This is a genomic window from Actinokineospora sp. UTMC 2448 (genome assembly GCF_024760565.1).
GTDB lineage: Bacteria > Actinomycetota > Actinomycetes > Mycobacteriales > Pseudonocardiaceae > Actinokineospora > Actinokineospora fastidiosa.
Map to the genome: position 1 here is coordinate 1,808,972 of NZ_CP031087.1, position 113,151 is coordinate 1,922,122.

The following is a 113,151-nucleotide window of genomic DNA, read 5'->3' on the forward strand; positions in this document are numbered from 1 at the left end:
GGTCACCACCACCGGCGAAGCGGACTTCAGCAGGTAGGCCTGAGCGCCCGCCTGGAAGGCCGATCGGACGGCGTAGGGGTCGTCGGACGAGGCCAGCACGACGATCCGCGGCCAACCGTGGCTGCGGAGCTCCGTGACCAGCTCAATCCCACTGCCGTCCGGCAGACCCAGGTCGAGAATCGCCAGGTCGCAGGGACCAGTGGCCTGCGCTCGCGCTCTCGCCTCGGCCACCGTGGCGGCCTCGTGCACTGTGCCCGCACCCATCTGGGTGAGTCGGGCTGCTATCGCCTCCCTCAAGAGCGGGTGGTCATCGACCACCAGCACGGAAAACAGCTCTTCCCGCGGGTGCGGGACCATGTTCGCCGGCAAGGAGCCGGCTGGCGTGGTTCGAACGGCCTGACCTAAGCCGACGGCAGCCACGTCACTACCTCCCTGGAGTCGGTCGTTGCCCCCCGACCGGCACTGGGACTTTCGACCGAACAGCCGCGCCGCCGTTGGACCGAAAGTGGTGTCGACAGGGGCAGCCTAGCCGCCCAAGCGGGTTAGCGGGACGATCAATCGGGTATGTATCCGATCGGGTTGTGACAGTCGGCAGTTTTAGTAACACGTTCGGGTGAGTCACCACGTGGTGACGTAACGGAAGGGCCTAGCTACGCGATGAAACGGAGTCACGGGTAGTGGCGGACAGCCCGCTCGATCGCGCGCTCCGGCTACTGGCAAGCGTCCCCCTGGTCGACGGCCACAACGACCTGGCGTGGACGCTCCGTGACCGATTCGGATCCGACCTCGACGCCGTCGACCTCACCGCCGAACACCCCGACCTGCACACCGACCTGCCGCGCCTGCGGCGGGGCCGGGTGGGCGCCCAGTTCTGGTCGGTGTACGTCCCGAGTTCGCTCACCGGACACGAAGCCGTCACCGCCGTGCTCGAGCAGATCGACCTGGTGCACGAGATCGTCGGCAGGCATTCGGAGCACCTGGCGCTCGCCCGAACGGCTGATTCCGTGGAACAGGCCTTCGACCAGGGCAGAATCGCCTCCCTGCTGGGCGCCGAGGGCGGCCACTGCATCGCCGGGTCGCTCGGCGTCCTGCGCGCGCTGCACCGGCTCGGCGTCCGCTATCTGACCCTCACTCACAACGACAACACGCCCTGGGCGGACTCGGCCACCGACGAACCCGTGGTCGGCGGGCTGTCCGGATTCGGCGTGCGGGTCGTCGCCGAACTGAACCGCCTGGGCATGCTGGTCGACCTCTCGCACGTCGCCGCCACCACGATGCACGCGGCGCTCGACGCTGCCGCCGCGCCGGTCGTCTTCAGCCACTCATCCTGCAGGGCGATCACCGACCACGTCCGCAACGTGCCCGATGACGTGCTGGAACGCCTTCCCGGCAACGGCGGGGTTATCATGATCACCTTCGTCCCGGCCTTCGTCTCGCAGGCCGTGGCCGACTGGGACCCGAGGGCGGGCGGGACGCCGCCGCGGGCCACGCTGGCCGACGTCGTCGCCCACATCGAGCACGCCCGCGAGGTCGCCGGCATCGATCACGTCGGCATCGGCGGCGACTACGACGGGTGCGTGGGCATGCCCGACGGGCTGCCCGACGTGTCGGCCTACCCGAGGCTGTTCGCCGCTCTGCTGGAGCGCGGATGGAGTGCGTCCGACTGCGCGAAGGTTGCTGGCCGTAACGTCCTACGTGTGCTCCGCGCGGCCGAAGACGCTGCCGCCGCACGGTCGTAAGCGGCAACGGGCAACGCCGAAATCTGGCAACAGGTAAAAAGTGCCGGTGCGCCTCCCCGACCCGGCAACTGGCAACCGGTAAGTCCTTCCCGGGTGATCGGCACCGGCCGCGTCGGCCGCGCCGAAGGATCGTCGGAAGGACACACCGGGCGTGAACCGAACCGCTCGCGCGCTCCGCATGACCGCGGCGCTCGCTCTCTCCGGGGCCGTGCTCGCAGGCCTCGCATCCCCTCCCGCGACCGCGGACGACGGCGTCCTGCGGGCGGATCAGGCGATAGCCAGGGAGTGCGCCGCCGAGCCCCTGCCCGATGGCGCCCGGGGCACGGCCCACCGCGCGGTGACCGCGGGCGCGGGTGGGCTCGTCCAGGTCAGGCTGGCCCCGGACGGTCCCGGCGTCGGCGACTGGGACGTGGCGGTCTTCGACAGGGCCACCGGCGAACTGGTGGCCGCGTCGGCGGCGCTGCGGTCGGTCGAGCTGGCCGAGGGCTTCGTCGCCGACGGCCAGGAGCTGGTCGTGCAGGCCTGCCGGTACGCGGGGACGGCCGGGTCCGTCCGCCTCGGCGTCGACTTCCTCGCCGTGCCCGTCGACGGCGAGGGGCAGCGGGCCGAGATCGTGCGGGTCCACACGCCGACCCGCGCGCACAAGGACCGGCTGCTGGCCCTGGACCTCGACCTGACCGAGAAGGCCGACGCCACCGGGTCGAGGTCGTGCTCGCCACCGACGAGGATCGCAGGGCGCTCGCGGCCGCCGGGCTCGACACCACCGTCGTGCGCCCCGACGTCTCCGCGCGCTCGGTCGCCAACGCCCGGGCCGACCGGGACTACGCCGCCCGCGTCGACCGCTCGCCGCTGCCGTCGGGCCGCACCGCCTACCGCCACCTCTACGACTACGAGTACGAGATCAAGGACCTCGCCCGCCGCAACCCCGGCCTCGTGCGCGCGTTCACGCTGCCCGAGCGGACCTGGGAGGGGCGCGACGTCATCGGGGCCGAGATCGCCGCCGACGTCGACGCCATCGCCGACGGCAAGCCCGTGAGCCTCGTGATGGGCGTGCACCACGCCCGGGAATGGCCCGCGGGCGAGCACGCGATGGAGTGGGCCCACGAACTGGTCGCCGGGTACCGAGGGGACGCCGCGATCCGGTCGCTGGTGGCGCGGACCCGCACGATCGTCGTCCCGATCGTCAACCCGGACGGCTTCAGCGTCTCCCGGGAGGCCGAGCCGCGCGGGGACCTCACCCGCTTCGACTACGAGATGAAGCGCAAGAACTGCGCCGTCGCCGACTCGCCGGAGAACCTGCGGACCGGCGCCTGCGCGGCCAACCCGGCCGGGCGGCTGCGCGGCACCGACCCCAACCGCAACTACCCGGGCTTCTGGGGCGGCGCCGGGGCGTCGCCGACCTGGTCCAGCGACGTCTTCCGCGGCTCGGCGCCGTTCTCCGAGCCGGAGACCCGCAACATCCGGTCGCTGGTGTCGACCCGGCAGGTGACCAACCTGCTCACCCTGCACACCTACTCGAACCTCGTGCTGCGCGTGCCCGGCGTCGCGGCGGTCCGGCCGCCGCTCGACGAACCGGAGTACAAGGCGCTGGGCGACCGGCTGGCCGCGCGCAACGGCTATGTCAGCCAGCCGTCCTGGCGGCTCTACGACGCCACCGGGACCACAGAGGACTGGTCCTACTTCGCCACCGGCGGCTGGGGCTTCACCATCGAGATCGGGCCGGACGAGTTCCACCCGCCGTTCGAGACCGGGGTCGTGGCCGAGTACGCGGGCCTGGCGCCCGCCGCGGGTGCCGGACGCGGCGGCAACCGGGCGGCGTTCCTCGACATGCTGGCCAACACCGCCGACCCGGCCGCGCACTCCACCCTCGTGGGCTCCGCGCCGCGCGGGCACAGCCTGCAGCTGCGCAAGACGTTCCAGACCCCGACCTCGCCCGTGGTGCTGCCGGACGGGTCCGGCGGGTCGCCCCTCTCCGTGACCGACACGCTGACCTCGACCCTCGCCGCGCCCGGCGGGCGGTTCACCTGGGCGGTCAACCCCTCGACCCGGCCGTTCGTCGCCGGGCGGCACGGCCGCGAGCCGCGCGGGCCCGCGCAGCAGCCCATCGAGCTGGCGAACCCGCCGGGCGTCCCGGCGGTGAACACCGACTACCCGGCGGATCAGACGGCCGAGGTGATCCCGTTCCGAGTGGACGGTCCGCCCGTGGACAACGGCAAGATGACCGTGTCGGTCCGGTGGGGGCCGCCCGCGAGCGACTGGGACCTCTACGTCCTCGACGCCTCGGGCGCGATCGTGGCCGCGTCGGAGACCGCGGGCACCGACTCCGAGGCCGCTGTCATGTTCGACCCGCCCGCGGGGGAGTACCGGGCCGTGGTGGTCCACTACGAGCAGGCCCGCCCGTCCGGGCCGGACGACTGGTCCGGGCTCCGGGTCGACTTCGCCTCGCCCCTGCCGCCGCTCTACGGTCCGAAGGAGGCGTACACGCTGACCTGCTCCGATCCCAGGGGCAGGCTGGTCAGCGTCACCGAGGTGTTCGTCGACCGCGGGCAGACCGCCGATGTCGGCGACGTGTGCGCCCGGCGGGCCAAGCGCTAGCCGGAGCGGTCCGCGGCGGCCATCCCCGAGCCGCCGCGGACCCCGTTCTCACGCCGGCTGCGGCACCGCGGCCATCAGCGCGTGGAAGTGGTGCGGCTCGTGCGTGGAGAACAGCCCGTACCAGGCGTCCAGGGCGGGCTGGCTCAACACGCCGAGGCGCGAGAGCACGGCGCGGGCGAACTCCAGCGGGGCCACGCCGCTCGCGGTGATCAGGTCGCCGTCGACGACGGCGGGCTCGTTGCGGTAGAGGTGCGCGCCGAGGTAGTTCGGGGCCAGCGCGGCCAGCGCGTTCGGGTCGTTGCTGGTGTGGATGCGGGTGTCGAGCAGGCCAGCGGCCGCCAGGGCGACGGTGGCGCCGCAGATCGCGGCCACCGGCACGCCCGCGGCCAGGAACTCCGCCGCCTTGGCCGCGGCGGGGGCGTGCTCTTGGGCGTCCCAGATCTCCGAGCCGGGCAGGATGAGCAGCGCGCTCTCCTGCGGGGCGAGCTCATCGATGGCCAGGTCGGGGACGATGGTCAGACCGCCCATCGTGCGGATGGGGGCGCGGGTGGCGCCGACGGTGCGCACGGGGAGCGCGGTGCCGGGCTCGGCGAAGAAGCGGCCGGTGTTCAGCTCCGCGATCAGGTGGCCGACCTCCCAGTCGGCCATGGTGTCCAGGACGTACAGGTGCGCGTTCGTCATGCCCCCACGCTAGCCGTGCCCACCGACATCCTCAGTCGCCCTGCCGCTGGCTGAACAGCGCCACCCCGACCGGCGGCAGGCCGACCACGCTCGCCATCAGGTCGCAGAACGCCTCGCCGTGGGCCACCAGGTCCTCCGACACCGGCGTCCACGACGCGCGCAGCTCCAGGTCGTCGGTGCGGGCGGGCCCGGCGATGTCGCCGAAGCGGGCCGAGGACGTGTCGGTGACGGTGCCGCCCAGCGCGGTGTGCTCCGCGCCCGCGGCGGTCAGCGCGTCGGTGAGCCACGACCAGCCGACGCTGGGCAGCAGCGGGTCGTCGGCCAGCTCCGCGTCCAGCTCGGCGCGCACGTAGGCGACCAGGCGCAGCACGCCGTCCCAGGCCTGCTGGCCCTCCGGGTCGTGCAGCAGGATCAGCCTGCCGGTGGCGTGCACGTCGCCGGGGCCGTCGGCCTCGGCGGTGAGCGCGTACGCGAACGGGGCCAGCCGCTGCGGAGCGCGGACCTCGGCGAGCTGCAGCTCCCGACGCGGGCGCAGCGACCGCAGCGCCGCGACGGCCCGGACGAAGATCTCAGGCGCTGGCGTCTCGGTCACGACTGGTAACTGTAAGACCACCCGAGACGGTGAGCGGGGATGGCGCGCCGACCAATACCGCAACCCACGGTGCGAGTAGCCACCGTCCGGGGGGCGCGTGGCACGATTGGACGTGCCATGACTGACACAGCGGACATCCAGGCGGGCCTGCCGACGGCCGCCCGCAGGCACCTTCCCGACGCCCCGTTCCTGGTGGCCGCCCGAGGCGGGACCCCGGAACGCGTGCCGGTGTGGTTCATGCGGCAGGCGGGCCGCTCGCTGCCGGAGTACCGGGCCGTGCGCGAGGGCGTGCCCATGCTCGCCGCCTGCTTCGACCCCGAGCTGGTCCGCGAGGTGACGCTGCAGCCGGTGCGCCGCCACGGCGTCGACGCGGCCATCCTGTTCAGCGACATCGTCGTGCCGCTGGTGGCCGCGGGCGTCGACCTGGACATCGTCGCGGGCACCGGGCCGGTCGTGGCCGAGCCGGTCCGCACCCCGGACGCCGTCGCCGCGCTGCCGACCCTGGACCCGGCCGCCGTCGCGCCGGTCGCCGAGGCCGTCCGGCTGCTCACCGCCGCGCTCGGCGACACCCCGCTGATCGGGTTCGCTGGCGCGCCGTTCACCCTCGCGTCCTACCTGGTCGAGGGCGGGCCCAGCCGCAACCACGAGCACACCAAGGCGCTGATGTACTCCGACCCGGAGACCTGGCACGCGCTGCTGGACCGGCTCGCCGACATCACCCTGACGTTCCTGCGCGCGCAGCTCGCCGCGGGCGTGGACGCCGTGCAGCTGTTCGACTCGTGGGCGGGCGCGCTGTCCGAACGCGACTACCGCCAGTACGTTCTGCCGCACTCCGCGCGCGTGCTGTCCGGGCTGGCCGACGCGGGCGTCCCGCGCATCCACTTCGGCGTCGGCACCGGCGCGCTGCTCGGCGCGATGCGCGAGGCCGGCGCGGACGTGGTCGGCGTCGACTGGCGCACTCCGCTGGACGAGGCCGTGCGCCGCGTCGCCGCCGCGCCGGGGGAGTTCGCCGCTGGACCGGTCGTGCAGGGCAACCTCGACCCCGCCGTGCTGTTCGCAGGCGACGAGGCAGTGCGCGCGCACGCCGAGCGGATCGTCGCCGAGGGCCGCTCGGCCGACGGCCACGTCTTCAACCTCGGGCACGGCGTGCTGCCGCAGACCGACCCCGACGTCCTGACCCGCCTGGTCGAGCTGGTGCACAGGCTGCCGGTGCGATGACCGCGGACGTCGCGGTCGTCGGCGGCGGGATCGCCGGGCTCGCGGCGGCGCACCGGCTGCGCGCGCTGCTCGGGCCGGGCGCGCGGATCGTCGTCCTGGAACAGTCCGACCGCGTCGGCGGCAAGCTGCGCACCGTCGACATCGCGGGCACGCGCTTCGACGTCGGCGCCGAGGCCTGGCTGAACCGCAGGCCCGAGGTCGCCGACCTGGTCGCCGAGCTGGGGCTCGGCGGTGTCGTGCACCCGACCGGCGCCCGCTCGACGGTCCGCGCGGGCGCGACCACCCGGCCCATCCCCAGCGGCACCATGCTCGGCCTGCCCGCCGACCCGGCCGCCGTCGCCGACGTGCTCTCCGCCGACGGGCTGCGCCGCGTCGAGGCCGAGGCGGGCCTGCGGCCGCTCCGGCTGGACGGCGACGCGCCACTCGGCCCGCTGCTGCGCGAGCGCTACGGCGACGAGCTGACCGACCGCCTGGTCGACCCGCTGCTCGGCGGCGTCTACGCGGGCAGCGTCGACGGGCTCGGCCTGCGCGCCACCATGGCCCCCATCGCCGCCGCGCTCGACGCGGGCGCGACCTCGCTGACCGAGGCCGCGGCCAGGGTCGTGCGCCCGGCGACCGGCGAGCCCGTGTTCGCCACCCTGGAGACCGGTCTCAGCGGTCTGGTCCGGGGGCTGGCGGCCGCCGCCGACGTCCGCACCGGGACGGTCGTCCGAGAGCTGGAGCGCTCCGGCGCGGGCTGGCGGCTCGCGCTCGGCGCGGCAGCGCCCGGACACGCCCTCCCGGACCTGCACGCTGACGCCGTCGTGCTCGCGGTCCCGGCGCCGTCGGCACGCAAGCTGCTGGCGGGCGTCGTTCCGGAGGCGTCGGCCGCGTACGCGCGCGTGCAACTGGCCTCCATGGCGGTCGTGGCGCTCGCCTTCCCCGAGGGCACCGAGCTGCCCGGCACCTCCGGCGTCCTCGTCGGCGCGGGCGAGCGGCGCGCCGACGGCACCCCGTTCGCGGTGAAGGCGTTCACCTACTCGGCGACGAAGTGGGGGCGCGGCGGTCCGGTGCTGGTGCGCGGGTCCGTCGGCCGCTTCGGCGACCCGGGCGCGCTGCGCCTCACCGACGACGAGCTGGTCCGCGTCGTCCGCGCGGACCTCGCCGAGCTGGCGGGCGTGACCGCAGGCCCGCTCGACGCCGTCGTCCAGCGGTGGGGCGGCGGGCTGCCGCAGTACGCCGTGGGGCACACCGACCTGGTCGCCGGGATCGAGCGCGCCGTCGTCGCGACGCCGGGGCTGGCGGTGGCGGGCGCCACACTGCACGGCGTCGGCCTCCCGGCCTGCGCGGCCACCGGGGACGCGGCCGCCCGACGTGTCGCCGCCCACCTGCTCGCCGCGCGCTGAGGGTGGGACGATGGCGGTATGGCCCGCCTGAACTACACCGAGCTCAACGACACGATCCGGTACACCATGTGGTCGGTCTTCCGCGTCACGCCCGGCGCGCTGCCCGCCGACCGGGGACCGGCAGCCACCGAGGCGCAGTCCTACCTGGACGCGCTCGCGGACAAGGGCGTCGAGGTGCGCGGCGTCTACGACGTCGCGGGCCTGCGGGCCGACGCGGACTACATGATCTGGTGGCACGCCGAGGCCATCGAGGAGGTCCAGGCGGCCTACACCGGATTCCGCCGCACCGCCGTCGGCCGGGCGTCCACGCCGGTGTGGAGCCAGGTCGCGCTGCACCGGCCCGCGGAGTTCAACCGCAGCCACATCCCGGCGTTCCTCGCCGGTGAGGAGGCGCGCAAGTACGTGTGCGTCTACCCGTTCGTGCGGTCGTACGAGTGGTACCTGCTGCCCGAGGCCGACCGCCGCAAGATGCTTGCCGACCACGGCAAGGAGGCCCGCGACTTCCCGGACGTGCGCGCGAACACCGTGGCGTCGTTCGCCCTCGGCGACTATGAGTGGATCCTCGCCTTCGAGGCCGACGAACTGCACCGCATCGTCGACCTGATGCGCCACCTGCGCGGCACCGAGGCGCGGCTGCACGTGCGCGAGGAGATCCCGTTCTACACCGGGACCCGGCTGCCCGCCGCCGAGTTGGTGGCCAACCTCCCCTAGTCGGGAAGCGATTGTCGGTGACCGGGTCTAGCTTGGGCCCGGTTCCGCCAATCCCTCTCCCGAAAGGCACGATCATGGTCGTTCGCAAGACCGCGTGGCCCGCTGGCACGCCCTGCTGGGTCGACCTGGGCACCGATGTCGACCGCGCCGTCGCGTTCTACGGCGGGCTGTTCGGCTGGACCTTCGAGTCCGGCGGCGAGGAGTTCGCCGGGTACGGCATCGCGAGCAAGGACGGCCACCCCGTGGCGGGCATCGGGCCCAGGCAGTCGCCCGATCAGCCAGCGGTGTGGACCACTTACCTGGCCACCGAGGACGTCGCCGCGAGCGCCGAGGCCGTCGTGGCCGCGGGCGGCAAGCTCCTCTTCGAGCCGATGGCCGTCCACGACAAGGGCAGCATGGTCATCGCCGCCGACCCGGTCGGCGCCGTGTTCGGCCTGTGGCAGGCGGGCACCAACACCGGAGCCGACCTGGCGAACGAACCGGGCGCGCTGGTGTGGAACGAGCACATGAGCGCCGATTCCGCGCGCGCCAAGGAGTTCTACGCCAAGGTCTTCGACTACACCTACGGCGCGGTCGACGGCATGGACACCTACTTCACCATCAACGTGCCCAACGCCGAGCAGCCCGTGGGAGGCATCGGCGACGGCGATGGCCCGGGCTGGGTGGTCTACTTCCAGGCCGAGGACGCCGACACCACCGCAGCCACGGTCCAGAAGCTGGGCGGCTCGGTGCTCGCCCCGATCGAGGACACCCCGTTCGGCCGAATGCTCACCCTCGCCGACGACCAAGGCACCCGCTTCCACGTGATGGCCAACGTCCCGGAGCAGTGACCCGCCCAGAGCCCGGAATGCGGGGGCGTTCCGGGCTCTACCGCCCGTTGCGGGCGTTCGGGGGCGCCTGCTGGGGGAGCACGGCAGGAGTGCGGCTTTCGGCGCCCCCACCGACGGTGTTGGTGTCTGCTCGGGGAGCGCGATAACTGGGGCGTTCCGGCTTATCGGCGCTGCCACCATCGACGGCGTTTTGCCGGTAGTGCCCATTCCCGGAAGGCGGCGGCGTCTGCTTGGGGAGCGCGATAGCTGGGGCGTTCCGGCTTATCGGCGCTGCCACCATCGCCGGCGTTTTGCCGGTAGTGCCCATTCGCGGAAGGCGGCGGCGTCGGCCCGGGCGCGGGTGCCCGCGGGGCGGGGGTGGGCCTTGGCCCAGGTGTCGAAGAGTTCGCGGTAGCGGTCGCCGAGTTCGGCCGCGGTGTCCGGGTCGACGATGGCGTTCACCCGGCGGCGTTTGGCCAGGAGGGCGGTGGCCTCGATGGCCAGCATGCGTTCGTCGAAGCCTGGTGGGGGTGGGCCGTCGGCGAGCACGGCGCGCAGGAGGTCCGCCTGCCTGCGGGCGAGGTCCGCGCGCGGGTCGGGGGTCATGGGGCGAGCACCGCGCGGATCACGGCGAGTTCTGCGGCGAAGTCCTCGTCGGCCGGGTAGTGGTCGTCGCGTTCGAGCAGGACGCCCGGGGGTTTGCGGCGGGCGCAGAGGTCGGCGAGCAGGTCGAAGACCTCCTGCGGGACCGGGTGGGCGTGCGAGTCGTGGTAGACGCCGTCGTGCTCGTAGCCGCCCGCGACGTGGACGTAGGCGACGCGCTCCAGGGGGAGGCCGTCGAGCAGGGCGTCGATGTCGTGCCCGAGGTTGCGGGCGTTGGCCCACATGTTGGCCACGTCGAGCAGCAGCAGGCACTCGGTGCGCTCGGCCAGCTCGGTGAGGAACTGGGCCTCGGTCAGTTCCGCGTCCGGCCACTCCAGCAGCGCGGCGATGTTCTCCAGCGCCAGCGGGACGCCCAGGATCGATTGCGCCGCAACGACATTCTCGGTGAGCACGGCCAGCGCGGCGCGGGTGCGGGGGACCGGCATCAGGTGTCCGGAGTCCAGCCCGCCCGCACGCACGAAGCACACGTGGTCGCTCACCAGCGGCGCGTCGACCATGGCGGCGACCTCGGCGAGGTGCTCGACCCGGGCGGTGTCCACCGGGTCGGCCCCGCCCAGCGACAGCGAGACGGCGTGCGGGAGCACGGGGACGCCACGGGACCGGAGCACCCGCAGGGAGTCGGGGAGCTCGCCGCGGTGGATGTTCTCCGCGACGACCTCCACGAAATCGACTCCCGGCAGCCGTTCGACCGTCAGATCGATCTCCGACCGCCAGCCGATGCCCACCCCCACAGGTCCCATGGCGTCCATCATGCCCCCGCTTCGCGCGTCAGCCGCCGCCTCCGCCGCCGCAGCCGCCTCCCCCGCAGCTGCTGCTGCCCCCGCCCGAGCACGATGAGGCGCCCGAGCACGCGTATCCCGACGACCCGCTGGACCCCAAGCCCGCGCCGCTCGCGCGGGTGGCGGCCAGCGCCGTGCTGATCTCCGGGTCCGGGTAGGCGGTCAGGCCCGCGAACAGCACGGCCGTCGTGGCCCCGCCGAGCAGCGCGGCCTCGGTGCCCGCGCCGGGCCGTGACTTCCCCCTCGCCTGGCCCAGCACCCGCTCACCGGCGTAGGTGCGCTCGGACAGCGGCGCCCGGTAGAGCGCGACGGTGACCACCGCGGTCACGATCAGCCCCACGGTGAGCCAGCCGACCGGGTAGCCCTTCGAGATGCCGTTGACCCACCGAGCCACGCCCACCACGAGGAGCACCAGCGCGGGAACCGCGGCGAGCCGCGCCCGCATGGCGCCCCCGTCGACCAGCAGCCCCTTGACGGCCAGCGACGTCCGCACGGCGCGCACCGTGTCGTCGCGGCCGACCCGGTCGACCAGCAGGCCCACGGTTCGGTTCGAGTACCTCTTCGCATCCGTCAGGACCGCCCGGTCGACCATGTCCGTCGCCGTGGCCCCCGCCACCACCCGGACCGTCCCGTTGCGGCTCGCCTTCAGCTTGCCGAGATCCAGCAGTCGGGCCACCGCGGTCTCCACCACCCGCCTCGGCCCCCCGGCCAGATACGCCAGTTCGTGCACGGAGAGCTGGTCGGCGCTGATCAACCCCGCCGTCGACCGGCCCACCGGCGTCCCCGCCCTGATCGCGATCCGCACCGCCGCGGCGAACAGCAGCACGAACACGAAACCGACCAGGTAGATCCGCAAGAAGTCGGGCCCGGAAATGCCCCACGGTTCCATTGCGTCCCCCTTGCCGGGCAGGCGGTCCCCTACGCGCCCGGGTGGCTCTCGCCGCCGCTGGTCACGACACGGACCACACCGCCCATCCATACTTTCCGGCTGTCCGATCAGGATCGACCGGGCAGGACCATGCTCTGGGGGTGTGATGGCGGGCACAAGACAGCTTGAGCAAGACTTAGGGAAGCCCTGGGCAGGATTTAGGCTTGCCGTTGCCGGGAAACGGACCGCGCGAAGATCGCGTGAGCGGCACGCGCCTCAGGTCGGGGCACCCGGCGAGGATACGGCCATTCCGGCCAACCGCGCCGCGTCGGCGAGCACCTTGTCGTAGGTGACCATGCAGTCGACGCTGTCGGCGACGTCCATCGCCGTGGCCAGGTGGATCGCGTCCAGGGTCCCGAGCCTGGGCGGCGGCAGGGTGGTCGCGTCGGCGAGCACGGGCGGCGTGATCTCGACCAGGTCCACCTTCTTGACCAGGAAGCGCTCAGCGACCGGGACCGCGCTGGGGTTCGTCCTGCCCAGGAGCCGGATCAGCTCCACGCCGAGCAGCGCCGACGACACCAGGCGCGGTTCCGGCCGACCCGTGAGCCAGTGACGCAGATCCGGCGACTCCTGTTCGGCGACGAACAGCTTGGCCAATGCCGAGGTGTCGAAGTAGATCAGCGTCGGCATTCAGCGGTCTCCGCGGAGTTCGTCCAACCACTCGTCGGTGGTCCGGTCGGTCAGGTTCGGCACCGGCTCGGGCAGATCGGCCACGCTGAACGGCTCCTGCGCCTGGCGGATCAGCCCGGCCGCGACCAGTTGGGCGTAGCGGTCGTCGGCGGCCGGGACGATGCGGGCGATCGTCTTGCCGCGTTCGGTGATCTCGACGGTTTCCCCCGCCTTGACCAGCCCGAGAACCCGGGCCGTGTGGTGGGACAACTCGCGCATCCCCACGGTGGGGCGGGCGGTTTCCTTGTCGGCGGAAGCAGACATGGCCCACATGTTACCACATGTGTGACCTACGCCTCGTCGGGGACCAGCCGCAGGGAGATGGAGTTGATGCAGTAGCGCTGGTCGGTGGGGGTCGGGTAGCCCTCGCCCTCGAAGACGTGGCCCAGGTGGCTGTGGCACGTCGCGCACAGGACCTCGGTGCGCACCATCCCGTGCGAGCGGTCCTCGCGCAGGATGACGCGGTCGCCCGCCAGTGGCGAGAAGAACGACGGCCAGCCGCAGTGGGAGTCGAACTTCGTCTCGCTGCGGAACAGCTCCGCCCCGCACGCCCGGCAGTGGTAGACCCCGGTGGTCTTGGTTTCGGTGTACTCGCCCGTCCAGGCGGGTTCGGTGCCCGCCTCGCGCAGGACGCGGTACTCGGCGGGGTTGAGCTCGGCGCGCCACTGTTCCTCGGACTTGACGACCGCGGGGGTGGCGCCGACGACCGGTTCCATGCCCTCCACGCTAGCCCAGCAGGGTCGTCACGATGAACACGACGGCGTCCCACGCGGCGATGGCCACACCCAGCAGGATCAGGATGGCCACGATGGCCGCCATCAGCCGGTAGTGGCCGCCGAGCCGGTTGGCCGAGTCGGCGAAGTCGGAGACGCCGCCGAGGTAGCCCTCGACGGTGTAGCCGGGGCGCACGCGCTCCAGTCGGTCCAGGTGCTCGGCGAAGGCCTGCGCCTCGGGGTCGTCGCGGTCGAGCCCGATGAGGTCGTCGTTGAACCGGTCGTGCGGTTCGTCCGGGGCCATGGGTTCACGGTAGCCCGCCGGGGCCGCGGATGTCGTCGCCCGAGCGACGGTTTCCCGGCGCGGACGAGCACGTCCGCGGACCGGCTCTGCGGCCCCGGCGACGGTAGTCTGCCGGGGTGGCAGCAGCCGAGGAGATCACCGTCGACGGCCGCGCGGTGCGCGTGTCCAACCCGGACAAACCGTACTTCGCGGAACTGAACCTCACCAAGCGCGACATCGTCACGTACTTCCTCTCGGTCGGCGACGGCATCCTGGGCGCGCTGCGCGAGCGGCCGACGACCCTGGAGCGCTGGCCGGGCGGGGTGTTCGAGGGCGCCAAGCTCTCCACCCGCGCCGACAACCGCGGCGACGCCTTCTACCAGAAGCGCGTCCCCAAAGGCGCCCCCGACTACGTCGAGACCGCGCGCATCGCCTTCCCCAGCGGCCGCCACGCCGACGAGGTCTGCCCCACCGAACTGGCCGTCGTCGCCTGGGCGGCCAACCTCGGCACGCTGACCTTCCACCCCTGGCCCGTCCGCAGGGCCGACGTCGACCACCCCGACCAGTTGCGCATCGACCTCGACCCGCAGCCGGGGACCGACTTCGCCGACGCCGTGGCGATGGCCCACGAGGCCCGCGCGCTGCTCGACGAACTCGGGATGCAGGGGTTCCCCAAGACCTCCGGCGGCCGCGGGGTGCATCTCTACGTGCCCATCGAGCCGCGCTGGACGTTCGTGGAGGCGCGGCGGGCGGTGATCGCGTTCGGCCGGGAGTTGGAGCGGCGCAGGCCCGACCGGATCACCACGAAGTGGTGGAAGGAGGAGCGCGGCGAGCGCATCTTCCTCGACTACAACCAGATGGCCCGCGACCGCACGATCGCATCGGCCTACTCCGTCCGCCCGACCAGGCGCGCGCTCGTGTCCGCGCCGCTGACCTGGGACGAACTCGCCGACGCGCGCCCCGAGGACTTCTCCGTGCTGACGATGCCCGCCCGGTTCGCCGAGGTCGGCGACCTGCACGCGCCGGTCAACGAGCACGCGTTCGGCCTGGAGCGGCTGCTAGAGATGTTCGAGCGTGACGAGCGCGACCGCGGCGAGGGCGACCTGCCGTACCCGCCGGAGTACCCGAAGATGGCGGGCGAGCCCAAGCGCGTGCAGCCCTCGCGGGCCCGGGACGACTGACCGGCTGCTCCATCCGGTCGAATACAGGACACTTCCGGCAAACGGAGGCAGGCAAAAAGTCGGTCGCCGTGCCTACACTCGATCTCGGAGGAGAGGAGGCTCGACGTGACCGACCCCTATCTGGTGCGCTACGTCGGCGGGCCCCTCGACGGGCGGGTCGACACGCTGACCGCGCCGACCGAGCCCCGGGAGACGGTCACCCACGTGCACCTGCACGAAGGACCCAAGATCGTCCACCACTACGACCTGTCCTACGCGGTCGAACTCGGCTGCGAGTACCGGTTGCGCGAGGACAGCGCCAGCGGCTGACCCGGTCCAGAGTGGAACGCCCGGGTCAGGGCGGGCAGACCGTGCCGTCGCGCGGGACCGTGCCGTCGCGCAGGAACGCCGTCGCCGCCTCCGTCGCGCACGGCGACACCGCCAGCGCGCCGTGTCCTGAGCCCTGCCAGGCCACCCCGACCCCGGTCGCCATGCGCTGCAACGCGCGCTCGGTGCCCTCCATGGGCGTGACGGGGTCGGCCGCGGTCGACAGCAGGACGATCGGCGGGGCCGTCTTGGCGGTCGCCTGCGGCACCGGCTTCGACGACACCGGCCACGGCCCGCACAGCGCCAACCACTGGGCAGAGAGTGCGCCGAAGACCGGATAGCGGTCGTGCAGTTCGCGCGTGGTCTGCTCGATCTGCTCGGTCGCCAGGCGGGACTTGGTGTCGTTGCACCGGACGACCAGCGTGCCGTCGAACGTGGCGGGCAGGTCCCCGGTGTCGGCGGCGACCTGGTCGACGAACCCGCCCAGGGCGACGTAGGAGCCGTCGCGGGCCTCGGCGATCGCGGTGGCCAGCTCGGGCCAGTCGGCGCGGTCGCGCAGGCCGTGCAGGACCGCGCGCAGCAGGATCCCGGCGCCCGGGCCGGTCAGGACCTCGGAGACGACCTCCCGCGCGCCCGGCTCCAGCGGGCACGAGCGGGCGGCGCAGTCCTCGGCGAAGGCGTCCAGCGTGGCCTCGGCCCCGGCCGCGACGCCGGTGACGACGACGCGGGCGTCCTCGTCGGGGTCGGGGTGTCCGTCCAGGACCATCCGCCCGACGCGGTCGGGGTAGCGCTCGGCGAACACCGACAGCACGCGCGAGCCCTCGCCGTGCCCGATGGCGTGCAGGTGCTCCATCCCCAACCCGACCCGCACCGCCTCGGCGTCGGCCGCCGTGCGCCAGGTGTCCAGCGCGGGCAGCCGCGACTCCAGCGCGATCGAGCAGTTCTGCCCGGCGCTGCGCGCCAGGTCGATCCAGTCGGTGACCTCCAGCGCGCGCGGGTCCGCGCCGAGAAGGTCCTGGCGCACGTCGGAGGGCACACAGCGCACGGCGTCGGAGTTGCCCGTACCCCGACGGTCGACGCCGACGAGGGAGAAGGCGGCGAGGAACTCCTTCGGCATCCGCGCGGCCAACTGGGCGGCGTAGAGGGTGCCGGGGAGGCCGTCGATGTCGTTGAACACGGCGATGGGGATCTCCCCGCTGCCCGCCCGCAACACCTGCATCCGCATGGTGCCGCGCCCGGGGGCGTAGGGGGAGTCGAGGACGCCGTTGACCCGCCCGCAGGCGATCTCCAGGTCCTGCGGCAACGCCAACTCGCCCAACCGCTCCCCGATCTCGGGCCCGCACTCGTTCCACCGCACGGACCCGGCACCCGGCTTCCCCAACGGCGGCACCCCGGCAGGCCCCGGCACCTCAGCGGAAGGCGGCGCGAACGTATCCCCACCCCGAACGACGATGGCGGGCCTGCTGGACGGCCCGGCGGTGCACGAAACCGTGAACGCCGCCACCATCACGCAGGCGACCAGACGCCTCAAGCACCCACCTCCCGACACTGCCGCCACCCTGCCATCCCCCCGGTGAGGACCGGGTGAACGGGGGCAATGGCAACCGCGCCCCCGCGGCGGCTGGTGGTGAGGGGGAGGGGACGGGAATTCGGGCTGGCGGGGGACAGGGCTCTCGGGCTGGCGGGGGAGGCCGGGCTGAGGCCACGGGCGTAGCCGAGCCGGTGATGAGGTCAGGTCAGGCGGTGGGGTGGGCGTGGTGGCGGGAGGTCGGGGTGGTGGGAGGTCGGGGTGGTGGTGGGGCTGGGGGTGATGACCGGGGTCGGGTGTGGTGACCAGGGGTTGGGTGTGGTGGCTGGGGGGTGGTGGGGCTGGTTGTGATGGCCGGGGTCGGATGTGGTGGCCGGGGGCGGTGGCGGGACGAGTGTGATGGCTGGTCCGGTGCGGTGGCAGGTGAGTGCTGGTGGGAGTCGAGTGCGGTGGGGGCGAGTGTGGTGGCGGGAGGTCGGGTGTGGTGGCGGGGCGAAGGTGGTGGCGGGAGATCGAGTCCGGCTGGCGGGCGTCGAGCCCGTTGCGGGGGTGTGCTGGGCGAGCGGGCCGCGTTGGCTGGTGAGTTGCCGGACTGAGGCGGCTGCTCGCTCCGGGGATCGGTGATGGCGCGGTGTGAGGGGGCATCGCCGATCCCTCTGCACTTCTCCTCGTGGGCAAGCGGGCCGCATGCATCCCTCCTGTCCACGCCGGGCCTGAGCGCGCGTGAACCAGCGCAGCCGAGGACAGGCCCAGTAGGACTTCTCCCACCCCATACGTAGGATGTTTCCGTGGTCATGGCGCGTGCGGAGTGGTTGGGGCGGTCGGGACGGTGGTGGGGGGTCGTCTCGGGGGTGCCGCGGCTTGTGGGGTCTGTGCCGCCCACCGTTCAGGTGTTGCTGGGGGTTATCAGCGTCCAGGTTGGTGGGGCGGTCGCCAAGACGTTGTTCGCCAGTGCTGGGCCGATGGGGGTCGTGACGCTGCGGTTGGTGTTCGCGGCGGGCATTCTGCTGTTGTTGTGGCGGCCGCGCGTCAAGCGGGAGGCGTTGGGGGTCGTCGTCGCCTACGGGCTTGTGTTGGCCTCCATGAACCTGTTGATCTACCTGGCGATCGCGCGCATCCCGCTCGGGGTCGCGGTGACCATCGAGTTCCTCGGGCCCCTGGCCGTCGCGCTCGTGGGGTCTCGGCGGGTGCTCGACGTCGTCTGGGCGCTGATGGCGGCCGCCGGGGTCGTGTTGCTCGCGCGGGCAGGCGGGGACGTCGACATCGTCGGGGTGCTGCTCGCCGCCGGGGCGGGTGTCTGCTGGGCCGGGTACATCCTGCTCAGCCACCGCATGGGGAGCCGGACCAGCGGCGGGGGCGGGCTGGCGCTCGGCATGGCCATCGGCGCGGTCGTCGCCGTGCCGTTCGGGGTGGCCGACGCGGGCTCGGCGCTGCTCTCGCCGACCGTGCTGCTGGCCGGGCTGGCCGTGGCGCTGCTGTCGTCGGTGATCCCGTACTCGCTGGAGCTGCAGGCGCTGCGCCGGATCCCGCCGAGGGTGTTCGGCGTGCTGATGAGCATCGAGCCCGCCGTGGCCGCGATCGCGGGCATGGTCGTGCTGAACGAGCTGCTGCACCCCGTCCAGTGGGTGGCGGTCTGCCTGGTCGTGGCCGCGTCCGTCGGCGTCACCCGGGCGGGCTAGGACCGCTCCTTGACCTCGCCCCGCAGCACCGCGTCCAGGTCGTAGCGGGCGGGCTCCTCCAACTGCTCGTACGTGCACGACGCGGGCTCGCGGTCGGGGCGCCAGCGGCGGAACTGCGCGGTGTGCCGGAACCGCCCGGGGTAGCCGCCCTCGGTGTGCTCGTAGGCGACCTCGACCACCTGCTCCAGCCGCAGCGGCACCCACGGCTGCTCGGTCGTGCGCCACCGGCTGACCGCGCCCGGCATCCGCAGCGCGTCGTGGTCGGCGTCGGCGGCGGCCCACGGGTGGTTCTCCCGGCCGCCGGGGATCAGCGGGGCCATCTCGGCGGCCAGCTCGCGGCGGCGCGCCGCCGGGAACGAGCCGACCACGCCGACGTGGTGCAGGTGACCCTCGTGGTCGTAGAGCCCCAGCATCAGCGACCCGACGGCCTCGCCCGGCTCGGTGTCCTTGTACCAGCGCAGGCCCGCGACCACGCAGTCCGCCGTGCGCGAGTGCTTGAACTTCAGCAGCGTGCGCTTGTTCGGGGTGTACTCGCCGTCCGCGGGCTTGCCCATCACGCCGTCGAGGCCCGCGCCCTCGAAGATCTCGAACCAGCGGCGGGCCAGGTCGGCCGAGCGGGTCACCGGGGTCAGGTGCACGCGCTCGCCGAGGGTCAGCGCGCCCTCCAGGATCTCCCTGCGCCGCACCGTCGCAATCTCCAGCAGCACGTCGTCGCCCAGGGCCAGGATGTCGAAGGCGATGTAGCGCGACGGCGTGGTCTCCGACAGCAGCGCGACCCGGCTCGCCGCCGGGTGGATGCGCTCGGCCAGCCGGTCGAAGTCCAGTCTGCCGTCGATGTCGACGATCAGCTCGCCGTCGACGACCGCCCGCTCCGGCAGCGCAGCCCGCAGCGCGGCCTCCGCCTCCGGGAAGTACCGGTTGAGCGGCTTGCCCGACCGCGACTGCAGGAACACCTCGTCCCCGTCGCGGAAGGCCAGACAGCGGAAGCCGTCGTACTTGGGCTCGAAGACCAGGTCGTCCCCGTCCGGGATGGACGGCACGGCCTTGGCCAGCATCGGTTGGACCGGCGGGGTCAGCGGAAGGGCCACGCGCCCCATCCTGCCTGATCAGCGCACGCGTGTCCGCCGCGCCGCGCCCAACTCCACGCGCACGGCCGTCGGCAGGGCGTCGACGCCGAGTGAGTCGCGGGCCCGGCGCAGCACCGAGTCGTCCAGCTCCTGCCACACCGCCTTGACGTCGGCGCCCTCGGTCAGCCACAGGCTCAGCCGCAGGGCGGGCGCGTCCCGCTCGCCGACCACGGCCGCCTTGGCCCGGTCGACCCCGGCCACCTGCTCGGCGTCGGCGGCGATGGCCGAGGAGAGCGCGCCGGAGGTGACGGTCAGGGCGTCGTCGAGGTGCAGGTCCGGGTGCGCCTCCGGCCGCAGCGCCCGCGCGGCGAGCCAGATGCCCAGGACGAGCAGCAGCAGACCCGCGGCGATGGCGGCGATCCTGGCCACCTCCGGCCACGCCGCGACGGTGTCCAGCGCGACCGGGTCCAGCACCGGCCGGGCCGCCCGGAACCGGCCGAGCCAGCCCGCGCCGACGACCAGGGCGAGGGCCCCGGCGAGCAGGGCGAGCAGGCCGACGACGCCGGTCAGGCCGCGTTCGGCGCGGTAGGAGCGGGCCACGGCACGCAGCGACGGCGTCATCGGTCCGCCTCCCCGGAATCAACCATGGTGGGCACGTTGGGCAGGCAGCCGCAGGCTGCGGGGGTTTCCGTGGCTGGCCCGCGTCCCGTTCCCCTCAGACGCGGTTGGCAGCCCCAGCACACGAGCGGGTTCATGAGCGGTCCCTCGGTGAGTCGACGACGACGCTGACGCGGGGCGTGCGGGCCAGCGGAAGATCCGCGAGCACCTCGCCGACGACGCCGGTCAGCCGCGGCCGCAGCGCCGACTCCGGCTCGATCGCGCTCGACGCCCGCACCCGCACCTTCCGCCGGGACGCGCTGACCGTCGCGCCGGAGACGTCGTCCTGGGCGCGCACCCGCGTCCCGACGATGCGGGCCAGCGACCGCGGCGAGGTCCGCACCGTCACCCCCGGCGCCGGGTCCAGCAGCGCCACGTCCCGCCTGCCCGTGGCCAGCGCGGCCACCAGCAGGAGCAGGCCCGCGACCGCGGTGATCAGGGCCGTCACCCGGACCGGCGTGCTCTCCCAGGTCAGCGTGCTCAGCTCAGCCCGCCACCGCGGCCACGGCACGACCAGCGGGCCCGCGTCCGGACGCAGCCACCGCCAGCCCACCTCCAGCGCCAGCAGGGCGCCCGCCGTGGCGATGGCCAGGGCCAGCAGCACCGCCACGATCCTCACGACCACGCGCACGGCTCACTCCACCCGCTTCCCTGTCGGCGCCACCAGGCCGGTGACCACGACCTCGACACGGCGCACCTGATAGCCGGTGACGCGCTCCACCTCGTCGGCGACCCTGGCCCGGACCGCGGCGGCCACGGACCGCAGCTCGGCGGGGTAGCGCAGGGCGAGTTCGACGCGCAGGCGCACCTGGGGGCCGTCGCCGTCGACGTCGGCCGCCGCCCCGTGCCGCCCCATGCCGAGCGTGCCCGCCGTGCGGGCGGCGCCGGGGGTGCTGTCCGCGGCCCGCTCGGCGACCCGCCGCACGACGGACGGGGCGATGGTGAGCGTGCCGCGGTCCTCCGGGCTCACTTGTCCTTGCCCCGGCCCGCGAACACGTCGGACAGGTCGAGCTCGCCGTCGATCACCCTGCCGATCACCAGGCCGACGAACCCGACGGCCAGGGTCACCAGGAAGGCGATGAAACCCTGGGTGGCCGCGAGGCCGAGGATGAGACCGGCGATGATGCCGGTCTGGGTGGCGTTCATGATTCCCCTTTGCGGATCAGCGAACCCTGGGCTTGCGGAAGCGCCGCGTGTACCAGCGGCGCACCCGGCGCGCGGCGCCGCGCACCCCGCGCGGCGGGTCGGCGCCCCCGACGACCGGGGCGTCGAAGCGGGCGTCGCGGCGCGCCCGCAGCTCGGCGAGCCCGGCGGCGAACGCCTCCGGGTCGCCCCCTCGGTCCGGGTGGTTGCGCCTGATGAACTCCCGGTACTCCGCGCGCCAGGTCACCGTGCCTCCACGTCGGACACGTGCACGTCGACCGGCACGCCGCCCGCGACACCGCGCACCAGCTCGCGCAGTTCGGCGGTGACGGCGGGGATGGGCCGGTCGGCGGTCAGCACGACCGCCACCTCGACCCCGCCCCGCGCATCCACCCCGACCCCGACGACGCGCCGCCCGGGCAGCGCGGTCGCGACGGTCCCGAACGGACCGCCGTCGAGCCGCACCACCGCCGGGTGCGCGAGCACCGCGGCGGCGAGCCGGTCGGCGATGTCGGACATCACTCGACCCGGGCCTGCGCCGCCTCGTCCCCGGTGCCGTTGTCGTCGGGCAGGTGGATGTCGTTGACGGAGATGTTGACCTCGATCACCTCGAGGCCCGTCATCCGCTCCACCGCGGTGATCACATTGCGGCGCACGGCGCGGGCCAGCTCGACGATCCCGGCGCCGTACTCGACGACCAGGTCGAGGTCGATCGCGGCCTGCTTCTCGCCCACCTCGACGGCGACGCCGGAGGTGGACACCGTCCCCGCGCCCGGGATGCGCTCGCGGATCGCGCCGAAGGCACGGGAGACGCCCCCGCCCATCGCGTGCACGCCGGACACCTCGCGGGCGGCCATGCCCGCGATCTTCTGCACGACGCCGGAGGCGATGGTGGTCTTGCCCTGGGACTGCTCGTCGCCCAGGCGTGCGGGCACGCCGCCCGCACGGGTGCTGGGGACGGACCCGGCGGACTCGGTCGCCGGGGTGTCGGATGTGGTGCTGGGCTGTGCCATGGTCGGCGGCTCCCTCTACGGCGTTGGAGAGATCTCTGCGGCCGGCCGGTTCCGCCGTCCGCACCCCTTGTGATGCCACCGCATGCGCGGATCTCCCGGCAAGTCACCCGATCGGGGGAGGAACCACGTCGACGACCCGGACGTCGACCCCGGTCGCCACCGGCCCGACCCGCTCGGCCAGTCCGGCGAGGACACTCGCGCGGACCCGCTCGGCCAGCGCGTCCGCCGCGACGCCGTAGCGCACGGCGAGTCCGATGTGGATCGTGTCGGCCTCGGTGCGCACCGCGCGCACGTGCCCGAGGCCCGCGACCGCGTCGGCGGCGACGCGGCGCACGACCATCACCACGACGTGGTCGGCGACCCGGACGCCCTCGGCGACGCCGTGATAGGTCCCGCCCGTCCCGCGCACGCCGCGCAGCACGTCGACCATGCGCTCGGCGAGCCCGGGCGGGGCGGGCGGCGGAGTGGCCGCCGCGGCGCGCACGTCGTCCCAGTGGCCGTCGAGACGGGCGAGTTCGGGGCCGCAGTGCGGGCAGGCGCGGGCGTGGCGGGCCAGGTCGGGGTCGGTGGCGGGGCCGTCGGCGGCCAGGCGCAGCAGGTCCTCGCTCCGGCGCCCGCAGGGCATGGCGGTCATCGCAGCTCCCTCAGCTTCGCCAACAGGGCCACCCTCGCCCGGTGCAGCCTGCGGTGCAAGACCGTGACCTCCACCCCCAGCACCTCGGCGACCTCGGCGTAGCTCAGCCCCTCGAACTCGCGCAGCACGAGCGGCACGCGCTGGCCGGGCTCCAGCCCGGCGATCGCCCGGTGCACGGCGGCGGCCCGCTCCCGCAGCAGCGCCTGGCCCTCCGGCGTCGGCCCCTGGTCGACGACCTCGACCCCGGTCAGCGACGCGGTCGGCCTGCGGCGGCGCAGATGGGCGACGGCGGTGTTGCTCACCACCCGGTAGAGCCAGGTGGACACCTTCGCCTCGCCGCGGAAGCCGGACAGGCCCCGCCACGCGGCGATCCAGGCGTCCTGCACGACGTCCTCGGCGTCGGCCGGGTCCCCGCACACGCGCAGGGCGACCCGGTACATCCGGTCGGTGTGGGCGCGCACGAGCGCGTCGAACGCGGCCGCGTCGCCCTGTGCGGCGCGCGCGGCCAGCGCCTCGTCCGACACTGTCACTGCCCCCGGCGATACCGCAGCATCAGGAAGCCGTCCTCGACCAGCAGGGACTCCAGGCGCAGCCGGGTGGGCAGGTGCGGCCGGGTGCCGACGGCGATGCGGCTGGGGCCGCCACCGGCGAGCATCGGCGAGACGGTCAGGTTGAGCTGGTCGACGAGGTCGGCGGCGACGAGCGCGCCGAAGAGCTCCGGCCCGCCCTCGCAGCACACGCGGTTCAGGCCGCGCTCGCCCAGCGCGGCGATGGCGGCCGCCGGGTCGACCTGGTCGTGCCCGGCGACGACGACCTCGGCGCCCGCGGCGGCCAGCGCCCGCCTGCGCTCGGCGTCGGCCGACTCTGCGGTGATGACGATCGGCGGGACGAGCGTGTCGGTGATCAGCGGGGAGTCCGGCGGGACGGAGCAGCGGCCGCTGACCACCGCGATCGGGGGGACCTCGCCGAGCCCGCGCGCCGACCGGCGCCGGTCGCGCAGCTCCCTGCGCTTGATGCCGCGGTAGCCCTCCGCGTGCGCGGTGCCCCAGCCGACGAGCACCACGTCGGCGAGGTCGCGGCCGAGGGCGAGGATCCTGCGGTCGCCCGGGCTGGACAGGCCGACGGACTTGCCCGACAGCTCCGCGCCGCCGTCGGCGCTGGCGACGAAGTTGACCTGCACGAACGGCGCGGTCAGGTCGGGCGGGTAGTCGTAGAGATCTTCCAGCGCGGTGTCGTCCACCACATCGGGAGGGGGCTGACCTGGGGAAACAGGGGGGAGCGGCCACAGCTTGTGCACCGGTCCATCCCAGCACGCCGCTACGCTGCCCGCATGCCGCCGTCCCGCCTCGCCGACCGCGAGCCCGTGCTCGCGCCCGAGGAGCTCGTCGCCGCGCTGACCCCGCCGCCTCGCTTCGGCGCGGTCTCGTTCGACACCTACCTGCCCAACCCGGACGAGCCCAGCCAGGCGGCCGCGGTCGCCGAGGGCCGGGCGTTCGCCGCACGGGTGGGCGCGCCCGCGCCCCGCTCGCTCATCCAGCGGCTGTTCGGCCGCGAGGAGCGCGGCAAGCCGGGCCTCTACCTCGACGGCGGGTTCGGCGTCGGCAAGACCCACCTGCTGGCCTCGCTGTGGCACGCGGCGCCCGGCCCGAAGGCGTACGGCACGTTCGTCGAGCTGACCCACCTGGTGGGCGCGCTCGGCTTCGCCGAGACGGTCCGGCGGCTCAGCGGGCACCGGCTGCTGGCCATCGACGAGTTCGAGCTGGACGACCCGGGCGACACCATGCTCGTGACCCGGCTGCTGGCCGAGCTGACCGACGCGGGCGTGGCCGTCGCGGCGACGTCCAACACCCTGCCGGACAAGCTGGGCGAGGGCCGCTTCGCCGCCGACGACTTCCTGCGCGAGATCCAGGCGCTCTCCGCGCGCTTCGACGTCGTCCGGGTCGACGGCCCCGACTACCGCCACCGCGGCCTGCCCGACGCGCCCGACCCGGTGTCCGACGCCGAGCTGGCGGCCAGGGCCGCCGCGCTGCCCGGGTCCACTCTGGACGACTTCGACGCGCTGTGCGCGCACCTGGCCCGGCTGCACCCGTCGAAGTACGGGCGGCTGGTCGACGGCGTGGCCGCCGTGCACCTGCGCGGCGTGCTGCCGCTCTCGGGCCAGGACGTGGCGCTGCGGGTGGTCGCCTTCGCCGACCGGCTCTACGACCGGGCCGTCCCGGTCGTGGTGTCCGGCGCGCCGGTCTCGGAGCTGTTCACCCCCGAGATGCTGCGCGGCGGCTACCGCAAGAAGTACCTGCGCGCGGTGAGCCGCCTGGTCGCGCTGTCCCGGGACGCCGTCGCCGCCTAGGGCCTGCGGCGGCGGCCCTCGCGGCTCTTGTGCTCGTCGATGAGCGCCCACACCGACACGCCCGACCCGTCCTCGCGGGCCCGCGCACCGGCCCGTTCGGGTTCGCCGCGTTCGGTGAGTTCGCGTCGGACCTGGTCGTAGATGGGTGTGTCGGTCACCGCCGTCCTTCCGCCGTTGATCGTCCTGAGCCCAGGTTACGCACGGTACGCCCTCGCTCGGGTAACGGCGCAGCGTGGTCCGGTAGCTACGTCGGGTGATCCGCCCGGGTGAAACGGCTACGCAGCGGCGTTTTCCGTGGCATCGCGCTCGCGGGGCCGTCGCGCGAGCGTCCCCCACAGGAAGGTGACGACCGCCGACGCCCAGAGCGCGCCGCCGAGGATGTCGGTCGCGTAGTGGTATCCCATGCCGACGATCGCCGTGCCCGCGACGGCGATCAGCGGGAGGGCGACCGCGATCCACCTCGGCCCCGCGGCGATGACCAGCACGGCGAGGATGGCCGCGAGGGCGGTGGTGTGGCCGCTCGGATAGGCGAGGTGGTCGCCGTGGACGCGGCCGAACGCGGGCTTGAGCGCCCAGGTGTTGAGCGCGACCGCGATCGCGGGGCCCGCCGCCGCCATCAGCGCGACCGAAAGGCGGCGGCGGGCCAGGACGACCGTCGCGGCGATGACGGACAGCGTGGCGACCGGGTGCGTGGTGAGGCTGAGCGTGTCCCACAGCGCCGACGGCCCGCCGAGGCGCGCGGCGATCCAGGTGTCGACGGCCGTGGGGCCCTCGCCCACGGCGATCCCCAGCACGACGGCCGCGACGGCGCAGGCCAGTGCCCAGATGAGCATGGGTGCAGTGTGGCCGACGGCCGGGGCCTCGGTGGAGCCGGTCGAACCCTGGACATCCAGTTAACTGGAGCTATTAGCCTTGATCGCACAGGCGAAAGGGGAAACAGTGCCAGTCGAGTTGAACCACACCATCGTCAACGCCACCGACAAGACGGTGTCGGCGCGCTTCCTGACCGAGATCCTCGGGCTGCCGGAGCCGGTCCCGTACGGGCCGTTCATGACCGTCCCGCTGGCCCACGACCTCACCCTCGATTACTACGAGACCCCCGCCCCGATCACCAGCCAGCACTACGCCTTCAAGGTGACCGAGGAGGACTTCGACGCGGTGCTGGCCCGCGTCGTCGACCGGGGCCTCAGCTACTGGGCCGACCCGTACCACCGCGAGGCGGGCCGGATCAACACCAACGACGGCGGCCGGGGGTTCTACTTCGAGGACCCCGACGGCCACAACCTCGAGGTGCTGACCCGCTCCTACGGGGCAGCGGTGTAGGCGGCGAACACCCGGTCGGCGGCCGCCTGGGCCTCGGCCGGGTCCGTGCCCGCGGCGACGCTGGCCTCGCGCCAGCGCTCGTTCGAGGCCCGCATGAAGGCGACCCCCTCCGCCGATGCCGTCCACTCGGCCGCCGAGGACGGCTCGACGGCGGGGGAGCCGGACAGGTGCTCGGCCAGGCCCATGATGCCGAGGTCCCAGCCGATGCCCACCGCGCCGGGGCCGTACTCGGCCCAGCGCTCGTCGTCGACGTGGGCGACGTGCTCCAGCTGGAACCGCACGCCCGCCTCCACCGGGGTCAGGGTGACCTCGATCCAGCTCACGTCACCGCCGAACTCCCAGGTGGCGGCGAAGGACGTGGGCGGGTCGCAGCGCTCGACGACGCCGCCCGCGTTGCCCTCCAGCTGGTAGCGCCCGCCCAGCCGCAGCTCGCCGGTGACGGGCAGGAACCAGCGCGGCAGGCGCTCGGGGTTGGTCAGGGCGTCCCAGACGTCCTCGACCTCGCCCTTGTAGGTCTGCGACACGGTGAGGACGCGGGCCTCGCCCGCCTCCAGCGTGCGCGAGCCGATGGTGCGCGACACGGCGTTGATCTGGTGGTCGACATCGATGGTCATGGCTTTCCTCTCTCACGGCGGCCGCGGGCCAGCTCGGTGGCCAGCGCGTCCAGGTGCGGCGTCCAGAAACGCCGGAAGCGGTCGAGCCACACGTCGACGTCGCGCAGCGGCGCGGAGTTCACCGAGTACAGCCGCCGCGTCCCGGCGGCGCGCACGGTGGTGAACCCGTTCTCCCGCAGCACGCGCAGGTGCTGGGAGACGGCTGGCTGGCTGATGCCGAACTCCGCCTGGATAGCCGCCGACACCGCACCCGAGGTCTGCTCGCCGTCGGCGAGCAGTTCCAGGATGCGGCGTCGGACGGGGTCGCCGAGGACGTCGAACGCGTGCACGGCGCCAAGCTATCAGCCGCTACTTATATAAGCAACCGCTACCGAAGACCGGCGTCGACGGCGTTCATCAGCACGCCGGTGTCGCCCGACATCTCCCAGGCCATCACCCCGAGCAGGCCGCGTTCGCGCACCCACGCGGTCTTCCTGGCGATCGCCCACGGATCGTCGAACGTCCACCACTGGTTGCCGTTGTAGCAATAGGTCGCCACCGCTGCCGTGTCGTGGTGGATCGTGCAGTTGGGGACCATGGCCAGCAGGTTCCCGTACCCCCGGGTGCCCGCCTCCTCGGCGAACTGCCCGGGCGCCGCGCCGGTCGCGGACTGCCACTCGCCGTTGCGGCCGCCGTTGGGCACGCCCTGCCAGCCGCGTCCGTAGAACGCCAGTCCGACGGTCAGCCGCCGTGGATCCACGCCCGCGTCGGTGTAGGCGTTGATCGCCGTCTCCACGCTGAACTTGTTGGTATACGGGTCATCGGCGTCCACGTAGAGGTTGCCCTGGTGGCCGGTGCGGTTGGGCTCCCACGAGTTGTCGCTGCCCGAGCCGTGGAAGTCATAACCCTGCACGTTGGCCACGTCCAGGTACTGGAAGATCTCCGGGACCTCCCAGCCCGCGGCCACCTTGCCCGGGTCGGCCGGGGTGAAGGCGTGCAGTTCGTAGCGCTTGCCGGTGGTGGCCGACAGCGCGTCGAGCTGGCGGCGGAACTCGGCCATCAGCAGCGTGTTGTTGCGCTTGTCGTTCGGGCTCCAGTGGTTGCCGGGGTGCCCGTCGGGGCTGCCCGGCCACTCCCAGTCGACGTCGATGCCGTCGAAGATGCCCGCGGCCGTGCCCGGCCCGCCCGCGCCGCCGTAGGGCTTGATGTTGCCCTTGATCCAGGTGTCGACGCAGGACGCGACGAACTTCTTGCGGGAGGCGTCGGTCGCGGCCACGTCGGAGAAGTACTTCGAGTACGTCCACCCGCCCAGCGAGACGAGGATCTTCAGGTTCGGGTACATCGTCTTGAGCTTGCGCAGCTGGTTCAGGTTGCCGCGCAACGGCTCCCAGCCGGTGTCCGCGACGCCGTCGACCGACTGCGACGCCGAGAACGGGCGGGAGTAGTCGGCCTCGGCGTCGCCTGCGCCGTCGCCCTGGTTCGGGTCCTGCGGGTTGGACGTCGTGCCCTTGGTGACCCCGGACAGGCAGGTCAGGTTCACCGGATCGATGTTCTGGAACGCGTACAGCAGGTGGGTCAGCTTGGCGGCGGCCCCGGAGGTGTGCAGGTTCTTGACGAAGTACTGCCTGCCGTAGATGCCCCACTGGACGAAGTAGGCGACCCGCGCGTACCCGTCCACGATGTCCCCTGTGGACACAGTGACGGCGGGGCTGGCCGCTGAGAGGTTGTCGTAGCCGTCCTTGGCGCGGACGGAGAAGCTGTAGGACGTGGACGGCGCGAGGCCGGTGATCTTCGCGCTCGTCCCGGCGACGGTCACCGGGTCGGCGCCCGCCCGCAGCACCTCGTAGCCCACCACGCCGGTGTTGTCGGTGGCGGCGTTCCAGCTCAGCGTGACGCTGCCGGAGTCGGCCGCCGTGGAGCGCAGCCCGGTCGGGACGGTCGGGGGCTGGGTGTCGTCGGCCGGGTTGTTCGTCGTCACCGCGAGCGGCGCGCTGTCCGGCGACGCGGTGCCCTTGGTGTCCTTCGCCCGCACGGTGAAGGTGTACGACGTGTTCGGCGTCAGGCCGGACACGGTCGCCGACGTCCCGGCCGTCGACGCCGCGACCGCGCCGCCCTGGAGGACGTCATAGCCCGCGACCGGCAGCGATCCCGCCGTGGACGCGGTCCAGCTGAGCGTCACCGACTTCGTCGTCTTGACGGTCGCGCGAACGCCGGTGGGCGCGGTCGGCGGGGTGTCCGGCGTGCCGTCGCAGTTGGCGTTGTCGATCCGGCACTGCGTCGGCTGCGCCGCCGCGCTGAGCCGGAACGTCGGGCTGTAGGGGTAGGTGGACCGGCCCGGGTGCACGGTGTTGATGTAGTACGCGGGCTTCAGCGTGACCTGGTTGCCCGTCTGCGTCACGGTGGCGTGCGATCCGGTGCTGGCGGTGACGCCTGCTGGCAGGGTGAAAGTGATGGCCCATCCGGTTACGGCGGCGGACCCGGTGTTGGTGACGGTGTACTCGCCGGTGGTCCCGGTGAGCGCGAGCGTGGCCCGCAGGCTCCCGTCGGCGGCGGCCGGGACGGCCGGGACGACCAGGGTGGCCAGGATCAGGCCGAGCAGGGCGATGAGCGGTCTGCGAACGCGGTTCATGGGCTGTGCTCCCCTCGCGGAAACAGCAACATGGTCTAGACCATGTGCCGAATGTAGCGAGGTCGAGCGCAGCGGGTCTAGACCAATCCGGCGTCAATCGGCGGGGCGAGCCCGGCCAGCGCGTGCCGCACCGAGCCGAGGTCGCCGTCGAACAGCCAGGTCACGGTGCCGTCCGCGGACTCGCGCCGGGCGTGCACGTGGTCGAGGTCGAACACCACGACGGTGTCCGCTGAGTCGTCCGACCACACCCGGCACGCCAGGAACCCGGCGAACTCGGTGGGCAGGCGGGACCACCCCTCGGCCATGAGGTGGCGGACGAAGTCGGTGAAGTCGGCGACGGTCGGCGTTGCGGCGGGCATGGCGGTCCTTCTCCGGTCGCGGGGTGGCCGGTCCGCTGGTCGCACCGCCGCGGGCGGCGGCGGTCGGGGGCGCGGCGTGCGGACCGGCCACGCGGACGCCGCCGAGCGAGGGAGGCGGCGTCGGGGTTCGGAGCGGGTTTCGGGCTCTGGAACGTCACCCGCGAGCCCCTTTCCGAACGCTGGTGGCCGGGGAGCGCCCGCCTGCGCGACTGGGCGTCCGGGAGCGGACGGGGCTCCCCGGGCGGGAGGCGTGCTCCCACGCGGGAAACGCTAGGTTGTAGTGCACTACATTGGCGAGTCCTTCGATTGGGTGAACTCCCATTACTTGCGGATGCGGCAAGCTGAGCGCAGCCATTCGACGAAGGGGGTCCACTGTGGTCGCCAGCAGTCCCACCGTCCTGAAGCGGTGGATCGCGTTCGAGCTGCGCAGGCTGCGCGAGCGCGCGGGCATCGGCCGCGAGCAGGCCGCGGCGGCGATCCACGGCAGCGTCACCAACATCGGCCACATGGAGGTCGGCCGGTCGCTGCCCGGGCCGCTGGAGCTGGAGCGCCTGCTGGAGCTCTACGGCGTGCCCGAGCGCATCGAGTTCTGGCGGGAGCTGCGGCTGCGCGCCAAGAAGGGCAAGGACTGGTGGATCGGCTTCGGCGACGTCGTGCCCGACTACTTCTTCCTGTTCCTCGGCCTGGAGTGCAGCGCGCGGCAGATCGAGAGCTGGGACGCCCACATCGTGCCGGGTCTGTTCCAGACCCCGGACTACGCCCGCGCGGTCTTCCGCGGGCTCCGGCCGGGACTGTCGGAGGCGGAGATCGACCAGCAGGTGGAGCTGCGGCTCGCCCGGCAGCACGAGGTGCTCGACGCTGAGTCACCGCCGGTGGTGTGGCGGGTGATCGCCGAACCCGCGATGCGGTGGGAGGTAGGCAGCCGGGACACGTTGCGTGCACAGCTACGCTCTCTGCTGGAACTGGCCGAGAAGCCGAACATCGAACTCCAGGTGCTGCCGTTCTCCGCGGGCGCGCACATCGGGGTCGACGGGACGTTCAGCCTGCTGACGTTCCCGGCTGAGTTGGAGAACGACCAAGGGGTGGTCTTCGCGGAGACGCGGGTGAAGGGCTACTACTACGAGGAGCCCGAGCAGATCACCCGGTACCGCGACGCTTTGTCGAGGTTGCGGGTGCAGGCGATCAGCCCGGCGGAGTCTCCGGCGTACATCCACCGGATAGCGAAGGAGTTGTGAGCATGAGGTTCCAGGAGGTCGCCGGTGGCCTCCCGGCCATGACGCGGTGGCGCAAGTCGACGTACAGCGCCGAGAACGGGTGTGTCGAGGTTGGACCGTCCGTTGCTGCCGTCGGCGTGCGGGACACGAAACTGGGCGCGGTGAGCCCGGTGCTCGTGTTCCCGCGTCCCGCGTGGTCGGAGTTCACCGTCAGCCTGCGCTGAGGCAGGTCATGGAGTGCCCCGGTCCACACGCTGCGTGGACCGGGGCACTCGGTGGCCGGACGCCCAAACCGATGATGCCTCACGATTCGGTGACCCGCCAGCCGGTAGGTTGACGCCATGGGGGAGCGTCGCGTGCCGTATGCCGATCCCGGTCGACCCGACATCCGCGGCCCCGGACGGTTCCTGTGGTGGCTCGCGATCGCGCAGTGGCGGCAGTCGGCCCAGGGCACGCTCTGGGGCACCCTCTGGATGTGCGGGCTGATCCTCCCGCCGTACCTGGTGCAGCGCGCGATCGATGACGGCCTGCGCGCGGGCGACCGGTCCGCGCTGCTGGGCTGGACGGCCGCGATCGCCGCGGCCGGGCTCTTCGACGCCACGGTCGCCTGGATGCGCCACCGCACCATGACGCTGGTGCGCGGCGACGCCATGTACCGAACGGTGCAGGTCGTGGTGCGGCACGTGGTCCGGCTCGGCGCGGAGTTCCCGCGCAGTCTCTCCGCAGGCGAGCTGGCCAGCGTGCAGGCCACCGACATGCAGCGCATCTCCTGGGTGATGACCTCGACCGGGCCGGGCGTCGGCGCGGTCGTGGCGTACGCGCTCACGGCGGTCGTGCTGTTCGACGTCTCCTGGCTGCTCGCTGTCGTCGTGCTGCTCGGGGTGCCGGTGATGGCGGTGACGCTCGGCCCGCTGCTGCGGGGGCTGCGCGGCCGGGAGAGCGGCTACCGCGAACGGCAGGGCGCGCTCACCGCGCGGACGGCGGACATCGTCGCCGGGCTGCGCGTGCTCTGCGGCATCGGCGGCAAGGACGTCTTCGCCCGGCGCTACCACGCCGACTCCGCCGCGCTGTGCGCCGACGGGTACCGGGTCGGGGCGATCACCAGCTGGGTACAGGCCGTCGGGGCCTGCCTGCCGGTCGTCTTCCTCGCCGCCGTCACCTGGATCGCCGCGCGGCTGACCGCGGCGGGCACGATCACGGTGGGCGAGATGGTCGCCGTCTACGGCTATGTCGCCGTGCTGGTCGTCCCGGTGAGCTTCCTCATCGAGGGCGCCGACGACATCTCCCGCGGTCTGGTCTCCGCCGAGCGGGTGGTCGCCGTGCTGTCCGTGCCGGTCCCGGAACGGGAGAACACCGCGCCCGCGCCGGTGTGCGCACCGCTGACCGATCCCTCCGGGGTCCGCGTGGAGCCCGGGGTGCTGACCGCCCTGGCCAGCACCGATCCGACGCCGGTGGTCGAGCGCCTGGGCGGCTATGCGCCCGGCGCGTGCTGGGGCGACGTCCCCGTGCCGGACGTCGCCGACCTCCGGGCGCGCGTGGTGGTGTCCGACGATTCCGCCTACCTGTTCCCCGGTCCGCTGCGCGCGGTGCTAGGCGGCGACGAGCCGACGGCGGCGATCCGGGCCGCGGCCGCCGAGGACATCGTGGAGACCCTGCCCGACGGGCTGGACACCGTGGTGGAGACGCAGGCCAGGAACCTCTCCGGGGGCCAGCGCCAGCGGCTGCGGCTGGCCAGGGCCCTGCTCGCCGACCCGGACGTGCTGATCCTGGTCGAACCGGCGTCGGCAGTGGACGCGCACACCGAGGCCGCGATCGCCGACGGCGTGGCCGACTACCGCAAGGGCCGCACGACGGTGCTGGTCACGACATCGCCCCTGCTGCTCCAAAAGGCCGACCGCGTGTGCTTCGCCCACGACGGCAGGGTTGTCGAGGGCACGCACGCCGAGTTGCTGGGGGACGCGGACTATCGCGCGCTGGTCGAGAGGGAGGCGTGATGACCGCGTTCCCGGTGGCGGACCGGCGCGCGTCCCGCCGGGCCCGGCGGGAACTCCTGCGGGGCGAGCGGTGGCCGATGGCCGGGGTGCTGGCGCTGACGGTCGCGGCGGCGGCCGCGGGGCTGGTCGCACCTTGGCTGCTCAGCCGGATCATCGGCCTGGTCGAGGACGGCGGGGCGACCCCGGACGCGGTCGACGCGCTCGCGGGCGCGATCGTCGGGTTCGCGCTGCTGCAACTCGTGCTGACCCGGCTGGCGCGGCGGGCAGCGCACCGCATGGGGGAGCGGGCGACGGCCCGGCTGCGCGACGGCCTGGTCGACCGCGTCCTCGCGCTGCCGACCGGGGTGGTGGAGCGCGCCGGGACCGGCGACCTGGTGACCCGCTCTACCGCCGACGTCGCCGCGGTCGGGGCGACGCTGCGCGACGCCGCGCCGGACCTGCTGGTCGCCGCGGCGCAGGTGCTGCTCGTGCTCGGCGCGGTGTTCCTCCTGGACCCGGTGCTCGGGCTCGCCGCCGTCTCCGGGCTCCCGATCGTGGCGCTCGGGGTGCGGTGGTACCGCCGCCGCACGCGTCCGGCGTACCTGGAGCACGGGCGGGCGAGCTCGGCGGTGGCCGAGTCGATGTCGGCCACCGCGGAGGGCGCGCACACCGCGGAGGCGTACGGCCTGGCCGATGAGCGCGTGCGGGACTGCGATCAAGCCGTCGACGCGGTCTACCACACGCGTTATCGCACGCTCGCCTTGCGGCTGCGGGTGTTCCTCACCATCAACCTGGGCCACGTGACGCCGCAGCTGGTGGTGCTGACGGCAGGCGGCTCGATGTACTTCGCTGGCCGGGTCGGGCTGGGCGAGCTCGTCGCCGCGGTCCTGTACGTCTGGCAACTCGCCGACCCGGTCAGCCGGGTGGGCCTGTGGCTGGAGCAGATCGAGGCGAGCATGGCCGCCATGGCCAGGATCGCCGGGGTGGCCGCGCCCGAGGAGCCCGCGGGCGGCGCGGTTCCCCACGACGACCGCGTCCGGCTCAGCGGCGTCCGCTTCGCCTACGTGCCGGGGCGGGACGTGCTGCACGGCATCGACCTCGCGGTGCGGCCGGGGGAGCGGCTGGCGATCGTCGGGCCGTCCGGGGCCGGGAAGTCCACCGTGGGCAGGCTCATCGCGGGCATCGACCGGCCGCGCGAGGGGCGGGTGCTGCTGGGCGGGGCGCCGGTGGCCGACATCGACCCCGCCGAGCGCAACCGGCTGGTCGTCCTGGTCACCCAGGAGCACCACGTGTTCATCGGGACGCTGCGGGAGAACCTGGCCATCGCCGACCCCGACGCCGACGACGCCGCGCTGCTGGCCGCGCTCAGGACGGTCGGCTGGCCGGACGCGGACCTCGACGCGCCGCTGAAGGGCCTGCCGCCTGACAAGGCCCAGCTGCTCGCCCTGGCCCGCGTCGTCCTGCGCGACCCGCACACCGTCGTCCTCGACGAGGCGACCTCCGTGCTGGACCCGCGCTCGGCGCGGGCGACCGAGCGGGCCGTCGCGGCGGTCCTGAGTGGACGGACCGTCATCGCGATCGCGCACCGCCTGCACACCGCGCACGACGCCGACCGGGTCGCCGTGGTCGACCACGGCCGGATCACCGAGTTGGGCTCACACGACGAGCTGATGGCCGCGAACGGCCCGTACGCGAGCCTGTGGCGGTCCTGGCACGGGTGAGCTACCAGGGCGGGCGCGCGGTGATCCCGCCGTCGACCGCGATGTCCTGCCCGGAGACGAACGACGCGAGGGGCGAGGCGAGGAACACGCACACGTCGCCGACGTCGGCCGCCGTGCCGAGCCTGCCCAGGGGCACGGTCTCCCGCCACCGCTCGACGCCCTCCGGCCACTCGTCGACCAGCCCCGGCCGGTCGATGAGGCCGGGGGAGACGGTGTTGACCCGGATGCCCGCGCGCCCGTACTCCAGGGCCGCCGCGCGGGCGTGCATGACCAGGGCCGCCTTGGACGCGCTGTAGTGGGCGTGGCCCTCCGCGGGCGCGTGCGCCTGGATCGAGGCGATGTGGGTGACCGACCCGCCGCCCGCGCGGGCCATGACCTTGGCCGCGGCCTGGGTGCAGGCGAACGCCGAGGTGACGTTGGTGTCCACAACGGACCGCCAGTCCGCCGCGGTCATGTCCGCCAGCGCGAGGTCCGGCTGGATGCCCGCGTTGTTGACCACGGCGTCGAGGCGACCCGCCCAGCCAGCCGCCTCCGCGACGAGCCGGGCGCACTCGGCCTCGACGGCGAGGTCCGCCCCGATCGCCACGGCCCGCACGCCCAGGTCGGCGGCCAGCGCCTCGGCGGCGGCGCGGTTGCGGTGGTAGTGGGCCACGACCGCGGCGCCCGCCTTGGCGAACCGGCGGGCGATCCCGGCTCCGACCCCGCCGCTGGCCCCGGTCACCAGGACGGTGGCGCCACGCAGGTCGATCACGAGTCCACCCCCGGCGGCATCGCGGTCGGGGCGCCGGTGCGGGACAGGGCGCGGATCAGGTCGGCGTGCCGCGGATAGGCCAGTGCCAGGACCTCGGGGTCGCCGCCGCTGTAGTCCGACGGCACGAAGCCCGGGGCCATCGTGGTGCCGCACAGCGCCCACTTGCCGCCGGGCCTGACCCGCGCGCCCATCCAGGTGCCCGCGGGGACGGTGAACTGCACGTGCTGGCCGTCGAGGACGTCGGGGCCGAGCACCTCGACGCGGCCGTCCGAGCCGAGCAGCAGCAGTTCGACGGGATCGCCGAGATAGCGGTGCCAGACCTCGTCGACCGGGAGCCGGTGCATGGCGGAGAACCCGTCGCCCTCGGTCAGCAGCACCAGGATCGCCGAACCGGCGGGACGGCCAGCGGAGACCGCGCCCGCCCAGGTCCGCCGGTACAGTCCGCCTTCTGCGGGGAGTGGCACGAGCCCGAACCGGGCGGCGATGTCGTCGGCGGTGACCTCCATGGGGATCACAGTACGTGAACTCCCGGAAGCGGCCCGGGGAACGCTCGCGGGCCAGGTGACAGCAGGTCGTCGCCGGGGGAGCGGTGTAAGGAGGAGGATGAGCACCGATCCCGACCGGGCCGCCGCGCTGCCGACGGCGGCCCGTGCCGCGACGATCGTGGCCGTCGGGCGAGAGGAGGAGCGAGACCAGTGACGGTGGCGCGTTTCCCCGCCCCCGGCGACCGGCGCGGCGGGGACGACCCCGAGCCGGGCGAGCAGGCGAGCCGGGCGCCCGACCGCTCGCCCACGGCGGGGGTATGCGCCGTCGAGCCGCCATGCTGAGCGGGGTCCCGGCGAGCCCGGGGACGGCGGTCGGCCCGCTGGCCCGGCTCGCCCCCGCGCCGGTGCTGCCCGCCGAGCGCCCCGAGCCCGGCCCGGACGAGCACGCGCGCGCCATGGCGGCTCTGGACACCGTTGTGTCCGAACTGGAGGGTCGCGCAGCCGGGTTGTCCGGGGACCTCCGGGACATCATGGACACCCAGGTGATGATGGCCCGCGATCCGGCCCTGGCGGCGGGCGTCCGCGCGGCCGTCGAGCGGGGACTGCCCGCGGCGTGGGCGGTGCACGAGGCATTCGACGTGCACCTGGAGGCGCTGTCGGCGGTGGGCGGCTACCTGGGCGAGCGGGTCGGCGACCTCGCGGACCTGCGCGACCGGGCGGTCGCCGTCCTGCTCGGCCTGCCCCGGCCCGGCCCGCCGTCGGACGACACCCCGCACGTGCTGGCGGCCGTCGACCTCGCGCCCGCCGACACGGTCGTGCTGGACCCGGCGCGCGTGCTGGCGATCGTGACCGAGAAGGGCGGGCCGACCAGCCACACCGCGATCGTCGCGCGGGCGCTGGGGATTCCCGCCGTCGTCGCCTGCCCCGCGGTGGCCGCGGTGGCGGAGGGCACGCGGGTGATCGTGGACGGCGGCGCGGGGACGGTCGCCGTGGACCCGTCCGATTCCGAGGTGGCGCGGGTCCGCGCCGCGGCGCGGGAGCGGGCGGACGACCTCGCCGCGCACACCGGGCCGGGCCGCACGGCGGACGGGCACCCGGTGGCGCTGCTGCTCAACGTCGGCGGCGGGGACGCTGGAGGAGCGGTGGACGCCGAGGGCGTCGGCCTGTTCCGCACGGAGTTCCTGTTCCTCGACCGCGCGACCGCGCCGTCGTTCGACGAACAGCGCGCCGCCTACAGCGCGGTGTTCTCCGCCTACCCGGGTCGTCCGGTGGTGGTCCGGACCCTCGACGCGGGCGCGGACAAGCCGCTGCCCTTCGCGACGGCGGGCGACGAGCCCAATCCCGCGCTCGGCGTCCGTGGCTACCGGATCGCCCGGCGCGACCCCGCGCTGCTGGACACCCAGCTGGCCGCGATCGCCGCGGCCGCCGCCGAGTGCCGGGCCGACGTGCGGGTCATGGCGCCGATGATCGCCACCCCGGCCGAGGCCGCCGCCTTCGCCGCCGCGGCCAGGGGAGCGGGCCTGGCCGCGGTCGGGGTGATGGTCGAGATCCCGGCCGCCGCCCTGCGCGCCGCCGCCATCCTCGCCGAGGTCGACTTCGTCAGCGTCGGCACCAACGACCTCGCCCAGTACACCTTCGCCGCCGACCGGACGCTCGGAGAGCTCGGCGACCTGCTGGACCCGCGCCAGCCCGCTCTGCTGTCCCTGGTCGCCGCCGTCGCCTCGGCGGGCCGCGCGGCGGGCAAGCCGGTCGGGGTCTGCGGCACGGCCGCGGGCGACCCCGGCCTCGCGCCGGTGTTCGCGGGCATGGGCGTCACGAGCCTGTCCATGCCCGCCGCGCTGGTCCCCGCCGTCCGCGCCGCCCTGCGCGCCCACACCCTCGCCGAGTGCGCGGACCTCGCCGCAGCGGCCGTCCGGTGAAGGAGCCCGTGCTCGCCATCAGCTTGCCGGTCGGCCTGCACGTCCGACCCGCCCGCCCGCTGGTCGAGACCGCGACCAGGCTCGCCGTCGGGCTCCCGGTCGGCCGCACCGAGGAGGTCGTTCTGCTTGCCGAGGGCGACGGCGCCGAGGCCGCCGCGGCGTTGATCGGGGCCGCCTAGCCCACGTCCCGGTGGCCGTTCTGGGCGATCAGGTCCTCGCGCGCCCGGGCCACCCGGGATCGGATCGTCCCGATCGGACAGCCGCAGATCTCGGCAGCCTCGGCGTAGGACAGGCCGAGCACCTGGGTCAGCAGCAGCGCCTCCCTGCGGTCCTGGTCGAGGCCCGCGAGCAGCTGGCCGACCTCCACCACCTGCTCGAAGCCCGTCCGCCCGACCGCGCGCGCGTCGGCGGCGGCCTGGTAGTCCACGGAGTGGGCGACGACCGGGCGGGCGCCCCTGGCCCGCAGGTGGTCCACCACCGTCCGGCGGGCGATCGACAGCAGCCACGTGCGCGCCGACGAGCGGCCCGCGAAGGCGGGGAGGCTGCGCAGCGCGCGGAGGTAGACGTCCTGGGTCAGGTCGTCGGCCATGCGCGGCTCGGTCAGGTGGGAGACCAGACGCCAGACGTCGCGCTGGGTGGCCTGGACGAAACGCTCCAGGGCGGCGCGGTCGCCGGAGCCCGCTGCCAGGGCCCACGCGGTCACGTCGTCACTTTCCGGGGTCGGCACGGGCCCGAGGGTAGCGAAGAAACCCAAGGGAACTCTGAGAGTCCCGCGTCCGACCAAACAGGGCGTGGACTGCGAAACATGCCGAGAAGCGGTATCCGCGCGCCTGGACGGCGAGACCGAGCCGCCGGGGGCCGACGCCCACCTGGCCGAGTGCGCCGTCTGCCGCGAGTGGGCCGCCGAGGCCGTCACCCTGACCCGCCTCCTGCGCGTCCGCGAAGTACTCCCGACCCCGGACCTGACCACCGCCGTCCTCGCCGCCCTCCCACCCGAGATTCAGCCGGCCCCGGACGAGAACTCCACCGAATCGGGTGATTTACCCGTCGCCAGCCGACGGCCCTCGCGAGTGACCTCGTTCCTGTCCCGGCTGCGACTGGCCCACCGCCGCGCCACTCCCCACCCGGCGATGAGGTCCACGGCGAGCCCGGACGGCGTGGAGCCCGCGAGTCGTTCCATGGCAGGCTCGGCGGGTGTCCTGTCCGGGCCGGTGAGCCCCGATGCCCCTGAGCCCGCGGGTCGGCGGAGGCTGGCGTTGGGCATGGTGGCCGTGGCGCAGCTGACCCTCGGCATGGCCCAGCTGCTCGGCGTCACCGGGCACCCGCATCCCGGCCACGTCGACCCCCATGCCACCGCACACCTGCTCAACGAGTCGTCGGCGTGGACCATCGCGCTCGGGATCGGGATGGCGTGGGCCGCCTTCCGGCCCGCCGTGGCGACGGGGGTGCTGATCACCACGACCGGGTTCCTCGCCGTGCTGAGCCCGTTCGCCGTCATCGACCTGGCCACGGGGGCCGCGACGGTCGGCAGGGTCGCCTCGCACGCCATCCTGGTGCTCGCCGTCGGCCTGCTGATCAGCATCCGCCGTGGCCCGCACCGCGCCGGGCTCGCGCCGGACGAGCGGGTGGGCGGTCCCGGCCGGACCGAGCGCCAGCACCGCGAGCACGTCCGCCGCGCCCACCTGCGGCCGGTCAGCCGAAAGTCGGCGGCCTAAAGAGGCAATACCTGGTGACTTTTCAACAAGACCTCCGCATACTGTGCGCGATCACCCGCTCACAGGAGGTCGATTCGTGTCCCCTGCCTTACGAATCCCCGTCTTGGCCGCTTCGGTCCTCGCCGCCGGAGCCCTGATCGCCCAGCCCACCGCCGCCCAGCCGACCGCCGTCGCCGCCGACCCCACCGCCGCCGTCACCGCGGCCATGGCCGCGCGGAAGCCCGCCGTCATGGCCGCACCGAAGATCGATATCACCCGTCGGGACGGCGACTGGGCCTTCGGCACCGCCGTCGCGCTCGGCGTGCCCGGCACCGACCGGATGCCCGAGGGGTGGCTGTTCCTCGCCGAACGCACCCCCGACGGCTGGCGCGTCGCCCTCGACGGCGAGCCCGGGTTCGCCGACCTCGCCGCCGAGGCGCCCGTGGTGACCGAGGCCGAGAAGCCGCTGTTCGCCCAGCAGAACGGCCTGCAGGCGGCGGGCGACTTCCGCACCGGCATGGCCATGCCGTGGACCACCGGCCAGACCTGGGGCATGCCCGGCGGACCGCACGGCTGGTCCGGCACGCCCACGCCGTGGAGTTCGCTCGACCTCGCGGGCGGCGACCAGCGCGTCCGCGCCGCACGCGGCGGCACGGCCTACACGATGTGCAAGGGCTGGATCCGCGTCGTGCACGACCGCGGTTACGCGACCGACTACTACCACCTCTGGAACAACATCAACGTCAACGGCGCGGCCGTCGCCCAGGGCGCCTACCTCGGCGACACCGGCACGGACGTCACCTGCGGCGGCTCCGCGTTTGGCAGGCACGTCCACTTCGCACTCCGCCAGAACAGCGCCTACGTCGGCATCGCGGGCCACAACGTCGGCAAGTGGGTGCCGCAGAACGGCGGCGCCGCCTACCAGGGCTCCGCGCTGCACGGGAGCACCCGGGTCGCGGCGGGCGGCTCGGTCTACAACTACGGCCCGCTCGGCTTCAACCAGGGCGTCGTGGACACCAACGGCGGCGGCACGCTCAACAAGCGCTCCGGCCCCGGCACCGGCTACGGCGTGGTCGGCTCCGTCGCCGACGGCGCCACGGTCACCGTCTCCTGCTCCGCCAACGGCACCTCGCACACCGGCCGCTACGGCGCCACGACCCTGTGGGACCGGCTCAGCGACGGCACCTGGATCAGCGACGCCTACCTCTGGACCGGCGTCAACGGCCCCATCTCCGGCTACTGCTGACCACCAGGGGATGGCGGGTCGGTCGCCCCGGCCCGCCAGCCCCGGTCAGTCCGACCTACCCAGCCCGATCCGCCAGTCCGGCAGCTCGGCCAGCCAGCCAGCCAGCCAGCTCGGCAGCTCGGTCCGCCGACCCGGCCCGGCAGCCGGTCGGCCAGCTCGGCCCGGCAGTTCGGCCCCTCGGCCCGCTGGCACGCCAGCCCGATCTGGCCAGTCCGATCCGCCAGTCCGGCAGCTCGGCCAGGCAGCCAGCTCGGCAGGCCGGGCAACCCGGCCCGCCAACCTGGCCCGGCAGCCGGTCGGCCAGCTCGGCCCGGCAGCCGGTCGGCCAGCTCGGCCCGGCAGTTCGGCCTGCCAGCCCCAGCCCCGGCCGATCAGCCCAGCGTGCCCGTGGCCAGCAGGCCGCCGTCGACGCGGACGGTCTCGCCGGTGATCCACCCTGCCCGGTCCGAGGCCAGGAACGCCACCAGCTCGGCCACGTCCTCCGTCGTGCCCAGCCGCTTCAGCGGGTAGGTCTGCGCCGTCTCCTCCTCGCCCCTGGCGTACAGCGACTCGGCGAACCGGGTCTTGATCAGCCCGGGCGCCACGGCGTTCACCCGCACCTTCGGTCCTAGCTGCCAGGCCAGCTCCTCGGTCAGCCGGATCAGCGCCGCCTTCGACGCGCCGTACGCGCCGATCACGCCGGTGGAGCGCAGCCCGGCCACCGAGGCGATGTTGACGATCGAGCCGCCGTGCTCGCCCATCCACGCCTTCACGACCAGCTGCACGTAGCCCAGCGCGGCCACCACGTTGGTGTCGAAGATCTTGCGCACGCCGTTGAGGTCCATGTCGACGAGCGAGCCGTAGACCGGGTTGATGCCGGTGTTGTTGACCAGCACGTCGAGGCTGCCGAACTCCGCCATCGTCTGCCGCACGACCTCGTCGCGGTCCTCGTCGCGCCCGGTGTTGGCCGCGACCGTCAGCACCCGCGCGCTGCGCACGGCGGAGCGGATCTGGGCCGCGGCGGCTTCCAGCGCGTCGGCCTTGCGCGCGGTGAGGGTGACGGCGGCGCCGCCGCGGGCCAGCTCGGTGGCGATCGCCAGGCCGATGCCCCGGCTCGCCCCGGTGACCAGCGCGGTCTTCCCGGTGTACTCGGCAGTAGTCATGGCTGGCACTGTAGCTAAGCAAGCGCTTAGCCGCGAGGGTGTGAAATCCGGTCGACCACCGGGGCTACACTCGGGTCGTGGTCTTCACCGACTGAACGGCGGGTCCGCCCGCGAGCGAGCGGCTCGTGGGCCGCTGACCCCTGCCCGGCGACCACCCAATCTCGGAGAGAATCCACGTGATCACCGCCACTGACCTGGAACTGCGCGCGGGCTCGCGCATCCTGCTCGCCGACGCCGCGCTGCGCGTCCAGCCGGGCGACCGCATCGGACTCGTCGGCCGCAACGGCGCGGGGAAGACCACCACGCTGCGCGTGCTCGCGGGCGAGGGCGAGCCGTACGCGGGCGAGGTCCGCCGCAGCGGCGAGCTGGGCTACCTGCCGCAGGACCCGCGTGAGGGCGACCTGTCCGTCACTGCCAAGGACCGCGTGCTCTCCGCCCGCGGCCTCGACGAGCTCGCCCGCGAGATGGAGAAGGCGCAGTCGGCGATGGCCGAGCTGGCCGACGACGCCGAGCGCGAGCGCGCCGTGCGCAAGTACGGGCGCATGGAGGAGCGCTTCGCCGCCCTCGGCGGCTACGCCGCGGAGAGCGAGGCCGCCCGCATCTGCGCCAACCTCGGCCTGGCCGACCGCATCCTGGTCCAGCCGCTGCGCACGCTCTCCGGCGGCCAGCGCCGCCGCGTGGAGCTGGCGCGCATCCTCTTCGCCGCCTCCGACGCGGGCGCGGGCGGGCGCTCGGGCACGATCCTGCTGCTCGACGAGCCCACCAACCACCTCGACGCCGACTCCATCGGCTGGCTGCGCGGCTTCCTCAAGCAGCACAACGGCGGGCTGGTCGTGATCAGCCACGACGTCGAGCTGCTCGGCGACGTGGTCAACAAGGTCTGGTTCCTCGACGCCACCCGCGGCGAGGTCGACCTCTACAACATGGGCTGGCAGCGCTACCTCGACGCGCGCGCAGCGGACGAGAAGCGCCGCCGCCGCGAGCGGGCCAACGCCGAGAAGAAGGCCGGGGCGCTGCTGGCCCAGGCCGACAAGATGCGCGCCAAGGCGACCAAGGCCGTCGCGGCGCAGAACATGATCAAGCGCGCCGAGAAGCTGGTCGCCGGGCTGGACGAGGTCCGCCAGGCCGACAAGGTCGCCAAGATCCGCTTCCCGGACCCCGCGCCCTGCGGCAAGACACCGCTGACGGCCGAGGGGCTGAGCAAGTCCTACGGCTCGCTGGAAATCTTCACCGGCGTCGACCTGGCCATCGACCGCGGCTCGCGGGTCGTCATCCTCGGCCTCAACGGCGCGGGCAAGACCACACTGCTGCGGCTGCTGGGCGGCATGGAGAAGCCCGACACCGGCTCGGTCGTCCCGGGCCACGGCCTGCGCATCGGCTACTACGCCCAGGAGCACGAGACGCTCGACCACTCAGCGAGCGTGTGGCAGAACGTGCGCCACGCCGCGCCGGACGTGCCCGAGCAGCAGCTGCGCTCGCTGCTGGGCACGTTCCTGTTCCAGGGCGAGCAGCTCGACCAGCCCGCCGGGACGCTCTCCGGCGGCGAGAAGACCCGCCTCGCGCTGGCCGGGCTGGTCTCCAGCGCGGCCAACGTGCTGCTGCTCGACGAGCCGACCAACAACCTCGACCCGGCCAGCCGCGAGCAGGTCCTCGACGCGCTGCGCCGCTTCACCGGCGCCGTCGTCCTGGTCACGCACGACCCCGGCGCGGTGGAGGCGCTCCAACCCGAGCGGGTGATCCTGCTGCCCGACGGGACCGAGGATCACTGGTCGCCGGAGTACCTCGAACTCGTGCAACTTGCGTGAAAATCGCCGTTTTCCTGGGCGGGTGTAAAAGCCGGATCACGCACCGTCCCCACTTCGGTATCCGCCGTGATCGCCAGGTTAGACACGTTTTAGTCATCTCGTCTGGCATTCCGCGCCACCGTGTTCGATCATTGCGGCGGTAGGGGTCATCCGTGGCCCCCACCACTCGCGACGGAAGGCGGACAACGTGGCTGACCTCAAGAAAGGCGCGCGGATCACCGGCGCCATGCGCGACAAGCTGGCCACCGACTTGAAGAAGAAGTACGAGAAGGGCGCGAGCATCCGCGCCCTCGCGGAAAGCACGGGCCGGTCCTATGGATTCGTGCACCGCGTGCTCTCCGAGTCGGGCGTGACCCTGCGGGGTCGGGGCGGGGCCACCCGGACGAAGAAGAAGTAGCCCGCGAGGGCCGCGCTGCGGGTTCCCGGTGTGGTGCCGGCATCGGAATCCGCTGCGGAAACCGGTTCGATCAGTCGAATCGGAGTCGGAATCCGCGAGCCGAAACCGCATGATCGTTCCCCGGTCCCCGCCGGCTCGGTGTGGACCGGCTCCCCCGCACCCCGGGCCGGGCCCGGGGGTCCTGGGATGATTCCAGGCGCTCCCGGCGTCGCAGTCGAGTCGGGGCGAGGGGAGTCGGCCGATGGACAACGCGCGCAGTTTCCTGCGCGGCTCGATGCGGGCCGCGGACACGCCGAAGGCTCTGCGGACCGGGACGCTGCGCCGGGTGCTGGTCTTCAGCAGGCAGCACCGGGGCCGGTTGGTGTGGTTCCTCGCGCTGACCGTGCTGTCGGCGGTGCTGACCGTGACCACCCCGCTGCTGGCGGGCCGGGTCGTCGACGCGATCGTGGCGGGGTCGTCGACGTCCACCGTGGTCTGGCTGGCCGTGGTGATCGCCGCGCTGGCCGTGGTGGCGGCGGGACTGGGCGTGGCCGAGCGCTGGCAGTCGGCGCGGATCGGCGAGGGCCTGATCTACGACCTGCGCCGGGCGGTGTTCGAGCACGTCCAGCGGATGCCGGTCGCGTTCTTCACCAGGACGCGCACCGGCGCGCTGGTCAGCAGGCTCAACAACGACGTGCTTGGGGCACAGCGGGCGTTCACGTCGACCCTGGCGGGGCTGGTCACGAACGTCATCCAGCTGGTGCTGTCCCTCGCCGTGATGATGACGCTGTCGTGGCAGGTCACGGCGCTCGCGCTGGTCCTGCTGCCGGTCTTCGTGCTGCCTGCGCGCCGGATGGGCCGCCGGATGGCCGACCTGCAGCGCGAGGCGGCGGGCCTGAGCGCGGCCATGAACACCCAGATGACCGAGCGCTTCTCCGCCCCGGGCGCGACGCTGGTCAAGCTGTTCGGCCGCCCGGACGCGGAGTCGGCCGACTTCGCCGAGCGGGCGGGCCGCGTCCGCGACATCGGCGTGCGCACGGCGATGGCGACCCGGTGGTTCATGACCGGCCTGCAGCTGGTGTCCGCGCTGGCCCAGGCGCTGGTGTACGGGCTCGGCGGCTACCTCGCGCTGCGCGGTGAGCTGGCGCCGGGGACGGTGGTGGCGCTCGCGCTGCTGCTGACCCGCCTCTACACCCCGCTGACGGCGCTGGCGAACGCGCGTGTGGACATGATGACGGCGCTGGTGTCGTTCGAGCGCGTCTTCGAGGTGCTGGACCTGCGGCCGATGATCGAGGAGCGGCCGGACCCGGTCGCGCTGCCGCCCGGGCCGGTGTCGGTCGAGTTCACCGACGTGCGCTTCGGCTACCCGGCGGCGGAGAAGGTGTCGCTGGCGTCGCTGGAGGAGGTCGCCGTGCTCGACCGGCGCGGCGGGGTCGAGGTGCTGCACGGGGTCTCGTTCACGGCCGAGCCGGGGGAGATGGTCGCGCTGGTCGGGTCCTCCGGGGCGGGCAAGTCGACGATCGCGACCCTGGTGCCCCGGCTGTACGACGTGGACTCCGGCGCGGTGCGGCTGTCCGGGGTGGACGTCCGCGAGCTGTCGTTCGCGTCCCTGCGGGAGGCCGTCGGCGTGGTCACCCAGGACGGGCACCTGTTCCACGACACCATCCGGGCGAACCTGGCGTACGCGTGCCCGTCCGCTGGCGACGACGAGCTGTGGGACGCCCTGCGCGGGGCCCGCCTCGACGCGCTCATCGCGTCCCTGCCGGACGGGCTGGACACGGTCGTCGGGGAGCGCGGCTACCGGTTGTCCGGCGGCGAGCGCCAGCGGCTGACCATCGCCCGCCTGCTGCTGGCCCAGCCGCGCGTGGTGATCCTGGACGAGGCGACGGCCCACCTGGACTCGTCGTCGGAGGCCGCCGTCCAGGCCGCCCTCGCCGACGCCCTGCGCGGGCGCACCGCCCTGGTGATCGCCCACCGCCTGTCGACCATCCGGGCCGCCGACAAGATCCTGGTGGTCGAGGACGGCCGGATCGTCGAGCAGGGCACGCACGACGACCTCCTGGCCGCCGACGCCCGCTACGCCGAGCTGTACCGCACCCAGTTCGCCGAGGACGCCGCCGCCTAGCCCTGCCGTCCCGCCGCGCGACGCGGGAGGGAGAGCAGGCCCCAGGTGCACCCGCGGTCACCTCGGCGCCCGTGACCGGGCATCCCGATTCGGGTGCGCGACCACCCGATGCGGGCGTGGCGGCGCTCGCCCGCCTACTCGGCGAGGCGGTGGACGACGATCACGCCGCCGTGGGCGGGCTGGTCGCGGCGCTCGTCGTCGGTGGTGACGTACTCGTCGAGGAGCGCGCGGATGCGGCGGTCCAGTTCGGCGGCGTCGGCGGGGGAGAGGTGCAGGGCGAACCGCGCGAAGGTGCTGACCGACTCCGGTCCGGCGGCGCGCAGTTCCTCCTGGAGCGCGTCGATGGGGGCGAAGGCGGCGTCGGCGCCCGTGTCCGCGGGGTCGTCCAGCCACCAGGAGCGCGCCTTGGCGCGGTAGGGCTTCTCCAGCGCCCCGCTCTCGCCGGTCCGGACGGGGGCCTGCTCCAGCAGGCCCGCGTTGATGAGCGTGCGGACGTGGAACAGGACGGTGCCGGGATCGCGGCCGAGCCGGTCGGCGAGCTGCTTGTTGGTCAGCTCCCCCTGCCAGCACAGCCGCAGGATGCGCAGGCGCAGCGGGTGGGCGAGGGCCTTGGCCTCGGCGGCGGTCGCCTCGCGGTGCGGCAGCATGGGGGAATCGTACATCGGTGGAGTTTTCTCAACCGATGTGCAATCCTCCATCAGTGACGGGTGACTATTGGCGGTTATGGACCTCCTCGGGTCTGTCGAACCTCGCCGACGGCGTGCTCAAGGTGGCGCTGCCGCTGGTGGCGATCGAGGCGACCCGGTCGCCGGTGCTCATCGCCGGGCTCGCGGTGGCGTTCTCCCTGCCGTGGCTGCTCGTGGCGCTGCCCGCGGGCGCGGTCGTCGACCGGGCCGACCGGCGGGTCCTGATGATGACGGCCAACCTCGTGCGGGCGGTCCTTGTCCTGGCGATCGCGTTCGGACCGACCGACATCCGGCTGTTCTCCGCGATCGCGTTCGGCATCGGCGTGGCCGAGGTGCTCCACGACGTCGCCGCGCAGTCGGTCGTGCCCGCCGTGGTCCCCGACGAGCACCTCTCCCGCGCGAACGGCCGCCTCTACGCCGTCGAGTTGACCGCGAACGAGTTCGTCGGGCCGCCGCTGGCCGGGTTCCTCGTGGCGGCGAGCGCGCTGGCGGCGCTGGCCGTCCCCGGCGGGCTGTGGATCGCGGCCGTGGTCGCGCTGTTCCTGGTGCGCGGCACGTTCCGGCCCGAGCGGGCCCAGCGGGCGTCGCTGCGCGGCGAGGTCGCGGAGGGCCTGGCCTTCCTGTGGCGCGATCGGGTGCTGCGCGCGTTCTCGGTGGTGGTCGGGCTGTTCAACTTCGCGACCAGCGCGACCTACGCCATCCTCGTGCTGTACGCGGTGGGCGCGATGGGGTTGGACGACCGGGGGTTCGGCTGGCTGCTGGCCGCCGTCGCCGGGGGCAGCGTCGTCGGCTCGGTGGTCGCCGAGCGCGTCGAGCGCGGTCTCGGCCGGGACCGGGCGCTCGTCGGCTCTCTCGCCGTCGCCGCGCCGCTGATCGCCCTGCCCGCCGCCACCGCGAACCCGATCGCGGTGGGGGCGGGCTTCTTCGTCAGCGGCGCCGCGATCATGGTGCTGAACATCGTCATGGTGTCGTTGCGGCAGCGCCGCACACCCGACCGGCTGCGCGGACGGGTCACCAGCGGGCACCGGATGGTGGCGTGGGGCAGCAAGCCGCTCGGCGCGCTGGCGGGCGGCCTCGTCGGCGAACTCCTCGGGCTCCCGGCGGTGTTCCTCGTGATGGGGCTGGTGGCCGCCGCCGGGATCCCGGTGCTGGTGCGGGCCCTGCGCTAGCCCAGGTGCGGCACGCGGTCGCCGTACCGCTCCAGCAGCGCGGCGTTCGCGGTGTCGCCGCCCTCGACATTGGAACTGCGCCAGCGCGGCAGCTCCACACCCTCGGCCTCGGCCCGGTCGTGCAGCCGGGCGAGCATCAGATTCCACAGGAAGGCGTTGCACAGCGTGGAAAGCGACGCGGTCACCGCGGAATCCGGCGGATAGGCCACGTCACCGGGGCCGGTGAGCGTGTCCAGCACGATGGTCGCGTGCTCGGCCAGCAGGCCACCGGCCCGCCGCGTCGCTCCCGCCGACGAGCGGGGCGACGTCACCGCGACGACCGGGCAGCCGCTGTCCACCGCGGTCTGGGCCAGTTCGACCGGGAACGGGTTCACCCCCGAGTTGGAGAAGATGAACAGCACCTCGTGGCCCGTGCGCGGCACCTCGGCGAACACCGACGCCGCCAGCCCGGCGCGCCGCTCGGCCGCGGTGGCCTTCCGGGCGCCGCCGAAGACCTGCAGGTCGTCGTGCACCAGCGGCCGCACGCACGCCAGGCCGCCCGCCCGGAAGAACGTCTCGGCGACGGCGGCCAGCGAGTGCCCCGCGCCCGAGGTGAGCACCAGGCCGTCGGCGCGGACGCAGGACAGCACCAGCTCGGCGGTCTCGTCCAGCGCGGACGCGTTGTGCTCGGCGACTTTCGCCAGGTGGGTGAGGGCCAGGTCGCCGTACACGGTGCCTCCAAAGCGGGTCAGGTCGTCGGGGTGGTCGGCGTCGGCGCCGTCGGCGACGTCCGCGCACGGGACCTCGGCGACGGCCCGGCCGCGCAGGTAGGGGCGGGCGCCGGTGTCGCCGACCGCGAGTTCGGCGACGCCCGCCCAGTGGTCGCGGCCGAGCAGCACCGGGTGGCCGGGCTCGCCGTCGTAGGTCGCCCTGGCCAGCGCGTCGGGGGCGGCCAACGCCGCCAGTCTGGACACCGCGGCCGCCGTGACGCCGGGAGTGTCCACAGTGAGCACGACGGCGGCGTCCACATCGGGCAGTGCGGACAGCCCGGCGCGCAGCGACGAGCCCATGCCCGACGCCCAGTCCGGGTTCTCCACGACGGTCGCTCGATCGCCGAGATGCGCGGCCACCTCGGCGGCGGACGCGCCCGTCACCACGACGACGGGATCGCAGCCGCCGTCGACCAGCGCGCGGAGGGCGTGGTCGACCAGCAGTTCGCCGCGCAAAGGCGCCAGCGCCTTGGGCATGCCGAAGCGCCTGCCCGCACCCGCGGCGAGAAGCAGACCGGCCGTCATGGCAGGCAGCCTAGTCGCCCGGACCGGGAACGATCTAGGTCACATGGGCGATGAGCAGGGAAGTCACCGCTTCCGGCGCGTCCCACACCACCCAGTGGGACGCCTCGTCGAGCATCTCGAAATGGTATGGACCATCGACCCACTTGCCGCAGCTCAGCGCCGCGGTCGAGCCCACCGCGACGTCCTCGGTGCCCCAGAGGTACAGCACCGGGACGGACACCCGGTCCGGCAGGACCGGCCGCCGCGCGGCGCGGAACCAGTTCAGTGCCGCGGTGAGCGCGTCGGGCTCGGACAGCCGGGCGACGTAGTCGGCCACCGCCGACCGGGGCACCCGGTGCTCGAAGATCGCGCGCAGGGCGGCGGCGTCGTCGGCGAGCAGCCTGCGTTCGGCGGAGCGCTCCTTGAACAGCGCCAGGTGCTGCGAGCGCAGCGCCTGGTCCTCGTCGGCGCGGGCGGCCTCGGCCAGCGCGCACGGGTGCGGCGCGGACAGCGCGGCCAGCGTGCGGACGCGGTCGGGGTGCGCGGCCGCGGCGTGCCAGCCCACGACCGCGCCGACGTCGTGGCCGACCAGGTCGAACCGCGCCCAGCCGGACGCGTCGGCGATGGCCAGCACGTCGCCCACGAGATCGTCGACGTGGTACTCGCCGGGCGACTCCGGCCGCACGCCGGGGGAGTAGCCGCGCTGGTCGACGGCGACCGCGCGGTACCCGGCCCGGCCCAGCGCCGCCACCTGGTGCTCCCACGCGGACGCGGCCTCCGGGAAGCCGTGCAGCAGCAGGACCGGCCGGTCGTCGGGCGCGCCCGCGGCGATGCCGTCGAAGGTCCCGGCCGGGGTCGCGATGCGCACGTGTTCGATCACGCACAGCAGACTAGCCGTGGGGACCGACACAGCGGCCAATCCCGGCGGCCGCCGGTTGCGAAGATGACGTCGTGGACGATCTCACCCCCCGCCTGCGCCGCTTCGCCGACGGCGACGCCGCCGCCGTGCTCGTGCTGCACGGCGGTCGGGAGTGGAGCATGGCCCGGGTCGCCTCGCACCAGCTCGCCTACCTGCGGATGGTCCCGTTCGCCCTGGACATCGCCCGCAGGAGCGACAACGTCGGCGTCCACCTGCTGCGCAACCGGTACCGAGGCTGGAACCCGCCCGCCGCGCACCCGGTGCAGGACGCGGAATGGGCGCTGGACCGCATCGGCGACGTCCCGGTCGTGCTGGTCGGGCACTCGATGGGCGGCCGCGTCGCGCTCCGGGTCGCCGGACACCCGAACGTGGTCGGGGTCTGCGCGCTCGCGCCGTGGATCGTCGACGAGCCCGTCGACCAGCTCGCCGGGCGCGCGGTGCTGATCGCGCACGGCGACCGCGACCGGACGACCGAACCCGCGCTGTCCTTCCGCTTCGCCGAGCGCGCGCGGCGGGTCACCGACCGGGTCGCCCGCTTCGACATGCGCGGCGAAGGGCACGCGATGCTGCGCAAAGCGGCCGTGTGGACGCGCCTGACCACGCGTTTCGCGCTCGGTGTCCTCGGCACCCAACCGCATGATCCGCTGATTACGAATGCGTGGCGTCAGCCCGCGCCGGACGGATTGCGGGTGCCTATGTAGAGGGAGGACGTCCGTGAGGAAGGACATCGTGCGGGGTGCGCGCGACCGCGTCGCCGTGATCGGGAGCGGGGTGTCCGGCCTGACGGCCGCCTACCTGCTCCAGCGCCGCCACGACGTGACCCTGTTCGAGGCCGACGACCGGCTCGGCGGCCACGCCCACACCCACGACCTGCCCGCGGGCGACGGCCGCGTGGCCGCGGTCGACAGCGGTTTCATCGTCCACAACGAGCGGACCTATCCCCACCTGCTGCGGCTGTTCGCCGAACTCGGCGTGACCACGCGCGACTCGGAGATGTCGATGAGCGTGCGCTGCGAGGGCTGCGGCCTGGAGTACGCGGGCGCGCGCGGGCCGATGGGCGTGTTCGCCCAGGCGTCCAGCCTGGCCAGACCCCGGTTCCTGCGCATGCTCACCGAGATCAAGCGGTTCCACCGGCACGCCCGACGCGTCCTGCGGGACGACCCGGGCGAGATCACGCTGCGCGCGTTCGTCGTCGTGGGCGGGTATTCGCGGTACTTCGTGGACCACTTCCTGATCCCGCTCGTCTCCGCGGTGTGGTCGGCTGGCCCGGAACCCACGATGCGCTACCCGGCGCGGTATCTGTTCGAGTTCCTGCACCACCACGGCGTGCTCGCCGTCACCGGGTCGCCGCGGTGGAAGACCGTCGTGGGCGGCTCGCGCGAGTACGTCGAGCGCGCGGTCAAGAACCTTTCGGCCGTCGCGCTGTCCACCCCGGTCCGCGCGCTGGTGCGCCACAGCGACCACATCGAACTGCGCGACGACGCCGACGAGGCGCACCGGTTCGACCGGGTCGTCGTGGCCACCCACCCGGACCAGGCCCTGCGCCTGCTCGCGGCGCCGACGCCCGCCGAGCGGGCGACGCTGGGCGCGTTCGAGTACTCGGTGAACCAGACACTCCTGCACACCGACACGTCCGTGCTGCCTCGGACGCGCAACGCGGCGGCGTCGTGGAACTACCTCAAGCCAGCCTGCTCGGTCGCCGACGGCCCGGTGCGGGTCAGTTACGCCATGAACCGGTTGATGGGGCTGACGGAGCCCGAGGAGTACATCGTCAGCCTCAACGCCGCCGACCGCGTGGACCAGGACAAGGTCCTGCGCCGGATGGTCTACGAGCACCCGATCTACACCCCCGGCTCGCTGGCCGCCCAGCGCGGCCTGCCCGCGCTCAACGACGACCGCGTCGCCTACGCGGGCGCGTATCACGGGTGGGGCTTCCACGAGGACGGTTGCGCGTCGGGCGTCCGTGCGGCGGAGCACTTCGGTGCAGGGTGGACTCCGTGACCGCGCTCTATGACAGCACCGTGACGCATGTCCGACGGGAACGGATGGATCGGACATTTCGCCACCGTGTGCACTACTGGCTGGTCGATCTCGACGCGCTGCCCCGGTACGGGCCGCTGGCGAGCTTCCGCGCGGCGGACCATCTGGGCGATCCCGCGCGCTCCATCAAGGCGAACCTGGCCGCCTGGTTGGCCGGGCAGGGCATTTCCGTGCGCGGCCGGGTGTTGATGCTGGCGAACGCGCGGGTGTTCGGGTACGTGTTCAACCCGCTCACCCTGTACTGGGTGCACGATGAACGCGGGGAGGTGGACTGTGTGGTGGCGGAAGTGCACAACACCTACGGGGAGCGGCACTGCTATCTGCTCCGTCCGGACGAGGATGGCCGCGCGCGGGTCGCGAAGGACTTTTATGTGTCGCCGTTCCTGGCCGGGGGCGGCGAATACCTGATGCGCGTGCCGCTTCCAGGTGAAAGGCTTTCCGTGGCGGTTGCCCTCCGCCAGGACGGGAATGCCCCGTTCACCGCGACACTTGTCGGCACGCGCAAGGCGCCGACCCTCGGGGAGGTGGTCCGGATGGTGCTGCGCGGGCGGCTGCTGCCCCACCGGGTCAGCGCCCTCATCCGCAAGCACGGCATCACGCTGTGGCTGCGCCGCGTTCCCGTCGTCCCCCGCCCGAAGCACGCGCCCCAGGAGGGTGTCCAGTGACCGAGATGCCGACCCGCGCCCCGGCGGACCGTCCCGATCCCTCCGGCCAGTGGGGCTCGCTGTTCACCCCGCCGCACAACGCTTTCCGCGCCCGCGTCGCCCGCGCCCTGTTCACCAACGCCGTCCGCCGCCTGCCCGTGCGCGTGGAATACCCGGACGGCACCCGGGTCGGCGCAGGCGGACCGCAGTCCCCGCTGATGCGCCTCGAGCGCCCGTCCGCGTTCTTCCACCGCCTCGGGGTCGACGCCAAGATCGGCTTCGGCGAGAGCTACATGGCGGGCGACTGGACCAGCACGGCGCTGGTGGAGCTGCTGACCGAGTTCGCCGCCCGGATGAGCACCCTCATCCCGCCCCGCCTGCAGGCCTTCCGCCGCTGGGTGGACCGTCGGCAGCCGGTGGCCGAGGAGAACACGGTCGAGAACTCCCGCCGCAACATCCACCGGCACTACGACCTGTCGAACGACCTCTTCGCCACTTTCCTCGACGAGACGATGACGTACTCGTCGGCGTGGTTCGCCCCCGGCTCGACGGACCTGCGGGAGGCGCAACTCCGGAAAATCGACGGCATCCTGGACTACGCCCGGGTCGGTAGCGATACCCACGTGTTGGAAATCGGCACCGGCTGGGGCGCACTCGCGATCCGGGCGGCTCAGCGCGGGGCCCGGGTGACCACGCTGACCTTGTCGTCGGAGCAGAAGGCGCTGGCCGAACAGCGCATCGCCGCTGCTGGGGTGGGGGATCGGGTGCAGGTGGTTCTTCGGGACTACCGGGAGGCCCAGGGGACTTATGACGCTGTGGTGAGCGTGGAGATGATCGAGGCCGTGGGGGAGCGGTATTGGCCTACTTACTTCTCCGCTGTCGATCGGCTGCTGCGGTCTGGGGGCCGGTTCGGGTTGCAGGCGATCACCATGCCGCATGATCGGATGATGGTTACTCGGGATTCTTACACGTGGATCCACAAGTATATCTTTCCTGGGGGGATCATTCCTTCTGTTGAGGCTATCGAGGAGTGTGTGGGGCGGTTCACGGGGATGAAGGTGCAGGCGTTTCGGGACTTCGGGTTGGATTACGCGGAGACGTTGCGGCAGTGGCGGGTTCGGTTTCTGTCGCAGTGGGGGCGGGTTGCGCAGTTGGGGTTTGACTCCACTTTTCGGCGGATGTGGGAGTTTTATCTCGCTTACTGCGAGGCTGGGTTTCGGGCGGGGTATCTGAATGTTCGGCAGTTGTCTATCGGGCGGTGAGGCTGGTGCTGGGAGGCGGTGAGGTTGCTGCTGGTGCTGGAGGTCGGCTCGCCGGTTCCCGGCGTTGCTCGTGGTCACAAGCGTCCTCGCCGGACGGGCAGGTCTCCAGGATGGTCGGGCTTGCCTGCCATCCCGTCGACCTCCCGGTGGGTTACCACAGCCAGGGTGGGGGCGCGGAGCTTGCGTTTTCGCGGGTTAGGGCCCTGGGGGCCCTAACCTGGCAAGTCCTGTTTCGTTGAGGGCCGCGCCCCCACCCTGGCTGTGGTAAGGCTTCGCCAGGTCGACGGGATGGCAGGCAAGCCCTGCTTTGGGGGGTGGGCGGGCGGAGTGCCAGTGGGCAAGAAAGAAATATGAACTGTGTTAAGCAGCGCAACTGCCCTCAAAAGGTAACTCGCCCCGGATAACTGGCCGATGGGGTGGACTCCCATTCGTGGGGAGCGAAGCGGTGCTACCCTTGCTTGGGCGTGGACGGCTTCGCCGCTCCGCCCTTCTCCACGCCCGCGCCGCTTCGCTTAGGGGCCCCGCGAATGGGAGTTCACCCCATCGGCCACTAAGAAGCAAATCGCGAACCACCCTGCCAGCGGCCAGTCGGGCGCCGAAGCCTGTCGAGAAACCAAGGCCCCGGTAGTCGACGAGCGGCAGCGGAGCAAGTCGGCGAGCCCGAGCAACCCACCCGCCCCATCCGGCGTCTTCCGAACAAGCGATGGGAGACTCCCATGCGGAAGGAAATCGGCGTTGACGACACGGTCGGGCGGACAGATGAGCTACGGACAGGGACATCCCCGGGGCCACCGGCCACCGCCGTACCACCCGGACGGCCCCCAGGGTCGCCGCGGGCCTGACCCGCGCCACCAGCAGCCGCACCGGGGCCACCAGCACCCTTACCGGGGGCAAGCCCAGCGCGGACTCGACCAGCGCCACCCGGCTCCGCCTCGGCGGGGGCGGCGGAGGCGGAAGCCGGGGCGGATCGCGCTCGTCGTCGTGCTGGTGCTGGTGGCGTTGGTCGCCGGGCTCTGGATCTACGGGGAGTCGTCGCTCAACCGGACCGCCGCGCTCACCGACTACGAGGGCAGGCCCGCGGCGGGGTCGGGGACCAACTGGCTCATCGTCGGGTCCGACAGCCGGGAGGACCTCAGCGAGGACCAGCAGAAGGAGCTGAACACCGGCGCCCCGGAGGGCAGGCGGACCGACACCATCATGGTCCTGCACATCCCCGACAACGACACACCGCCGACGCTCGTCAGTCTGCTGCGCGACTCCTACGTGCCGATCCCCGGCCACGGCCGCAACAAGCTCAACGCCGCCTACGCCTTCGGTGGCCCGCAGCTGCTCGCGCAGACCGTGGAGGTGTCCACCGGGCTGCGGATGGACCACTACATCGAGATCGGCCTCGGCGGGTTCGCCGACCTGGTCGACGCGGTCGGCGGCGTCGAGATGTGCCTGGACAAGCCCATCAAGGACCCGCTGGCGGGCATCGACCTCCCCGCGGGCTGCCAGGAGCTGTCCGGGCCGGACGCCCTCGGGTACGTCCGCACCCGCGTCGGGCCGAGGGCGGACCTGGACCGGGTGATCCGGCAGCGGGAGTTCATCGGCGCGCTGACCGACAAGGCGACCAGCCTCGGGACGATGGTCAACCCGTTCCGCGCGGTGCCGCTGCTGGCCGCGGCGCCGGACGCGGTGACCGTGGACGAGGGCGACCACCTGCACAACCTGCTGCCGCTGGCCATGGCGATGGGCTCCGGCGACCTGGTCACCACCACGGTGCCGATCGGCGGCGGCGAGCGGGTCCCGGGTGTCGGCGCGGTGGTCCGCTGGGACCGGGAGAAGGCGCTGGCCCTGTTCGACGCGCTGGGCACCGACGCGCCGGTCTCGGCGGACCTCATCACCAAGCCGCCCGCCTGATCAGCGGGTCCGCGCGCGCAGGATCTCCAACGCCTGGTCGGCGTGCACGTTGAAGCGCAGCTCGCTCTTGATCTCGCCGAGCACGGTGTGGTCGGTGTCGATGACGAACGTCTTGCGCTTGGTCAGCAGCGGCCCGAAGCGGCGGCGGACGCCGAACTGCTTGGCGACGGCGCCGTCCGGGTCGGACAGCAGCGGGTAGTCGAAGGCGTGCGTCGCGGAGAACTGGGCCTGCTTCGCCACCGGGTCCGGGCTGATGCCCACGCGGTGCGCGCCGACCTCGGCGAACTCGGCCGCGAGGTCGCGGAAGTGGCAGCTCTCCGCGGTGCAGCCGCCGGTCATCGCGGCCGGGTAGAAGAACAGCACGACGGGGCCGGTGGCCAGGAATTCCGACAGCGAGCGCTGCGCGCCGGTCTCGTCGGCCAGGGTGAAGTCGGCGACCTTGTCTCCGGTCCTCATCGGGTTCCTTTCGGTGGCAGCGGGACGAAACCGCTGGTGCGGGCAACGTACTCGGCGTATCCCGGGCGGCTCGCGCCGAGGTGGCGCTCGGTGAGCGGCTTGCCGGTGCCGCGGGCGAGTAGAGAGGTCATGGCCAGCGGCGACACGATGGTCGCAGCTCCCCACCACGAGTCGCACGCCATCAGGTAGATGCCCCACCACACGCAGGCGTCGCCGAAGTAGTTGGGGTGCCGGGTGTAGCGCCACAGGCCGGTGTCGAGCACCTTCCCGGAGTTAGCCGGATCGGCCTTGAACCGGCTCAGCTGCGCGTCGCCGACGGTCTCGAAGGCGAACCCGACCGCCCACAGCGCCGCGCCCGCCGCGTCCAGCCAGGTGAGCCCGCCGGACTGCGCGACCTGCACCGGCAGCGAGATGACCCACATCAGCACCGCCTGGGGCAGGAACACCACGCGCAGCATGTGCAGGCGCGGATCGCCCTCGGCGCGGCCCAGGATCTCCGCGTAACGCCGGTCCTCCGGCTTGCCGTGGTTGCGGACGTGCAGGTGCACCGCCAGCCGCACGCCCCACACCACGGTGAGCGCCGTGACGAGTATGTCCCCATCGGACTGTCCGAACGAGACGATAGCGATGAGCGCGAAGCCCAGACCCCATGCGGTGTCGATGGTGTCGTACTTGCCCCGCCGCACGCTGATCGCGAACACCGCCGCCATGAGCACCGCGACGGCGGCCGCGGTCGCCGCGAAGGTCACGCCCGCGCCCGCAGTCCTGCGCGCGTGCGCGGCATCCCGCTGCGCCCGGCCGCGGTGGGCCGCACGGCCAGGATCTGGTCGACGCCCATCCGGTTCTCCTCGAACGCCAGCGCCCCGCCCGCGAAGTACAGCCGCCACACCCTGGCCTGTTCCTCGCCGACCAACGCGACGACCTCCGGCCAGCGCCGCTCCAGCGTGGCCCACCACGCCCGCACGGTCCACACGTAGTGCTCGCGCAGCGCCTCCACGTCGCGGACCTCCAGGCCCGCCCGCTCCAGCAGGTCGATGGTCTGGCCGACCGGCCGCATGTTCATGTCCGGGGCGATGTAGGTCTCGATGAACGCGCCACCGCCCTGGGCGTTCGCGCCGCGCGACATCTGCTGGAGCAGCAGGCGGCCGCCGGGCTTGAGCATGCGGTGCAGGGTGGCCGCGTAAACCGGGTAGTTGGCCCGGCCGACGTGCTCGCCCATCTCCAGCGTGCCGATCGCGTCGAACGGCTCGTCCGCGAGGTCCCGGTAGTCCTGCAGCCGGATCTCCACCCGGTCGGCCAGGCCCAGCTCGTCGAGGCGGGCCAGGATGAACTCGCGCTGCTCGCGCGCGAGCGTGATCCCGGTGACGTGCACGCCGTAATCGCGGGCGGCGTGGATGGCCAGCGAGCCCCAGCCGCAGCCGACGTCGAGCATCCGCTTCCCATGCTCCAGCCCGAGCTTCGCGCAGACCAGGTCGAGCTTGTCGCGCTGGGCGTCCTCGACGGTGTAGTCCGGGGCGTCGGAGGTCCAGTAGCCGCAGGAGTAGGCCATCTGCGGGTCGAGGACCATCCGGTAGAAGGCGTTGGAGAAGTCGTAGTGGTGGGAGATCGCGGCCTCGTCGCGGGCCTTGCTGTGCGCGCGCCCGCGCAGCCGCGCCTCGGCCTCGGGGACCGCGGGGCGGGGGCCGAGCACCCCGAGCCGCACGGCGGTCCTGACCAGGCCGAGCTTGTCCCTCAGCCCCAGTCCGGGCGTGGCGCCGCCGCGGGTCAGCGCCCAGAACCGCGACAGCGCGGCGCCCACGTCGCCTTCCACGTCGAGGTCCCCGCTGACGTACGCGCGGGCCAGTCCCAGCTCGTTCGGGCTCCACAGCAGGTGCCGCAGCGCCCGGCGGGTGCGCACGACGCCCACCGGCCCGTCGTCGGGCCCGGCCTCGCTGCCGTCCCATGCGCGCAGCCGCACCGGCAGCGGCGCGCCGATCACCGCCTCGGCCAGCTCGGCCAGGGTGGTGGCGACAGGGGTGCGTTCGGCCACGGCGACTCCGATCTGCGTGGGGGCGTCCACCCCCGCATTCGGGGGTCCGCCACGCCCGGATGGGTCGTGCCAGTATCGGCCTTGTGGAGATCGCGATCGCGCGGGTGGCGACGGAGGTGTTCTCGCCCGCCGTGGTGGTGCTGGTGCTGCCCATGACCGTGGCGTGGCACGCGACCGGGCACGTCGGGCTCACGCTGCTGTGGGGCTTGGAGGTGGCCCTGTTCTCCAGCGTGCTGCCGATGCTGTTCATCATCCGCGGCGCCCGCGCGGGCCGCTGGGACGGCCACCACGTGCGCGAACGCGAGCACCGGACGGTCCCGCTGCTGGTCGGGCTCGCGTCCACGGCCGTCGGCGTCGCCATCCTGGTGCTGGCCGACGCGCCGCGCGACGTCCTGGCGCTGTCCGCGGCCATGATCGCCACGCTGGCCGTGTGCATCGCGGTGACCCGGTTCTGGAAGATCTCCCTGCACGCCGCGGTCTCCGGCGGCGCGGTCGCCATGGTCACGCTGCTCTACGGGCCGTGGTCGCTGCTGTTGCTGGCGCCGCTGGCCCTGGTGTGCTGGTCGCGGGTCGTGCTCGGGGACCACACCGCGGCCCAGGTGGTCGCCGGGGCGATCACCGGGCCGCTCGTCGGCGGGGTGGTGTTCCTGCTAGCGGGCTGAGGCGAGCACGTCCGCGATCGCCGCGACGCCCTGGTCGATCTCGGCCTCGGTGATCACCAGCGGGGGCGCGACGCGCAGCGTGGTGTCGTGGGTCTCCTTGCAGAGCACGCCGCGCTCCATCAGCGCCTCGGAGGCGAGGCGGCCCGCCATGGTGGTCAGCTCGACGCCCGCCCACAGCCCGCGGCCGCGGACCTCGGAGACGCCCCGGCCGACCAGCTCGCCGAGCCGGGCGTGCAGGTGGGCGCCCAGCACCCGCGAGCGCTCCTGGAACTCGCCGGTGGCCAGCAGCCGGACGACGGCGCGGCCGACGGCGCAGGCCAGCGGGTTGCCGCCGAAGGTGGAGCCGTGCTCGCCGGGGCGCAGCACGCCGAGGACGTCGCGGCGGCCGACCACCGCCGACACCGGCAGGATGCCGCCGCCGAGCGCCTTGCCCAGGGTGTAGACGTCGGCGCGGACCCCGGCGTGGTCGAGGGCGAACAGGGACCCGGTGCGGGCCAGGCCCGACTGGATCTCGTCGGCGATGAACAGGACGTCGTTCTCGTCGCAGAGGCGGCGGACCTCGCGCAGGTAGTCCGCGCCGGGCACGACGACGCCCGCCTCGCCCTGGATCGGCTCGACCAGCACGGCGGCCGTCCGGTCGGTGATCGCCGCGGCGAGCGCGGCGGCGTCGCCGTACTCGACGACGGTGAAGCCCGGGGTGAACGGCCCGAAGTCGGCGCGCGCCACCTCGTCGGTGGAGAAGGAGACGATCGTGGTGGTGCGGCCGTGGAAGTTGCCGCCTGCGACGATGATCTCCGCGGTGTCCTTGGCCAGGCCCTTGACCCGGTAGGCCCACTTGCGGGCGATCTTGACAGCGGACTCGACGGCCTCGGCGCCGGAGTTCATGGCCAGCACCATCTCGGTGCCGGTCAGCTCGGCCAGCTCGCGGCAGAACAGGCCGAACTGGTCGTGGTGGAACGCGCGGCTGGTCAGGGTCACCCGGCCGAGCTGCTCGACCGCGGCCGCGACCAGGGCCGGGTGCCGGTGCCCGAAGTTGAGGGCGGAGTACCCGGCGAGGAAGTCCAGGTAGCGGCGACCGTGCACGTCGGTCACCCACGCGCCCTCGGCCTCGGCGATGACCACCGGCAGGGGGTGGTAGTTGTGCGGGCTCCAGTGCTCGTCCATGCCGATGAAGTCGGTGGGCTGGGCAGTCGCGGTCATGTGAGCCAGGTTAAGGGGCGTTCGCGATGGTTTCATCCGGACAATGTTGCTTGTGGCGGGCAAACGTTGCGTGATCTGGCGTCTGCGCTTTGGAAACGTGCGTGAAGCGGGTCCCGGGGCGTCGGACTACCCTCCGCTACATGGTGCGTGACGTGCTGCGGGTACGGCCCGGTGACCTGCCCGATCCCCGGTCCACTCCCGTGGGCCCGACCAGCAAGCAGGCGGCCCGCGCCGCCCTGCCCGCGATCGGCGCCCGCCTCGCCGAGCTGCAGGAGGCGCTGTACGCCGAAGCGACCCGCGGGGTGCTGCTCGTGCTTCAGGGCATGGACACCTCCGGCAAGGGCGGCACCATCAAGCACGTCGCGGGCCTGCTGAACCCGCTCGGCCTGCGCATCGCCTCGTTCAAGTCGCCGACGCGGGAGGAGCGGCGGCACGACTTCCTGTGGCGCATCCGCAAGCAGGTGCCCGTCCCCGGCCAGATCGGCGTGTTCGACCGCTCGCACTACGAGGACGTCCTGATCGTCCGCGTCGAGAACCTGGCCCCGGACTGGGAGGCGCGGTATTCCACGATCAACGCCTTCGAGGCCGAACTGGCGGACTCGGGCATCACGGTGATCAAGTGCTTCCTGCACATCTCCCCGCGCGAGCAGAAGAAACGCCTGCTCGACCGCTTGAACGACCCGTCGAAGCATTGGAAGTACAACCCGGCCGACCTCGCCGCCCGCGCGAAGTGGAGCGCCTACCAGGAGGCGTACGCCGCAGTCCTGGCCCGCTGCTCGACCCCCGCGGCGCCCTGGTACGTCATCCCGGCGGACCGCAAGTGGTACCGCAACTGGGCCGTGGCGAGCCTGCTGCTGGAGACCCTGGAAGCCCTCGCCCCCCAACCTCCCCGCGCCGACTTCGACGTCCGGTCCGAACTGACCCGCCTGACCGAACACGACCCCCTGGCGTGACTCAGCGGGTGGGCAACCGCCCCACAATGGCGCTTGCCGCGTCAACCGCCTTCCCACAAACCACCTCGTGCTCAGCGGACCCGCCTTCGCCGGATTCGTGGGTGGTCCCCTTCAGTCGCGGGGAACCTCAATCGGGAGTCACCCCATCCGCTCGATCACCGCCTTCGCTGTGTTGATCGGGATGCTGAAGCCGATTCCCACGCTGCCCGCCGATCCGCCCGGGCCGGAGGTGGGGGAATAGATCGCGGAATTGACGCCGATCACCCGGCCGTCGGCGTCGAACAGCGGGCCGCCGGAATTGCCCTGGTTGATGGACGCGTCCGTCTGCAGGGCCGCGTACGACACCCCGCCCGAGGCGATGGTCACGTCGCGGTCGAGGGCGCTGATGATGCCGGTGGTCACCGTGCCCTGGAGGCCCGCGGGGGAGCCGATGGCGATCACCGAGTCGCCCACGCGGACGGTGTCGGAGTCGCCGAGTGCCGCGGGGGTCAGGTCGCTGACGCCGGTGGCCTGGAGGACGGCCAGGTCGGAGGCGCGGTCCGTGCCCACCACCGTCGCCGGGGCCGTGGTGCCGTCGGCGAAGGTGATCCGGATCTCGCGGGCGCCCGCGACCACGTGGTGGTTGGTCAGGATCCGGCCGTCGGCGGTGAGGATCACGCCGGAGCCGACGCCCTCGGCGGCGCCGGTGCGGACGTTGATCTCGACCACGCTCGGCATGACCTTGGCCACGACCGCGCTCACGTCCGCGGGCGCGGTGTCGGCCGCCGCCGTGGCGGTGACGGGGGCGGGGGACAGGGGCGAGTCCGTGCCCGCGATGACCGCGCCTGTCGTGCCGCCGATGAGGCCGCCGCCGAGGACCGCGGCGGTGACCAGGGCGACCACGCGCCCGGTGCGGCGCCTCGGCGGAACCTGCGGCCAGAACTGCTGTGGGGGGTAGCTGCCATCCATGGCACCGACCATCCGCCCGGATGCTGGGAACCGGCTGTGGAAAACCTCGGCGTGGGCCAAGAAACTCCGGCGGTGTGCCCGCGCGGAAAGGACACTAGGTTGTCGGACGTGACCAACGAGACCTCGTTCCTGCGCCTACAGGCGCGGACCCAGCGCTTCACCCTCGGCGCCCCGCGCGAGTTCCGCGTCGGCCGCGACCACGTGCTCTTCCTGCGCACGGCGACCGGCGAGGACCGCACCCACATCCTGTGGCGCAAGGACCTCGCCACCGGCGCCGAGACCCGGCTGGCCGACCCCGCCACGCTGCTGAGCGGGAACGAGGAGCTCTCGCCCGAGGAGCGCGCCCGCCGCGAGCGCAGCCGCGAGCAGGGCGGCGGCATCGTCGGCTACGCCACCGACGCGGACGTGACCACCGCGGCCTTCGCCCTCTCGGGCCGACTCTTCGTCACCGTCGACGGCGAGACCAGGGAGCTGGACACCCCCGGCTCGATCATCGACCCCCGCCCCGACCCGACCGGCCGCCACATCGCCTACGTCGCCGACAACGCGCTGCGGGTCGTCGCCGTCGACGGCACGGACGACCGCGCGCTCGCCGAGCCCGATGGCGAGGACCGCGCCTGGGGCCTGGCCGAGTTCATCGCCGCCGAGGAGATGAACCGCTCCCGCGGCTACTGGTGGTCCCCCGACGGCACCCGCCTGCTGGTCGCGCACACCGACCGCACGCAGGTGCAGCGCTGGCACATCGCCGACCCGGCCAACCCCGGCAGCGCGCCGCACACCGTCGCCTACCCGGCCGCGGGCACCACCAACGTCACCGTGCGCCTGGCGGTCATCGGCCTGGACGGCTCCCGGACCGACGTCGACTGGGCGGGCGAGTACCTCGTCACCGCGCACTGGTCGGACAACGGCCTGCCGCTGATCGCCACCCAGACCCGCGACCAGCGCACCTACGAGATCCGCGCGGTCGACCCGGACACCGGGGCCACCGAGCTGATCCACACCGACACCGACGACACCTGGGTCGAGATCGTCACCGGCGTCCCGGCGTGGACGCCCGGCGGCGAGCTGGTCCGCGTCGAGGCCGACGGCCCGGCCAACCGGCTGTTCATCGGCGACCGCGCGGTCACCGGCGACGACCTGCAGGTCCGCTCCGTCCTCGACGTCGGCGACGACGTGCTGTTCACCGCATCGGCCGGCGACCCCACCCAGGTGCACGTCTACACCGCCACCGCGGGCGGCGTCACCCGCGTGTCCACTGAGGACGGCGTGCACTCGGCGTCGCGCGGCCCCGGCGGCCTGGTCCTGACCTCGTGGTCGATGGACTGGGCGGGCTCGCGGCACACGATCGGCGGCCAGGAGATCGCCAACCACGCCGTCGAGCCGCCGCTGACGCCGAACGTCCGGCTGCTCACCGTCGGCGAGCGCGGCCTGCGCGCCGCCCTGCTGTACCCGACCGGTCACGTGCCCGGCAGCGCCAAGCTGCCCGTGCTCATGGACCCCTACGGCGGCCCGCACGCCCAGCGCGTGCTGTCGACCCGCAACGCCTACCTCGGCCCGCAGTGGCTGGCCGACCAGGGCTTCGCCGTCATCGTCGCCGACGGGCGCGGCACCCCGGGCAGGGGCCCGGAGTGGGAGCGCGCGATCGCCAACGACTTCGCGGGCGTCACCCTCGCCGACCAGGTCGACGCCCTGCACGCGGTCGCGGCCGAGCACCCGGACCTCGACCTGGGGAAGGTGGCCATCCGCGGCTGGTCCTACGGCGGGTACCTCTCCGCGCTGGCCGTGCTGCGCGCGCCCGAGGTGTTCCACGCGGCCATCGCGGGCGCGCCGGTCACCGACTGGCGGCTGTACGACACCCACTACACCGAGCGCTACCTGGGCCACCCCGACACCCAGCCCGAGGTCTACGACCGCAACTCCCTCATCGACGACGCGCCCAAGCTGACCAGGGAGCTGCTGATCATCCACGGGCTCGCCGACGACAACGTCGTGGTCGCGCACGCGATCCGGCTCTCCAGCGCGCTCGTGGCCGCGGGCCGCCCGCACGCGCTGCTGCCGCTCCCGGGCGTCACGCACATGACGCCGCAGGAGGACGACGTGGCCGAGAACTTCATGCTCATGCAGGTCCGTTGGCTCAAGTCCGCGTTGGGATTGGAGAAGTAGATGACCGTCACGCCGAGGTGGGGCATCACGCTGCCGCTGACCGGGGTCCCGCTCACCGCGCACCGGGAGCTGGTCAAGGAGTTGCCCGACCTCGGCTACACGGACGTGTGGTCGGCCGAGACCGCGGGCACCGACGCGTTCACCCCGCTGGCGCTGGCCGCGGAGTGGTCGCCCGGCCTGCGGCTCGGCACCGCGATCGTCCCGGTCTACACGCGCGGCCCCGGCCTGCTGGCGATGAGCGCGGCGACCCTGGCCGAGCTGGCGCCCGGCCGGTTCGTGCTGGGCATCGGCACGTCGTCGCCGACCATCGTGGAGGGCTGGAACAGCGCCGACTTCACCGACCCGTTCCGCAGGGTGCGCGACACGCTGCACTTCCTGCGCGCGGCGCTGGCCGGGGAGAAGGTCACCGAGAAGTACGGCACGTTCGAGGTCACGAAGTTCCGGCTGGAGCGCCCGCCGACGGTGCCGCCGCAGGTGATGCTGGCCGCGCTGCGCCCGGGCATGCTGCGGCTTGCCGCCGAGCAGTCCGACGGCGCCATCACCAACTGGCTGGCGGCGTCGGACGTGCCGACCGTGCGCGGGGAGATCGGCGCGGACACCGAACTGGTCGCCCGGATCTTCGTCTGCCCCACCGAGGACGCCGACGCGGCACGGGGCTTGGGCAGGCTGCTGATCAGCAGCTACCTGACCGTCCCCGTGTACGCGGCGTTCCACGACTGGCTCGGCCGCGGCGACCTCCTGCGGCCGATGCACGAGGCGTGGGCGGCGGGCGACCGGGCCGGGGCGAACGCGGCCATCCCCGATTCGGTCATCGACGAACTGATCGTGCACGGCAGCCCTGAGCAGTGCCGGGAGAAGATCGCCGCCTATCAGGAGGCGGGCCTGACCACGCCGGTCATCGCCGTGTTGCCCACCGGCGACGACCCGGCCGACCTGGTGCGGGCGCTGGCGCCGCGCTGAGCGCGCCCAAGATCGGCCGCCGCGTATCCTCTCCAAGGTAAGGCTCACCTAAGAAGGGTTGGCGGATGACCGCATCGCACGACGCGCCCCTGGCCACGCCCGATGCGGTGCGCGCCCTGGTCGGGCCGGTGCTCGACGCCTTGGCCGACGGCGTCCGCGAGCGCGGCGGCCCGCTGCCCTCCGGCGGCCCCTCGGCGGTGAAGGCCCTGGCCGACGTGCTGCCGGAGCACGGCGTCGGCCCGGCCGCGGCCGCCGAGGTGGCGCGCGTGCTGGCCGCGGGCTCGGCCGATCCGGCCGACCCGTGGTGCGCCGCCCACCTGCACTGCCCGCCGCTGGCCGTGGCGGTGGCGGCCGACGTGGCGGCGAGCGCGCTCAACCCGTCGATGGACTCCTGGGACCAGGCGCCCGCGGCGAGCGCGATCGAGCGGCAGGTCACCGACGCCGTGGCCCGGCTGTGCTACCCGGCGGAGCCCGCCGCGGACGCGCTCGTCACCACCGGCGGCAGCGAGTCCAATCTGTACGGTCTGCTGCTGGCCAGGGAGAAGTTCGGCGCGGTGACGCCGGTCTGCGGCCGTAACGCCCACCACAGCGTCGCCCGGGCGGCGTGGCTGCTCGGGCTGCCTCGGCCGGTAGTGGTGGAGTGCCGCGATGACCGGGTGCGCCCGGACGCGCTGGCCCGCGCGCTGGCGTCGGTCGAGGGGCCGACGGCGGTGGTGGCGACGGCGGGCACGACCAACAGCGGCGCGATCGATCCGCTGCCGGAGATCGCGGCCCTGCGGCCGGACTGGCTGCACGTCGACGCCGCGTACGGCGGGGGACTGCTGTTCACCGAGCGGCGGGAGCTGTTGCGGGGGATGGAGAGCGCGGATTCCGTCGCGCTGGACCTGCACAAGTTCGGCTGGCAGCCGATCGCCGCGGGCCTGTTCGCCTGCCGCGACGGCGCGGACCTGCGGATCATGGACACCAACGCCGACTACCTCAACGCCGACGACGACACCGAGGCGGGCCTGCCCGACCTGCTCGGCCGCTCCCTGCGCACGTCCCGACGCCCGGACGCGGTGAAGATCGCCGCGACGTTGCGCGCGCTGGGCAGGCGCGGGATGGGCGAGTTGGTCGAGGCCTGCTGCACGACCGCGCGCGGCGTGGCGGCGGCGATCACCGCCCATCCGGACCTGGAACTGTGGGCCGAGCCGACGCTGTCGACGGTCGTCTTCCGCCCCAAGGCCGCCTGCGACGTCGCCGCCCTCCGCCGGGCCCTGCTCGACGAGGGCAAGGCCGTACTGGGCCGGGCGCGCCTGGACGGCCTGTGGCTCAAGCTGACGTTGCTGCACCCGCACACGACTCCCGGTGACTACCAGCCCCTGCTGGACCTCGTGGCGAAGGCGGCCCGATGAGCTCGCACGGGAAGCGGGTGACCGCAAGGGCGCGGCCCGTACTCGCGCATCGACGGGTGTCCGGGCGTGCTTGTGGTGTGGGTGTCCTGGTTGGGGATGGCGGTGTGGGCATGGGCCGATGGGTGTCGGGGTGTGTTTGTGGTGGGGGTGTTCGGGTTGGGGGTGGTGGCGTGGGGGTGCTCGGGGGTCGCTCGGTGTCGGGGTGCGCTTGCGGTGGGGATGTCCTGGTTAGGGGTGAGGGCATGGGAGTGCTCGTGGGTGGGTCGGGGTGTGGTTGTGGTGTGGGTGTTGTCGGGGGTGGTGTGGGCGTGGCTGGGGGTCGGTCGGTGTCGGGGTGTGGTTGTGGTGTGGGCGTGTTCGGGAGTCGGTCGGTGTCCGGGTGTGCTTGCGGTGGGGGCGTTCTTGCCGGGGCGGCGGCATGAGCGTGCTCGACCTCGCGGGCGTGGGCATCGGGCCGTTCAATCTCTCCCTTGCCGCGCTCGCCAGTTCGGTTCCCGGGTTGCGGGCCGGGTTCTTCGAGCGGCGGGGCGAGTTCCGGTGGCATCCGGGGCTGCTCATCGACGGCACCACCCTGCAGGTGCCGTTCCTGGCCGACCTGGTCTCGCTGGTCGAGCCCGCCCACCCGCTCTCGTTCCTGTCCTACCTGCGCGACCGCGACCGGTTGTTCCCCTTCTACTTCGCCGAGCGCTTCCACATCCCGCGCGCGGAGTACGACGACTACTGCCGGTGGGCCAGCGAGCGGTTACCCGGCTGCCGGTTCGGCGTCGAGGTGCGGGCGGTGCGCTGGACCGGCGAGGTCTTCGAGCTGGACGTCCCCGATGGCCCTGTGCGGGCGCGCAACCTGGTGTTAGGTGTCGGAACAGAGCCAGTGGTCCCCGGTCCCCTGCGGGAGTTGGCCGTCCATTCCGCCGACTACCTCTCCAAGCGCGATGAGCTGGTGGCGGCCGAGGACGTCACCGTCGTCGGGTCCGGCCAGTCCGGTGCCGAGGTCGTCCTCGACCTGCTGCGCCGCCGCACCGGCAGGCTGCGGTGGATCGCGCGGACGCCCGCGTTCGCCCCCATGGAGTACTCGAAGCTCGGCCTCGAGCAGTTCACCCCCGACTACACCCGCTTCTTCCACGGCCTCGACCAGCCCACCCGCGACCGGCTCGTGCCCGCGCAGTGGCAGCTCTACAAGGGCATCAGCGCCGAGACCATCGACGCCATCCACGACGAGCTGTACCAGCGCAGCGTCGGCGGCGGATGGCCGGACGTGTTCTTCGCCCCCGGCGTCGAGGTCGTCGACGCCCGGCCCGGGATCGAGCTGGACCTGCGGCACGTCCAGCAGAACACCACCGCCACCATCCGGACCGACGCCGTGGTCTGCGCGACCGGCTACGCCGAGCGGGACCTGGGGCCGCTGCTCGGCGACCTGCCCGTCGAGCGGGACGCGGCGGGACGGATCGTCGTGGACGCCGAGTACCGGGTGGCCTCGGGCACATCGGGCTCGGTGTTCGTGCAGAACGCCGAGCGGCACACCCACGGGGTGGGCGCGCCGGATCTGGGGTTGGCCGCGTGGCGGGCGGCGACCATCCTGAACGCGGTGTGCGGGCGCACGGTCTACCGGCTGCCCGAGCGCACGGCGTTCACCACGTTCGGGTTGAGCGGAGGGGACATCGGGTGAGTGGACGGCGCGAGGCATGGGCGGCGGCGGGGGCGGCCGTGGTGCACAAGATGCTCGGCGAGCTGAGCTACGAGGGCCTGCTGCGCCCCGAGCCGGTCGGCGAGCCGGACGAGCGCGGCTTCCGCGACTGGCGGCTCGCGCTGTCCGGCGGCGCGGAGTACCGCTTCGCCGCGCGGCGGGGCGCGTTCGAGTCGTGGGCGGTGCGCCCGGGGACCGCGCTGCGGAACGGCGAGCCCGCCGACGATCCGCGCGCGCTCGTGGTCGACGCCCGCGCCGAGTTGGACCTGACCGGCCTGCGGCTGGCCGACGTGCTCTCCGAGCTGACCGCGACCGTCGCCAACGAGGCGACCAGGATCGCGTCGGCCCCGACCGCGGCCGAACTGTCCGCAATGGACTACGACACCGCCGACGGCAAGCTGACCGGGCATCCTCGCCTGGTGCTGAACAAGGGCCGCGTGGGCTTCTCCGGCCGCGACCGCGAGCGCTACGCGCCGGAGGCGGGGACGACGTTCCCGCTGCGCTGGGTGGCCGTGCGCCGCGAGCACGCAGCCTTTCGGTGCACCGACGACCTCACCGAGGACGGGCTGCTCACCGAGGAGCTGGGCGACCAGCTGGCCGAGTTCCGGGCCGGGCTGTCCGACCCGGACGACTTCGCCCTCGTCCCCCTGCACCCCTGGCAGTTCGACGAGATCATCGGCACCCTCTACGCCGCCGAGCTGGCGACCGGCGTCGTCGTGCCGCTGGGCGAGAGCCGGGACCACTACCGTCCACACCAGACCATCCGCACGCTGGCCAACGCGTCCCACCCGACGCGCAGGGACGTCAAGACGGCCGTGTCGGTGCGCAACACGCTCGTCTACCGGGGTCTGGCGTCGGCGGCGACGCTGGCCGCGCCCCAGGTGACGACGTGGCTGCGCGAGGTGCGCGCGTCCGACGAGCAGCTGCAGGGCTTCGACCTGCTCGGCGAGGTGGCGAGCGTGTCGGTGCGGCACCCGCTGTTCGGCGCGATCGACGAGCTGCCGTACCGCTTCCACGAGACGCTGGGCGCGCTGTGGCGCGAGCCCATCCGGACGCGGCTGGTGCCGGGGGAGCGGGCGATCTCCTTCGCCGCCCTGCCCTACCCCGGCGTGCTCGCCCACCTCGTCCGCCAGTCCGGGATGGAGCCGGACGCGTGGCTGTCGAAGGTGCTCGACCTGCTGCTCACGCCGCTGCTGCACTGGCTGCTGGAGCACGGCGTCGGGTTCTGCCCGCACGGCCAGAACCTCATCCTGATCACCGACGCGGCGGGTGTGCCGCTGCGGGCGGCCATCAAGGACTTCGCCCAGGGCGTCGACCTGCTCGACGAGCACCTGCCCGCCTACGACCGGCTCGGTGGCGACGCCGCGGCGGACATGCTGCGCTGGCCTGCGCACCTGCTGGTCCAGTCGTTGTTCAGCTCGGTGTTCGCAGGCCAGCTGCGGTTCATCGCCGAGATCGCCGACGCCGACCTGGACTACGCCCGGCCGCGGCTGTGGGCGCGCGTCCGGGAGATCGTGGGCGCCTATCGGGACAGCCACCCGTCGACCGCGGCGCGGTTCGACGCGTGCGGGCTGTTCGCCCCCGACGTCGAACGGGTCTGCCTCAACCGCGAGCACCTCGCGGGCCAGGGCTTCGACAAGATCGACCGGGACGACGAGTTCGACGTCCGCTTCGGCAGGGCGCTCAACCCGCTGGCGGGCCCGGACGCGGGCGGTGCCTGGTGATCGACCACCGGCGGCCGGTCGGCCCGCGCACGCTGGCCGCGCGCGCCAAGGCCGCGGTGACCCTCTCGGCGTCGCTGCGCGCGGCGGTGTCCGCGGGCGAGGTTCGGCGCGTGGTGTGCCTGGCGCCCGACCCGCACGCGCGCTTCGCCGCCGTCGAGCTGGGGGCGGACTTCTTCGTCGACACGGTGCTGGCCAACGGTTACGGGCTCTGCTCGTACGTCTTCGGGTGGAATCCGGCTCGGCAGACGGTCAACGCGCCCGCTGTCGACCAGTTCCTCGGCGGTTACGGCGATCTGGTGCTGCGGCCGGACCTGGCCACCCTCGCCCCGCTGGAGCCGGGCGTGTGGCAGGTGGTGTGCGACGTCGAGTGGCCCGACGGCCGCCCGGTGCCGGAGGCCCCGCGCACGGCGCTGCGGGAGCGGCTGGCGGACGCCGAGCAGTTGGGGCTGGTCCCGTCGGTGGGGATCGAGCACGAGGTCACGTTCACGGGCGCGGACGGCGCGCCGCTGGTGCCCGCGGGGCTGGACTACTCGGTGGCGGGGCTGACCCCGCTGCGCGCGCTGCTGGGCGACGTGCACGCGGCCGTCGACGGCCTGGGCCTCGGCGCGGAGTCCGCGCGCGGGGAGGTGCACCCGGGGCAGTACGAGATCGTCCTGCGCCACCGGGATGCCGTCGCCGCGTGTGATGACGCGATGCTGCTGCAGGCCGCTGTCCGTCGAGCGGCCGCAGCGCGGGGCGTGCGGGCGGGGTACCTGGCGGCGGAGGCGTCGGGGATGGGCAGCTCGTGTCACGTCCATCTGTCCCTTTCGGACCCGGAGGGCGGGCCGCTGACCGCGGGCGCGACCCCCGGCGAGCCGTCTGCGCTCTTCGGCCACTTCATCGCGGGCATCCTGCGCTCCGCTCCGGACCTGACCGGCATCTGGGCGCCGACGTGGAACTCCTACGTCCGCCTCCGCACCGCCCCGTTCTCCCCACGCTCGCTGCGCTGGGGCCGCGACGACCGCACCGCGGCCGTCCGCCTGGCGGGCAGCGGCCGCTCCCTGCGCCTGGAGGCCCGCTTCGCCGGTGCGGACGCCCACCCGCACCTGGTGGTGGCGGCGCTGGTGGGCGCCGGGGTAGCAGGCGTCCGAGAACGCCTCCCGCTGCCCGACGAGGCCCGAGTAGTGGGCGAACTGGCCCGGACGCCATGGGAGGCGCTGACCCTGCTGGACTCCAAACCAGCCCGAGCGGTACTGGGCGACCCGGTGATCGACCACCAACTGGCGATGCTGGGCGAGGAACTGACCGCTGGCCTCGACACAGTCACCGACTGGCAGCGCGCCCGAGGCGACCTGCGCGCCTAGCGCGGGGAATCGCCCAGTCCTGCGGCAGGGTCGACGCGACCTGCTGGGGACGCATCAGGACTGGGCGAGCGCGGGGCGGGTGGATGTAGTCGGCGTGGCCGCTGCCGGGTATCGGCTTCCAACCGCCTAAATCCAGTACCTCAGGCGTCGACCCCGGGGCGCGGCCTTCCAGCCGGGGTGGGATCGGCAGCGCGGGATCGGGAGTTCAGCTCGCGCGAGGACTGCGCGCGAGGCGACCTTCTGCGCGGGCCTGCTGCGGGCTTGTCCTGCTGCGGGGTCGATCTGCTGGTGGGCGATATGGCGGGGAGGGCCGCTCCTCCCCGCATGCGGCGTTTGCCGCACCTGGAAGGTCCCTGCCGCATCGCCTCCCGTTGCCCGGGCCGCCCTGTCGCCGACAGGGTGGTTCACATGATGACATCATATGCTCCCGCCATCCAGATGATATCATCATATGACATCATCATCTGAAAGTGGTGGACCGGTTCTGGCGTGGGGCTGTCACATCTGGGGTGGGTGTCGGGTCAGAGGGGTGACAGGCACGTTGGAGAAGGGTTTCCCCATGTCGCACACCGTTGTCACCTTGGTTGCCGCTGTGATGGTCGGGTTCTCGGCCGCGTCCGTGTTCCTTCGGGCGAAGTGGGTGGTCGAGCCGATCAGCGAGTACGGCGTCCCGGAGAAGTGGTGGAACTGGCTGGGCGCCGCCAAGGCCGCGGGAGCGGTCGGGCTCGTGGTCGGGCTGCTCGTGCCCGCCATCGGCTGGGCGGCGGGGATCGCGCTGGTCGTCTACTTCATCGGCGCGGTCATCACCGTGGCCAGGGCGAGGGTGTGGGCGCACATCCCGTTCCCGCTCCTCTACCTGGCCCCAGTGGTCGTCTCGCTCGTGCTGGCCGCCTGAAAACAATCAAGCACGAATGCTTGAAAACTCCCCGCGCGCGTGCCACGGTTGAGCTGTGATCGACCTGACCGTGCTGCTCGCGGACCTGCGGGACGAGGGTGAGCTGCTGGACTCCCGGGTCGCCGGTGCCGAGTGGCGGCTGCCGACCCCGGCGACCGGGTGGACCATCGCCCACCAGATCGCCCACCTCGCCTGGACGGACGAACAGGCGATACTCGCCGCCACCGACCCCGAGCGGTTCGCGGCCGCCGCGGTCAAGGCCTTCACCGAAGGCGACCCCAGCCGCGTCGTGGACGACGCCGCGGCGGAGGTGGCGCGGCGGCCCGACCTGCTCGAGCACTGGCGCGGCACCCGGGCCGCCCTGGCCGACGCGCTGGCCAACGCGCCCGCCGGGACGCGGATCCCCTGGTTTGGGCCCCCGATGAGCCCCGCGTCGATGGCCACCGCGCGGATCATGGAGACCTGGGCGCACGGGACCGACGTCGCCGACGCGCTCGGAATCGCGCGGGAGGCGACGCTGCGGCTGCGGCACGTGGCGCACATCGGGGTCCGCACCCGCGACTTCGCCTACGTCGTGCGCGACCTCCCGGTCCCGACCGATCCGTTCCGCGTCGAGTTGGCCGGGCCGTCCGACGAGGTGTGGACGTGGGGGCCGGAGGACGCCGAGCAGCGGGTGTCGGGCCCCGCGCTCGACTTCTGCCTGCTGGTGACCCAGCGCGTCCACCGCGACGACACGGCCCTGACCGCCGAGGGCGCGGAGGCCGACCGCTGGCTCGGCATCGCGCAGGCGTTCGCCGGGCCGCCGGGGGAAGGGCGGGCCCGCGCGTGATCCGCATCGCGAACGTCTCCGGCTTCTACGGCGACCGCATCTCCGCGATGCGCGAGATGCTCGACGGCGGCCCGGTCGACGTGATCACCGGCGACTACCTGGCCGAGCTGACCATGCTCATCCTGGGCCGCCAGAAGATGGCCGACCCGTCCGCCGGGTACGCCAGGACGTTCCTCAAGCAGGCCAAGGAGTGCCTGGCCGACGCCCTGGAGCGCGGCGTCAAGATCGTCGTCAACGCTGGCGGCCTCAACCCCGCCGGACTGGCCGACGCCGTGCGCGCGCTGGGCTTCCCCGCGCGCGTCGCCCACGTCGAGGGCGACGACCTGTTGCCCCGCGCCGCCGAACTGGGCCTGCACGGCGCCCTGACCGCCAACGCCTACCTCGGCGGCTGGGGCATCGCGTCGTGTCTGAACGCGGGCGCCGACGTCGTCGTCACCGGCCGCGTCACCGACGCGTCGCTGGTCGTCGGCGCCGCCGCCGCGCACCACGGCTGGACGCCCACCGATTACGACGCCCTCGCGGGCGCGACGGTGGCGGGTCACGTCATCGAGTGCGGCACCCAGGCGACCGGCGGGAACTACGCGTTCTTCACCGAGATCCCGGGCGCCGAGCACCTGGGCTTCCCCATCGCCGAGGTCGAGGCGGACGGCTCGTCGGTGATCACGAAGCACCCCGGCGCAGGCGGCGCGGTGACGGTCGAGACCGTGACGGCGCAGCTGCTCTACGAGATCCAGGGCGCCCGCTACCTCGGCCCCGACGTCACCACCCACTTCGACACTATCGCGCTGACCCCCGACGGCCCCGACCGCGTGCGGATCAGCGGCGTCCAGGGCTCCCCGCCCCCGCCGACGGTCAAGGTCTGCGTCAACACCCTCGACGGCTTTCGCAACAGCGCGACGTTCGTCCTCACCGGACTCGACATCGACGCCAAAGCCGCCTTGGTCCGCCGCCAGCTGCCCGGCGAGGACATCACCTGGACCCTGGCCCGCACGGACCGCGAGGACGCCGACACCGAGGAGACCGCCAGTGCCCTGCTGCACGCCACCGTCCGCACCCCGGACCCGGCCCGCGCGAAGGCGTTCTCCCGCGCCGCCGTCGAACTCGCCCTGGCCTCGTACCCCGGCTTCACCCTGACCGCCCCACCATCCGACGGCACCCCGGTGGGCGTCTACCGCCCCGAATACGTCCCCCACACCGACGTCCCGCACATCGCCGTCCACCCCGACGGCACCCGCACAACCATCCCCTGGCCCCCCACCCCACCCGTTTCCGCCCCCAGCGAACACCACCAAACGGCCCCCACCGCTCCCTGGGGGGACGGCCCTGCTCCAGTCTACTCCGCTCCCGCTGGCGGGGAAGGGGTTACTGGTCGGTTGTGGACAGAGGGCGGGGAGGGGCGCGCAGGTGTGGATGGCGGGGTGCGGGTGGCCGCCTCCGGTGGTACAAGGCGTCTGCCGATCGGTGTCGTCGTGGGGGCGCGGTCGGGGGACAAGGGTGGGGACGCGAACCTCGGTGTCTGGGTGCGCGACCCGAACGCCTATCCGTGGCTCGTGCGGGAGCTGACGGTCGGACGGCTCAAGGAGTTGCTGCCCGAGGCCGGGGACGTCGAGCGGGACGAGTTGCCCAACCTGCACGCGCTGAACTTCGTCCTCAAAGGACTGCTCGGCCAGGGGGTCGCCGCGAGCACGCGGTTCGACCCGCAGGCCAAGGGGTTGGGCGAGTGGTTCCGGAGCAGGCACGTCGACATCCCGGAGGAGCTGCTGTGAACCCGTTCGAGCGCCGCGAGCTCAGGGAGACCGTGCGCGCGTTCATGGCGCGGGAGGTCCTCCCGCACCTCGACCAGTGGGAGCGCGACGGCGAGCTGCCCCGTGAGCTGCACCGCAAGGCGGGGGAGAAGGGCCTGCTCGGCGTCGCCTTCCCCGAGGCCGTCGGCGGCGGGGGCGGGGACCTCATCGACGCGATGGCTGTCGTCGAGGAGATGCACTACGCGGGCGCGTCCGGCGGGCTCATCGCGGGCCTGCTCACCTGCGGCATCGCCGTTCCGCACATCGCGGGCGCGGGGGATCCCGAGCAGATCGCCAAGTGGGTCCACCCGACGCTCGACGGCCACAGGATCGGCGCGCTCGCCATCACCGAGCCCGACGGCGGGTCCGACGTCGCCAACATCCGCACCACGGCCAAGGCCGACGGCGACCACTACGTCGTCAACGGCGCCAAGACGTTCATCACCTCCGGGGTCCGCGCCGACTTCGTCACCACCGCCGTCCGCACGGGCGGGAAGGGCGCGCACGGCATCTCGCTGCTCGTCATCGAGAAGGGCACGCCCGGGTTCACGGTCAGCCGCAAGCTGGAGAAGATGGGCTGGCACTGCTCCGACACCGCAGAGCTGGCCTTCACCGACTGCCGCGTCCCCAGGGCCAACCTGATCGGCCAGGAGGACACCGGCTTCATCCAGATCGCGGTCAACTTCGTCGCCGAGCGGCTGACCCTGGCCGTCCAGGCGTACGCGCACGCCCAGCGCGCCCTCGACCTGACGCTCGAATGGTGCCGCAGCCGCGAGACGTTCAACCGGCCGCTGATCTCCCGGCAGGCGGTCCAGAACACGCTGACCGAGATGGCCCGCAGGATCGACGTCGCCCGCACCTACACCCGGCACGTCGCCCAGCGGCACCTCGACGGCGATGACGTCATCGCCGAGGTGTGCTTCGCCAAGAACACCGCGGTCGAGGCCGGGGAGTGGGTCGTCAACCAGGCCGTCCAGCTGCACGGCGGCCTCGGCTACATGCGCGAGTCCGAAGTGGAACGGCACTACCGGGATCTGCGCATCCTCGGCATCGGCGGCGGCACCAACGAGATCATGACCGGGCTCGCCGCGAAGCGATTGGGGTACACGGCATGACCGTCCTGCGCACCACCGTCGACACCGCCGCCGACGAGTTCAAGGCCAACGCCGACGCCATGCTGGCCAAGCTCGACGAGCTGCGCCGGGAACAGGCGAAGGCGGTCGCGGGCGGCGGCGAGAAGTACGTCACCCGCCACCGCAAGCGCGGCAAACTGCTCGCCCGCGAACGGATCGAGCTGCTGCTCGACCCGGACTCGCCGTTCCTGGAACTGTCCCCGCTGGCCGCGTGGGGCACCGACTACCAGGTCGGGGGCAGCCTGGTCACCGGCATCGGCGTCGTGGAGGGCGTCGAGTGCCTGATCAACGCCAGCGACCCGACCGTCAAGGGCGGCGCGATCAACCCGTGGGGCATGCGCAAGGGCTTCCGCGCCGCCGACATCGCCGCGCAGAACCGCCTGCCCTCGATCAACCTGGTCGAGTCCGGCGGCGCGGACCTGCCGACCCAGAAGGAGATCTTCATCCCGGGCGGGCGGACCTTCCGCGACCTGACCCGCGCCTCCGCCCGCAAGATCCCCACCGTGGCGCTCGTGTTCGGCAACTCGACGGCGGGCGGGGCGTACCTGCCGGGCATGTCGGACTACGTCGTCATGGTCAAGGAGCGCGCCAAGGTCTTCCTCGGCGGACCGCCGCTGGTCAAGATGGCCACCGGCGAGGAGTCCGACGACGAATCGCTGGGCGGGGCGGAGATGCACGCCCGCGTGTCCGGCCTCGCCGACTACCTCGCCGTGGACGAGCAGGACGCCATCCGCGTCGGCCGCCGGGTGATCGCCCGGCTCAACTGGCGCAAGCAGGGGCCGCAGCCGCGCACCGACTACAGCGAGCCGCTGCACGACGCCGAGGACCTGCTCGGCATCGTCCCGACCGACCTCAAGATCCCGTTCGACCCGCGCGAGGTCATCGCCCGGGTGGTCGACGGCTCGGACTTCGACGAGTTCAAGCCGCTCTACGGCACCAGCCTGGTGACCGGGTGGGCGAGCGTGCACGGCTACCCGGTCGGCATCCTCGCCAACGCGCGCGGGGTGCTGTTCGGCGAGGAGTCGCAGAAGGCCACCCAGTTCATCCAGCTGGCCAACCAGACCGATACACCGCTGATCTTCCTGCACAACACCACCGGCTACATGGTCGGCAAGGACTACGAGCAGAGCGGCATCATCAAGCACGGCGCGATGATGATCAACGCGGTGTCGAACTCGACGGTCCCGCACATCTCGATCCTGATGGGCGCGTCCTACGGCGCGGGCCACTACGGCATGTGCGGGCGGGCGTACGACCCTCGGTTCCTCTTCGCCTGGCCCAGCGCCAAGTCGGCGGTCATGGGGCCTGCGCAGCTCGCGGGCGTGCTGTCGATCGTCATGCGGCAGAACGCCGAGCGCGCCGGGCAGCCGTACAACGAGGAGCACGACGCGGCGATGCGGGCCATGGTCGAGGGCCAGATCGAGGCGGAGTCGCTGCCGATGTTCCTCTCCGGGATGCTCTACGACGACGGCATCATCGACCCGCGCGACACCCGCACGGTGCTCGGCATCAGCCTGTCCGCCATCCACAATGGACCGATCCAGGGCGCCGACGGCTTCGGCGTCTTCCGGATGTGAGGGCCGTGATGATCACTTCGGTTCTGGTGGCCAACCGGGGCGAGATCGCCCGCCGGGTCTTCCGCACCGCCCGCGAGCTGGGCCTGGGCACCGTCGCGGTGTTCTCCGACCCGGACGCCGACGCCCCGCACGTCGCCGAGGCCGACACCGCCGTGCGGCTGCCCGGCGCCGCGCCGTCGGACACCTACCTGCGCGCGGACCTGCTGGTCAGGGCCGCCGTCGACGCCGGGGCCGACGCCGTCCACCCCGGGTACGGGTTCCTGTCGGAGAACGCCGCCTTCGCCCGCGCGGTGACCGAGGCCGGGCTGACCTGGGTCGGCCCGCCCGCCGCGGCCATCGAGGCGATGGGCTCCAAGATCGAGGCCAAGCGGATCATGGCCGACGCCGGGGTCCCGGTGCTGGCCGAACTCGCCGAGGTCACCGAGGCCGACCTGCCGGTGCTGGTCAAGGCGTCGGCGGGCGGCGGCGGCCGGGGCATGCGGATAGTCCGGACGCTGGCGGAGCTGCCTGGCGCGCTGGAGGCGGCGCGCTCGGAGGCGGGCTCGGCCTTCGGCGACCCGACGGTGTTCTGCGAGCCCTACATCGAGCGCGGCAGGCACATCGAGGTGCAGGTCCTCGCCGACGCGCACGGCACGGTGTGGGCGGTGGGCGAGCGCGAGTGCTCGATCCAGCGCAGGCACCAGAAGGTCGTCGAGGAGGCGCCGTCGCCGCTGGTGTCGGACGAGATGCGCGCGGGTCTGTTCGACGCCGCGCGCAAGGCCGCCAAGGCGATCGATTACACCGGCGCGGGCACCGTGGAGTTCCTGGCCGACGAGACGGGCCGGTTCTTCTTCCTGGAGATGAACACCCGGCTGCAGGTCGAGCACCCGGTGACCGAGGCCGTCACCGGCCTTGACCTGGTGCGCTGGCAGTTGGCCATCGCCGAGGGCGCGGCGCTGCCCGCCGATCCGCCGCCGACCAACGGGCACGCCATCGAGGTCCGGCTGTACGCCGAGGACCCCGCGGCGGACTGGCGCCCGCAGAGCGGCACGCTGCACGACTTCGCCGTCCCGCCCGGCGTCCGGGTGGACTCCGGGGTGGAGCCGGGCTCGGTGGTGAGCGTCCACTACGACCCGATGCTCGCCAAGGTCATCGCGTGGGCCCCGGACCGCACCAGCGCGGCCCGGACGCTGGCCGGTGCGCTGGTCAAGACGCGGGTGCACGGCGTGACCACCAACCGGGACCTGCTGGTCACCGTGCTCCGGCACCCGGCGTTCCTGGCGGGGGAGACCGACACGGCGTTCTTCGACCGGCATGGCCTGTCCGCGCTGGCCGCGCCGCTGCTGGACAAGGAGGACGTCGAGCTGTGCGCGCTGGCCGCGGCGCTGGCCGACGCCGAGGCCAACCGGGCGAGCGCGCGCGTGCTGGGCCGCATCCCCGGCGGCTGGCGCAACGTGGTGTCGCAGCCGCAGGTCAAGCGGTTCACCTCGGCGCACGGCGAGCACGAGGCGCGCTACACCCTGGGCGTGCCCGACGGCCCGGCCACGCTCGTGTCGGCGTCGCCGGGGCTGGTGGTGCTGGAGGTCAACGGGGTGCGGCGCAGGTTCGCGGTGGCCCGGCACGGCGATGTGTCTTATGTGGACACCGATGGCGGGTCGGTGGCGCTGACGCACGTCAGCCCGTTCACCGATCCGGCCGACCAGGTGGCCGCGGGCTCGCTGCTCGCGCCCATGCCGGGGACCGTGGTGCGGGTGGCCGTCGCGGCGGGCGAGCGGGTCAGCGCGGGACAGCCGCTGCTGTGGCTGGAGGCGATGAAGATGGAGCACCGGATCGACGCGCCCGCCGACGGCGTGGTGACCGAACTGGGCGTGGGCGCCGGAGACCAGGTCGACGTCGGCCGGGTGCTGGCCGTGGTGAGCGAGGAGGAAGCGTGACCTTCACCGAGAGCGCGGAACGGCAGGCGCTGCGCAAGGCCGTCGCCGAGCTGGGACACAAGTACGGGCACACCTACACCGTCGAGAAGGCCCGCTCCGGCGGGCACACCACGGAGCTGTGGGAGGAGGCGGGCCGCCTGGGCTACCTCGGGGTGAACGTGCCCGAGGAGTACGGCGGCGGGGGCGGCGGCATCGGCGACCTCGCCGCAGTATGCGAGGAGCTGGGCGCGGCGGGCGCGGGCCTGCTGCAGATGGTGGTCTCGCCCGCGATCTGCGCGACCATCATCACCCGGTACGGGACGGACGAGCAGAAGCGGCGTTATCTGCCGCGCTTCGCCGACGGCTCGCTGCGGATGGCGTTCGCGATCACCGAGCCGGACGCGGGCTCGAACTCGCACAGGATCACCACGACGGCGAAGCGGACCGCCGACGGCTGGGTGCTGACCGGCCGCAAGGTCTACATCTCCTGCGTGGACGAGTCGGAGTCCGTGCTGGTCGTCGGGCGGACCGAGGACGCCAAGACGGGCAAGCTCAAGCCCGCGCTGTTCGTCGTGCCGACGGACGCGTTCACCTACCAGCCCATCCCGATGGACATCATCTCACCGGACCGGCAGTTCAGCCTGTTCTTCGACGAGGTGGCGCTGCCGCACGACGCGCTCATCGGGTCCGAGGACGCGGCGCTGATGCAGCTGTTCGCGGGCCTGAACCCCGAGCGCATCATGGCGGCGTCCTTCGCCATCGGCATGGGGCGGTTCGCGCTGGACAAGGCGGTCGACTACGCGAAGACGCGCACGGTGTGGAAGGAGCCGATCGGCGCCCACCAGGCCGTCGCGCACCCGCTCGCCCAGGCCAAGATCGAGCTGGAGCTGGCCAAACTGATGACCCAGAAGGCCGCGGCGCTCTACGACGCAGGCGACGACATGGCCGCGGGCGAGGCCGCCAACATGGCCAAGTACGCCGCGGGCGAGGCCGTCGTGCGGGCCGTGGACGCTGCCGTGCAGACCCACGGCGGCAACGGCCTGGCCAGCGAGTACGGTCTCGGTGCGCTCGTCGCGGCGTCCCGGCTGACCAGGATCGCCCCGGTGAGCCGGGAGATGGTGCTGAACTTCGTGGCGCAGTTCTCGCTGGGACTGCCCAAGTCGTACTGAGGGGGAGACAGGTGGGCGAGCCGCGCCAGGACCGCAGCCGGGCCACCCGGCGGCGGCTGCTGGACGCGGCCGTCGACTGCCTGGCAGAGGTCGGCTGGACGGGCAGCACGGTGTCCGTCGTCGCCGAACGCGCGGGCGTGTCCCGGGGCGCGGCCCAACACCACTTCCCGACCCGCGAGGACCTGTTCACCGCCGCGATCGAGCACGTCACCGACGAACGCCTCGCCGCGATGCGCGCGGAACTGCCGTCGCTGCCGCCGGGCCTGGCCCGCACCGAGCACGTGGTGCAGACCATCGGCGAGATGTACGCGGGAAAGCTGTTCCGCGCCGCGCTGCAACTGTGGGTCGCGGCGGCCTCCGACGAGCCCCTGCGCGCCAAGGTGGTCCCCCTGGAGGCCCACGTCGGCCGCGAGGCCCACCGCCTCACCGTCGAGGCCCTGGGCGCCGACGAGTCCCGCCCCGGCGTCCGCGAGGCCGTCCAGGCCACCCTGGACCTCGCCCGCGGCTTCGGCCTGGCCAACCTCCTCACCGACGACGCCAAACGCCGCCACCGCGTGCTGACGGAGTGGGCGTCGATGCTGCACGCGACACTGGACCGCTGAAGGTCGTGGTGCCGCCCCTGGCGCGGGTGATCGTCAACGGCAGTGACGGCCCCTTCGAGGCGGCGGCCTCGCCGCAGGCGGGGGACGCGCCTTTCGCCAGCCGTGTGTTCGCCGGGCAGGCGTTGGCCTGCGCTAGGGCTGCCTGCCGGTCGCGGCGATGAGGCGGTCCTGGGGGTCCGCGTCCACCGGGGTCGGGACCGGGTGGTCGAGGATGGCGCCGTACCAGACCGGGAAGTAGGGGCTGAGCTCGTCGGTCACCGTCATCACCAGGTCGGGGTTCAGGTGCTCGTCCAGGCCCGCGCCGCGGGCGAGGTCCCAGGCGTGGATGGTGAGGTCGAAGATCATCTGCCACGCGTACTCGTCGGCGTTGATCGGGCCGCCGCTGGTGTGGACCTGGCCGACGAGGGCGCCGCGCTGGTGGAAGGCGTCGATGGAGCCGGTCGCGGCCTTGACCCAGGTGTCGACCGGGTCGGGGCCCAGGACGTCGCCGTCGAAGCGGTCGCCGACCTCGGCGATCGTGGCGCCGCGCAGCAGGTAGGGGGCCCAGAGGTGTTCCCTGGTGACGTGGTTGACCAGGTCGCGCACAGTCCACTCGGTACAGGGGGTGGGCGCGTCCCAGTCCCGGACCAGGCGCACCCGCCGGTCGAACTCGGCGATACCGGCGTCGAACGCGGCGAGCTGCTGCATGGCCATTACTGAAACACCGGCTGGCCCGCTCGGCCACTCGGCATGACGGAATCACGTCCGCCTCGGAGATGAGCGCGGCCGAGCCGGTGCGCGATCCTCACTGCGGCACTGGAGGCGCACGAACCGAGGGGGATACGCGGATGACCACCGCCGTGCAGAGCATCGAGCAGTTCGCCGATGCCTACCTGTCCGCGCTGGAGAGCAGGGACCTCGACGGCGTCCTGGCGCTGTTCGCCGAGGACGGGCAGGTGCACTCCCCGCTGTACGGCCCGCGGCCCGCCGAGCAGTTCTACACCCAGCTGTTCGAGGACAGCTACTCGTCGTCGCTGACGCTGATCGGCACCATGAGCGGCAGCGCCGTCGACGGCGACCCGCTCGTCTCGCTGTGGTTCTACTACGACTGGACCCTCGCCGACGGCACCTCCGCCCCCTTCGACGTGGTCGACGTCTTCCAGTTCGACGAGGAGGGCAAGGCCAAGCGCCTCTACATCGTGTACGACACCGTCGAGGTCCGCGCCGCCTTCGAGGCCAGCACCGGCGGCGAGTCCTACCGCGCGGGCAGCTAGGCCGCAGGCAGGCCAGTCGGGCGGGCTAGGCCTGGGAGTCCAGCAGGCCCACGGCCAGCGCGGTCAGTTCGGCGGCCAGCCGGGGGCGGTCGTTGACCCCTCGGGTGCGGGGCAGGTCGTTGACCACCGTCAGCGCCGCCTGCACGACGACCCGGGCCTCCGCGTCGCTGAGCGACGGCGACACCTCGCGCACCAGCCGCACCCACTCCGCGACGTAGGCCCGCTGGAGCCGCCGCATCTCCTTGGCGTCGCGCTCGGGCAGGTTGCCGATCTCGTTGGCGTACACCGCGATCAGGTCGTCCGACCGCAGCACGGTGTCCACATAGGAGCGCGCCAGGCGATGCAGGGCGTCGCGCGGCGACGTCGCCTCGGACAGGGAGTCGTTCAGGCCGAGGGTGAGGCGGTCGGCCATCCGGCGGCTGGCCGCCAGCAGGATGTCGGACTTGCCCGCGAAGTGCCGGTAGATGCTGGGCCCGGCGATCCCGGCCGCCGCGCCGATGTCCTCCATGCTGGCCGCGTGGAAGCCGTGGTCGCGGAACAGCCGGGTCGCCGCGGTCAGCAGCTCCTCCCGGCGGCTGGCGGCCACCGCTGGCCGCGGCCGGACCGCGGTGGTCTCCGTCGACGGCACCACCGGGCTGCGCACGGCCGTCTCGGCAAGGTCGGCCAGCAGGTCGACGAAGCGCTCGCGCGCGGGCGCGGCGTGGTGATCCCCGACACTGCCGAACACGCTCAGCGCCGCGAAGCAGAGCAGCAGCGCGTCCCGGTCGCCCAGTTCGGGGCGCAGCCTGCGCAGGCCAGCCTGCCAGCCGCCGAGGAGCACGCCGGTGCGCCGGATGATCTCCTTCTGGTCGGCTTGGTGCAGGTGGCGCCCCTGCCAGCGCCAGAGCGCGGTGAGGTCGCGCTGGTCGATGGAGATCTCCGCGGCGGCGCGGAGCAACGGTCGCAGCCCCGACTCCGGGTCGCCGAACCCGTCCAGGACCCCGTTGAGCCGGGCGGCCAGGGCGTCGACGCCGGTCAGCAGGACGTGCCCCAGCACGGCCTGCTTGTTCTGGAAGTGCCGGTACATGCCGGGCCCGGTGATGCCCACGGCCGCGGCGATGTCGTTCACGCCGACGGCGTGGTAGCCGTGCCTGCGGAACAGGTCGGCGGCGGCGGTGGCCAGCTGGGCCTTGCGGTCGCGGGGTCTGCGGACCGGGCTGGTCGTCACCTGCACCTCCGACGCGTGAGAACCGTCTAACACCGTACGGCCGACCCTGACCCGTTGACAACCAGCGCATCCGCGAGAGAAAGTTAATCGTCATTAGCGAAGCCTCCGAGGAGAGGACCGGTCGGGCGTGAGCACCGAAGCCTTCATCTACGAGGCGATCCGCACGCCGCGCGGGCGCGGCAAGAAGAACGGGTCGCTGCACGGCGTCAAGCCGATCAGCCTGGTCACCGGGCTGATCGACGAACTCAGGTCCCGCCACCCCGAGCTGGACCCGGCCACCATCGACGACATCGTGCTGGGCGTCGTCTCCCCGGTCGGCGACCAGGGCGCGGTCATCTCCCGCACGGCCGCCATCGCCGCGGGCCTGCCGGACACGGTCGCGGGCGTGCAGCTCAACCGGTTCTGCGCCTCGGGCCTCGAAGCGGTCAACACCGCGGCCGAGAAGGTCCGCGCGGGCTGGAACCGGCTGGTCATCGCCGGTGGCGTGGAGTCCATGTCCCGGGTGCCGATGGGCTCCGACGGCGGCGCGTGGTTCCTCGACCCGGAGACCAACTACGACTCCTACTTCGTCCCGCAGGGCATCAGCGCCGACCTGATCGCCACCATCGAGGGCTTCTCCCGCGAGGACGTCGACGCCTACGCCGTCGAGTCGCAGAACCGCGCGGCCCGGGCCTGGGAGGGCGGCTACTTCGCCAAGTCCGTGGTCCCGGTGCGCGACCGCAACGGCGTGACCCTGCTCGACCACGACGAGCACATGCGCCCCGGCTCCACCGTGGAGAGCCTGGGCAAGCTGCAGCCGTCGTTCGCGGGCATCGGCGAGATGGGCGGCTTCGACGCCGTCGCGCTGCAGAAGTACCACTGGGTCGAGAAGATCGACCACGTCCACACGGCCGCGAACTCCTCCGGCATCGTCGACGGCGCCGCGCTGGTGCTCATCGGCACCGAGGAGGCGGGCAAGGCCGCTGGCCTGGCCCCGCGCGGGCGCATCGTCTCCGCGGCGGTGACCGGCGCCGAGCCCACCATCATGCTGACGGGCCCGACCCCGGCCGCGCAGAAGGCGCTGCGGCTGGCCGGGCTCACCGCGGACGACATCGACCTGTGGGAGCTCAACGAGGCGTTCGCCGCGGTGGTCCTGAAGTTCATGAAGGACCTCGACATCCCGCACGAGAAGATCAACGTCAACGGCGGGGCCATCGCCATGGGCCACCCGCTCGGCGCGACCGGCGCGATGATCCTGGGCACCGTGCTCGACGAGCTGGAGCGCCGCGGCGAGCGCCGCGCCCTGGTGACCCTGTGCATCGGCGGCGGCATGGGCGTCGCGACCATCATCGAGCGAGTCTGAGGCCAGGAGAGATGACCGAGAACATGTTCCGCTGGGACGTCGACGCCGACGGCATCGTCACGCTCACGATGGACGACCCCGGCCAGTCCGCGAACACCATGAACGACACCTTCCGCACCTCGCTCGCCGCCACGGTCGAGCGCCTGGATGCGGAGAAGGACTCGATCACCGGCGTGGTGGTCACCTCGGCCAAGAAGACGTTCTTCGCAGGCGGCGACCTCAAGCAGATGAGCAAGGCGGGCCGCGCCGACGCCGCCGAGATCACCGCGCGGGTCGACGCGATGAAGGCCGACTTCCGGCGGCTGGAGCAGCTGGGCAGGCCGGTCGTGGCCGCGATCAACGGCGCCGCGCTCGGCGGCGGCTACGAGATCGCCCTGGCCTGCCACCACCGGGTCGCCCTCGACGTGAAGGGCAGCGAGATCGGCCTGCCCGAGGTCACCCTGGGCCTGCTGCCCGGCGGCGGCGGCGTCTCCCGCACGGTGCGGCTGCTGGGCATCCAGTCCGCGCTGCTCAACGTCCTGCTTCAGGGCCAGCGGCACAAGCCCGCCAAGGCCAAGGAGCTGGGCCTGGTCGACGAGCTCGTCGACACTCCGGAGGCGATGATCGACGCGGCCAAGGCGTGGATCAAGGCCAACCCGGAGGCCGCGCAGCCCTGGGACGTCAAGGGCTTCAAGATTCCCGGCGGCACCCCGTCGAACCCGTCGTTCGCCGCGAACCTCCCGGCGTTCCCGGCGAACCTGCGCAAGCAGCTCAAGGGCGCGCCGATGCCCGCCCCGCGCAACATCCTCGCCGCGGCCATCGAGGGCGCGCAGGTCGACATCGACACCGCGACGAAGATCGAGACGCAGTACTTCGTGGACCTGGTCACCGGCCAGGTGTCGAAGAACATGACCAAGGCGTTCTTCTTCGACCTGCAGGCCATCAACAAGGGGCTGTCGCGCCCGGACGGCGTGCCGCAGTACCAGGCCAAGCGGGTCGCGGTGCTCGGCGCGGGCATGATGGGCGCGGGCATCGCCTACGTCAGCGCCCGCAACGGCATCGAGGTCGTCCTCAAGGACGTGTCGGTCGATGCCGCCGAGAAGGGCAAGGCGTACTCGGCGAAGATCCTGGACAAGGCCGTGTCCCGGGGCAAGCTCACCCGGGAGAAGGCCGACGAGGTGCTGGCCCGCATCTCCCCGACCGACAAGGCCGAGGACGTCGCGGGCGTCGACCTGGTCGTCGAGGCCGTGTTCGAGTCGCCCGAGCTGAAGAAGAAGGTCTTCGGCGAGATCGAGGCCCTGGTCGCCCCGGACGCGCTGCTCGGCTCCAACACCTCGACCCTGCCGATCACCGACCTCGCCGAGGGCGTGCGGCGCCGCGAGGACTTCATCGGCCTGCACTTCTTCTCCCCGGTCGACAAGATGCCGCTGCTGGAGATCGTCGTCGGCGCGCAGACCAGCGACGTCGCCCTGGCCAAGGCGTTCGACTACGCGCTGCAGATCAAGAAGACCCCGATCGTGGTCAACGACAGCCGCGGGTTCTTCACCAGCCGGGTCATCGGCACGTTCCTCAACGAGGCCGTCGCCCTGCTGGCCGAGGGCGTCCCGGCGGCGTCGGTGGAGCAGGCGGGCACCCAGGCCGGGTACCCGGCCCCGCCGCTGCAGCTGCTCGACGAGCTGACCCTGACCCTGCCGCGCAAGATCCGGCAGGAGACCCGGGCGGCCATCGAGGCGGCGGGCCTGGAGTGGCCGGAGCACCCGGCCGAGGCCGTCATCGACCGGATGATCGACGAGTTCGACCGTAAGGGCCGCTCCTCCGGCGCGGGCTTCTACGAGTACGACGACGAGGGCAAGCGCACCGGCCTGTGGCCCGGCCTGGCCGACGCGTTCCCCGCTGCCGAGGGCGTCCCGTTCGCGGACATGCAGGAGCGGATGCTGTTCGCCGAGGCGCTGGAGACCGTCAAGTGCTTCGACGAGGGCGTCCTGCGCACCGTGGCCGACGCCAACATCGGCTCCATCTTCGGCATCGGCTTCCCGCCGTGGACCGGCGGCGTCATCCAGTACATCGAGGGGTACGAGGGCGGCATCGCAGGCTTCGTCGCCCGGGCGAACGAGCTGGCCGACCGCTACGGCGACCGGTTCCGCCCGCCCGCCTCCCTGGTCGAGAAGGCCGAGAAGGGCGAGCACTTCAAGTAGGGCGTGCGACCAGGCGCGATCCCCTCGGGGCTCGCGCCTGGTCCGTTCCCGCGCGCACTACCCTCGCCGTTGTCCGACGTCGATGACGGGAATGGGTCGTGCGCTTCCTTGTCGGCCTGCTGGCCGTGGCCCTGCTCGGCGCGTGCTCCGCCGACCCGGCGGCCGTGCCGCCGAACGGCGCCCTGCTGCCCGTCGACCAGCGCCCGACGATCGAGGCGATCACCGGGGAGAGCCTGCTCGACCCCGACGAGGTCGTCTCCACCGCGGCGGCGGGTCCGGCCACGGTCGTCAACGTGTGGGGCGCATGGTGCGGGCCGTGCCGGTTCGAGACCCCCGAACTCGCGCGCGCGCACGCCGAGACGGCCGACGCGGGCGTGCGATTCGTCGGCATCAATGTCCGCGACCATGTGCGCGGTTATGCTGTCGATTTCGTCAAGGACAATGCGGTCGGCTATCCGTCGATCTACGACCCGCCCGGCCGCACTCTGCTCAATCTCGGGCGATATCGGAATGTCGGCGTGCCGACGACCCTGATATTGGACGGCAGGCATCGGGTTGCGGCGGTGTTCGCCGGCGCCGTGCTCGCCGACGACCTGCTCCCGAGGATCCGCGAGGTCGTGGCCGAGAGCGGCGGCTGACCGGGGCCGCCCGGAGGCGGCCCCGGCCTGCCGGTCAGGCCTGCCGCCAGTGGGTGCAGTGCGGGCCGCCCGCGTACCAGGCGCAGGCCCGGACCCACTGGCCGGTCGGCACGTGGACGTCCTCGGAGGTCATGCCCGTGGCGCCGCCCCAGGTGTTGACGACCTTCCCCAGCGGACCGTTCCAGGTGGCCCCGCCGTCGGTGGAGATGTCCGTCCAGTCGGAGTCGTTGAGATAGGACCGGAACAGGTAGGCGAAGGCGGTGTTGCCCTGCAGGATCAGCTCCACGGTCTGGTCCTGATCGGTTTCCGCCGAGGCGACGCCGGACAGCGGAAGGACCATTGCCAAGGCCAGCAGCAGGCGCGAGATAATCTTCATTGCTGTTTCCCCCAGTGCGATGTGGCGATGTGCCAATGCCAGTCTAACCGGCTCCGGTTCGGCGTGATTCATCATTTCGGGTAATGTCGGGCCGGGGAAAGCGGGCGGGGTTATGGCTATTCATATCGCTGGATACGGCCGCTCCGGTGGTGTTGACTGGCCCGATGATCGTGAAACGGGTCAACGCGGGGGACGCGGTCGAGGCGCGGGCGGAGTTATTGGCCTGCTGCGCCTCCCGCCGCTGGGCGGCACGGGTGGTGGCGGGCAGGCCGTACGCCGACCTCGACGCGTTGCGGGCGATGTCGGCGCGGGTCTTCGAGGAGTTGGCGTGGGCCGACCTGCTCGAGGCCGTGAGCGCGCACCCGAGGATCGGGGAGCGGCCTGCGGGACCCGAGGCGGGGTGGTCGCGGCAGGAGCAGGCGGCCGCGGCCGGCGCGGACGACGACGTCCTGGCGCGGCTGCGGGCGGGCAACGCCGAGTACGAGCGGCGGTTCGGGCACGTGTTCCTGATCTGCGCGACCGGGCTGTCGGCCGCGGAGGTGCTGGCCGCGCTGCGCGAGCGGATGGGCAACGACGCCGACGTCGAGCAGGAGGTAGTGCGGGCGGAGTTGCGCAAGATCGCCGACTTGCGGCTGGTGAAGGCGGCGGGAGGATGTCCCGGGTGAGCCTTTCCACGCATGTCCTCGACACCGCGCGGGGGGCGCCAGCGGCGGGGGTGCCGGTGCGGCACGAGTACCGCGACGACGACGGCGCCTGGGTGCTCGCCGAGGTCGGCGCCACCGACGCCGACGGCCGGATCACCGGCTGGTCCGCCGCGCCCGGGGTGCACCGGCTGACCTTCGACACCGCCGCCTACCTCGGCGCGGACGCGTTCTACCCGAGCGCGGCCGTGGAGTTCCGGGTCGCCGACGACCGGCACCACCACGTCCCGCTGCTGCTCAGCCCGTTCGGCTACACGACCTACCGGGGAAGCTGACCACTTGCGGTTGCCCCGGGGCGTAGGTTGACTTCCGGGACTGCCGCCCACCTGGGGAGGACGCGTGGAACTCGGGGACAACCGGTACGGCAAGGCCGGGATCCGCCTCGTGCGGGTGGACCGGGACGGCCCCGAGCACGCGCTCACCGACCTGACCGTCAGCACGACGCTCGCGGGCGACCTTGCCGCGACCCACCTGACCGGCGACAACGCGGGCGTGCTGCCCACGGACACCCAGAAGAACACGGTGTACGCCTTCGCCCGCGACGGCGTCGGCGAGATCGAGGACTTCGCGCTGCGGCTGGCCCGGCACTTCGTCGACAGCACGCCCACCATCAGCCGCGCCCGCGTCCACATCGAGCAGCACAACTGGGACCGGCTGGGCGCGCACTCCTTCGTCCGGGGCGCGGGCACGCGGACGGCCACGGTGTCGGCGACGGAGGACGGGCAGTGGGTCGTCTCGGGCGTGTCGGACCTGGTCGTGCTGAACACCACCGACTCGGAGTTCCACGGCTTCCACAAGGACGAGTACACGACGCTCGCCGAGACCGACGACCGCGTCCTGGCCACCGCCGTCACCGCCCAGTGGCGGCACACCGGGCCCACTGACTGGGCCCTGTCGTTCACCGCCGCGCGGGCCGCGCTCCTGGGCGCGTTCGCGGCCACGCACAGCCTGTCGCTGCAGCAGACGCTGTACGAGATGGGGCGGAAGGTGCTGGAGACGGGGGAGACGGTCGCCGAGGTGCGGCTGTCGCTGCCCAACAAGCACCACTTCCTCGTCGACCTGGCGCCGTTCGGGTTGGACAACCCGGGCGAGGTGTTCCACGCGGCCGACCGGCCGTACGGGCTCATCGAGGGCGCGGTGGTCAAGCCCGGCGCGCCCGACCCGGGCCTGGCGTGGTGGTAGGGAGTCCACTGTGGAATTCATGCGACCGACGACGCTCGCCGAGGCGCTGGCCATGAAGGCCGCGACGCCCGAGGCCGTGCCGATCGCGGGCGGCACCGACGTCATGGTGGAAATCAACTTCGACAAGCGGCGGCCTGGCGCGCTGCTGGACCTGTCCTCGGTCGCCGAGCTGTCGGCCTGGGACCTCCGCGACGACGGCACCCGGATCGGGGCGGCCCTGCCCTACGCCAGGGTGATCGCCGAGGTGGGGGAGCGGGCCCCGGGGCTCGCCGCGGCGGCGCGGACGGTCGGCTCGCCGCAGATCCGCAACCGCGGCTCCGTCGGCGGCAACCTCGGCTCGGCATCGCCCGCTGGCGACGCGCACCCGCCGCTGCTCGCCGACGGCTCGGCCGTGGAGATCGCCTCCGTGCGCGGCACGCGGACCGTCCCGGCGCGCGAGTTCTTCACCGGGCCCAAGAAGTCCGTGCTGGAGCCGGACGAGCTGGTCACCGCGGTGCTGGTGCCCGCGCCGCGGGGGCCGCAGCAGTTCGCCAAGGTCGGCACCCGCAACGCCATGGTCATCGCCGTGTGCTCGTTCGCCGTCGCGCTCGACACCGAGGCGCTGACCGTCGGCACCGGCATCGGCTCGGCGGGCCCGACGCCGCTGCGCGCGGTGGAGGCCGAGCGGTTCGCCGCCGGGCTGGACTGGGACGCCGACCTGCCGGAGAGCGCGGCCCGCCGCTTCGGCGACCTCGTCGCCCAGGCCGCCCGGCCCATCGACGACGTGCGCGGGACCGCCGCCTACCGGCGGCACGCGCTGGGTGTGTTGGCCCGCCGGACCCTGACCTGGGCCTGGGCGGAGTACCGGAGGTCGGGATGCGCGTGAGGGTCGAGGTCAACGGCGAGCAGCGGATCGCTGACGACGTGTGGGAGGGCGAGAGCCTGCTCTACGTCCTGCGCGAGCGGCTGGGGCTGCCCGGCAGCAAGAACGCCTGCGAGCAGGGGGAATGTGGCTCCTGCACGGTGTACCTGGACGACGTGGCGGTCTGCGCGTGCCTGGTCGCCGCAGGCCAGGCCGAGGGGCGGCGGGTCCGCACCATCGAGGGCGACGGGCTGGAGGAGGTCCAGCAGGCGTTCCTGGAGACCGGGGCCGTGCAGTGCGGCTTCTGCACGCCCGGCCTGATCGTCGCCGCGCACGACCTGCTGCGGCGCAACCCGGCGCCCGCCGACCCCGACATCCGCGAGGCGCTGGCGGGCAACCTGTGCCGCTGCACGGGCTACGAGAAGATCATGGACGCGGTGCGCCTCGCCGCGTCCCGCGCGAAGGGCCGGGCGGCGTGCGACTGATCATCGACGGCGCGGCCGTGGCCACGGTCGACGGCGCGGACACCGAGCACCGCGCGGGCCACGTGGTGGTCGAGGACGGCCGGATCGCGCTCGTCGGCGCTGGCCCGGCCCCCGACCTGCCCGCCGACCGGCGCATCGACGCGAGCGGCCGTCTGCTCACCCCGGGCCTGGTGAACACCCACCACCACCTGTACCAGTGGGCGACGCGCGGGCTGGCCCAGCAGGCGGACCTGTTCACCTGGCTGGTGACGCTGTACCCGGTGTGGGCGGGCCTGGACGAGGACATCACCCGCGCCGCCGCCCGCGCGGGCCTGGCCCGGCTGGCCCGCACCGGCTGCACGACGGCCGCCGACCACCACTACATCCACCCCGACGGCGGCGACCTGCTCGGCGCGGTCGTCGACGCGGCCGGCGAGATCGGCCTGCGCCTGCACGCCGTGCGCGGCTCGATGGACCGGGGGCTGTCCGACGGCGGCCTGCCCCCGGACTCCCTGGTCGAGACCCTGGACGGCGCGCTGGCGGGCACGCAGGCGGCCATCGAGCGCTACCACGACCCCGCGCCCGACGCGGCCGTGCGGGTGGCCGTCGGCCCGTGCTCGCCGTTCTCCGTCAGCGCCGAGCTGATGACCGGCTGCGCCGAGCTGGCCCGGTCGTCGGGCGTGCGGCTGCACACCCACCTCGCCGAGACGCTGGACGAGGAGCGGCAGTGCCTGGCCGAGTACGGCTGCACGCCCGTCGAGTACGCCGAGCGCACCGGCTGGACGGGCCCGGACGTCTGGCTCGCCCACGCCATCCACCTCGCCGACGACGCCGTCGCCACCCTGGGCCGCACCCGCACGGGCGTCGCCCACTGCCCGACGTCGAACGCCCGGCTGGGCGCGGGCATCGCCAGGGTCGCCGACCTGCTGGCCGCGGGCGCCCCGGTCGGCCTGGGCGCGGACGGCGCGGCCTCGAACGAGGACGGCGGCCTGGGCGTCGAGCTGCGCGCGGCGGCCTACCTGGCCCGGCTCCGCGACGGCGCGGCGGCCATGGACGCCCGCGCCGCCCTGCGCATGGCCACCATGGGCGGGGCGGCCTGCCTGGGCCGCGAGGCCGAGATCGGCTCGATCGAGCCGGGCAAGCTGGCCGACCTCGCGCTGTGGGACCTGACCGGGATCGAGCACGCGGGCATCGCCGACCCGGTCGCCGCGCTGGTGTTCGGCGCGCTGCCGCCGCTGTCGGCGCTGCTGGTGGGCGGTCACCCGGTGGTGGAGGACGATCGGCTGTGCAAGGCCGCGGAGGACGACATCGCCGCGGGGCTGGCGGGCGCGAGCGCCCGGCTGGCGGCCCGCGCGGGCCTCACGGGGTGATCGGGATGTCAGACGGCGGGCTGGAGTTCGGGCTGGGCCTCGCGGGCCTGGGCCAGCTTCGTCACGCCGTAGCCCGCCAGGACCGCGCAGACCACGGCCAGCACGGCCTCGACGCCGGTCGTGGCGACCGTCTCGCCGAGGAAGACCACGCCGATGGCGGTGGCGGCGGCCGGGTTGACCAGGTTGGTCACCGCCAGCGGGGCGGCCAGGCCGTCGCGGTAGGAGCGCTGGGTGAACACGGTGCCCGCGACCGCGAGGGTGCCGATGGCGGCGATCGAGACCAGGATCGCCGGGTGGAGCAGCACGCCGACGCCCTCGGTCTGGAAGCCGACCACAACCTTCTGGCACAGCGCCGAGCAGACGGCGTAGGCAAGGCCGCCCGCGACCGCCTCCCACAGCGACGACGCGCCCGGCAGGGCGCCCTTGTAGCCGAGCCCGGCCAGCAGGATCACCACGGCGACGAGCAGGCCGGTCAGCTCGCTGGAGGTCAGCGTGTCCGGCGTGCCGCCGGTGGTGATGATCATCGCAAGGCCCGCGAGCCCCGCGACCGTGGACACCAGGCCGACGGTCTCCAGCCGGGTCATCATCCGGCGGGCCCTGCCCGCCGCGACGACCACGGCGAGCACCAGGGTCAGCACGCCCAGCGGCTGGATCAGCGACAGCGGGCCGAAGCCCAGGGAGACCACGTGCAGGCCCGCGCCGAGGGCGTTGAGGGCCTGGGCGACCCACCACAGCGGGACGCGGGTGAGCTCCCGGACGCTCATGTGGGCGTAGGCGGCCTGGATCAGCGCGGCGGTCGCGTAGACGATCGCGACCGCGACGCACAGCGCGATCGCGATGATCAGGTCAGGCATGGGCCCCCAGTCCGATTCACTCGAACAGAGGCTAGCCGCCCGACCGCGACGACAGGAGCGGTTTGCCCGAACCGAGTGGGGCAGAACACGCCGGAGGACACATGACCAGCACCAGGACCGACGCCGCGGTCGAGGGCGTTGGGACCAGCCCGTTGCGGCCTGATGGCGTGCTCAAGGTGCGGGGCGAGTTCGCCTACTCGTCCGACCTGTGGGCCGACGGCATGCTCTGGGGCGCCACGGTCCGCAGTCCGCATCCGCACGCCCGGATCACCGGCGTCGACATCACCGCCGCGCTCAAGCTCGCCGGGGTGTCCGCCGTGCTCACCCACGAGGACGTCCCCGGCCGCAACCGCTACGGCCTCGAACACGCCGACCAGCCCGTCCTCGCCGAGGACGTCGTGCGCTACCAGGGCGAGCCCATCGCCGTCGTGGCCGCCGACCACCCGGAGACCGCGCGCCGCGCCGCCGCGCTGGTCGAGGTCGCCTACGCGGTGCTGACGCCCGTCACCGACGCCGAGGCCGCCTTCACCGCGCCCGCGCTGCACGAGGGCGGCAACGTCCTGCGGCACGTGCCGATCCGGCGCGGCGACGAGTCCGCGACCGCGCCCGTCGTGGTCGTCGGCGAGTACACCGTCGGCATGCAGGACCAGGCGTTCCTCGGACCGGAGTCCGGGCTGGCCGTGCCCGCCGACGACGGCGGCGTCGACCTCTACGTGGCCACCCAGTGGCTGCACGTCGACCGCGCCCAGGTCGCCCGCTCGCTCGGGCTGCCTGAGGAGAAGGTGCGCATCACCCTCGGCGGCGTCGGCGGCGCGTTCGGCGCGCGGGAGGACCTGAGCATGCAGGTCCACGCCAGCATGCTGGCCCTGCGCACCGGCAAGCCGGTGAAGATGGTCTACGGGCGCGAGGAGTCGTTCTTCGGGCACGTCCACCGCCACCCGGCCCGGCTGCGCTACGAGCACGGCGCCACCGAGGACGGCAGGCTCGTCTACGTCCGCGCCCGCATCGTCCTCGACGGCGGCGCCTACGCCTCCAGCACGACGGCAGTGGTGGCCAACGCCGCCACCCTCGGCGTGGGGCCGTACGAGGTCCCCAACGTGCACATCGACGCCTACGGCATGTACACCAACAACCCGCCGTGCGGGGCCATGCGCGGGTTCGGCGCTGTGCAGGCGTGCTTCGCCTACGAATCCCAGATGGACAGGCTCGCCGAGCGGATCGGCGTCGACCCGGTCGAGATCCGGCTGCGCAACGCCGTCCGCGAGGGCTCCACGATGCCGACCGGCCAGGTCATCGACTCCCCGGCGCCGGTGGCCCGGCTGCTGGCCATCGTGCGCGACCGGCCGATGCCGCCGCCCGCCGCCGACGACCCGCGCGAGCGGCCGGGCGGGGTCGCCAACACCACCCGGGGCGAGGGCGTCGTGCGCGGGGTCGGCTACGGCGTCGGCGTCAAGAACGTCGGGTTCTCCGAGGGGTTCGACGACTACTCCACCGCGCGCGTGCGGCTGGAGCTGATCCAGGGCGAGCCGGTCGCCACCGTGCACACCGCCGCCGCCGAGGTCGGGCAGGGGCTGGTGACCGTGCAGGCGCAGATCGCCCGCACCGAGCTGGGCGTGCGGCAGGTGACCGTCGTGCCCGCGGACACCTCGGTCGGCAGCGCGGGGTCCAGCAGCGCCTCCCGGCAGACCTATGTCACCGGGGGAGCGGTCCGGGCCGCGTGCGCCGCGGTGCGGGCCGACGTGCTCGCCTCGGTCCCCGGCGGCGCGGGCCTGCGCGACGGCAAGGTGACCACAGTGGACGGTGAGCCGCTCGCCGACCTGGCCGACGTGCTCACCGGCCCGGTCGAGCACACCGTGGAATGGCGGCACCGGCCGACCAAGCCGCTGGACCCGGTGACCGGCCAGGGCGACGCGCACGTGCAGTACGCCTTCGCCGCGCACCGCGCCGTCGTCGACGTCGACACCGAGCTGGGGCTGGTCCGGGTCGTCGAGCTGGCGTGCGCGCAGGACGTGGGCAAGGCGCTGAACCCGCAGGCCGTCGAGGGCCAGATCCACGGCGGCAGCGCGCAGGGGCTCGGGCTCGCGGTCATGGAGGAGATCCAGGTCGTCGACGGGCAGGTGCGCAACCCCTCCTTCACCGACTACCTGATCCCCACGATCCTCGACATGCCGCCGATGGCGGTCGACATCCTCGAACTCGCCGATCCCGCCGCGCCGTACGGACTGCGCGGCGTCGGCGAGCCGCCGACGATCTCGGCGACCCCGGCGATCATCGCCGCGATCCGCGCCGCCACCGGCGTCGCCCTCACCCACGCCCCCGTCCGCCCTGATCACATCGTGACCATGAGTGATGATCAGTGATGCCAGGATGACCCGAATGGACGACAGACCGGGTCAGTAGGCTCGCGGGAAACACGGCCGAGTCCCCCGATAGAGGTGTGTGGTGAGCGAGACCGCGAGCTGGGTCCCCGAGGGTGTCAACACCGAACTCCCCAGCGCCGCGCGGGTTTACGACTACCTGCTCGGCGGCGGCCACAACTTCCCGGGCGACCGCGAGCTGGCCGAGAAGCTGCTGAAGGTCGTGCCCGCGCGGGACATGGCCCGGCTCAACCGGTCGTTCCTGCGGCGGGCCGTGCTGCACCTGGTCGAGCAGGGCATCGACCAGTTCCTCGACCTCGGCTCGGGCATCCCGACCGTGGGCAACGTGCACGAGATCGCGCAGGGCGCCAACCCGGACGCGCGCGTGGTGTACGTCGACTACGAGCCCGTCGCCGTCGCGCACAGCGAGCTGATGCTGACCGGAAACCCCAACGCGGCGGTCATCCAGGCCGACATGCGCGACCCGGAGAAGATCCTCGCCGCGCCGCGCACCCGCGACCTCATCGACCCCGCCCGGCCGATCGGGCTGCTGATGGTCGGCGTCATCCAGTTCATCCCCGACGCCGACGACCCGTGGGCGCTGGTGGGCCGTTACCGCGATCTCGTCGCTCCTGGAACACATTTGGCGATCTCGGCGTTCACGTGGGACAACGCGCCGTCGGGCATGGCGGGCGCGGTCGAGTTGTTCCGCAACAGCCAGGACCCCATCTTCCCGCGAACCCGGGGGGAGATCCTGCGCATGCTGACGGGCTTCGACCTCGTGGAGCCGGGTCTGGTCTACACACCGCAGTGGCGGCCGGAGCGGCCGGAGGACGCGGCCGACGCCGACCGGTCCAATCTCTACGCAGGCGTCGCGGTCAAGCCCGCCTGAATCGACGACAAGGGGTAGCGTTCGGCACCCGTTCGGGTGCAGAGTGATATCCCCCGTGCGCTATCCCGGATCGCGCTCCCCCGACGAGATGGACGGCCGACGTGGACCGAGCTGAGCTGCCCGCCAGATGGGCCGCCGCGCTCTCCCGGATCGGGTATGCCCCGCTGTCCCGCTCCGCTGCCGAGCGGGAACTCGCGGCCCTGCTCGGCCGGCTTCCCGACCATGCCGGGGATGCGGGCGCCCGGCTGGTCCGGCTCGGCTACCGGCAGCCGGAGTGCCTGCGGGCCAGCGTCGAGCTGCTCGCCGGACTGCCCGAAGTGGACGGCCCGGTGATCGGCGCGCTGGCCGAGGCGTTCACCGCCGCCGCCCGCGACCGGCTCTTCGCCGAGCAGGAGGACCTGGTCGCCGCGGTGAGCCGGGCCAAGGACAACGTCGAGCGCAGCCTCAAGGCCAGCGAGGCCCGCTTCACCGAGCTGTTCGACACCTCCGCGCTCGGCATGGTGATCACCGACATCGGCGGCGGCGTGGTGCGCGCCAACGAGGCCATCGAGACGATGCTCGGCTACGCCCGCGGCACGCTGTTCCGCAAGCGCTTCGACTCGCTGCTGCACCCGGAGGACCGCGCGTACCTGCGCACCCGCTACGCCGAGCTGACCGCGGGCGGCTGCGAGCTGCGCGAGCGCACCCGGTTCCAGCGCGCCGACGGCGACACCGTCTGGACCAGGATGGCGGTGTCGGTCCTGCGCGACGCCGACGGCCTCGCCGACCACCACGTGACCATGGTCGAGGACATCTCCGACCTGCACCTGCTCGAACACCGCATCACCTACCAGGGCACCCACGACATGCTCACCGGACTGCCCAACCGCGCGGCGTTCACCGGCAGGCTGGAGGAGGCGCTGGGCGTCGGCGACGAGGTGGCCGTGCTGCACCTGTCGCTGGACGACTTCGCCGTGGTCAACGACGGCATCGGCAGGCACGCGGGCGACGTCCTGCTGACCACCGTCGCCGCCCGGCTGGCCGACCTCGTCGACGACGGCCTGATCGCCCGGATCGCCGACCACGAGTTCGCCGTGCTGCTGCGCTCGCCGGAGGCCGGGCCGTGCGTGGCCGCGCGGATCAACGACGCGCTGGTCGAGCCGACCTATGTGGACGGCACGGGCATCGCGGTGTCGGCGACGGTCGCCGTGGTCTCCCGCCCGCGCGCCGACACCCGCCCGGCCGACCTGCTGCGCGCCACCGACATCACCATCCGCGAGCTGCGCCAGCGCGGGCGGAGGCAGTGGGGCATGGTCGACATCGCCGAGGTGGACCGCCGCGTCGACCGCTGGAGCCTGACCGCGGCGATCCCGGGCGCGTGGGAGAACGGCGAGCTGGACGTGGACTTCGACCCGGTCGTCACGCTCGCCGACGGCGCGGTGGTGGCCGCGCGCGGCGCTCTGCGCTGGGACAACCCGACGCGCGGGCGGATCGCGGGCGCGGACTGCGCGAGCCTGCTCGCCGACACCGGCATGGGCGTCTGCGTCGGCCGCTGGCTGCTCTCGCGCTCCGCCGAGCGCGTGACGGCCATGCGCGACAAGGTGGGCGACGCGCCCCGGCTCTACGTCGAGCTGACGGCGGACTCGGCCGCCGACCCCGACCTGGTGGCCGAGGTGCGGTCCATCAGCTCCGAGACCGGGCTGCCGATCGACCGGCTGGACATCGGCCTGCCGGTCCCGTCCGCCGCCGTCCCGGACGGCCCGGCGGCGGAGAACGCCGAGGTCCTCGCCGAGTTGGGCGTGCGCGTGGTGCTGACCGACTTCGGCCGCGGCGGCGGTGATCTGGGCTGCGTCGCCGACCTGCCCGTGCACGCGGTCCGCATCAGCGACTACGCCATGCGGCGCGTGTCCGCCGAGCTGGCCGCCGGGTCTCCGTCGCTGGTCACGCACGCGGTGCGCGCGGCCGTGCCGCTGGTTCGCGCCGAGGGCGTGTCCGTGATCGTGCCGATGATCGCCGACGAGCGGGAAGCGCGCTGGTGGCGGGACGCGGGCGCGGACCTCGGGCAGGGCCCGCTGTTCGGCGAGCCGGGCGCGCTGGAGGACATCGGGGTGTGAGGCCGGGGATCACCCGAGCCAGGCCCGCAGCGCCCACCACCAGCGCACCGTCTCCGCCATCGCGGCGGCGTCCTCCGGGAACCCGGTGAGCGAGCGCAGCCGGGCCAGCCGGTAGCGCACGGTGTTCGCGTGGACGTGCAGGGCGGCCGCGGTGTGGTCCAGCCGCCGTCCGTGGTCCAGATAGGACAGTGCGGTCGCGGCGAGCCCGCGGTGGAAGTCGTCGTCCTGGTCGAGCGCGGCCAGCAGGGTCGACGCCAGCAGCGCGGCCAGCGCGGGCTGGGCGGCGAACGCGGTCTGCGGGGCGATGTCGGTCAGCAGGTGCACGCCCGGGGACGGCGCCGACGCGAGCGCGGCCACGCAGAGCAGGTAGCGCGGGCGGACCTCCGACAGCGGCGCGGCGGGCGCCGCCACCACCCGGGCGTCCACGGGTCCGCGGGGAAGGCACGCGGACAGACCGGTGAGCCGCCCGTCCACGATCCCGAGGACGCCGGGGAGGTCGAGCGCGCGCACCGGGTCGGTGATGTCGGTGACCAGGCAGAAGTAACGCGTCGAGTGGTCGAGGCCCACCTGGGCCAGGGAACCGGGCGGCACCGCGTCGCCGTGCAGGAGCAGGCTCCGCAGGACCTGCGTGCGCGCGTCCCGGGCGGTGCGGGCGAGTTCGCGCTGGTAGCCGTCGATCATGTGGCGTTCGACCGCGCTGGTGTAGCGGTCGAGCTCCAGCAGCGCCTCCAGCAGCACCGAGTCGGGCACCCCGGCCGCGCGGCCCCGGGCGATGGCGATCTCCACGATGCGCCCGCGTCCGGCCTGCACGCCGCTCAGCAGCGCGGTGATGGGGACGCCCTGCGCGGCGCGGTCGGCGCCCAGCGCGGTCGCCGCGGTGAAGTCGCCGTCGCCGGGACGGCCGAACGCGGCGAGCCCGGCGGTGAGCAGGTCGGCGACGTGCCTGCGGTTCTCGGCGGCGGGCAGCCGGGCCACCTCCGGCGAGGTGGCGCGGGCGGCGGCGACCAGCTCGTCGACGAGGCCGTCGTCGGCGGCCAGCGCGGCCAGGACCTGCGCCAGGGACACGGCGACCTCCTTGTCGCTGGGACACAACGGCCGCGGCGGCCGTTGGCGGCCGGGCTCTACCCCGGGTGCGGCGCGCTGTAGTTTCCTGCAGTCCTACTGCACGGTAACCAGTGGGAGTCCCCGTGAGAAGAGCGCTCATCGCCGCCTGCGCCGCCGTCATCGCCGCAGGCTCCCTGCCCGCGGCCGCCGCGCCGTCCCCGCGCGAGGTGTTGTTCGTGGGGAACAACTGGGAGGGCACCGTCGACGTCCTCGACCACCGCTACACCAAGATCGGCCGGGTCGACGTCGTCCCGGACAAGGCCGCCCGGCTGCGGGAGATCTACCTCAACCCGATCCGCCTCGCGTTTTTCCTCGGCGTCCGGCACGGCCCCGGAGAGGGCCACGACCAACTCGTCGACGACATGTACACGACCCCGGACGGCGCCGCCCTGGTCGCCTCCCGCCCCAGCCTCGCCGACGTCGTCTCGATCGACCTGACGACGGGCGCGGTCCGCTGGCGCTTCCCGGTGTCCGGCTTCCGCGCCGACCACATGGCCGTCTCCCCGGACGGCACCAAGGTCGCGGTCTCCGCCTCGACGTCGAACACGGTGCACGTCCTCGACATCACCACCGGCCGCGAACTGGGCTCCTTCCGCACCGGCGACAAGCCCCACGAGAACGTCTACACCGACAACGGCCGCCACCTCTGGAACATGTCCATCGGCGAGGTCATCACCCCCTTCGACGCGCCCGAGCTGGACTGGACCAAGGGCGACCGCAAGATCACCGTCGTCGACACCGAGACGTACGAGGTCGTCGAGGTCATCGACATGCGCGCCCGCCTAGACGCCTTCGGCCGCCCCGACCTCTCCGACGCCGTACGCCCGGTCGCCTTCAGCCCCGACGAGCGCACGCTGTACTTCCAGGTGTCGTTCTTCAACGGCTTCCTGGAGTACGACGTGGCCAGCGACCGCATCACCAGGGTCAAGGAACTCCCGAAGAACCCCAATACGAACCCCGACCGCACCACCTGGGTCAACGACTCCCGCCACCACGGCATGGCCATGAACCCCGACGGCACCAAGCTGTGCGTCGCAGGAACCATGGACGACTACGCGACAGTCGTGGACCGCACATCGCTCCAAGAAGGTCCCCTAGTCCCCGCAGCCAAGCCGTACTGGGCAACAGTCAACGGAGACGGAACCGCCTGCGTCATCTCCGAAAGCGCAGCAGACCAGATCACCGTGATCGACTTCAGGACAGGAAACCGAATCACGTCAGTACCAGTAGGCGACCACCCCCAACGAATCCGCCTGGGCACAGTCCCCGCCGGATGGGGCGCTTAACCAACAAACCAACGCAGCAAACCAACGCAACCACCCACAAAACGCAACACGCCCCAGATAACTGTCCGATGGGGTGAACCCGCATTCGTGGGGAGAAAAGCGGTGCTACCCTCGCTCGGCGCGGACGGCTTCGCCGCTCCGCCCCTACTCCGCGCCGCACCGCTTTTCTTAGGGGCCCCACGAATGCGGGTTCACCCCATCGGACGCCACCGAAGCAACTCGCGAAAGCGCGCTCTCAAGCCAACGGCGCAGCGTGATACACCAACCGCACCACCCCATCCCCACACAGCTCAGCGGCGGCGTTAACCCCAAAGACCTCACGCAAGGTCCCCGGGGTAAGAACATCCAAAACCGGCCCTGCGGCAGTGACAACCCCCTGATGCAGCACCACGAGACGATCACAGTACCGAGCAGCGATATCCAGATCATGCAGCACGGCCAACACCGTGATCCCCGTCCCCCGGACCAGATCCATCAACTCGAACCGAGCCCGGATATCCAGATGATTGGTCGGCTCATCCAACACCAACACCCGAGGCCGCTGAGCCAACGCGCAAGCCAACAGAACCCGCTGCCGCTCACCCCCCGACAGCGACCCGAACGCCCGGTCCGCCATGTCCGCCACCCCGGCCTGCTTCAACGCGTCCCGCACCGCCGACCGATCCTCACCGGATGAGAACAGCCCGTGGTGCGCGGTCCGCCCCAACGCCACCACCTCGGCCACCGTCACCCCGCCCGGCGTGTTCCGGCTCTGCAGGACAGCGGCCGTCCGACGGGCGGCGGCGCGCGGCGAGAGCGACCACACGTCCTCACCGCCCACCCGCACGACACCGGAGTCCGGCCGCAAGGCGCGGTAGACAGTGCGCAGCAATGTGGTCTTGCCGCTGCCGTTCGGGCCGACCAGGCCGACGAAGTCGCCGGGCTCGGCCGTCAGGGTGACGTCGCGCAGGATCGGCGTGCCGCCGAGGCTGACGCGGACAGCGCCGATGTCGAGGTTCACGACTCGGTCCGGTCGCGGCGCATCAGCCAGATGAGGAACGGGGCGCCGAAGGCGGCGGTGAAGATGCCGATGGGCAGCTCGTTCGGGGCGTCGACCGTGCGGGAGAGCAGGTCGACCAGGACGAGGTACGCCGCGCCGAGCAGCGCCGAGAGCGGCAGGACGCGGCGGTGGTCGACGCCGAAGGCCAGGCGCGTCACGTGCGGGACCATCAGGCCGACGAAGCTGATGCCGCCCGCCACCGCGCACACCGTGCCGGTCAGCAGCGCGGCGAGGACGAGCAGCAGCAGCCGCGTCCGGCGCACGTCGACGCCGAGGGCGGTGGCGGTCTCGTCGCCGGTCACCAGCGCGTTGACGCGGCGTCCGGCGAGCAGCACGGCGGCGGTGGCCGCGATGACCACGGCGGTGACGAGGCCGAGCTGGTCCCACCGCGCGCCCGCGACGCTGCCCATCAGCCAGAACATCACCTGGCGCAGGTCGCCGGGGTTGGCCTGGAGCTGCAGGTAGCTCGTCGCCGCGAGGAACACGTACCCGACCGCGACCCCGGAGAGCACCAGCCGCGCGGGCGCGGCCCGGCCGAGCGCGAACACCGCCGCGCCCGCGAGCATCGCCCCGGCGAACGCCGCCGATGACGCGCTCAGCCCGCCCACCACCCCCGCGCCGACGGTGATCACCAGCACCGCGCCCACGGACGCGCCGGGCACCAGCCCCAGCACGTACGGCTCGGCCAGCGGGTTGAGGATCAGGGCCTGCAGCAGGACGCCCGCCACCGCCAGTCCCGCCCCGCACAGCGCGGCGAGCAGCACCCTCGGCACCCGGAAGTCCCACACGATCTGCTCGGACACCGGGTCCGCGGTGGCCGTCCCGCCCAGCACGTGCGAGCCGATGACCCGCCACACCTCGCCCAGCGGCACCGACACCGAGCCGACCCCGATCGCGATCAGCATCACGGCGACCAGCCCCGCGCCCGTCACGGCAAGACATGCGGGCAACGGCACGAAGTGCAGCGGCGCGGTCTGCGCGCGGTGGCGGGTCACTGCCGGAACACGTCCGGGTGGACCAGCCCGGCGATCCGTTCGACCGCGAGGTGGTTGTCGGGGCCGAAGTAGAGCGAGTCCGACAGGACCAGGAAGCGGTTGTCCACGGCCGCCCGCCACTGCGGGAACCGCTGGAACAGCGCGCGGACCGTCGCCTCGGGGTCCGGGTTCAGGTAGTCGACGACGATGAGCGCGTCCACCTCGGCCGCGGCGGCCTGTTCGGCGCTGATGCTGGCGAAGGTGGCCCGCGTGGCGTCGGCGAAGGCGTTCACCGCGCCCGCCTTGGCCAGGATGTCGTTCCAGACCCCGTTGCCCGCCACCGAGTCGAGGTCGGCAGCGCCCATGCCGGGGAAGACGATCATGACCTGCCCGACCGGCCGGTCCCGCACCTTCGCCGCGGTGGCGGCGATCCTGGCCGTCGAGTCGGCGATGATCTCCTCGGCGCGCCCCGGCACGTCGAAGACCGCGCCGAGGTCGCGGATCATGGCGTGGCTGTCCTCGATGGTCGGCGCGCGGTCGTCGGCGCAGGCGGCGGGCGGGACGTAGGTGTTGGCCCCCGCGGCGCGCAGGTCCGCGCGGGTGGCGAAGCCGGACTCGGCGGCGAAACCGCCGGTGTGGGTGGAGATCACGAGGTCCGGCCGCAGGCCGAGCATCGCCTCGCGGGGGATGTCCTGCAGGTTGTTGAGCGCGACCCCGCCGGTGGGCAGTGCCGCGATGGCCTCGACGCGACCGGGCGTCTCCGACGCGCCGTAGGACTGCGCGTTGGCGATGACGCGGTCGCCGAGGCCGAGCGCGAGCAGCGTGGACACCTCGGCGACCGACCCGCCGTTCATCACCACGACGCGGCCGGGGGCCTTGGTGAAGGTGTAGGTGTCGCCGCAGTTGTCGAGCCGCAGGGGGTAGGCGGTCCGGCCCTCGCCGACGTGGTCCGGTGCGGTCTGCGGGCCGGGCGCGGCCGTTCCGCACGCCGTCGCGGCGGCCAGGGCGAGTGCGGCCAGGGCGACGCCCCGAGCGGACATGGCGGCTCCATCCGAGTAGGTGTGCTGCTGTCCTGGCAGTCGCGTCGGAGGGCCGCCCGGTTCCCGGTGGTGATGATCTTCTCAGGCGAGCCTGCGGCAGAGCACGCCGGTGAGGGCCGCGCCCGCGGTCAGCGCGAGCGCGACGGCGGCGAACGCGACGTGGTGGCGGGCCGGGTCGATCGCCGGGTCGCCGGGGATGCCGCCCAGCACCACGCGGTACGCGATGCCGACCAGGGAGAAGCCCGCGGCCAGACCGAACTGGACGACCGTGGCGGCGATCCCGGTGGCCGCGCCCGCGTGGTCGGGCTCGACGCGGTTGAGGACGACGGCGACGAGCGGCGAGACGACGAGCCCCTGCCCGACGCCGACCGCGCCGATGAGCACCGCGAGCAGCGTCTGCTCGGCAGCGGCCCCGGTGAAGGCCACGGCGGCCATCGCGAGCAGGCAGCAGGCGATGAGGGCGGCGCCGATGACGGGGACGCGGGCCCCGTTGAGCCTGCCGGTGATCGCCGAACCGGCGGCGAACCCGACGCCGAGCGGGGTGAACATCAGCCCGGCGGTGAGCGAGTCCAGGCCGAGTCCGGTCTGCAGGTGGTAGGTGAACACCAGGTACAGCCCGGCGTTGCCCGCGAAGAAGACGGCGAGGACGACCATGCCGAGCCTGAACCGGCGGTTTGCGAGGACGTGCGGGGGATACAGCCCGTCCCCACCCCGGTCGGCGAGCCGCCGCTGCTGCCGGGCGAGCGCGGCGACGAGCAGCAGCCCGGCGAGCGCGCTGAGCCACACCCACCCGTGCCAGCCCGCGCGGGGGCCGAACATCAGCGGCACGAGCAGGGCGGGGATGGCCAGCGCCGTCAGCGCCGCCCCCGCGATGTCGAACCCGACGGCGGCGTCCGACCGACTCTCCCGGATGGCCCACCGCCCCACCACGACTATCGCCACACCGATCGGGACGTTGATGAGGAAGACCGACCGCCACCCCATCCCACCCACATCAAGCCCGACCAGAACCCCGCCCCCCGCGATCCCGGCGATGACCCCGAGCCCGAGCGCCACCCCATAGGCCCCGAACGCCCGCCCCCGCTCGCGTGCGTCGTGGAAGGTCGCCTGGATGATCGCCAGTTCCTGCGGGATCAAGGCCGCCGCACAGGCTCCCTGCAGGAACCGACAGAGGATCAGCACCTCGGCGCTGGTGGCGAGCCCGCAGCAGAGCGAGGCGACCGTGAACGCGCCCACCCCTGCCAAGAACACCCGCCTACGCCCGAACCGGTCCCCCAACCGGCCGCCGGTCACCAACCCCGCCGCACACGCGAACACATAGGCCGCGCCGACCAGCTGGATCTGATCGAACCCGGCGGGCAGCTCCCGCTGGATGGTGGGACTGGCGACGTTGACGATGAAGCCGTCGACCTGCCCCATGAAGGTGGCGGCCAACACCACCCCCAACCCCACCCAGTCCCGACGGGCGGCTGCGCGGGGAGGGGAGTCAAGGCTCATCGGGCAGCCGTCCGGGGTGTGGGGTGATCGGCTGTGTGTCATCCGGCCACTTTCTGCGGTCTGGTTGGGGGCGCGGCCCTTGTCGGCTGTGGGGTGAGGAGCGGAGGTTCATCCGACAACCCTTCATGCGGTTGAGACACCCGTCCCCTCACTCATTCGGTAGGCGTTGGGGCGGGAGGAAGCCGACATCGAGTAGGTGGTCCAGGTAGCGGTGGAGGGTTTCGGCGTCGATCAACGGTGATGGGACGGTGGAAGTCGACAGGGCTGTGGTCGTCTCGGCGTGGTCGTAGGCGGGGGAAGCGGTGTCTGGGTCGCCGAGGTGGGCGGTTACCAGGCTGAGGCGGTAGTCACCGATTTCGGCGGCCTTGTCGGCTTGGGCGGTGAGGCGGCGGGTCCATTCGGCGGGGGAGAGGTCCGTCAGGGGGTAGCCGCGTCGGCGGAGGACGTCGATCACCAAGGCGACCGGGACCGGACTGGGGCTGGTCAGGTGGTACGTCCTCCCCGCCGACTCCGGTGCGACGGACAGGTGGACGATCGCCGCGGCGACGTGATCCGCGGGAACCAGGTCCGCTGTCTGCGGCCCCACCCCAGGAGCAGCGCCGACGATCACCATCGCGCGCACCAGATTCCAGAAGGCGTCGTCCGTGTTGCCGACCCCCGTGATGGAGTGACCCGCCACGCGACTCGGGCGGTACACCGTCACCGGGACGCCCCGCGCGCCCGCCGCGGTCACCAGGCGCTCCGACACCCACTTGCTGGCCACATAACCGTTGGACAGGTCCGAGAAGTCGCAAGTGGACACGAAGTGCACCGGCTTCACTCTCGTCGTCGTGGCCAGCCGCAGGATCTCCCGCGTGCCGGACACGTTCGCCGGACGCAGGCGCGCGTACGGCTCCAGGTGATTCACCCGAGCGCCGTTGTGATACACGGCGTCGATGTCCTCCGCCAGTTCCGCGAAGCGCTTGCGGCCGAGGCCCAGGTCGGGTTGGGCGAGGTCGCCCGCCAGGGCTACCACCGTGCGGTCGGCCAGGCTCGGGTCGCGGAGTCGGTACCGGTGCAGGGTCTGCCGCAACCGCTCCGCCGCCGCGTTGTCGTCCTCGGCGCGCACCAGGCACACGACCTCGACTCCCGTGTGGTCGAGCAGCGCCCGCAGGAGGAACGCGCCGAGGAAGCCGGTCGCACCCGTGAGCAGGACCCGCCTGGGCTCGCGGGCGGGCAGGCAGCCGTCGGCCGTGATCGCCGGGTCCAGGTCCGCCTCCCGATCCAGGTCGGACAGGCTCAACGCGGCGGTCTCCGGCGGGCCCGTGTCGAGATGACGCGCCAGCTCGGCCACCGTGGGGGCGTCGAACACCGCCCGGATCCCCAGCCGCACACCGAACGCCGCCCTGATCCGGGTCAGCAGGCGGGCGACGAGCAGGGAGTGGCCGCCGAGGGTGAAGAAGTCGTCATCGATGCCCACCTCCGGCACACCGAGGAGTTCGGCGAACAGCGCGCACAGCTCGCGCTCCGCCTGCGTGCGCGGCGGACGGCTGATTGCGCGCGCCGCGGGCTCGGGTGACGGGAGGGCGGCGCGGTCGAGCTTCCCGTTGGGGTTGACCGGAAGGTGGTCCATCATCACGAACGCGCCGGGCACCAGATAGTCCGGCAGCCGCTCCACCAAGTACCGGCGCAACGCCGCGGGCTCCACCTCGCCGTCCGGGACGACGTACGCCACCAGCCGGTCACCCCGCCCCGCGACCGCCGCCCGCGCGACGCCGGGATGCCCGCCCAGGACGCCTTCCACCTCGCCGGGCTCGATCCGGAAGCCGCGCACCTTGAGCTGGTCGTCCGCCCGCCCCAGGAACTCGACGACGCCGTCACGCCGCCATCGCGCGAGGTCGCCGGTCCGGTACATCCGCGCGCCCGGCGGCCCGAACGGGTCGGCCCGGAACCGCTGCGCCGTCAGCTCCGCCTTGCCGTGGTATCCCCGTCCCACCGGCGTCCCCGCCAGGTAGAGTTCGCCGACCACCCCGGGCGGGACCAGCCGTCCGGCGGCATCCAGCACATACGCCCGGCAGTTGGCGATCGGCCTGCCGATGACCGGCGAGTCGCTCTCCGAGAGCCTGCACCACAGAGCGTCCACAGTGCACTCCGTTGGGCCATAGAGGTTGTAGACAGACAACCCCGGCACCGCCCGCAGCGCCTTCCACAGCGCCTCGCCCACGGCCTCGCCACCCAGGGCGATCACCGCGGGCCGCCGCGTCCCCTCGGCCAGCAGGCCCTCGGCGACGAGTTCCTCGGCGTAGGTCGGCGTGACGTCCAGGAAGTCGATGCCCTCGTCCGCGACATACCGCAGCAGGTCCTCGGGAGCGCGCCGCACGTCGTCGCCGATGAAGTGCAGTTCGTGGCCAGCCAACAGCCAGATCAGGCCCTCCCACGAGGTGTCGAACGACAGCGACGCCGTCAGCGCCGCCCGGAAGCGCCGCCCGCCCGCGGCGACGACCTCGGGCTCGATGAGGTGGGTCCGGTGCTGGTGGAACAGGTTGACCATCGCGTCGTGGGTGAGCACAGTCCCCTTCGGCGCACCGGTCGATCCGGAGGTGTAGATCAGGGCCAGCGCGTTGTCGGGGGTGGGCCGTTCGGCGTCGGTCAGGTCGTGATCCGGCAGTAGGTCGATCTCCGGGTCACCGGGGGCGACGGTGCCGGGCAGACCCGTGCCGATGGTGATCACCGGGCGGGCGTCGGCGAGCAGGAAGTCCACCCGCGCCCGGGGATAGTCCGGGTCGACCGGCAGGTAGGCCGCGCCCGCCTTGAGGACGGCGAACAGCGCGACGATCGCATCGATGGTGCGCGGCAGGGCGATGGCGACGACCCGTTCCGGCCCCGCACCGCGCGCGAGCAGGTAGCGGGCCAGGCGGTTGGCCCGCGCGTTGAGCTCGGCGTAGGTCACCCTGCCGTCCTCGGCCACCAGCGCCGTCCGGTCGGGGGTTCGCGCGACCTGCGCTTCCAGCAGCTCGGGCACCGTCGCGGGTGGATAGACCACGGTGGTGTCGTTCCAGCTGCCGAGCAGCCGGTCGCGCTCCTCGGGCAGCGGCAGGTCGGCCGCCGCGATCGGCCGTTCGGGATGCGCGACCAGCTCCGCGAGGAAAGCGCGGAACCGCCGGAGGTGGTCGGCCAGTTCGTCCGGGCGGTAGCAGGAGGGGTTGGCGTCGAAGGTGAGCGTCAAGCCCGACCCGTCGGCCCGGTCGTAGACGTTGACCACCATGTCCTCGACGAGACCGGCCGACACGTTGCGCACTACCCCGGGCGAGTCGCCGAAGCGCAGGCCGTAGTCGAACGGCATGATGTTCATCGACGGGCCGAACAGCTTGCGGTCGCTGGCGACCAGCCTGAGATCGCGGCGCAGGCGCTCGTAGCGGTACCGGTGGTGCGCCCTCCCGCCGCGGATCTCGGCGGCGACCAGCGCGGTCAGCCCCACCAGGCTCACGTCCCCGCCGACCGGCACCCACACCGGGACGACGTTGAGCACCATGCACGGCACCCGCAGCGACACCGAGCCCATCCGGGACATCACCGGCAGCGCCAGGTTCACCTGGTCCGCGCCCGTCATCCGGTGCACGTAGCCCGCGAACGCGGCGGTGACCACGTCTGGCCAGAACGCCTTCGCGGCGGGCGCGACCGTGTTGAGCGCGTCCACCGTCGCCTGGTCGAGATGGTCCTCCCAGCGCAGCACGTGGTGCGGCAGCGGCCCGGACCGCCCGGCGAGGGTGACCGGCTCCGGCCGGTCCGCGGTATAGGCGAGCCAGTGGTCGCGGTCCTGCGCGCACCGGTCGGACGCCTGGTAGGCGACGTCCTCCTCGACCACGGCCGACAGCGGCCCGAACGGGCACGGCGGCGGCTCACGGCCCTCGACACGCGCGGTGTAGACCTCGGCCACCCGCCGGGCGACCAGGCCGAGGCCGTACCCGTCCAGCGCGATGTGGTGCACCCGGTGGTACCACAGGACCCGCTCGGGCCCGATGCGGAACACCGCGTGCCCGAACACCGGGTCGGCGGTGAAGTCCACCGGACGGGCGAGGTCGGCGGCCATCCACGCGCGCGCGGTGGCCAGCGGGTCGTCGCACCCGGACAGGTCGGCCACGTGCACCGACCACCCGTGGGCCTCGTCGCGGTACTGGGCCGGGCCGTCCTCGTCCTCGGTGAACCAGACGTTCAGCGCGTCGGTCTCCGCGACCGTGCGCCGGATCGCCGAGACGAGCGCGTCGATGTCCGCGGGGCCGCGGATCTCCACGTACTCGGCGGTGTTGAACGCCGGGCTGTCCGGCTCGAGGAGCTGCCCGGTCCAGATCCCGTGCTGGGCGGCCAGGAGCGGCAGGCGCTCAGCCACGGTCGTCCCCGGGCAGCCGCGCCGACAGCAGCAGCCACCACGCCGCGACGGTCGGCCGCTCGGCCAGCTCCAGGAAGCTGACCTGCGCCCCGTTCTGCCGCCAGCGCTCCACCAGGCTCAGGATCCGCACCGAGTCCAGCCCCTCGGCCAGCAGGTCGGCGCCGTCGTCGACGGCGGACGGCTCCTGGTACAGCAGTTCGGCCACAGCGGCCCGGACCCCATCCAACGTCAGCGGCTCGCACACGTGGGTCTCCTCCCTAGTTGACTCGGCGGTCGCGGTCGCGCCAGAACCGGTCCCGCAGCGCGCGGCGCAGGATCTTGCCGCTGGGGTTGCGGGGCACCGCGTCGATGAACTCGAACCGCGCCGGGATCTTGAAGGACGCCAGGTGGTCCTTGAGGAACAGCACGAGGTCGCGCGGCCCGGCCGTGTGGTGCGGGCGCAGGGCGACGAAGGCGCACACGGCCTCGCCGAAGCGGTCGTCCGGCACGCCGATCACCGCCGCCTCGGCCACCGAGGGGTGTTTGGCCAGCGCGTTCTCGATCTCGGCGGGGAAGATCTTTTCCCCGGCGACGATGACCATGTCCTTGATGCGGTCGCTGATGAAGAGGTAGCCGTCCTCGTCGACATGGCCCGCGTCGCCGGTGTGGACCCATCCGTCGACCAGGGTGGCCGCGGTCGCCGCCGGATTGGCCCAGTACTCGAGCATCCGCGCGGGCGTGTGCAGGCACACCTCGCCGACGGTCCCGGCGGGCACCTCCGCCCCGTCGGCGTCGATGATCTTCACCCGCACGCCCGGGTAGGGCCTGCCCGCCGCGCGGAGCCGGGGACCGCCCGGCACGTGGTCGGCGGGCGGCAGGCAGATCGCGGTGTTGCCGGTCTCGGTCAGCCCGTAGATCTGCGCGAAGTCCGCCCCGCACACCGCGATCGCCTCGCGCAGCAGCGTCTCCGCGATTGGCGACCCGCCGTAAACGATCTTGCGGACCGTGCGGAAGTCCGCCTCGCCGACGCCGGGCTCGGCCAGCAGCAGCCGCAGCATCGACGGCACCACGCACAGGGTCGTGATCCCGACCTCGCGGATCAGCCGCAGTGCGGCCGTGCTGTCGAACCGCGGCATGGCCACATTCGTGACGCCCGCGGCGAAGCCCTGCATGGCCCACCAGACGCCGCCGACGTGGAAGCCGGGGATGCCGATGAGGCTGCGGTCGCCCGGCCGCCAGTCGATCCAGTCCAGCCCGGCGCCCGCCAGCGCGTCCCGGATCGCGAAGAAGCTGCGGTGGGCCAGCACGACGCCCTTCGGCAGGCCGGTGGTGCCGCTGGTGTAGAGCTGCACGATCGGGTCGTCCTCGGTCGCCGCGAGCGCGGGCGGCTCGTCCGGGCACGCGGCCTTCCACACCGCGTACTCCGAGTCCAGCTCGACGACAGCGCGCAGCCGGGGGAGGTCCGCGCTGATCTTCTCGGCCAGCTCGGCCTGCCCCCGGTCGGCGAACAGCAGCTCGGTGCCCGAGTCGCGCAGGATGTGGTCGACCTCGCCCGCGGTGAGCCGCCAGTTGACCGGCACCAGCACCATGGCGCTCTTCGCGGCGCCGAAGAGGATCTCGTAGTAGTGCTCGGACTCCATGCCCAGGTAGGCCACCCGCGCGCCGGGCCGCAGCCCGGCCGCGCCGAGGGCGGCGGCCACCCGGGTGCTCTCCCGGTGCAGCGCGGCATAGGTCAGCGACCGGCCGGAGCAGGTGATCGCGGTGGTGTCGGGCTGACGCGCGGCGTGGAAGCCCACCACGTCGGCGACGGTCCGCAGGTTCGGGAAGTACGGCATCGGGAGCGTCCTCCGGCTCAGGTCGCGGCGACGATGGCGACGGTGACCTCGCCGTCGGACCGGCCGCGGTGGTCGTCCCAGAAGCGGAACCCCGTCTCCAGCGCGATCAGCGGCGGGCTCTCGGCGGTCAGCCTGCGGCTGCTGTGGCCGGTGAGCGCGAACTCGCCGTGGAACCGACGCGGGTCCACCGGCCAGCGGAACCGGCTGACCATCCGGGTGATCAGGATGTCCGGGAGCTGACGGCGCCAGTAGTCGTCCATGGTCCACGTGCCGAGGGCCGCGGGGACCAGGTCTTCCCGGACCGCGAGCGCGATCGCGTAGTAGAGCATCTGGTTGTAGGCGA

The 113,151-nt window shown here is 73.1% G+C and carries 113 protein-coding genes and 1 pseudogene (2 of these 114 only partly in view); 59 read left to right on the plus strand and 55 right to left on the minus strand.

Going from position 1 to position 113,151, the window contains the following annotated elements; genetic code table 11:
* Positions 1–420, minus strand: the 5' portion of a protein-coding gene (locus Actkin_RS08635) for a response regulator transcription factor (RefSeq protein WP_258906616.1). It extends 297 nt beyond the left edge of the window; 420 of the gene's 717 nt are visible here — the first part of the coding sequence; it begins with the start codon at positions 418–420; its stop codon lies off the left edge, out of view.
* A 257-nt stretch (positions 421–677) separates the two neighbouring features.
* Here Actkin_RS08635 and Actkin_RS08640 point away from each other — a divergent pair, with 257 nt between their 5' ends.
* The gene (locus Actkin_RS08640) at positions 678–1,739 is read left to right on the plus strand and encodes a dipeptidase (RefSeq protein ID WP_258906617.1); all 1,062 of its coding nucleotides are present in this window, start codon (positions 678–680) and stop codon (positions 1,737–1,739) included.
* A 267-nt stretch (positions 1,740–2,006) separates the two neighbouring features.
* On the opposite strand, the gene Actkin_RS32710 is transcribed toward Actkin_RS08640, so the two are convergent.
* Positions 2,007–2,384 carry a hypothetical protein gene (locus tag Actkin_RS32710; RefSeq protein WP_396122948.1) on the minus strand — a complete coding sequence of 126 codons (378 nt, stop codon included), beginning with the start codon at positions 2,382–2,384 and terminating at the stop codon, positions 2,007–2,009.
* Between the two features lie 63 nt (positions 2,385–2,447).
* On the opposite strand from Actkin_RS32710, the gene Actkin_RS08645 reads away from it, so the two are divergent.
* Positions 2,448–4,334: a M14 family zinc carboxypeptidase gene (locus tag Actkin_RS08645; protein ID WP_396122949.1), complete on the plus strand. Its 1,887-nt coding sequence runs from the start codon at positions 2,448–2,450 to the stop codon at positions 4,332–4,334.
* 48 nt (positions 4,335–4,382) lie between these two features.
* Here Actkin_RS08645 and Actkin_RS08650 read toward each other — a convergent pair whose 3' ends face one another.
* Positions 4,383–5,015, minus strand: coding sequence for a type 1 glutamine amidotransferase family protein (locus tag Actkin_RS08650; protein ID WP_258906619.1), 633 nt, complete (start codon positions 5,013–5,015; stop codon positions 4,383–4,385).
* A 31-nt stretch (positions 5,016–5,046) separates the two neighbouring features.
* Positions 5,047–5,607 carry a DUF3000 domain-containing protein gene (locus Actkin_RS08655; protein ID WP_229787438.1) on the minus strand — a complete coding sequence of 187 codons (561 nt, stop codon included), beginning with the start codon at positions 5,605–5,607 and terminating at the stop codon, positions 5,047–5,049.
* Positions 5,608–5,724: 117 nt separating this feature from the next.
* On the opposite strand from Actkin_RS08655, the gene hemE reads away from it, so the two are divergent.
* The 4 genes from hemE to Actkin_RS08675 all read left to right on the plus strand — a co-directional run bounded on the left by hemE (position 5,725) and on the right by Actkin_RS08675 (position 9,751).
* Positions 5,725–6,825, plus strand: a complete 1,101-nt coding sequence (gene hemE, locus Actkin_RS08660) for a uroporphyrinogen decarboxylase (protein WP_258906620.1) — start codon at positions 5,725–5,727, stop codon at positions 6,823–6,825.
* Positions 6,822–8,210, plus strand: coding sequence for a protoporphyrinogen oxidase (gene hemG / locus Actkin_RS08665; protein ID WP_258906621.1), 1,389 nt, complete (start codon positions 6,822–6,824; stop codon positions 8,208–8,210). Before hemE ends, hemG begins: the two co-directional genes overlap by 4 nt.
* Positions 8,211–8,228: 18 nt before the next feature.
* A complete protein-coding gene (hemQ, locus tag Actkin_RS08670) occupies positions 8,229–8,921 on the plus strand; it encodes a hydrogen peroxide-dependent heme synthase (RefSeq protein ID WP_189213196.1) in 693 nt (230 codons plus the stop codon).
* Positions 8,922–8,995: 74 nt separating this feature from the next.
* Positions 8,996–9,751, plus strand: coding sequence for a VOC family protein (locus tag Actkin_RS08675; protein WP_189213195.1), 756 nt, complete (start codon positions 8,996–8,998; stop codon positions 9,749–9,751).
* Between the two features lie 261 nt (positions 9,752–10,012).
* Here Actkin_RS08675 and Actkin_RS08680 read toward each other — a convergent pair whose 3' ends face one another.
* The 7 genes from Actkin_RS08680 to Actkin_RS08710 all read right to left on the minus strand — a co-directional run bounded on the left by Actkin_RS08680 (position 10,013) and on the right by Actkin_RS08710 (position 13,786).
* Positions 10,013–10,336 carry an SCO6045 C-terminal-like domain-containing protein gene (locus Actkin_RS08680; RefSeq protein WP_258906623.1) on the minus strand — a complete coding sequence of 108 codons (324 nt, stop codon included), beginning with the start codon at positions 10,334–10,336 and terminating at the stop codon, positions 10,013–10,015.
* Positions 10,333–11,133 (minus strand): MbnB/TglH/ChrH family RiPP precursor modification enzyme, encoded by an 801-nt coding sequence (locus Actkin_RS08685; RefSeq protein ID WP_258906625.1) that lies wholly within the window; start codon positions 11,131–11,133, stop codon positions 10,333–10,335. The genes Actkin_RS08680 and Actkin_RS08685 overlap by 4 nt, the downstream gene beginning before the upstream one ends.
* 28 nt (positions 11,134–11,161) lie before the next feature.
* On the minus strand, positions 11,162–12,061 hold the full coding sequence (locus Actkin_RS08690; protein ID WP_189213192.1) for a TIGR04222 domain-containing membrane protein: 900 nt from the start codon (positions 12,059–12,061) through the stop codon (positions 11,162–11,164).
* A 255-nt stretch (positions 12,062–12,316) separates the two neighbouring features.
* Entirely contained in the window at positions 12,317–12,730 is a 414-nt protein-coding gene (locus Actkin_RS08695; RefSeq protein ID WP_189213191.1) for a type II toxin-antitoxin system VapC family toxin, read from the minus strand.
* On the minus strand, positions 12,731–13,033 hold the full coding sequence (locus Actkin_RS08700) for a type II toxin-antitoxin system Phd/YefM family antitoxin (RefSeq protein ID WP_258906626.1): 303 nt from the start codon (positions 13,031–13,033) through the stop codon (positions 12,731–12,733).
* 26 nt (positions 13,034–13,059) lie between these two features.
* Positions 13,060–13,485, minus strand: a complete 426-nt coding sequence (msrB, locus tag Actkin_RS08705) for a peptide-methionine (R)-S-oxide reductase MsrB (protein WP_189213190.1) — start codon at positions 13,483–13,485, stop codon at positions 13,060–13,062.
* 10 nt (positions 13,486–13,495) lie between these two features.
* Positions 13,496–13,786, minus strand: a complete 291-nt coding sequence (locus tag Actkin_RS08710) for a hypothetical protein (protein WP_189213189.1) — start codon at positions 13,784–13,786, stop codon at positions 13,496–13,498.
* A gap of 116 nt (positions 13,787–13,902) precedes the next feature.
* On the opposite strand from Actkin_RS08710, the gene ligD reads away from it, so the two are divergent.
* Complete coding sequence (gene ligD, locus Actkin_RS08715; RefSeq protein ID WP_189213188.1) at positions 13,903–14,946, plus strand: non-homologous end-joining DNA ligase; 1,044 nt, start codon at positions 13,903–13,905, stop codon at positions 14,944–14,946.
* 105 nt (positions 14,947–15,051) lie between these two features.
* Positions 15,052–15,255: a DUF8847 domain-containing protein gene (locus tag Actkin_RS08720; protein WP_189213187.1), complete on the plus strand. Its 204-nt coding sequence runs from the start codon at positions 15,052–15,054 to the stop codon at positions 15,253–15,255.
* A 25-nt stretch (positions 15,256–15,280) separates the two neighbouring features.
* Here the strand turns inward: Actkin_RS08720 and Actkin_RS08725 are convergent, their stop codons facing one another.
* Entirely contained in the window at positions 15,281–16,609 is a 1,329-nt protein-coding gene (locus tag Actkin_RS08725; protein ID WP_189213186.1) for an alpha/beta fold hydrolase, read from the minus strand.
* Between the two features lie 1,133 nt (positions 16,610–17,742).
* Between Actkin_RS08725 and Actkin_RS08730 the strand changes: the two genes are divergently transcribed.
* Entirely contained in the window at positions 17,743–18,459 is a 717-nt protein-coding gene (locus Actkin_RS08730) for an EamA family transporter (RefSeq protein ID WP_373292458.1), read from the plus strand.
* Here the strand turns inward: Actkin_RS08730 and Actkin_RS08735 are convergent.
* From Actkin_RS08735 to Actkin_RS08785, 11 genes are all read right to left on the minus strand, one after another.
* A complete protein-coding gene (locus Actkin_RS08735) occupies positions 18,456–19,556 on the minus strand; it encodes an ATP-dependent DNA ligase (protein WP_396122950.1) in 1,101 nt (366 codons plus the stop codon). The two genes, Actkin_RS08730 and Actkin_RS08735, sit on opposite strands and share 4 nt — an antisense overlap.
* 9 nt (positions 19,557–19,565) lie before the next feature.
* On the minus strand, positions 19,566–20,147 hold the full coding sequence (locus tag Actkin_RS08740; RefSeq protein ID WP_258906628.1) for an alkaline shock response membrane anchor protein AmaP: 582 nt from the start codon (positions 20,145–20,147) through the stop codon (positions 19,566–19,568).
* A 130-nt stretch (positions 20,148–20,277) separates the two neighbouring features.
* On the minus strand, positions 20,278–20,814 hold the full coding sequence (locus tag Actkin_RS08745) for a DUF6286 domain-containing protein (RefSeq protein ID WP_258906629.1): 537 nt from the start codon (positions 20,812–20,814) through the stop codon (positions 20,278–20,280).
* Between the two features lie 3 nt (positions 20,815–20,817).
* On the minus strand, positions 20,818–21,153 hold the full coding sequence (locus Actkin_RS08750; protein WP_258906630.1) for an Asp23/Gls24 family envelope stress response protein: 336 nt from the start codon (positions 21,151–21,153) through the stop codon (positions 20,818–20,820).
* Positions 21,150–21,329: a hypothetical protein gene (locus Actkin_RS08755; protein WP_189213181.1), complete on the minus strand. Its 180-nt coding sequence runs from the start codon at positions 21,327–21,329 to the stop codon at positions 21,150–21,152. The genes Actkin_RS08750 and Actkin_RS08755 overlap by 4 nt, the downstream gene beginning before the upstream one ends.
* 16 nt (positions 21,330–21,345) lie before the next feature.
* Positions 21,346–21,573 (minus strand): hypothetical protein, encoded by a 228-nt coding sequence (locus Actkin_RS08760; protein WP_189213180.1) that lies wholly within the window; start codon positions 21,571–21,573, stop codon positions 21,346–21,348.
* Positions 21,570–21,845, minus strand: coding sequence for a hypothetical protein (locus Actkin_RS08765; protein ID WP_258906631.1), 276 nt, complete (start codon positions 21,843–21,845; stop codon positions 21,570–21,572). Before Actkin_RS08765 ends, Actkin_RS08760 begins: the two co-directional genes overlap by 4 nt.
* Entirely contained in the window at positions 21,845–22,339 is a 495-nt protein-coding gene (locus tag Actkin_RS08770; RefSeq protein WP_258906632.1) for an Asp23/Gls24 family envelope stress response protein, read from the minus strand. Before Actkin_RS08770 ends, Actkin_RS08765 begins: the two co-directional genes overlap by 1 nt.
* A 103-nt stretch (positions 22,340–22,442) precedes the next feature.
* Positions 22,443–22,973 (minus strand): hypothetical protein, encoded by a 531-nt coding sequence (locus Actkin_RS08775; protein WP_258906633.1) that lies wholly within the window; start codon positions 22,971–22,973, stop codon positions 22,443–22,445.
* Positions 22,970–23,497, minus strand: a complete 528-nt coding sequence (locus Actkin_RS08780) for an RNA polymerase sigma factor (RefSeq protein WP_396122980.1) — start codon at positions 23,495–23,497, stop codon at positions 22,970–22,972. The genes Actkin_RS08775 and Actkin_RS08780 overlap by 4 nt, the downstream gene beginning before the upstream one ends.
* A 2-nt stretch (positions 23,498–23,499) precedes the next feature.
* Positions 23,500–24,216, minus strand: a complete 717-nt coding sequence (locus Actkin_RS08785; RefSeq protein ID WP_258906635.1) for a pyrimidine reductase family protein — start codon at positions 24,214–24,216, stop codon at positions 23,500–23,502.
* Positions 24,217–24,303: 87 nt separating this feature from the next.
* Here Actkin_RS08785 and zapE point away from each other — a divergent pair, with 87 nt between their 5' ends.
* Positions 24,304–25,320, plus strand: a complete 1,017-nt coding sequence (gene zapE, locus Actkin_RS08790; protein ID WP_189213174.1) for a cell division protein ZapE — start codon at positions 24,304–24,306, stop codon at positions 25,318–25,320.
* Here the strand turns inward: zapE and Actkin_RS08795 are convergent.
* Positions 25,317–25,478 (minus strand): hypothetical protein, encoded by a 162-nt coding sequence (locus Actkin_RS08795; RefSeq protein WP_189213173.1) that lies wholly within the window; start codon positions 25,476–25,478, stop codon positions 25,317–25,319. The genes zapE and Actkin_RS08795 overlap by 4 nt on opposite strands.
* 117 nt (positions 25,479–25,595) lie before the next feature.
* Positions 25,596–26,153, minus strand: a complete 558-nt coding sequence (locus Actkin_RS08800) for a phosphatase PAP2 family protein (protein WP_258906636.1) — start codon at positions 26,151–26,153, stop codon at positions 25,596–25,598.
* Between the two features lie 106 nt (positions 26,154–26,259).
* Here Actkin_RS08800 and Actkin_RS08805 point away from each other — a divergent pair, with 106 nt between their 5' ends.
* On the plus strand, positions 26,260–26,643 hold the full coding sequence (locus tag Actkin_RS08805) for a VOC family protein (protein ID WP_258906638.1): 384 nt from the start codon (positions 26,260–26,262) through the stop codon (positions 26,641–26,643).
* On the opposite strand, the gene Actkin_RS08810 is transcribed toward Actkin_RS08805, so the two are convergent.
* The 4 genes from Actkin_RS08810 to Actkin_RS08825 all read right to left on the minus strand — a co-directional run bounded on the left by Actkin_RS08810 (position 26,625) and on the right by Actkin_RS08825 (position 30,224).
* Entirely contained in the window at positions 26,625–27,257 is a 633-nt protein-coding gene (locus tag Actkin_RS08810; RefSeq protein ID WP_189213170.1) for an SRPBCC family protein, read from the minus strand. The two genes, Actkin_RS08805 and Actkin_RS08810, sit on opposite strands and share 19 nt — an antisense overlap.
* Positions 27,254–27,586 (minus strand): ArsR/SmtB family transcription factor, encoded by a 333-nt coding sequence (locus Actkin_RS08815; protein ID WP_258906639.1) that lies wholly within the window; start codon positions 27,584–27,586, stop codon positions 27,254–27,256. Before Actkin_RS08815 ends, Actkin_RS08810 begins: the two co-directional genes overlap by 4 nt.
* A gap of 38 nt (positions 27,587–27,624) precedes the next feature.
* A complete protein-coding gene (locus Actkin_RS08820; RefSeq protein WP_258906640.1) occupies positions 27,625–29,865 on the minus strand; it encodes a glycosyl hydrolase family 18 protein in 2,241 nt (746 codons plus the stop codon).
* A 77-nt stretch (positions 29,866–29,942) separates the two neighbouring features.
* Complete coding sequence (locus tag Actkin_RS08825; RefSeq protein WP_189213167.1) at positions 29,943–30,224, minus strand: hypothetical protein; 282 nt, start codon at positions 30,222–30,224, stop codon at positions 29,943–29,945.
* 374 nt (positions 30,225–30,598) lie between these two features.
* On the opposite strand from Actkin_RS08825, the gene Actkin_RS08830 reads away from it, so the two are divergent.
* From Actkin_RS08830 to Actkin_RS08845, 4 genes are all read left to right on the plus strand, one after another.
* Entirely contained in the window at positions 30,599–31,459 is an 861-nt protein-coding gene (locus Actkin_RS08830; RefSeq protein WP_189213166.1) for a helix-turn-helix domain-containing protein, read from the plus strand.
* A gap of 2 nt (positions 31,460–31,461) precedes the next feature.
* The gene (locus Actkin_RS08835; protein WP_189213165.1) at positions 31,462–31,662 is read left to right on the plus strand and encodes a DUF397 domain-containing protein; all 201 of its coding nucleotides are present in this window, start codon (positions 31,462–31,464) and stop codon (positions 31,660–31,662) included.
* A 117-nt stretch (positions 31,663–31,779) separates the two neighbouring features.
* Positions 31,780–33,432: an ABC transporter transmembrane domain-containing protein gene (locus tag Actkin_RS08840; protein WP_258906641.1), complete on the plus strand. Its 1,653-nt coding sequence runs from the start codon at positions 31,780–31,782 to the stop codon at positions 33,430–33,432.
* Positions 33,432–35,132 (plus strand): ABC transporter ATP-binding protein, encoded by a 1,701-nt coding sequence (locus Actkin_RS08845; RefSeq protein ID WP_258906642.1) that lies wholly within the window; start codon positions 33,432–33,434, stop codon positions 35,130–35,132. The genes Actkin_RS08840 and Actkin_RS08845 overlap by 1 nt, the downstream gene beginning before the upstream one ends.
* 1 nt (position 35,133) lies before the next feature.
* Here Actkin_RS08845 and Actkin_RS08850 read toward each other — a convergent pair whose 3' ends face one another.
* Both Actkin_RS08850 and Actkin_RS08855 read right to left on the minus strand, forming a co-directional pair.
* Positions 35,134–35,883 carry an SDR family NAD(P)-dependent oxidoreductase gene (locus Actkin_RS08850; protein ID WP_258906643.1) on the minus strand — a complete coding sequence of 250 codons (750 nt, stop codon included), beginning with the start codon at positions 35,881–35,883 and terminating at the stop codon, positions 35,134–35,136.
* Positions 35,880–36,389, minus strand: coding sequence for a cupin domain-containing protein (locus Actkin_RS08855; protein WP_189213161.1), 510 nt, complete (start codon positions 36,387–36,389; stop codon positions 35,880–35,882). Before Actkin_RS08855 ends, Actkin_RS08850 begins: the two co-directional genes overlap by 4 nt.
* A gap of 189 nt (positions 36,390–36,578) precedes the next feature.
* Between Actkin_RS08855 and Actkin_RS08860 the strand changes: the two genes are divergently transcribed.
* Genes Actkin_RS08860 through Actkin_RS08870 form a run of 3 tightly spaced genes read left to right on the plus strand, consistent with a single transcriptional unit; the run spans position 36,579 to position 38,466 of the window.
* Entirely contained in the window at positions 36,579–36,710 is a 132-nt protein-coding gene (locus Actkin_RS08860) for a hypothetical protein (RefSeq protein WP_258906644.1), read from the plus strand.
* Positions 36,704–38,287, plus strand: a complete 1,584-nt coding sequence (locus Actkin_RS08865; RefSeq protein ID WP_258906645.1) for a putative PEP-binding protein — start codon at positions 36,704–36,706, stop codon at positions 38,285–38,287. Before Actkin_RS08860 ends, Actkin_RS08865 begins: the two co-directional genes overlap by 7 nt.
* Before the next feature lie 8 nt (positions 38,288–38,295).
* The gene (locus Actkin_RS08870; protein WP_258906647.1) at positions 38,296–38,466 is read left to right on the plus strand and encodes a hypothetical protein; all 171 of its coding nucleotides are present in this window, start codon (positions 38,296–38,298) and stop codon (positions 38,464–38,466) included.
* On the opposite strand, the gene Actkin_RS08875 is transcribed toward Actkin_RS08870, so the two are convergent.
* Entirely contained in the window at positions 38,463–39,014 is a 552-nt protein-coding gene (locus Actkin_RS08875; protein ID WP_189213159.1) for a sigma-70 family RNA polymerase sigma factor, read from the minus strand. The two genes, Actkin_RS08870 and Actkin_RS08875, sit on opposite strands and share 4 nt — an antisense overlap.
* 64 nt (positions 39,015–39,078) lie before the next feature.
* Here Actkin_RS08875 and Actkin_RS08880 point away from each other — a divergent pair, with 64 nt between their 5' ends.
* On the plus strand, positions 39,079–40,002 hold the full coding sequence (locus Actkin_RS08880; RefSeq protein WP_258906650.1) for a hypothetical protein: 924 nt from the start codon (positions 39,079–39,081) through the stop codon (positions 40,000–40,002).
* Positions 40,003–40,105: 103 nt separating this feature from the next.
* Complete coding sequence (locus Actkin_RS08885; protein WP_258906651.1) at positions 40,106–41,227, plus strand: M23 family metallopeptidase; 1,122 nt, start codon at positions 40,106–40,108, stop codon at positions 41,225–41,227.
* Between the two features lie 371 nt (positions 41,228–41,598).
* Here Actkin_RS08885 and Actkin_RS08890 read toward each other — a convergent pair whose 3' ends face one another.
* Positions 41,599–42,369, minus strand: coding sequence for an SDR family oxidoreductase (locus Actkin_RS08890; RefSeq protein ID WP_189213156.1), 771 nt, complete (start codon positions 42,367–42,369; stop codon positions 41,599–41,601).
* A 176-nt stretch (positions 42,370–42,545) separates the two neighbouring features.
* Between Actkin_RS08890 and Actkin_RS08895 the strand changes: the two genes are divergently transcribed.
* The 3 genes from Actkin_RS08895 (at position 42,546) to Actkin_RS08905 (ending at position 46,675) form a co-directional block, all read left to right on the plus strand.
* Positions 42,546–44,174: an ABC-F family ATP-binding cassette domain-containing protein gene (locus tag Actkin_RS08895; RefSeq protein WP_258906652.1), complete on the plus strand. Its 1,629-nt coding sequence runs from the start codon at positions 42,546–42,548 to the stop codon at positions 44,172–44,174.
* Between the two features lie 187 nt (positions 44,175–44,361).
* On the plus strand, positions 44,362–44,571 hold the full coding sequence (locus Actkin_RS08900; protein WP_189213154.1) for a helix-turn-helix domain-containing protein: 210 nt from the start codon (positions 44,362–44,364) through the stop codon (positions 44,569–44,571).
* Positions 44,572–44,812: 241 nt separating this feature from the next.
* The gene (locus tag Actkin_RS08905) at positions 44,813–46,675 is read left to right on the plus strand and encodes an ABC transporter ATP-binding protein (RefSeq protein ID WP_258906653.1); all 1,863 of its coding nucleotides are present in this window, start codon (positions 44,813–44,815) and stop codon (positions 46,673–46,675) included.
* Between the two features lie 134 nt (positions 46,676–46,809).
* Here Actkin_RS08905 and Actkin_RS08910 read toward each other — a convergent pair whose 3' ends face one another.
* A complete protein-coding gene (locus tag Actkin_RS08910; RefSeq protein ID WP_258906655.1) occupies positions 46,810–47,322 on the minus strand; it encodes an ArsR/SmtB family transcription factor in 513 nt (170 codons plus the stop codon).
* 53 nt (positions 47,323–47,375) lie between these two features.
* On the opposite strand from Actkin_RS08910, the gene Actkin_RS08915 reads away from it, so the two are divergent.
* Positions 47,376–48,530, plus strand: coding sequence for an MFS transporter (locus Actkin_RS08915; RefSeq protein WP_258906657.1), 1,155 nt, complete (start codon positions 47,376–47,378; stop codon positions 48,528–48,530).
* Here Actkin_RS08915 and Actkin_RS08920 read toward each other — a convergent pair.
* From Actkin_RS08920 to Actkin_RS08930, 3 genes and pseudogenes are all read right to left on the minus strand, one after another.
* Positions 48,527–49,240, minus strand: a complete 714-nt coding sequence (locus Actkin_RS08920) for a sugar isomerase domain-containing protein (protein ID WP_229787495.1) — start codon at positions 49,238–49,240, stop codon at positions 48,527–48,529. The genes Actkin_RS08915 and Actkin_RS08920 overlap by 4 nt on opposite strands.
* A gap of 102 nt (positions 49,241–49,342) precedes the next feature.
* A pseudogene (locus Actkin_RS08925) lies at positions 49,343–49,804 on the minus strand (NTP transferase domain-containing protein); the annotation flags it as partial.
* A gap of 34 nt (positions 49,805–49,838) precedes the next feature.
* Entirely contained in the window at positions 49,839–50,663 is an 825-nt protein-coding gene (locus tag Actkin_RS08930; protein WP_258906659.1) for an alpha/beta fold hydrolase, read from the minus strand.
* A 71-nt stretch (positions 50,664–50,734) separates the two neighbouring features.
* Between Actkin_RS08930 and Actkin_RS08935 the strand changes: the two genes are divergently transcribed.
* The 5 genes from Actkin_RS08935 (at position 50,735) to Actkin_RS08955 (ending at position 56,550) form a co-directional block, all read left to right on the plus strand.
* On the plus strand, positions 50,735–51,403 hold the full coding sequence (locus Actkin_RS08935) for an alpha/beta hydrolase (protein WP_258906660.1): 669 nt from the start codon (positions 50,735–50,737) through the stop codon (positions 51,401–51,403).
* Between the two features lie 13 nt (positions 51,404–51,416).
* A complete protein-coding gene (locus Actkin_RS08940; protein WP_258906661.1) occupies positions 51,417–52,703 on the plus strand; it encodes an NAD(P)/FAD-dependent oxidoreductase in 1,287 nt (428 codons plus the stop codon).
* A complete protein-coding gene (locus Actkin_RS08945) occupies positions 52,700–53,407 on the plus strand; it encodes a DUF1365 domain-containing protein (RefSeq protein ID WP_258906662.1) in 708 nt (235 codons plus the stop codon). Before Actkin_RS08940 ends, Actkin_RS08945 begins: the two co-directional genes overlap by 4 nt.
* A 5-nt stretch (positions 53,408–53,412) precedes the next feature.
* Entirely contained in the window at positions 53,413–54,648 is a 1,236-nt protein-coding gene (locus tag Actkin_RS08950; RefSeq protein ID WP_258907883.1) for an SAM-dependent methyltransferase, read from the plus strand.
* Positions 54,649–55,629: 981 nt separating this feature from the next.
* A complete protein-coding gene (locus Actkin_RS08955; protein WP_308425928.1) occupies positions 55,630–56,550 on the plus strand; it encodes an LCP family protein in 921 nt (306 codons plus the stop codon).
* Here the strand turns inward: Actkin_RS08955 and Actkin_RS08960 are convergent, their stop codons facing one another.
* The 3 genes from Actkin_RS08960 to Actkin_RS08970 are packed head-to-tail and all read right to left on the minus strand — an operon-like array spanning position 56,551 to position 59,035.
* Positions 56,551–57,006, minus strand: a complete 456-nt coding sequence (locus tag Actkin_RS08960; protein WP_189213147.1) for a peroxiredoxin — start codon at positions 57,004–57,006, stop codon at positions 56,551–56,553.
* Positions 57,003–57,716 carry a DUF1295 domain-containing protein gene (locus Actkin_RS08965; protein ID WP_258907884.1) on the minus strand — a complete coding sequence of 238 codons (714 nt, stop codon included), beginning with the start codon at positions 57,714–57,716 and terminating at the stop codon, positions 57,003–57,005. Before Actkin_RS08965 ends, Actkin_RS08960 begins: the two co-directional genes overlap by 4 nt.
* A 35-nt stretch (positions 57,717–57,751) precedes the next feature.
* Positions 57,752–59,035: a class I SAM-dependent methyltransferase gene (locus Actkin_RS08970; RefSeq protein ID WP_258906664.1), complete on the minus strand. Its 1,284-nt coding sequence runs from the start codon at positions 59,033–59,035 to the stop codon at positions 57,752–57,754.
* A gap of 83 nt (positions 59,036–59,118) precedes the next feature.
* On the opposite strand from Actkin_RS08970, the gene Actkin_RS08975 reads away from it, so the two are divergent.
* The gene (locus Actkin_RS08975) at positions 59,119–59,697 is read left to right on the plus strand and encodes a hypothetical protein (RefSeq protein ID WP_258906665.1); all 579 of its coding nucleotides are present in this window, start codon (positions 59,119–59,121) and stop codon (positions 59,695–59,697) included.
* On the opposite strand, the gene rocD is transcribed toward Actkin_RS08975, so the two are convergent.
* Positions 59,686–60,897, minus strand: a complete 1,212-nt coding sequence (gene rocD / locus Actkin_RS08980; RefSeq protein WP_258906666.1) for an ornithine--oxo-acid transaminase — start codon at positions 60,895–60,897, stop codon at positions 59,686–59,688. The genes Actkin_RS08975 and rocD overlap by 12 nt on opposite strands.
* A 140-nt stretch (positions 60,898–61,037) precedes the next feature.
* Between rocD and Actkin_RS08985 the strand changes: the two genes are divergently transcribed.
* Positions 61,038–61,850 (plus strand): PPK2 family polyphosphate kinase, encoded by an 813-nt coding sequence (locus Actkin_RS08985; RefSeq protein ID WP_258906667.1) that lies wholly within the window; start codon positions 61,038–61,040, stop codon positions 61,848–61,850.
* 138 nt (positions 61,851–61,988) lie between these two features.
* Here the strand turns inward: Actkin_RS08985 and Actkin_RS08990 are convergent, their stop codons facing one another.
* The gene (locus tag Actkin_RS08990) at positions 61,989–62,798 is read right to left on the minus strand and encodes a S1C family serine protease (RefSeq protein WP_258906668.1); all 810 of its coding nucleotides are present in this window, start codon (positions 62,796–62,798) and stop codon (positions 61,989–61,991) included.
* Positions 62,799–62,906: 108 nt separating this feature from the next.
* Between Actkin_RS08990 and Actkin_RS08995 the strand changes: the two genes are divergently transcribed.
* The 14 genes from Actkin_RS08995 to Actkin_RS09060 all read left to right on the plus strand — a co-directional run bounded on the left by Actkin_RS08995 (position 62,907) and on the right by Actkin_RS09060 (position 81,944).
* Positions 62,907–64,961: a S9 family peptidase gene (locus Actkin_RS08995; RefSeq protein WP_258906669.1), complete on the plus strand. Its 2,055-nt coding sequence runs from the start codon at positions 62,907–62,909 to the stop codon at positions 64,959–64,961.
* Positions 64,962–65,921 (plus strand): LLM class F420-dependent oxidoreductase, encoded by a 960-nt coding sequence (locus tag Actkin_RS09000; protein ID WP_189213141.1) that lies wholly within the window; start codon positions 64,962–64,964, stop codon positions 65,919–65,921.
* A 65-nt stretch (positions 65,922–65,986) separates the two neighbouring features.
* Positions 65,987–67,315, plus strand: coding sequence for a pyridoxal phosphate-dependent decarboxylase family protein (locus Actkin_RS09005; RefSeq protein ID WP_258906670.1), 1,329 nt, complete (start codon positions 65,987–65,989; stop codon positions 67,313–67,315).
* Positions 67,316–67,733: 418 nt separating this feature from the next.
* Entirely contained in the window at positions 67,734–68,978 is a 1,245-nt protein-coding gene (locus Actkin_RS09010) for a lysine N(6)-hydroxylase/L-ornithine N(5)-oxygenase family protein (RefSeq protein ID WP_258906671.1), read from the plus strand.
* A gap of 50 nt (positions 68,979–69,028) precedes the next feature.
* The gene (locus Actkin_RS09015; protein WP_258907885.1) at positions 69,029–70,720 is read left to right on the plus strand and encodes an IucA/IucC family protein; all 1,692 of its coding nucleotides are present in this window, start codon (positions 69,029–69,031) and stop codon (positions 70,718–70,720) included.
* The gene (locus Actkin_RS09020; RefSeq protein ID WP_258906672.1) at positions 70,717–72,063 is read left to right on the plus strand and encodes a type I glutamate--ammonia ligase; all 1,347 of its coding nucleotides are present in this window, start codon (positions 70,717–70,719) and stop codon (positions 72,061–72,063) included. Before Actkin_RS09015 ends, Actkin_RS09020 begins: the two co-directional genes overlap by 4 nt.
* Before the next feature lie 559 nt (positions 72,064–72,622).
* Positions 72,623–72,958 carry a DoxX family protein gene (locus tag Actkin_RS09025; RefSeq protein WP_258906673.1) on the plus strand — a complete coding sequence of 112 codons (336 nt, stop codon included), beginning with the start codon at positions 72,623–72,625 and terminating at the stop codon, positions 72,956–72,958.
* A gap of 55 nt (positions 72,959–73,013) precedes the next feature.
* The gene (locus Actkin_RS09030) at positions 73,014–73,787 is read left to right on the plus strand and encodes a TIGR03084 family metal-binding protein (RefSeq protein ID WP_258906674.1); all 774 of its coding nucleotides are present in this window, start codon (positions 73,014–73,016) and stop codon (positions 73,785–73,787) included.
* A complete protein-coding gene (locus tag Actkin_RS09035) occupies positions 73,784–75,553 on the plus strand; it encodes an acyclic terpene utilization AtuA family protein (protein WP_258906675.1) in 1,770 nt (589 codons plus the stop codon). Before Actkin_RS09030 ends, Actkin_RS09035 begins: the two co-directional genes overlap by 4 nt.
* Positions 75,550–76,686 (plus strand): acyl-CoA dehydrogenase family protein, encoded by a 1,137-nt coding sequence (locus Actkin_RS09040; protein WP_258906677.1) that lies wholly within the window; start codon positions 75,550–75,552, stop codon positions 76,684–76,686. Before Actkin_RS09035 ends, Actkin_RS09040 begins: the two co-directional genes overlap by 4 nt.
* The gene (locus Actkin_RS09045) at positions 76,683–78,281 is read left to right on the plus strand and encodes an acyl-CoA carboxylase subunit beta (RefSeq protein WP_258906678.1); all 1,599 of its coding nucleotides are present in this window, start codon (positions 76,683–76,685) and stop codon (positions 78,279–78,281) included. The genes Actkin_RS09040 and Actkin_RS09045 overlap by 4 nt, the downstream gene beginning before the upstream one ends.
* Before the next feature lie 8 nt (positions 78,282–78,289).
* Positions 78,290–80,194 (plus strand): ATP-binding protein, encoded by a 1,905-nt coding sequence (locus Actkin_RS09050; RefSeq protein WP_258906679.1) that lies wholly within the window; start codon positions 78,290–78,292, stop codon positions 80,192–80,194.
* On the plus strand, positions 80,191–81,342 hold the full coding sequence (locus Actkin_RS09055) for an acyl-CoA dehydrogenase family protein (RefSeq protein ID WP_189213133.1): 1,152 nt from the start codon (positions 80,191–80,193) through the stop codon (positions 81,340–81,342). The genes Actkin_RS09050 and Actkin_RS09055 overlap by 4 nt, the downstream gene beginning before the upstream one ends.
* Before the next feature lie 11 nt (positions 81,343–81,353).
* On the plus strand, positions 81,354–81,944 hold the full coding sequence (locus Actkin_RS09060) for a TetR/AcrR family transcriptional regulator (RefSeq protein ID WP_229787418.1): 591 nt from the start codon (positions 81,354–81,356) through the stop codon (positions 81,942–81,944).
* Positions 81,945–82,076: 132 nt separating this feature from the next.
* On the opposite strand, the gene Actkin_RS09065 is transcribed toward Actkin_RS09060, so the two are convergent.
* Complete coding sequence (locus tag Actkin_RS09065) at positions 82,077–82,631, minus strand: TIGR03086 family metal-binding protein (protein ID WP_189213131.1); 555 nt, start codon at positions 82,629–82,631, stop codon at positions 82,077–82,079.
* 140 nt (positions 82,632–82,771) lie between these two features.
* Between Actkin_RS09065 and Actkin_RS09070 the strand changes: the two genes are divergently transcribed.
* Positions 82,772–83,197: a nuclear transport factor 2 family protein gene (locus tag Actkin_RS09070; RefSeq protein WP_258906680.1), complete on the plus strand. Its 426-nt coding sequence runs from the start codon at positions 82,772–82,774 to the stop codon at positions 83,195–83,197.
* Positions 83,198–83,222: 25 nt separating this feature from the next.
* Here the strand turns inward: Actkin_RS09070 and Actkin_RS09075 are convergent, their stop codons facing one another.
* Complete coding sequence (locus tag Actkin_RS09075; RefSeq protein WP_258906681.1) at positions 83,223–84,404, minus strand: TetR/AcrR family transcriptional regulator; 1,182 nt, start codon at positions 84,402–84,404, stop codon at positions 83,223–83,225.
* 127 nt (positions 84,405–84,531) lie between these two features.
* On the opposite strand from Actkin_RS09075, the gene Actkin_RS09080 reads away from it, so the two are divergent.
* From Actkin_RS09080 to Actkin_RS09090, 3 genes are all read left to right on the plus strand, one after another.
* On the plus strand, positions 84,532–85,746 hold the full coding sequence (locus Actkin_RS09080) for an acetyl-CoA C-acetyltransferase (RefSeq protein WP_189213129.1): 1,215 nt from the start codon (positions 84,532–84,534) through the stop codon (positions 85,744–85,746).
* An 11-nt stretch (positions 85,747–85,757) separates the two neighbouring features.
* On the plus strand, positions 85,758–87,920 hold the full coding sequence (locus tag Actkin_RS09085) for a 3-hydroxyacyl-CoA dehydrogenase NAD-binding domain-containing protein (protein ID WP_258906682.1): 2,163 nt from the start codon (positions 85,758–85,760) through the stop codon (positions 87,918–87,920).
* A gap of 125 nt (positions 87,921–88,045) precedes the next feature.
* Positions 88,046–88,558, plus strand: coding sequence for a TlpA disulfide reductase family protein (locus Actkin_RS09090; protein WP_258906683.1), 513 nt, complete (start codon positions 88,046–88,048; stop codon positions 88,556–88,558).
* Positions 88,559–88,592: 34 nt separating this feature from the next.
* On the opposite strand, the gene Actkin_RS09095 is transcribed toward Actkin_RS09090, so the two are convergent.
* A complete protein-coding gene (locus Actkin_RS09095; protein ID WP_189213126.1) occupies positions 88,593–88,934 on the minus strand; it encodes a hypothetical protein in 342 nt (113 codons plus the stop codon).
* Between the two features lie 164 nt (positions 88,935–89,098).
* Here Actkin_RS09095 and uraD point away from each other — a divergent pair, with 164 nt between their 5' ends.
* The 6 genes from uraD to Actkin_RS09125 all read left to right on the plus strand — a co-directional run bounded on the left by uraD (position 89,099) and on the right by Actkin_RS09125 (position 93,492).
* Complete coding sequence (uraD, locus tag Actkin_RS09100) at positions 89,099–89,599, plus strand: 2-oxo-4-hydroxy-4-carboxy-5-ureidoimidazoline decarboxylase (protein WP_258906684.1); 501 nt, start codon at positions 89,099–89,101, stop codon at positions 89,597–89,599.
* Positions 89,587–89,910, plus strand: a complete 324-nt coding sequence (gene uraH / locus Actkin_RS09105) for a hydroxyisourate hydrolase (RefSeq protein ID WP_189213124.1) — start codon at positions 89,587–89,589, stop codon at positions 89,908–89,910. Before uraD ends, uraH begins: the two co-directional genes overlap by 13 nt.
* Before the next feature lie 64 nt (positions 89,911–89,974).
* Entirely contained in the window at positions 89,975–90,817 is an 843-nt protein-coding gene (pucL, locus tag Actkin_RS09110; protein ID WP_258906685.1) for a factor-independent urate hydroxylase, read from the plus strand.
* Between the two features lie 10 nt (positions 90,818–90,827).
* Positions 90,828–91,682, plus strand: a complete 855-nt coding sequence (locus tag Actkin_RS09115; RefSeq protein WP_258906686.1) for an FAD binding domain-containing protein — start codon at positions 90,828–90,830, stop codon at positions 91,680–91,682.
* A complete protein-coding gene (locus Actkin_RS09120; RefSeq protein ID WP_258906687.1) occupies positions 91,673–92,143 on the plus strand; it encodes a (2Fe-2S)-binding protein in 471 nt (156 codons plus the stop codon). Before Actkin_RS09115 ends, Actkin_RS09120 begins: the two co-directional genes overlap by 10 nt.
* Entirely contained in the window at positions 92,134–93,492 is a 1,359-nt protein-coding gene (locus tag Actkin_RS09125) for an 8-oxoguanine deaminase (RefSeq protein WP_258906688.1), read from the plus strand. The genes Actkin_RS09120 and Actkin_RS09125 overlap by 10 nt, the downstream gene beginning before the upstream one ends.
* Positions 93,493–93,500: 8 nt before the next feature.
* On the opposite strand, the gene Actkin_RS09130 is transcribed toward Actkin_RS09125, so the two are convergent.
* Complete coding sequence (locus Actkin_RS09130) at positions 93,501–94,346, minus strand: DMT family protein (RefSeq protein ID WP_189213119.1); 846 nt, start codon at positions 94,344–94,346, stop codon at positions 93,501–93,503.
* Positions 94,347–94,447: 101 nt separating this feature from the next.
* On the opposite strand from Actkin_RS09130, the gene pucD reads away from it, so the two are divergent.
* The 3 genes from pucD (at position 94,448) to Actkin_RS09145 (ending at position 99,688) form a co-directional block, all read left to right on the plus strand.
* A complete protein-coding gene (pucD, locus tag Actkin_RS09135) occupies positions 94,448–96,706 on the plus strand; it encodes a xanthine dehydrogenase subunit D (protein WP_258906689.1) in 2,259 nt (752 codons plus the stop codon).
* An 82-nt stretch (positions 96,707–96,788) separates the two neighbouring features.
* Entirely contained in the window at positions 96,789–97,595 is an 807-nt protein-coding gene (locus tag Actkin_RS09140; RefSeq protein WP_189213117.1) for an SAM-dependent methyltransferase, read from the plus strand.
* A gap of 101 nt (positions 97,596–97,696) precedes the next feature.
* Positions 97,697–99,688, plus strand: coding sequence for an EAL domain-containing protein (locus Actkin_RS09145; RefSeq protein ID WP_258906690.1), 1,992 nt, complete (start codon positions 97,697–97,699; stop codon positions 99,686–99,688).
* A 9-nt stretch (positions 99,689–99,697) separates the two neighbouring features.
* Here Actkin_RS09145 and Actkin_RS09150 read toward each other — a convergent pair whose 3' ends face one another.
* Positions 99,698–100,753, minus strand: coding sequence for a helix-turn-helix domain-containing protein (locus Actkin_RS09150; protein WP_258906691.1), 1,056 nt, complete (start codon positions 100,751–100,753; stop codon positions 99,698–99,700).
* A gap of 122 nt (positions 100,754–100,875) precedes the next feature.
* Between Actkin_RS09150 and Actkin_RS09155 the strand changes: the two genes are divergently transcribed.
* Positions 100,876–102,078, plus strand: coding sequence for a YncE family protein (locus tag Actkin_RS09155; protein WP_258906692.1), 1,203 nt, complete (start codon positions 100,876–100,878; stop codon positions 102,076–102,078).
* 235 nt (positions 102,079–102,313) lie between these two features.
* Here Actkin_RS09155 and Actkin_RS09160 read toward each other — a convergent pair whose 3' ends face one another.
* The 8 genes from Actkin_RS09160 to Actkin_RS09195 all read right to left on the minus strand — a co-directional run.
* A complete protein-coding gene (locus tag Actkin_RS09160) occupies positions 102,314–103,078 on the minus strand; it encodes an ABC transporter ATP-binding protein (protein ID WP_258906693.1) in 765 nt (254 codons plus the stop codon).
* The gene (locus Actkin_RS09165; protein ID WP_258906694.1) at positions 103,075–104,112 is read right to left on the minus strand and encodes a FecCD family ABC transporter permease; all 1,038 of its coding nucleotides are present in this window, start codon (positions 104,110–104,112) and stop codon (positions 103,075–103,077) included. The genes Actkin_RS09160 and Actkin_RS09165 overlap by 4 nt, the downstream gene beginning before the upstream one ends.
* A complete protein-coding gene (locus Actkin_RS09170; protein ID WP_258906695.1) occupies positions 104,109–105,131 on the minus strand; it encodes an ABC transporter substrate-binding protein in 1,023 nt (340 codons plus the stop codon). The genes Actkin_RS09165 and Actkin_RS09170 overlap by 4 nt, the downstream gene beginning before the upstream one ends.
* A gap of 81 nt (positions 105,132–105,212) precedes the next feature.
* Positions 105,213–106,568, minus strand: a complete 1,356-nt coding sequence (locus Actkin_RS09175) for an MFS transporter (protein ID WP_258906696.1) — start codon at positions 106,566–106,568, stop codon at positions 105,213–105,215.
* 208 nt (positions 106,569–106,776) lie between these two features.
* Complete coding sequence (locus tag Actkin_RS09180) at positions 106,777–110,994, minus strand: non-ribosomal peptide synthetase (RefSeq protein ID WP_258906697.1); 4,218 nt, start codon at positions 110,992–110,994, stop codon at positions 106,777–106,779.
* A complete protein-coding gene (locus tag Actkin_RS09185; RefSeq protein ID WP_189213110.1) occupies positions 110,987–111,238 on the minus strand; it encodes a phosphopantetheine-binding protein in 252 nt (83 codons plus the stop codon). The genes Actkin_RS09180 and Actkin_RS09185 overlap by 8 nt, the downstream gene beginning before the upstream one ends.
* A gap of 13 nt (positions 111,239–111,251) precedes the next feature.
* Entirely contained in the window at positions 111,252–112,808 is a 1,557-nt protein-coding gene (locus tag Actkin_RS09190; protein ID WP_258906698.1) for a long-chain-fatty-acid--CoA ligase, read from the minus strand.
* 17 nt (positions 112,809–112,825) lie between these two features.
* Positions 112,826–113,151, minus strand: the 3' portion of a protein-coding gene (locus tag Actkin_RS09195; protein ID WP_258906699.1) for an FcoT family thioesterase. 205 nt of this gene lie beyond the right edge of the window; 326 of the gene's 531 nt are visible here — the last part of the coding sequence; its start codon lies off the right edge, out of view — the gene reads right to left on this strand; the stop codon is at positions 112,826–112,828.

Bases quoted from the DNA above. Each gene is read 5' to 3' on its own strand.
- Actkin_RS08910 (WP_258906655.1), bottom strand. From the start codon at position 47,322: ATGCTGCCGCACCGCGAGGCGACCGCCGCCGAGGCCAAGGCCCTCGCC.
- Actkin_RS08890 (WP_189213156.1), bottom strand. From the start codon at position 42,369: ATGACTACTGCCGAGTACACCGGGAAGACCGCGCTGGTCACCGGGGCG.
- Actkin_RS08700 (WP_258906626.1), bottom strand. From the start codon at position 13,033: ATGTCTGCTTCCGCCGACAAGGAAACCGCCCGCCCCACCGTGGGGATG.
- Actkin_RS08835 (WP_189213165.1), top strand. From the start codon at position 31,462: ATGAGGTTCCAGGAGGTCGCCGGTGGCCTCCCGGCCATGACGCGGTGG.
- Actkin_RS08845 (WP_258906642.1), top strand. From the start codon at position 33,432: ATGACCGCGTTCCCGGTGGCGGACCGGCGCGCGTCCCGCCGGGCCCGG.
- msrB (WP_189213190.1), bottom strand. From the start codon at position 13,485: ATGGAACCGGTCGTCGGCGCCACCCCCGCGGTCGTCAAGTCCGAGGAA.
- Actkin_RS08865 (WP_258906645.1), top strand. From the start codon at position 36,704: ATGCTGAGCGGGGTCCCGGCGAGCCCGGGGACGGCGGTCGGCCCGCTG.
- Actkin_RS08985 (WP_258906667.1), top strand. From the start codon at position 61,038: ATGGTGCGTGACGTGCTGCGGGTACGGCCCGGTGACCTGCCCGATCCC.
- Actkin_RS09045 (WP_258906678.1), top strand. From the start codon at position 76,683: ATGACCGTCCTGCGCACCACCGTCGACACCGCCGCCGACGAGTTCAAG.
- Actkin_RS08680 (WP_258906623.1), bottom strand. From the start codon at position 10,336: ATGACCCCCGACCCGCGCGCGGACCTCGCCCGCAGGCAGGCGGACCTC.
- Actkin_RS09170 (WP_258906695.1), bottom strand. From the start codon at position 105,131: ATGTCCGCTCGGGGCGTCGCCCTGGCCGCACTCGCCCTGGCCGCCGCG.
- Actkin_RS09190 (WP_258906698.1), bottom strand. From the start codon at position 112,808: ATGCCGTACTTCCCGAACCTGCGGACCGTCGCCGACGTGGTGGGCTTC.
- Actkin_RS08730 (WP_373292458.1), top strand. From the start codon at position 17,743: ATGGGGGTCGTGACGCTGCGGTTGGTGTTCGCGGCGGGCATTCTGCTG.
- Actkin_RS09000 (WP_189213141.1), top strand. From the start codon at position 64,962: ATGACCGTCACGCCGAGGTGGGGCATCACGCTGCCGCTGACCGGGGTC.
- Actkin_RS08810 (WP_189213170.1), bottom strand. From the start codon at position 27,257: ATGACCATCGATGTCGACCACCAGATCAACGCCGTGTCGCGCACCATC.
- hemQ (WP_189213196.1), top strand. From the start codon at position 8,229: ATGGCCCGCCTGAACTACACCGAGCTCAACGACACGATCCGGTACACC.
- uraH (WP_189213124.1), top strand. From the start codon at position 89,587: ATGTCCCGGGTGAGCCTTTCCACGCATGTCCTCGACACCGCGCGGGGG.
- pucD (WP_258906689.1), top strand. From the start codon at position 94,448: ATGACCAGCACCAGGACCGACGCCGCGGTCGAGGGCGTTGGGACCAGC.
- Actkin_RS09005 (WP_258906670.1), top strand. From the start codon at position 65,987: ATGACCGCATCGCACGACGCGCCCCTGGCCACGCCCGATGCGGTGCGC.
- Actkin_RS09025 (WP_258906673.1), top strand. From the start codon at position 72,623: ATGTCGCACACCGTTGTCACCTTGGTTGCCGCTGTGATGGTCGGGTTC.
- Actkin_RS08820 (WP_258906640.1), bottom strand. From the start codon at position 29,865: ATGAACCGCGTTCGCAGACCGCTCATCGCCCTGCTCGGCCTGATCCTG.
- Actkin_RS08765 (WP_258906631.1), bottom strand. From the start codon at position 21,845: ATGTCCGACATCGCCGACCGGCTCGCCGCCGCGGTGCTCGCGCACCCG.
- Actkin_RS08695 (WP_189213191.1), bottom strand. From the start codon at position 12,730: ATGCCGACGCTGATCTACTTCGACACCTCGGCATTGGCCAAGCTGTTC.
- Actkin_RS08960 (WP_189213147.1), bottom strand. From the start codon at position 57,006: ATGAGGACCGGAGACAAGGTCGCCGACTTCACCCTGGCCGACGAGACC.
- Actkin_RS08650 (WP_258906619.1), bottom strand. From the start codon at position 5,015: ATGACGAACGCGCACCTGTACGTCCTGGACACCATGGCCGACTGGGAG.
- Actkin_RS08685 (WP_258906625.1), bottom strand. From the start codon at position 11,133: ATGGGACCTGTGGGGGTGGGCATCGGCTGGCGGTCGGAGATCGATCTG.
- hemG (WP_258906621.1), top strand. From the start codon at position 6,822: ATGACCGCGGACGTCGCGGTCGTCGGCGGCGGGATCGCCGGGCTCGCG.
- Actkin_RS09065 (WP_189213131.1), bottom strand. From the start codon at position 82,631: ATGCAGCAGCTCGCCGCGTTCGACGCCGGTATCGCCGAGTTCGACCGG.
- Actkin_RS08735 (WP_396122950.1), bottom strand. From the start codon at position 19,556: ATGGGGCGCGTGGCCCTTCCGCTGACCCCGCCGGTCCAACCGATGCTG.
- Actkin_RS09120 (WP_258906687.1), top strand. From the start codon at position 91,673: ATGCGCGTGAGGGTCGAGGTCAACGGCGAGCAGCGGATCGCTGACGAC.
- Actkin_RS08905 (WP_258906653.1), top strand. From the start codon at position 44,813: ATGGACAACGCGCGCAGTTTCCTGCGCGGCTCGATGCGGGCCGCGGAC.
- Actkin_RS08840 (WP_258906641.1), top strand. From the start codon at position 31,780: ATGGGGGAGCGTCGCGTGCCGTATGCCGATCCCGGTCGACCCGACATC.
- hemE (WP_258906620.1), top strand. From the start codon at position 5,725: ATGACTGACACAGCGGACATCCAGGCGGGCCTGCCGACGGCCGCCCGC.
- uraD (WP_258906684.1), top strand. From the start codon at position 89,099: ATGATCGTGAAACGGGTCAACGCGGGGGACGCGGTCGAGGCGCGGGCG.
- Actkin_RS09085 (WP_258906682.1), top strand. From the start codon at position 85,758: ATGACCGAGAACATGTTCCGCTGGGACGTCGACGCCGACGGCATCGTC.
- zapE (WP_189213174.1), top strand. From the start codon at position 24,304: ATGCCGCCGTCCCGCCTCGCCGACCGCGAGCCCGTGCTCGCGCCCGAG.
- Actkin_RS08990 (WP_258906668.1), bottom strand. From the start codon at position 62,798: ATGGATGGCAGCTACCCCCCACAGCAGTTCTGGCCGCAGGTTCCGCCG.
- Actkin_RS09015 (WP_258907885.1), top strand. From the start codon at position 69,029: ATGCTCGGCGAGCTGAGCTACGAGGGCCTGCTGCGCCCCGAGCCGGTC.
- Actkin_RS08710 (WP_189213189.1), bottom strand. From the start codon at position 13,786: ATGGCCCCGGACGAACCGCACGACCGGTTCAACGACGACCTCATCGGG.
- Actkin_RS09010 (WP_258906671.1), top strand. From the start codon at position 67,734: ATGAGCGTGCTCGACCTCGCGGGCGTGGGCATCGGGCCGTTCAATCTC.
- Actkin_RS08755 (WP_189213181.1), bottom strand. From the start codon at position 21,329: ATGAACGCCACCCAGACCGGCATCATCGCCGGTCTCATCCTCGGCCTC.
- rocD (WP_258906666.1), bottom strand. From the start codon at position 60,897: ATGACCGCGACTGCCCAGCCCACCGACTTCATCGGCATGGACGAGCAC.
- Actkin_RS09070 (WP_258906680.1), top strand. From the start codon at position 82,772: ATGACCACCGCCGTGCAGAGCATCGAGCAGTTCGCCGATGCCTACCTG.
- Actkin_RS08770 (WP_258906632.1), bottom strand. From the start codon at position 22,339: ATGGCACAGCCCAGCACCACATCCGACACCCCGGCGACCGAGTCCGCC.
- Actkin_RS08855 (WP_189213161.1), bottom strand. From the start codon at position 36,389: ATGGAGGTCACCGCCGACGACATCGCCGCCCGGTTCGGGCTCGTGCCA.
- Actkin_RS09095 (WP_189213126.1), bottom strand. From the start codon at position 88,934: ATGAAGATTATCTCGCGCCTGCTGCTGGCCTTGGCAATGGTCCTTCCG.
- Actkin_RS09050 (WP_258906679.1), top strand. From the start codon at position 78,290: ATGATCACTTCGGTTCTGGTGGCCAACCGGGGCGAGATCGCCCGCCGG.
- Actkin_RS08690 (WP_189213192.1), bottom strand. From the start codon at position 12,061: ATGGAACCGTGGGGCATTTCCGGGCCCGACTTCTTGCGGATCTACCTG.
- Actkin_RS08775 (WP_258906633.1), bottom strand. From the start codon at position 22,973: ATGACCGCCATGCCCTGCGGGCGCCGGAGCGAGGACCTGCTGCGCCTG.
- Actkin_RS08825 (WP_189213167.1), bottom strand. From the start codon at position 30,224: ATGCCCGCCGCAACGCCGACCGTCGCCGACTTCACCGACTTCGTCCGC.
- Actkin_RS08965 (WP_258907884.1), bottom strand. From the start codon at position 57,716: ATGGCGGCGGTGTTCGCGATCAGCGTGCGGCGGGGCAAGTACGACACC.
- Actkin_RS08740 (WP_258906628.1), bottom strand. From the start codon at position 20,147: ATGACGCCGTCGCTGCGTGCCGTGGCCCGCTCCTACCGCGCCGAACGC.
- Actkin_RS08675 (WP_189213195.1), top strand. From the start codon at position 8,996: ATGGTCGTTCGCAAGACCGCGTGGCCCGCTGGCACGCCCTGCTGGGTC.
- Actkin_RS08800 (WP_258906636.1), bottom strand. From the start codon at position 26,153: ATGCTCATCTGGGCACTGGCCTGCGCCGTCGCGGCCGTCGTGCTGGGG.
- Actkin_RS08950 (WP_258907883.1), top strand. From the start codon at position 53,413: ATGCCGACCCGCGCCCCGGCGGACCGTCCCGATCCCTCCGGCCAGTGG.
- Actkin_RS09130 (WP_189213119.1), bottom strand. From the start codon at position 94,346: ATGCCTGACCTGATCATCGCGATCGCGCTGTGCGTCGCGGTCGCGATC.